Raw genomic sequence first — 114,950 nt, 5'->3', positions numbered from 1 at the left:
AAGGCCACCGAACTCATGGCCAAGTACGGCATCGAACAGGCCATGCTCGACGACGTGGCCGAACCGGGCCGGCCGGTGGACCGGATCGTCGATCTGTACCCTCCCTACGTCAAGGAGGGGCGGCGGCTGCTCAGCCGGATCGGCTACGAGATGCGCTGCCGCTCTGTGTATCCGGGCGGCAAGAACAACCGGCACCGCGTCCACCTCTTCGGCTTCGAGGCCGACCTTCAGGCGACCGAGGTGCTGTTCGCGAGCCTGCGCCTGCAGATGCTCGACGGTGCAGACCGTGCGGACCGTCTGCACCGCCCGGAGGGCGAGGATGCGCGTGCCTACAAGCGTTCCTGGATGCTCGGATTCATCCGCGAGGTGACCGCACGGATCGGTGCCGCCCAGCGGACAGCGAGGGCCGCCGCCGAGGATGGAACCGAAGCGGACGGGGAGGGGGCGAGCGGACGCAGTGTCGCGCTGGTCCTCGCCGACCGGACGACGGTGGTCGAGGCGCGCCTCGCCGCCCAGTATCCGAAGCTGAACAAGACCCGTCCGACGAAGTTCAAGGGCACTGGCTACTGGCAAGGAGTCGCCGACGGGCGGGACGCAGACATCGGCGGTCCCGCCTTCGACGAGGAGGAGCAGGCCGCGCAACTCACGTACTGAACTCACGCGTTGAGCGATCCGGAGGGCCGTGGGCCGGGGGAGACCCCGGCCCACACCGTGTCGCCGCGCAGGCGGATGTCAGAGGTCGTCGGGGAGCAGCCGGAAGGAGGGCTGGCCGGTCAGTGGCCGCATCATGCGGAAGTGGCCGTCCGTCGTGAAGACATCGGCTGTGTGGAAGGCCGCCGCCAGGGCGAACCTACGTGGTGGCGCAGTGACCGTTCGACAGTCACGCGAGTACGTGCCCATGCCGGGCATACCGGTCCTGGGTATGGGTTCTCAGCGCAGCGCCGCCTGGATCCATGTGCTTGCGTCCTCGGGACGCGCATGGGTGTCGACGCCGAGGATGCTGATGGTGCCCAACAAACCCCTGGGGCCGCGCACTTGGAGGGTTCGCTGGGCGTGACTGCCCGCCTGGGGATGGACGATGACGGCCGTCGGGGTGGCGTCGGCGGATGCGTAGCCGCTGCTGTAGGTGAGGAGTTGGTGGACGTCGGCCGCGCTCACGCCGTGGCGGTCGTAGCGCTTGTACTTGGCGTCCACGGGCAGCAGCGTGCGATGTGCTGTGTCGTGTCCTGGAAGTGTTGGGAGGCTGAGCAGGAGATCGGGCCGGAAGGCCGAGGCGTTGCCCAGGTCTCCGCGGACTGTGATGCCGACGCCGCTTCCGCCGGGCACGGCGTGGCCGCCGTGCGGGCCGACGGCCTCGGTGCCGAGACGGCGGACGACGGCTTCCCAGAGCGCGGGCATGGCGAGCAGGAGACCGTCCGCCATGGTGCCCTGGTCGGTGAGCAGGTCGGTCACGCCGCCACCGCGCAGCAGCAGCCGGGCCCAGGTGTGGGCGGGCCGGTAGCGGGCGTTGAGGCGGGTGCAGTGGGTGCGGTCCAGAGCGCGGAGCGCCGCGGCCGGGGTCGGGGCCTGCGGGAAGGCGCCGGCGGCGCCGTGCAGGGCGCGCGCCAGGTCGGGACTGGCGGTCAGGGTGAGCGCCGCCTTCAGTGCGCTCCCCAGAACGCGGTTTTCCCAGATGTCCGCCTCCCGGTCGAAGGTGCGGACGTGCAGCTGGTCCAGTTGCCCGTAGCGGCGGGTGGCTTGGGCGGTGACGTCCAGGCGTCCCCGGAGCACCGGTTCGACGCTCCTGCGGCGTACGTAGTCCCGGCGTAGTCCCTCCTGCAGCAGCCGCTCGCACTCTTCGAGCAGGGCGGCGGCGACCAGGTCGGCGTAACCGTCGGGCCCGGTGGCCCACCGCCTGGCCGTCGCCGGGATGGGCGTGCCGAGGGCGTAGGCGAGCCAGCTCATGAGCTGCTCTCCCGGAATGGCGAACTTGGGTGCGATGACCACGCGGACCCGGTCAAGGACCAGGACCCCGACGGTCGCGTCGGCCTTGAGCCGCCACCCGGTGCGCTCCCTGGTCAGGGTGATGGAGCCCCGTGCCTGGAGGGCGTGTAGGCGGTCGACGTCCCGGGGAGTGAGCTGATCGGGTTCCAGCGGGGCGGACTCGTACTCGCCGAGCTGGACCGGGGTGCGGTCAGGCATCCGGGCCGGGAACGCCGCTGGTGAACTCGGTCGCCAGCGCGTCTGCCAGATCCTGCGGGGGCATGAAGAGCGCACGCCCGGTCTCGGCGTCGACCAGGCCGCCGAGAATACGGTGCAACAGGTCCGCCCGGCCGAGGCAGTAGTCCTCCAGGAGCGGGATCACCTCGTAGTGGAAGGCCGCGGCCAGATCCTCCTCGGTGGCGATCGGCTCACCGTCTCGCAGCAGGTACGCGTGCCCGATCTGGTGGTCAGCGTCGAGATGGCGGGCGATGCGGGTGTTGAGGGACTCGAAGAACGCGGCCAGGTCCAGGGGACCCACGGTCCCGGAAACGGCGTCCGGGTCCGGGCCCACGGGCAGGAAGGCGAAGCGGCGGCGAACCGCGGCGTCCAGGTGGCTGATGCTCCGGTCGGCGGTGTTCATCGTGCCGATGACCCGGACGTTCGGCGGTACGGAGAAGCGCCGCTTGCTGACGGGCAGGGCGACCGGCAGGTTCCGCTTGTCGAGTTCGAGGAGCGTGATCAACTCACCGAAGATCCGCGGCAGGTCACCGCGGTTGATCTCGTCGATGACCAGCAGGAACGTCTGGTCGGGATGGGCGGCGGCCCGGCTGCACAGGTCGTGGAACAGGCCGTCCGTGAGAGCGAGGGTGAGCCCCGGGCCGGTGGCGCTCAGGTCCGGCTTGAAGCCCTCGACGAAGTCCTCGTAGCCGTAGGAGGGATGGAAGGTGACCATGCGGATACGGTCGCCGTGCAGCATCTCGGCCTGAGCCTCGGCACGTTGGCGGACGTCGGCGTCTCCACCGAGCACGCCCGCGCGGCCGTCCAGGGCGAGGGCGGCGCCGAGCGCGAGCCGGGTCTTGCCCGTACCCGGCGGCCCGTGCAGGATCACCTGCCCCTTGCGCTCCAGCGCGTCCAGTACGACCTGCACGTCCTCGGGCAGTGCGACCGGCGCGCCCGCCTGAACCTGGCCCGTACCCGGGACGGAGTCGGAGCCGGAGCCGGCGTTGTGTGCGGTGAACCTGGCGAAGAGGGACGGGTCGACCTTGGCGAAGGTGGACCGCCACCCGTGCTGGGGCTTCGACAGTTTCTGCGCGTGGGAGAGGTCCCAGGCCACCGGGACGACGTGATGGAACTCCGGCCGGTCCGGGTCGTAGCGGTAGCTCCCGTCGACCCTGCCGGTGGCCAGGACCTCGTCCATCCCGCGGTTGGCGACGACCCGGTCTCCCGCCTCCAGATCCCGGAAGGCCAGCAGCCGGCGGGCGAGGGTCAGGCTGCCGCCACTGCTGCGCGGCCAGTGTGCGTCCAGGGCCTGCTTCAGTTCCGTGTCGCTCTGGTACTGGCCGAGATCGCCGAGCTCGTCCCACCCGACGCGGACGAACCCGCCGTCCCGGCATTCCTCCCACAGACGGCCGCGCTCGCCGGGGGCGATCTTCCAGATGGTGCGTTGCCGGGGATTGAAGTGCTTGTACAGGAAGCGCATCACCTCCTGTCCCGTCCAGCCTTCGAACTCGTCACGGGTCCGCACGAGTTCGCGCAGTTGACGGTTCGTGCGCGAGGCGGGGACGCCGGCCTGCGCCTCGCCGCCGAGCAGCCTGACGAACGTCCGCAGATGCTCGGCCGCGTAGATCGGCAGGAAGTGCTGGGGGAAGTAGGTCGCCAAGGACTTCGTCACCAACGTCGGCCCGTACCGCAGCACTTCAAGGTCGTCCAGCGCCTCGAAGTCTCCTGCCCCGACGGTGTCGAAGGCCCGGACGAACTGTCCTCGCAGTTCCGCCCAGGCGTCCTGCGGGTCCATACCCCTCAGCGGAGCGGCCAGCCGCCATTCACCGGAGTTGTGGTGGTACATGATGTGCTTCGCGGCACTGCCGCCCCTGATGCTGCCAAGACTCGGGGTGAGGAACTCCAGCAGCCGGCAGTACGTCGGCGCCGAGCCGGGCGGCGCGGCCTGCCCGAGGGCGTAGCGCTCCAGCGGCAGCTCCGGCCACTCCTCCAGTGGAAACTGGGACAGCACCTGCTTGCGCTCGTCCTCGGCAGCCGACTCGGTGTCCGCCACGGCGGTCCGGTTGAACTCGGCTGCCGCTGTGCGTACATCCACCCCGTCGTTTGTCATGGGGGCCATGATGCCGGAGGGCGGAGTGGCGTTCCCATCGCATGGCGAGGTCGGTTCCTGGGCAACGAGCGACACGGCGGCGGGAGAGGTTGTGCAGGACTGGATCCACATCCTTTGGACGCAGCCGCGGAAGGGAGCTGACGCTAGCCGGCTGCCGACGCGTCTCCCGTGCCGGGGGAGGTCTGCGACCCTGCGAGAACTCCTCCGGGCAGCGCCATGAACTCCTTGAAGCAGGTCTTCACGTACTGCTGGGTGCTGCCCAGCGCGCCGTCGGCCCCGTGCGTCCGGTCTCGGAGGGCTACACGTCGTCAGGCCACAGGCGGAACGCCGGGTGCCCGGTGAGGGGGCGCACCATCCGGAAGTGGCGGCGGTCCAGGGTCAGGATCGAGTCCGTGTGGTACTCGGATGCCATGACAACGTTCATGGTGTCCGTAAGGCCGATCTGTGGATATCGCCGCATCGTCACCAGCGCGGTAGAGAGGTGCGGCTCCATTTCGGGCACCGCATACCGCCGTACGGCGACGCGGTCGCGGATGTGAGCCAGTGCCCCGTGCGCGGCCTCGGGGCCGATCCGCGTGGTCAGCAGACAGTCGAGTTCCGCCAGGACCAGTGGCGTCACCACAAGGTGGGCCGCCGCGGCTACCGCCTTGCGGCACTCCGCATGCTCTCGGTCACTTCCGTCGTAGTACGCGTACAAGCCGGACGTGTCGGCGATCAGGACAGTCACGCGCCGAACCCCTCCAGGTAGTCGCCGCGTCCCGCCGCCCAGTCCACGGCGGAACCGCTCTGGAACACGGGGGCTTCGTCGTCCTCGCCCATGGGGTCGGTGGGATGCACGGGGATGTCCTGGTCGCCCACGGGAGCGAGTATGGCGACCGGCCGCCCGTTTTTGGTCACCGTGACGCGCTCGCCGCGTTCTGCGGCGGCGAGGATCCTGGAGGCGTTCTGATTGAACTCCCGCGCGGTCGTTTCCATGTACTACACGGTACTACGCTGTTGTATGTGCGGCTCGGTATATGCCCTCTCCTGCAGTGTCCGGGTCCTCTGTGCACTCAGCGGGAGTCGAGTCGCGAGATGTGTCCCTACTCGCCCTCGTCCGGCAGGTTATTGATCAGAGGTACGAGGAGCGGGTGGACCGAGAAACCGGACCTGCGGATGACCGAAGCCGCCGCCTGGTGCTCCGCCGACCCCCTTTGCGCCGAACACACCGGCCAGGGCTTCGGCAACCTCAACCGCGCGGCCTGCCACGCCTGCGCCCTGCTGCCCGAGACGAGCTGCGAGACCGGCAACACCCTCCTCGACCGCGCTCTCGTCGTCGGCTGTGAACAGGTACCCGGCTATCTGGAGTCGATCGTCACGGCCGCCCGGAGCGCCGCGGTGGATGCCCTGGAGGAGATGTGACCCTCACCTACCTCGACCTCGTACCGGAGCAGCGCTCCTGCCTCGACGGTCTCCCCTTCGACGGCAATCACCTGATCAGCGGTCCGCCCGGCAGCGGCAAGAGCCTCCTCGCGGTCCAACGGGCCATCATGCTCGCCCTTACCGGAACCCCGGCTGTCCTGTTGACCCGGTCCAATCTGCTCCGCCAGTCGCTGGCCGCGACCGTACACGCGCTCGGCCCGGCGGACCGCGGCGTGCGCGTCGCGACCGCACACGGGTGGCTCACCGAGTGGTACGGCGGACAGCCCCCACGCGGCACGGACGGGTGGTTCGACTGGCCCGCCTTCTACGGCCGTGCCGTGGAGACCGGCCCGGTGCCCGGACTCACCCTGGTCATCGACGAAGGCCAGGATCTGCCCCCGGAGTTCTATCGCCTCTGCCGTCTGCTCGGAGCCCGAACGACGGTGTTCGCGGACGAGTGCCAGCGGCTGACCGACGCCAACTCCACGCTCGCCGAGATCGCCGAGCGGTTGGGCCGCTGTACGCGTCTCGCACTTGACGGCAACCACCGCAACACACGCCAGATCGCGTCCTTCGCCGCCCACTTCCACACGGGAACCGGTCTGCCCGCCTTCCCGGAACGCGAAGGGCCGCCCCCGAGACTCCACCGTCTGCCGGCCGACGGCGCAGCCGACCTGCTGATCCATCTGGCGCAGAGGCACCCGCAGCAGAGCATCGGAGTGATCGTGAATTCCACCGACACTCAGCTCTCACTGCTCGGCAGCCTGGAGCGCAGAGCACCTCGGCTCAAGCCACAGCTGTACACCTCCCGGGCCCGAGCGGAACAAAGCCGTTACCGCACACTGGACCTCGGCCGCCCGGGGATCGTGCTCGTTCACCGGGCGAGTGCCAAAGGGCTGGGCTTCGACACCGTCGTGATTCCCGACACGCATGCCGACACGGCGGTCGATCCCACCTCGGCCACCCTGCGCATGACGTATTACGTCCTGGCGACCCGGGCACGACGTGAACTCCATCTGGCGTACGAGGGAGAAACAGAGCCACCTCTGTGCGCGCAGGTGGGGCCTGGTGACCTGCTGCGCGGATGACAAAGGCCTTGTGCTTCAACCTATTTCGGTTCCTGTCGTGGTGAGGCCGCTGAAGAGGGATGTTCGAGGATCACGGGGTACACGCCGGTCTGTCGGCGCGACAACGGCCTGTCGGCGACGCACGGCCTGGCGCCGAGAGCCGATGGGTCATCAGAAGAGTCGGCAACCGGCCAGTGTGAGCCCTGAAACACCTGAGGACAGCTGACCGAACATATGAATCGTTGTACGCTCCGAAGACCGCCCTTGACCAGCGATAAGCCGGCAGGGAGCAGACAAATCGGGAGCTCTCCATGCTGCGCACCATGTTCAAGTCCAAGATCCATCGCGCCACCGTCACCCAGGCCGACCTGCACTACGTCGGCTCCGTGACCATCGACGCCGACCTCCTCGACGCGGCCGACCTGCTGCCCGGCGAGCTCGTGCACATCGTCGACATCACCAACGGTGCCCGGCTGGAGACGTACGTCATCGAGGGCGAGCGCGGGTCCGGCGTCGTCGGGATCAACGGGGCGGCGGCCCACCTCGTCCATCCCGGGGATCTGGTGATCATCATCAGTTACGCTCAGGTGACCGACGCCGAGGCGCGGGCGCTGCGGCCGAAGGTGGTCCATGTGGACCACGGCAACCGCGTCGTGGCCCTGGGCGCCGACCCGGCCGAGCCGGTGCCGGGCTCGGACCAGGAGCGCAGCCCGCAGGCGGTCACCGGCTGACCGTCCGGCGAGCGGGTGCGTCCGGCGACCCGAGGACCTGATGAGGAGTGTGTCCATGAGCGACATCGAGATCCGCGACGACCGACCGGCAGGCCGCCTGGAGGCGGTGGCGGCGGGGGAAGTCGTGGGCCACATCGCGTACTTTGTGCTGGCTGCGCGCGGGCGCGCGCTGGTCCCCGTCCACACGATCGTCGAGCCGGCGCACGAGGGGAAGGGCATCGCGGGCTCACTGGCCCGCGAGCTGTACCTCATGGCCGCCCGCGAGGGCATCGTCGTGGCGCCGCTGTGCCCGTACGTCGTGAAGTGGGCCGAGCGTCACCCGGCAGAGGCCCCGGCGGCGGACCCCGATCTGCTCCGGGCCGCCAAGGAGTGGCTCGCGGCGCACCCCGACCGCTTCTGACGTCAGACAAGGGACCCTGCTCACCGTGCTCGCCCTTCTGCACACCTCGCCCCTCCACGTCCCGGTGTTCGACGCCCTGCGCGACGCAGACCACCAGGGCCTGGAACTCGCCCACTTCGTCCACGAGGACCTGCTGACCAGGGCCCGGGCCGACGGGCCCGACGCCGTGGCCGGTGACGTCCGGGCCGTCCTGGAGCAGGCCGTCGCCGAAGGCGCCGTTGCCGTGCTCTGCACCTGCTCCTCCATCGGCGGTGTCGCGGAGGCGGCCGCCGAGGCGGTCGGGGTGCCCATGTTGCGGGTCGACCGTCCGATGGCCGCCGCCGCGGTGGCCATCGGCCCGAGGGTGGTCGTCGTCGCGACCTCGGAGAGCACGTTCGGGCCCACGGTGGCCCTCGTCGAGGAGGAAGCACGGCGCGCCGGACTCCCCGCCGACGTACGGAGACTGTTGGTGGACGGCGCCTGGGCCCTCTTCCAGGCCGGCGACACGCAGGGCTACGTACGTTCCGTGGCCGACGCGGTGGACTCGGTCCCCGGCGACAGCGCCGACGCGATCATCCTCGCCCAGGCCTCCATGACCCCGGCGCAGCTGCTGACGACGACCCCGGTGCCGGTGCTGTCCAGCCCCCGTCCAGGCCTGGCGGCGGGCGCGGCGGCGGCACGGGCCGCCGAGTCCGGGTGACCGTGGTTACCCAGGGCCTGTCCGGCGGATCGTGCCAGGGACGTGGGGCAGGGCGCGCCCTCTCCTGGATGAGTCCCCGTCGCTGCGCGTCGCCTGACGAGGCGCGGCTGGCGATGGCGGTGCCGGCGCTTGTCCAGTCCCAGTCCCAGGTCAGGCCTGGCGGCGGCACGGGCCGCCGAGGCCGGGTGACCGGGGCTCACCCAGGGTCCATCGCTCCGTTCGCCCTCCGCGGAGCGGCTGATGGCCAGCCTCGGCCGCCTTGCTCCGCCTTGCCGTCGGACGCGCCTCGCCCCGCTCACGTGCGCTGATGAGGCGCCGCTGCTTTCCACCGACCTGATCCGCCGGACAGGCCTCCCGCGCGCGTAGCGCGACGGAGTGAGTGGCGGCGCGTGCGCCGGGTACGCGGGGAATGAGTCCAGAGCCGACGTACCCACTGGCTGGAGGACACCGTGACGCAACCGGACCCGTATCCCCGCCCCGTACCGCCGGGCCCCACCCCCGGCCCCTTCCCGGACCCGACTCCCGGTCCCCCGCCGGGCCCCGATCCGGAACCCCCGGGACCGACTCCGGTCCCGCCCCCGGATCCCGCCCCCTCGCCCATCCCGCAGCCACCGGGCCCTGAGCCGACGCCCGACCCGGAGCCGGGTCCGCCGCTGTCCTGAAGCGGAGGCGGAGCAGGAACGCCAGGTGGGCGGCCGGGAGACCCCGGCCGCCCACCATCCACGCTGTTCGCCGGTGAAGAGCCGGTCACCCGACCCGGAACCGGGTCCGCCGCTGTCCTGACGCGGGGGAGGAATGCCAGATGGCGGCCAGGGAGACCCCGGCCGCCCACCATCCACGCTGTCCGCCGGTGGAGAGCCGGTCTCCCGACCCCGCACCGGGCCCGCCGCTGTCCTGAGACGGAGGCGAGGCAGGAATGCCAAGTGGGCGGCCGGGGAAACCCGACCGCCCACTGTCATGCCGTACCGCCGTCGGTGGCGATTTTCAGCCGGTGACCTCGGACCGGTCGCCGCCCCACAGCGTGTGGAACGCGCCCTCGCGGTCCGTGCGGCGGTAGGTGTGCGCGCCGAAGAAGTCGCGCTGGCCCTGGGTCAGCGCGGCCGGCAGGCGTTCTGCGCGCAGCGCGTCGTAGTACGCGAGGGCCGCGGCGAAGCCCGGAGTCGGGACACCCTGACGGGTTGCCGCGACCAGCACCTCGCGCCAGTCGTCCTGTGCCGCCGCGATCTCCTGAGCGAACGTGTCGTCGGAGAGCAGGCTCGGCAGGTCCGCCCGCGTGTCGTACGCGGCGCGGATACGGTCCAGGAAGGCCGCCCGGATGATGCAGCCGCCACGCCACAGGGCGGAGACGGCACCCAGGTCGATGTTCCAGTCGTACTCGGCGCCGCCCGCCGCGATCTCGTGGAAGCCCTGCGTGTACGACACGATCTTCGACGCGTACAGCGCCTGCTCGACACGGTCGGCGAAGGCCGCGGCCTCCGACTCGCTCAGCGGGGTCGCCTTCGGGCCGGCCAGCCCGCGCGACGCCTCACGCAGCGCCGCGTGGCCGGACAGCGAGCGGGCGAAGACCGCCTCGGCGATGCCCGACACCGGCACGCCCAGGTCGAGGGCGATCTGCACGGTCCAGCGGCCGGTGCCCTTCTGCTCGGCCTGGTCCACCACCACGTCCACGAACGGCTTGCCCGTCGCCGCGTCCACGTGCGACAGCACCTCGGCGGTGATCTCGATCAGGTAGGAGTCGAGACGGCCGGTGTTCCAGGTGCGGAAGATGTCGGCGATCTGCGCGGGGGAGTACCCGGCGACATCGCGCAGCAGCTGGTACGCCTCGCCGATCAGCTGCATGTCGGCGTACTCGATGCCGTTGTGGACCATCTTCACGAAGTGCCCGGCGCCGTCCGCACCCACGTGCGACACACAGGGGGTGCCGTCCGCCGCCTTCGCGGAGATCTTCTCCAGCATCGGACCGAGCGAGTCGTACGACTCGACCGGGCCGCCGGGCATGATGCTCGGGCCGAGCAGCGCGCCCTCCTCGCCGCCGGAGACGCCCATGCCGACGAAGTGGATGCCCTGCTCACGCAGGTCGCGCTCCCGGCGCCGGGTGTCCGCGAAGTGCGCGTTGCCGCCGTCGATGATCATGTCGCCGGGCTCCAGGAGCGGGGCGAACTCCTGGATCACCGCGTCGGTCGGCTCACCGGCCTTCACCATGACGACCAGGCGGCGCGGCCGTTCCAGCGCGGCCACGAACTCCTTGGCGGTGTCGGCCGCGATGAAGTCGCCCTCGGTTCCGAACTCCTCGACCAGAGCGTGCGTGCGCGCCGCCGTCCGGTTGTGCAGCGCGACCGTGTAGCCGTTGCGCGCGAAGTTGCGGGCGAGGTTGCGGCCCATCACCGCTAGTCCTGTGACGCCGATCTGGGCTGAGTTGCTCATGCGGATGGCTCCTAGTGGGTCCTGGAAAACGGTGGTGCCGGTGGGTCCTGGAAACGGTGGTGCCGTTCGTGCTCGCCAGTATTGCCCTTCGGGCCATCCTGACGTGCCGGTACGCCGACCGCATATCCGGGTCCGCCGTTCCTGCGTACGCAGATACGCACCAGCACCCCCACCTGCCTCAGCATTCGCGCAACCGGCCCGTATTCCCTGCCACTTCGATATCCCCTCAGATGTGCTTCGGCCGCAACGAGGCTGATTTGCCGTCTTGTCATGGCCTGTTAGCAGCATCTACTTTTGCGGCTCCTGGCATAGCTGAGGGGGGCTCTTCCATGGCCGTACGCGGCAAGCACCGCCGGTACCAGCCGAACCGGATCAACCGAGCCTCTCTCACCGTGACCGCGGGCAGCGCAGGCATCGCGCTCCCGTTCGTCGGTGCCGGAGCGGCGGACGCGGCGGACGTGGCGACCTGGAACAAGGTCGCCGCCTGTGAGTCCACGAACGACTGGAATACCAACACCGGCAACGGGTATTACGGCGGGCTCCAGTTCAGCCAGTCCACCTGGGAGGCGTACGGCGGCACGGTCTACGCGGGACGCGCGGATCTGGCCACCCAGGACCAGCAGATAGCCGTGGCCGAGAAGGTGCTCAAGGGGCAGGGCCCCGGCGCCTGGCCCGCCTGCTCGGTCCGCGCCGGTCTCACGCGCGGTGGTGACACCCCGGACATCAGGCCCTCGGGCGGCTCCGAACGGAAGTCCCAGCGGACCGTTCGTGACGTGAAGCCGCAGACCACGCCCCAGTCCCGGGCGGGCACCGCCGAGATGTACACCGTCGTGCACGGCGACACGCTCTCCGGCATCGCGGACGACCGGAACGTCCGGGGCGGCTGGCGGGGTCTGTACGCCGCAAACCGCACGACGGTAGGCGCCGATCCCGACCTGATCGTCCCCGGCCAGCGACTCGACCTCCGTACGAAGGCCGCACCCCACGCGCCCGCCACTGCCGAGCCCGCGCGCAAGTCCAGGACGGAGAAAGCCCCTTCGCGCCCGGCTCAGAAGCCCCCCGCGCCGAAGGCCCCTTCCCGCCCGGCTGAGAAGGCCGCGCCGAAGGCCCCCACGACCACCACCACGCTCGCCGCGCCCGTCGGCGCCGCGACCGGGACGCCGTACCACAAGGCGGGTTCCTCCTGGTCGAAGGGCTACCACACGGGCGTCGACTTCCCGGTGCCCACCGGGACCTCCGTGAAGGCGGTCGCGGCGGGCGAGGTCGTCGACGCGGGCTGGGGCGGGTCGTTCGGCTACCAGGTGGTGATCCGGCACGCCGACGGGCGCTACTCGCAGTACGCGCATCTGTCCGCGATCTCCGTGAAGGCGGGCGGGTCGGTGTCGGTCGGGCAGCGCATCGGGCGCTCCGGCTCCACGGGCAACAGCACGGGCCCGCATCTGCACTTCGAGGTGCGGACGGGGCCCGGCTTCGGTAGCGACATCGATCCGGTGGCCTATCTCAGGGCCGGCGGCGTCAGGATTTGACCCGCGTGCGGTGCCGGCCCCGATCGGGTGCCGGGATCGGCACGTAGGGGATGCCGTAGAACGCCCCGCAGCGGATGGGCACCTGGGCGGGCGCGTCCTGCGCGGACGCCGGGGGCGCGGCCGGTAGCAGGTCGTCCTCGTGGGCGGCGGGACCGGACTGCGGGGGGAGGTCCGCGAGCGTCGGGAGACCGGCCGACAGCGCCTCGGCCACGACCGGCCCGGGGGACTCCTCGCTCACCTCGCTCACCGCCGCCGCCTTCTCGTGTCCGGCCTCGGCCTGTTCCGGTACCGAGGGTGCCGAAGCAGTGGAAGCAGGGGAAGGAAACGCAGAGGGCGGCGCGTCCGTGTGCGTGGCGTGCTGCAGCCGCTCCGTGGTGAGGAGGATCAGGCCGCCCGCCGCGACCACGCCGCAGCTCAGCGCGAGGATGGTGCCCGTGGTGCCGTACCGGAACGTTTCGCCGAACATCGTGATGCCGACCGCCGCCGCCACCACCGGGTTCACGACCGTCAGCGTCGCCAGCGGTGCCGCGAGGCCGCCGCCCCGGTAGGCCGCCTGCGAGAGCAGCAGACCGGAGGCACCGAGCACGGCGATCAGGGCCAGCGTGGGCAGATCCGCGGCCGTGAGGCCGCCGGTCCAGTCCACGGCGACCACCTTCGTGAACACCGACGACATTCCGAAGGCGATACCGGACGCGACCGCGAGCAGCGTGCTGCGCACCGCCGGGTGCCGGTGCGCCGCGCGGCCCGCCACCATCAGTGTCACCACCACGGAGCCGCTGACCACGGCCAGCAACACCCGCTCGGTGGTGCCCAGGGACTGCGCCTCGGACGTGCCGACCAGGGACAGCAGACCCGCGAGTCCCACCGTCGCCATGATCGCGCCCCGCCAGGCGGTCGCCCCGGCCTTGCGGCGCACGAACAGAGCCGCCATCGGCAGCGCGAACACGATGGTCAGGGCGCCCATCGGCTGGACGACGCTCAGCGGCCCGTACGCCAGCGCCACCACGTGCAGCACTCCGCCGAAGCCGTTCAGAGCCACGGCGGCCCACCAGACCGGCCTGCGCATCGGAGCGTAGGACGCGCCGTGTTCGGAGTCCGCGACACGCTCCTGCACGATCGCTCCGCCCGCGTAGGCGACAGCGGAGACGAGCGACAGCAGGATGGACAACGCGAGGGCGCTCATGAGCAACTCCTCTGCGTGCGGCGCGGGCCAGGGGCCCGGCGCGGCGAACGGTCGGCTTCCATAGTCACTACGATCCCCCCTCGCGCACGCCACCGCGTCGTACCAGAGCATTCATTGGGTCCTACTGCCGATGGAGTACGCCGGGTCCCAGGTCCTCCCCAGGGTGGGTGACGCGGGGAGGGCGCTGCTGCTCTCAGCCACTGTCCGACCTGGTACTACTTCCTCTCGTGGACCTCGACCCCGATCTCGCGGCACTGCGACCGCTCGGCGGCTTCTTCGTACTACGCACGGCCGGAGCCCCCGCCGATCCGCCGCCGACACTCGCGCAGGCGTACGCACATCGCACCGAGGATGTTTACGCGGATTCCATAACTTTCCGTGTCCATTTGGTCGCAGATCGTATCCACACCTCTGAGCTGCGGGTTTCCGCGTCGATCGCCCAACAGGCGCTCGCGGCCCGGCTGTGGTCCGTCGCCCTCGGCTGCGCCGTCCTGTACGGCAGCGTCCCCGATCTCGACCCTCGACTGCTCCACTGGGACGCCGCCGCGAGCGCCCCCGACGACCTGTGGCTGTTGGAAGTACACTCCCGCGCGGCCGACGCGGCGACGGTCGCGGACCTCGTCGTACGAGGGCATCTGGAACCCCTCAACGCGGCCCTGCACGCCCGGTACGGGGTCGCGGAGGGCCTGCTGTGGGGCAACGCGGGCTCTGCGCTGGCCGGCGCGGCCCGCGAGGTCGAGCGCTGGGCACGCGGCGCGGGCACGGATGCCGGCACCCGCGCCCTCGCCCTCGCCGCGGAACTGTTCACCCACCCCCGCCTCGCCCCGACCGGCACCCTCACCGGCGGCTCCTTCCGGCGACGCAGCTGCTGCCTCTACTACCGGGTGCCCGGCGGCGGGCTCTGCGGCGACTGCTGCTTCACTAGGAACCCGTGGTCTTCCCCGGGCGCCGTATCTGGGTGACCATGTGGGAACCAGCCGCTGAGAAGGGGGTTCTGGGTGCGTGTGGGCCTGTTGACCCGGGAGTATCCGCCGGATGTGTACGGCGGCGCGGGTGTCCATGTCGAGTTCCTCGCCCGGGAGTTGGGCGCCCTCACCGACCTGGAGGTGCACTGCTGGGGCGAGGGCCGCGGAGTCGGCGTCATCCGGCACCGGTCCTGGCCGGCGCTCGACGGGAGCAACGACGCGCTGCGCACCTTCTCCACGGACCTGTCCATCGCCGCCGCCCTCGAAGGCCGCGAACTCGTCCACTCCCACACCTGGTACGCCAACCTCGCCGGCCACTTCGCCAAGCTCCTGTACGGCGTCCCGCACGTGATGACCGCGCACTCCCTGGAGCCCCTGCGCCCCTGGAAGGCCGAGCAACTCGGCGGCGGGTACGCCCTGTCGAGCTGGGCCGAGCGCACCGCGATCGAGGCCGCCGACGCCGTGATCGCCGTGTCCGGGGCCATGCGCGAGGACATCCTCGCCTGTTACCCGGCCCTCGACCCGGCCACCGTCCATGTCGTGCACAACGGCATCGACACCACCCTCTACCAGCCCGACCACGGCACGGACGCCCTCACCCGGATCGGCGTCGACCCAACTCGCCCCTACGTCCTGTTCGTCGGCCGCATCACCCGCCAGAAGGGCGTGCCCCATCTGCTGCGCGCGGTACGGGACATCGACCCGGCGGCCCAGGTCGTGCTGTGCGCGGGTGCCCCGGACACCCCGGAGATCGACCGGGAGTTCCGTGAACTCTTCCAGGAACTGAGCGCCGTACGCGAGGGCGTCTTCTGGATCCCGCAGATGCTGCCGCGCCCGGACGTCATCCAACTCCTCACCCACGCGGCCGTGTTCGTCTGCCCTTCGGTGTACGAGCCGCTTGGCATCGTCAATCTGGAGGCGATGGCCTGCGGAACTCCCGTCGTGGCCTCGCGGGTCGGCGGCATTCCCGAGGTCGTCGAGGACGGGAAGACCGGCGTACTCGTGTCCCTGGGCGAGGACCTGGGGGCGTTCGAGGCGGACCTCGCACGGGCCCTGGACTCCGTGCTCGGTGATCCGGAGGCGGCGCGGCGCATGGGGGAGGCCGGACGGGAGCGTGCGGTGGGGGAGTTCGGCTGGGACGCGGTGGCCCGGCGGACGGTAAGACTCTATGAAGAGATCCTCAAACAAGGTCAACAGGCTTAGCCCGACCGGCGTACGGGAAAGCATCGTGCACAACCACGGTGAGGGGAGCGACGATGCGTCGTGGTGGGCCTTCTGTGCTCGGGATCGTACTGGCGGGCGGAGAGGGCAAACGCCTGATGCCCCTGACCGCGGACCGGGCGAAACCAGCGGTGACCTTTGGCGGAACGTATCGCCTGGTCGACTTCGTCCTGTCCAACCTCGTCAACGGTGACATCATGCGCATCTGCGTGCTCACGCAGTACAAGTCGCACTCGCTGGACCGGCACATCACCACCACCTGGCGGATGTCCAGTCTGCTCGGCAACTACGTCACGCCGGTCCCCGCCCAGCAGCGCCTCGGCCCGCGCTGGTACCTGGGCAGCGCCGACGCCATCCTCCAGTCCCTCAACCTCGTGCATGACGAACAGCCCGACTACGTCGCGGTGTTCGGCGCCGACCACGTCTACCGCATGGACCCCCGGCAGATGCTCAACCAGCACATCGAGAGCGGCGCGGGGGTCACGGTCGCGGGTATACGGGTGCCGCGCGCCGAGTCGTCGTCCTTCGGCGTGATCAGTCCCGGCTCGGACGGCCAGACCGTGCAGGGCTTTTTGGAGAAGCCCGCGGACCCACCCGGCCTGCCGGACGACCCCGGGTGCGTGTTCGCCTCTATGGGCAACTACATCTTCACCACGAAGGCGCTGATAGAGGCTCTGCAACGGGATGCCGAGGACGGTGACTCCGTGCACGACATGGGCGGTTCGATACTGCCCGCGCTCACCGACCGGGGCGAGGCCCAGCTGTACGACTTCAGCGAGAACCACGTCCCCGGCGAGACCACCCGCGACCAGGGCTACTGGCGGGATGTCGGCACGCTCGACGCGTACTACGACGCCCATATGGACCTGATCGCCGAACGCCCCGCCTTCAACCTCTACAACCGCAGCTGGCCCGTCTACACGCACTCCGGCCAGCTGTCGCCCGCCCGCTTCAACTCCGGTGGCATCGCCAGCGAGTCGATCATCAGCGCCGGGTGCCTGATCCGGGGCCAGGTGACGCGCTCGGTGCTCTCGCCCGGCGTCCGGGTCGATCCGGGTGCGGTCGTGCAGGGGTCGATCCTGCACGACAACGTGCGCATCGGGCGGGGCGCGATCGTGCGCGGGGCCGTCCTGGACAAGAACGTCGAGGTCCCGCCGGGCGCGACGATCGGCGTCAACCCGGAGCGGGACGCCGACCTGTACACCGTCTCCAAGGGCGGTGTGATCGGCCTCGGGAAGGGCCAGCACGTGTCGTAGGCAGATACACCCATGCCGCCGCCGACGGCCTCGGTGAGCCCGTGCTCACCGGGGCCGTCGGCGTGTCCGGGCTCCGGCGAGTGAGCCGAACGGGCTGTTGCCGTACGGCCGCGAGGTGACCGTGCCGGGTGCGGCGCGGATCGGGGCGTCCGGCGAGGAACGGATCCGGAAGACGGACCTGGGTGACTCCCTCGGGCCGCCCCGCCATCCGGCCCGAGCCTACGGAGGACTCCCTGTGAGACGGACGCTGCGCACCGCGGGGGTGGTGACGGCCGCCGCACTGTTCGCGGGTGCGCTCGCTGCCCCGGCCGCCCATGCCCGTGACGAGCGGCTCACCGACCTGGTCAACCCGTTCATCGGCACGGAGAACGAGGGCAACACCTTCCCCGGCGCGACCGTGCCCTTCGGCATGGTGCAGCTCTCGCCCGACACCGGGCACAAGACCGGCTACCGCTACTCCCAGACCCGCATCCGGGGCTTCTCCCTCGTCCACCTCTCCGGCGTCGGCTGCCGCATCGGCGGCGACCTGCCGGTGCTGCCCACGACCGGCGACATCACGAGCACCGACTACGCCTCCTACGCCGCCGAGTTCGGCCACGACGGCGAACTGGCCGGCCCCGGCTACTACAAGGTGGGCCTGAAGTCGGGCATCGAGGCCGAGCTGACGGCGACCACCCGCACCGGCGTCCAGCGCTACACCTTCCCGGCGACCAGCAAGGCCAACGTGCTGCTCAACGCGGGCCAGTCGCTGCACACGAAGGTGGCGAACCGGGTCGAGATCCTCGACGACCGGACCGTGCGCACGACGATCACCGGCTCCGGGTTCTGCCGGGGCACCAAGCCGTACACCGTCCACACCATCACCCGCTTCGACAGGCCATTCACCGCGTACGGCACCTGGGACGGCACGACGGTCACCGGCGGCTCCCGGACCGGGGGCGACGGCGCCTACGTCCGCTTCGACACGACGGACGGGGACCGCACCGTCGAGGCGACCACCGCCCTGTCGTACGTCGATGCGGACGGCGCGGCCGGCAACCTGCGTGCCGAGGGCGGACGTATGTTCGATGAGGTGCGGGAGGAGGCCCGGGGCGCCTGGGAGGCGCGCCTCGACGCCGTCGGCGTGACGGGCGGCTCGGACACACTCCGGCGGACGTTCTACTCGTCCCTCTACCGCAGCTTCCTCGCCCCCAACACCGGCAGCGACGCCGACGGCCGCTACACCGGCTGGGACCTGAAGATCCACGGTGCGCGGGACTTCACGTACTACCAGAACTGGTCCCTGTGGGACACCTACCGCACGCAGGCGCAGCTCCTTTCGCTGCTCGCGCCCCGCGAGGCCCGGGACATGGCGCTCTCCGTGCTGAAGATCGACGAGGAGGGCGGCTGGCTGCCCAAGTGGGGCTACGGCACTGTCGAGACCAACATCATGACCGGCGACCCGGTCACCCCGTTCCTCACCCACGCCTACCAGCAGGGATTGCTGCACGGCCACGAGGAGCGGGCGTACCGCGCCCTGAGGAAGAACGCCGACGGCGTGCCGCCCGCCGCCCTGCCCATGCTGGGGCGCGAGGCCAACCGTGAGTACATCGAGAACGGCTTCGCGCCCTACCTCAAGGGCCGCCCGCGCACCAAGCTCGGCGACTCGGACTACCACTGGGGCGCCTCCGTCACCCTCGAGTACGCCCTGTCCGACGCGATGCTGGCGCAGATGGCACGCGAGCTCGGCCACGAGGCCGACGCCGCCCGTTATGCGGACCGGGCGCAGAGCTACCGCGACGTCTTCGATCCCGGGACCGGTTTCTTCCGGCCCCGGGACGGCTCGGGAGCCTTCGCGGGCGACCCCGATCCGGCCAAGGGTGAGGGGTTCCACGAGGGCACGGCCTGGCAGTACCAGTGGCTGGTCCCACAGGACCTGCCGGGACTGGTGGACCTGCTCGGCGGCAGACAGGCGGCCAACGACCGGCTCGACGCCTTCTTCGCGTACGACCGGATGAAGGCGGACCCGGCCGGGACGGCCCGCGAAGTGTGGGTGAACGGCCCGTACGCCTACTACAACGCCGACAAGTACAACCCGCAGAACGAGGTCGACCTCACCGCCCCCTACACCTACCTCTCCACCGGACAGCCCTGGAAGACGACCGAGGTCGTGCACGCCGCGCTGACCCTCTACACGGACGGTCCCACCGGTATGACCGGCAACGACGACATGGGCACGATGTCCGCCTGGCACGTCCTCTCCGCGATCGGGATCTTCCCGGTACAGCCCGGCTACGACACCTGGGGCCTGTCCACTCCGGTCTTCGACCGGGTCGACCTGACCCTCGACCCCCGCTACTACCCGCTCGGCGCCTTGACGGTGACCGCACCGGGTACGTCGAACAACCGTCGGTATGTCCAGTCGGTGAGTGTCGACGGCGCGTCGTACGGCCCTACGTATGTCACGAGCGGGATGCTGCGAGGCGCGCGCTCGCTGGACTTCACGGTCGGTGTGGAGCCGTCCGGGTGGGGGACGGGCGCGGATGCGGCCCCACCCGCACTGCAGTGAAGCGACGCATGCTCTGAAGCGGACCCCCATTTGGCATACGAGTCCCGCTGCCCACAACCCGGCGGGACTTAATCCATTGTTAACTATGCGTAGCTTGATCGTACTTGACCGTAATTGCCCGCAGGCGATTGACTGCTGGCTCACCCGTCGTCGACGCGAGAGTGATCCCCTTGACTTCTCAGACCTCGGACCTGCTCGCCCCCCTCGACCTCGCGTTCTGGAACATGGATTCCGATCTGCACCCCATGCATCTGGGCGCACTCGGTGTCTTCTCGTCCTCCTCGCCCACCGCCGGAGCCCACGCGGCCGACCTCCTCGCCGCCCGCGCCCCCGCCGTACCCGGACTGCGTATGCGCATCCGGGACGTCTGGCAGCCCCTGCTCCCGCTGGCCTTCGGGGGCGCCACCCGCGAGACCGCGCCGGACTTCGACCCGCTCGACCACGTCCGGCTGCACACCCCGACCTCCGACTTCCACGCCGAGGCCGGACGGCTCATGGAACGCTCCCTGGAGCGCGGCCGGCCGCCCTGGGAAGCCCACGTGCTGCCCGCCGAGGACGGCACCTCCTTCGCCGTGCTCTTCAAGTTCCACCACGCCCTGGCCGACGGCCTGCGCGCACTGACCCTCGCCGCCGGCGTCATGGACCCCCTCGACCTGCCCGAGCCGCGTCCGCGCCCCGAACAGCCGGCCGGGGGACTCCTCCCCGACGTGCGCAAGCTGCCCGAGCTGGTACGCGGCGTCCTCTCCGACGTCGGCCGGGCCCTCGACATCGGAGCCTCCGTAGCCCTCTCCGGCCTGGACAACCTGAACCCGCGCTCGTCGGCCGCGCTCGTCGCCGAGCCCACGGGCACCCGCCGCACGGCCGGCGTCGTCCTCGACCTCGACGACGTCCACCGGGTCCGCAAGACAGCCGGCGGTACCGTCAACGACGTACTCATCGCCGTCGTCGCGGGAGCCCTGCGGCGCTGGCTCGACGAGCGCGGCGACGGGAGCGAAGGAGTCGCGCCGCGTGCGCTGATCCCCGTCTCGAAGAGGCGTCCGCGCACCGCGCATCCGCAGGGCAACCGGCTCTCCGGGTACCTGATGCGGCTGCCCGTCGACGATCCCGACCCGCTGGGGCGCCTCGACGCCGTACGCATGGTCATGGACCGCCGCAAGGACGCGGGGCCCGAGCGGGGCGCGGGTGCGATCGCGCTGCTCGCCGACCATGTGCCGGCGCTCGGGCACCGGCTCGGCGGACGGCTGGTCAAGCAGGCAGCCCGGCTCTGGTTCGATATCCTCGTCACCAGCGTGCCGCTGCCCAGCCTCGGCCTCAGGCTCGGCGGCAACCCGCTCACCGAGGTCTACCCCTTCGCCCCGCTCGCCCAGGGCCAGTCGCTGGCGGTCGCCATCTCGACCTACCGGGGGCAGGTCCACTTCGGGCTCGTCGCGGACGCGGAGGCCGTCCCGGACCTCGACCGGTTCGCCGCTGCGCTGTCCGCGGAGGTGGAGACGCTGGTCGCCGTCTGCACCCCCTGAGCAGCCTCATGATCGTCGCGGGTTTGGTGACTGGGCCCGGGCTTCCGTAAAATCGCCTGTTCGAGAGCGGGCGCCGTCTGAGCGCCGCGAAGGCGACCCAGGGAACGGCAGCGCGATGACGGTGACAGAGGACGGCCCGACGGCCGTGGACGGCTTGGACGACGTGGACGACGTCTCCTATGGTCCCGGCATCGACCCCGAGCGCATGGCCGTCTGCCTCAGCGTGCTCGAAGAGCTCGACAAGCTGGACGTCGACCACCCCGACGCCATCGCCGTGCGCCGCGCCACCGCCGGTGTCTACCGCACGGTCAAGCAGCGCCGCCGACAGGAGCGCCGGGCCTCCAAGACCGCCCACGACAAGGCGGTCACCGAGTCCACGGCGACCGGCTCCGCCCAGCGCATCGACGACGAGACCGAGGGCATCCTGCCGTCGTCGGTGACCTCGGAAGGGCAGATCGCGGGGATACTCCAGCGCCCCCGCTCCTGCTACACCTGCAAGACCCGCTACGTCGAGGTCGACTACTTCTACCACCAGCTCTGCCAGAACTGCGCCGCCGAGAACCGCTCCCGCCGCGACGCCCGCACCGACCTCACCGGCAAGCGCGCGCTGCTCACCGGCGGCCGGGCCAAGATCGGCATGTACATCGCGCTGCGGCTGCTGCGCGACGGCGCGCACACCACGATCACCACGCGCTTCCCGAAGGACGCCATCCGCCGCTTCAAGGCCATGGACGACTCCGGGGACTGGCTCCACCGCCTGGAGGTCGTCGGCACCGACCTGCGTGACCCCGCGCAGGTCGTGGCCCTGGCCGACCGGATCGCCGAGCAGGGCCGGCTCGACATCCTGATCAACAACGCGACGCAGACGGTACGCCGGCTGCCCTCCGCGTACGCCGCGCTGGTCGAGGCCGAGAGCGCCCCGCTGCCCGCCGGTGAACTGCCCGCCCACCACGTCATCGGCGCTTTCAACTCCGGCGCGGTGGACGGACTGACGGCGCTGCCCGTCGGCATCAGCGGACTCGACGCCCAGAAGGTCGCCGACCTCGCCCTGGTCGCGGGCAACGCCAGCGTCGCCCGGCACCTCGACGGCACCGCCATCGACGCGGGCGGTCTCGTCCCCGACGTCGTCGACACCAACACCTGGGTGCAGACCATCGAGCAGATCTCCCCGGTGGAGCTCCTCGAAACCCAGCTGTGCAACTACACGGCGCCGTTCATCCTGATCAGCATGCTGCGGCCGGCGATGGCCGGGGCGGCGCGCGACGCGGTGAGCAAGCGTGCGTACGTCGTCAACGTCTCGGCGATGGAGGGCGTCTTCGGGCGCGGGTACAAGGGTGCGGGCCACCCGAACACGAACGCGGCGAAGGCCGCGATGAACATGGTGACGCGGACCAGCGCGCAGGAGATGTTCGAGGCCGACGGCATCCTGATGACCTCGGTCGACACGGGGTGGATCACCGACGAACGTCCCCACTACGACAAACTGCGCCTGGCCGACGAGGGGTTCCATGCCCCTCTCGACCTTGTCGACGGTGCGGCGCGGGTCTACGACCCGATCGTGCGGGGTGAGGCGGGGGAGGATCTGTACGGGGTCTTCATGAAGGACTACGCGCCCGGTAAGTGGTAGGCGGGTGTTGGTGGTGCGCCTGCGGGCCGGTGGGGGCTGGTCGCGCCCACGCGGGGGAGCCGCATACCGGCACAGCCCCGCGCCCCTAGGTCGGTTCGTGTCGCCGTAAGTGGTCATGAACCGTGTATGGCGTTGCCGTGTGCGCTGGACGTACCCGCGTTCCTCCATCCACCAGCAGGTCGGCCCCCGTCACCCACTCCGCCGCGTCCGATGCCAGCCACAGCACCGCGCGGGCGACGTCCTCGGGTTCGCCGATCCTGTCGAGGGGGAGCCCGGCGGCGATGGCGTCCTCGCCGTGCTCCCACACGAAGCGGGCCATCTCCGTGCGGATGAGGCCGGGGGAGACCGAGTTGACCCGTACCTTCGGGGCCAGCTCGCCCGCGAGTTGTTGCGTCAGGTGCAGCAGTGCCGCCTTGCTGGTGCCGTACGCGCCGACGTTGGGTCCGACATGTGCGGCGCCCTCCGTGCAGATGTTGACCACGGTGCCGCCGTGTTCGCGCATCCACGCCCGCCACGCGCACTGGGTCAGTCGCAGCGGAGCCTCGACGTTCACGGCGAACGCCCTGCGCCACGCGTCCGGGTCGGCGTCCATGAGCGGGCCGTAGGGCTGGTTGGTCGCCGCGTTGTTCACAACGATGTCGAGCCGCCCGAACGCGTCGAGTGTGAACTCGGTCAACGCCAACAGATGTGCCGGATCGGCGACACTGCCCGCCAGCCCGACCCCGCCGAGCTCCTCGGCGGCCCGCCGCACCCCGTCCGGGTCGCGGGCCGTCACGCACACCCGAGCCCCCGCCCGCACCAGCGCCCCGGCGACGGCCAGCCCGATCCCGCGCGTGCCCCCGGTGACCAGGGCGACCCGCCCGTCGAGTCCGTACGGCGACGTCATCCGCGTACCGTCTCATGACGGAACGCCGGCCAACAGCCCCTGGGCGTACGGGGGTTCAGTCGACGGCGCCCAGTCGGGAGTGCTGCGCCGCGCCCAGTCCCGGCAGCGTGCGCCAGTCCTCCAGGACGCCTGCGTCGACTCCGGGGACCCGGCCGGCCTCGTCCGCCTGACGTACGGTCAGGGCGTCGGCGACCGTGTGAGGTCCAGGTCCGTGCCGTACGTGCTGTCGTGTGCGAGGCGGGCGACCCGTTCGCCGAGCAGGTGCCGTACGGCGTCCGCCGCGATCCGGGCGTGCCGGGTGGAGTCGCCGGGTGCGAGGAGCCGGCCGATGACGTGGACCAGGCCCGCCACCTGAAGTTCCTTGTCGGCGGGGTGACTTCGGCGCAGCAGGGCGGCCGTCTGGAGGGCGCGCTGGTGCAGATCGAGCATGGGCGACTTGCGTGCCGGCCAACGGGAACTGAACTGCCGGACCTGTTCCGGCAATGGTGCACGTGGGTGCGTCGATTGGGCCGTACGGGTGACGCCTAAACCGCACTCAAGGTAACAAACAACCGCATATTATGGCTGAATGAACAGTGAGCGACTTGAGTTCTTTACCCCTTGTTTTCAGCCCCATCGAGCGGGCGTCCGCTCATTTGGTTAATACTGGTGCGGACGGGCAGCACGACTGGGTTCCACCCACACCCACGGTCCGTTACCGGCGCCACCGCGTCCTGACTGTTCTTGACCCAGACCCGAGTGGATGTGGAGTGGCCGGCATCAGACTGGTCCCGAATGTCCTGAGGGTGACCCGACACATAAGGAGTGCGCGGTGACACCGGAGAAGACGAATCTCGAACAAGGCCCTGAGGAACGCACGGCGACCCCCGGCGACAAGAGCGACCAGCTCGGCAGCCTCGACGTGTGGGCCAGGTCGGCCCCGATCCGCCTGGCGGGCTACGAGGACGACCTCGCCGAGCCCCACATCCTGCCCAGCGTCGACTGACGCACCGACAGGCCCCATCGAGACTGTCGTCAGCATGGGCGTGCCAGACTCGCGCCCATGCTGATCATCAGGGAAGCCGCGGCCGACGACTGGTCGCGGATCTGGCCGTTCTGGCACCGCATCGTCGCCGCCGCCGAGACCTACACCTGGGACCCGGACACCTCCGAGGCGGCGGCCCGCGCCCTGTGGATGAGCCCGCCCAAGCGTGTGTACGTCGCCGAGGACAGCGCCGGCGCCGTCGTGGGCTCCGCCTTCCTCACCCCCAACTACGCCGGCCCCGCCGCCCGTATCGCCAACGCCGGCTTCATGGTCGCCCCCGACTGCGGCGGCCGTGGTATCGGCCGCGCCCTCGCCGAACACGTCCTGAGCGAGGCCGAGACCCACGGTTACCGGGGCATGGTCTTCAACGCCGTCGTCGAGACCAACCCGGCGGTCAAGCTGTGGACCTCGCTCGGCTTCACGATCCTGGGCACGGTGCCGGACGCGTTCGACCATCCTCGGGACGGCCGGGTGGGCCTGCACATCATGTACAAGGCCCTCGGCGACTGACCGGCTCCCCAGGTTCCAGGCAGCTTCCGGCAGCTTCCAGGTAGTTGGCTACGCGAGTGGAGCCGTCCGCTGCCAGGGGTGCAGCTCCTCCAACTGCTGGGCCACGTCGAGGAGTACGGCCTCCGAGCCCGGGCGGCCCACCAACTGGACGGCGCAGGGCGCGCCCGAGGGCAGGGTGCCGAACGGTACGGCCATCGCCGGCCAGCCCGTCAGGTTCCACGGGGGCGTCATCGGCGAGTAGTTCGTGTTGGCGAGGACGTTGCGCAGCCAGCCCCGCTCGTGCCAGGCCGCGGCGCTGGGCGAGCGCCGGGCGAGTGCCGGGGTGAGCAGTACGTCGTGCTCGGCGAAGAACGGTTCGAGGCGCCGACGCAGCTGTTCCTTGTGCTGTCCCCGCTCGACGTAGCCGACGAACCGGCGCCCGACGGCCGCGTGGACCCGGGTGCGCCGGGTCAGCCCGCTCCGGTCGAAGCCCTCCGCGTCCCGGGCGGTGCCCGCCGTCCAGTGCGTGAACGAGGTCACGCCGATCGACAGCGGGTACGGCGGGTCGGCGGGCCGCACCTCGTGACCGGCACTGTCCAGCAGCGCGGCGGCCTCGCGCGCGGCGGACGTGAACGGCCTGCTGATGGTGACGCCGGCGATGGGGCTGCGGACGGAGAGGGCGACCTTGCGGCCGCCGTGCGCGTTCGACCGTACGAACTCCGTGTCCGCGAGGACCGACAGCATCAGACGGGCGTCCTCGACCGTCGTCGCCAGCGGACCGTTCTCCGACATGCCGAACCAGTCGCCGTTGCCGATGCCCGCCGGGACGACCCCGAGCCCCGGCTTGATGGTGACGACACCGCAGTTGGCGGCGGGAATGCGCAGTGAGCCCATGCCGTCGTTGCCCAGCGCGATCGGCACCATCCCGGCGCCGACGGCCGCCGCGCTGCCGCCCGACGAACCGCCCGCCGTGCGGGTGGTGTCCCACGGGTTGCGGGCCGTGCCGAGAGGCCCCTCCGTGGTGCCCCAGATGCACAGCTCGGGCACATTGGTGACCCCGACGACGATCGCGCCCGCCGCGCGGAGCCGGGCCACGGTGACGTGGTCGTGGTCGGCGGGGGTGTCCGGCGTCGCGGTGGAACCGTGCCGGGTCGACTCGCCGCGCACCCCCAGGTTGTCCTTCACCGCGATGGGTACGCCCGCGAGCGGAAGGTCGGCCAGATCGGCACGGTCGGCCACCTCGTCCGCCTCGGCCAGCGCCTCCTGGGCCCGCAGCCGGCGGAACGCCCCGACGCGGGCGTCCAGCAGTTCGATGCGCGCGAGATGTTCGGCCACGACTTCACGGGGCGTGACGCGCTTTTCGCGTACGGCGGCGGCGATCTCGGTGGCGGTACGGCCTGCCCAGCTGGTCACGGGGGCTCCTCGGGGTGGATGCAACACATCGTGCTACGCGTGAGGCGATGAGGCTACTCGTGAGTACAGGGGGCGTCGAGTGTCGTCGAGCTTGGACATTCGGCCCGTGTCTCTTGGACTTTTCTGGCGCCGGGGCATCGGGTTCCCATAACAGACTCGCTGGTCATCCGATCACTGGCCGAATTCGCCTGATCCCAGACCCCATTGACAGTGCCTGAGGTGCGATCAATCATCACACCTCCGATGAATGGGAGCTTCCAGATGAGTAGGTATCCAAGACGTCGGCTTCTGGGTGCGCTGGTGACCCTCCTGCTGCTGGCCGCCCCGGTTCCGGCCCTCGCGCGTACGGCGGCGGCGAGCGTCCCGGTCACCGTGCCCGCGCTCACCAACTGGGCTCCGGAACAGGGGAGTTATAAGTACGGTGGCTCAGCCCGCCTGATCGTCGACTCCGCGCCCGAGCGCAGGGTCGCGGACACCCTCGCCGACGATCTGCGGGCGGCCGGCCGCGGCACCGTGCCCGTGGTGAGCGGCGGCGCGCGGGCCGGTGACATCGTTATCGACGTCGCCCCGACGCGGACCGCACTCGGCGCCGAAGGGTACGAACTTCGGGCGGGCGCACGGCTGTCGGTGACCGGCGCAACCGAGAGCGGCGCTTTCTACGGCACCCGCACTCTCCTCCAGCTCCTTGCCCAGGGCGACCGGATCCCCGCCGGACGTACGGTCGACGTGCCCAGGTACGCGGAACGGGGCGTCGGTGTGTGCGCCTGCTACATCCACATCTCGACGCAGTGGCTGGAGAACCTCGTACGCGACATGGCGTACAACAAACTCAACCAGCTGCTCCTCGAACTCAAGGTGAAGAGCGACACCCACCCCGAGGCCAACACCTGGGGCTACTACACCAAGGACGAGATACGGCGGCTCGTCGCCCTCGGCGACAAATACCACGTCGAGATCGTTCCGGAGATCAACTCCCCGGGCCACATGGACCCCTGGATCGAGAACCGCCCGGATCTGCAACTCACCGACTCCGACGGCAACAAGCAGCCCAGCAGGCTCGACATCACCCAGCCGGCCGCCTTCGACTACTACACGAGCCTGATCGACGAGTACGCGCAGGTGTTCACCGGCGGCTCCTGGCACATGGGCGCCGACGAGTACATGCTCGGCTCCGACTTCGCCAAGTACCCGCAGATCCTGCGCTACGCCCGGGAGAAGTACGGGGCGAACGCCACACCCCAGGACGCCTTCATCGACTTCGTCAACCGCGTCCGGACCTACCTGGCCGCCAAGGGTAAAAAGCTGCGCATCTGGAACGACGGGCTCACCGGCGCCAACACCGTGCCGGTGACCGAGGGCACCACGGTCGAGCACTGGCTGAACGTGGCCGTGAAACCGAGCCAACTCCTCGCCCAGGGGTACCCGTTGATGAACGCGGCCTATGCGCTGTACCTAGTCCGGGGCGGATTCCACACCGACACCAAGGGCCTGTACGACCAGAGTTGGGATCCGCGCAGCTTCGAGGGCGAGAAGCTCGCCTCCAGCCGGGGCATCACCGGGGCGAAGATCAGCCTCTGGCCGGACAACGGGCGCGGCGAGACCGAGAACGAGGTCGCCGTCGACACCGACCCCGCGCTGCGCCATGTCGCGCAGGCCACCTGGGGCGATCCGCATCCCGACGCCACATATGCCCAGTTCACCGCTCGGGGTACGGCCGTCGGGCACGCACCCGGCCGACAGGACCTGACCCGGGTGCCGGTCGCGGACGGGACGTACACCTTGCGGGCGGGCGCCGCATCTCTCACCGCCGAGGTGCGGCGCACCCCCGACGGATACGTCACCCTGCGGACCGGGAACGGCTGCCTGGAGGTGCGCGGCGGAAAGCTCACGCTCAACACCCCGCTCCAGCCCGGCGTCGAGCTCACCCCGCAGACCTGCGACGCCGCGAACACCTTGCAGCGCTGGGAGTTGGAGCAGTCCGCAGAGGGCTACCGGCTCGTCAACGCGATCACACGGATGGCGGTGCACGTGACCGACGACGGTCGCCTCGTGCAGTACCCGCCGGACCAACGCCCGTCCGCAGTCTGGCACTTGACCACCGTCCACTGACCCGAGGAGTCCGTTCCCCATGACAGTCTCCAGACGTCTCTTCGTCACGGCAGCCGCCGCACTCGTAGCCACCAGGGGCACGTCACTGGCCCTGGCCGCACCGGCCCCGGCTCGGGCCGCGGAGGAACCGGCCTTCCGTATCCCCGTCAGCCCAACCGACTCCGCCGAGGTCCTCGTCAGCAAGGCCGCCCAAGTCCGGCCCACCGCACGGCAGATCGCCTGGCAGCGGCTGGAGAGGACCGCGTTCCTGCACTTCGGCGTCAACACCTTCACCGGCCTCGAATGGGGCACAGGCGACGAAGATCCGGACGTCTTCCAGCCGACCGGCCTCGACACCGACCAGTGGGCCCGAGCCCTGCGTGACGGCGGCTTCAAGCTCGCCATCCTCACCGTCAAGCACCACGACGGCTTCGTCCTCTACCCCTCCCGGTACACCAACCACTCGGTGGCGTCGAGCAGTTGGCGCGGCGGGCACGGCGATGTGCTGCGTTCGTTCGCCGACTCCATGCGGCGGCACGGGCTGAAGGTCGGCGTGTACATCTCCCCGGCCGACGAGAACCAGTACCTACACGGCGTCTACGCCAACGGCAGCGCGCGCACCGAGCACACCATCCCGACCCCGGTCGTCGGCGACGACCGTCCGGACGGTCCGACGTTCACCCTCCCCGCCACCGACTACGGCGCCCATATGCTCGACCAGCTCTACGAGGTACTCACCGAGTACGGGCCTGTCGACGAGGTCTGGTTCGACGGCGCCCAGGGGCGCATCCCGCCGGACAAGGTCGAGAAGTACGACTGGGACAGCTGGTACACGCTCGTCCGCACCCTCGCCCCGGACGCCACGATCGCCGTCTCCGGCCCCGATGTCCGCTGGGTCGGCAACGAGGGCGGGCTCGCGCGCGAGAACGAGTGGAGCGTCGTACCGGTCACCGAGAAGGACTACGGCCGGACCGACTTCGCGCTCTCCTACGACGCGGCGGACATGGGCGGCCGGGACGCGCTCGTCGCGGCTCGTGGGGTCGCCGACTACGTCCAGTGGTGGCCGGCCGAGTGCGATGTGTCGATCCGGGACGGCTGGTTCTACCACGCGGACCAACAGCCCAAGTCGGTCGACCAGTTGACCGAGATCTACTTCGGCTCGGTCGGCCGCAACGCCGTCCTCCTCCTCAACGTCCCGCCGGACACGGACGGCCTCCTCGCCGCCTCCGACGTCACCCGCCTGCGTGAGTTCCGGGAGCGCATCGACCGGGAACTGCCGGCCGACCTGACGGTGGGGGCGCAGGTCACCCGGACTCCGGGTGTCGTCACCGTCGACCTCGGCAGGGAGCGCGAGGTGGACAGGGTGCGGCTCGCGGAGGACATCCGGCACGGGCAGCAGGTCGAGGCCTTCGTCGTCGAGGCGTTCGTGGGCGGCCGCTGGACCCGCGTCGCGGGGGCGGGCACGGTCGGCGCGAGCCGGATTCTGCTGCTGGCGGCACCTGTCCGGGCGCGGCGGTGGCGGGTGCGGGTGACACGGGCGCGGGCGGAGGCGCGGATCGCGGAGTTCGGGCTGTACCGGTCGGCGGTGGGCTGACAGGTCAGGGAGCGGCGTACGCAGCCGTGGGCGGGGGTGCGGCGTTCATCGAGTACGCCGATCGTCTGCACGGCTACTTCCTCGACCCCGTGGTGATCAGGCAAGGTCATTACCAGGCACCGACCGCGCCGGGCTTCTCCGCGACCATGCGGCCGGAGCCCGTCGCGGAGTACACGTTTCGCGGCGGCAGCTTCTGGGCCGCCGACCTGGCGAAGGAAGAAGGGCAGGCCGCATGACCGACTTCGAGGGTCTCAAGGCGCTGGTCACAGGCGGCGCGTCCGGCATCGGCCGGACCACCGCGGAACTGCTGGCGGCGCGCGGCGCACAGGTCGCCGTCCTCGACCTGGACCCGTCGTCGGTCGAGAAGCCGTTGCTCGGATACCGGGCCGACGTCACCGACGACCCGTCCGTAAGGGAAGTGGTGGCCGCCGTCGTGGCCGACCTCGGCGGCCTCGACATCGTCGTCAACAACGCCGGCATCGGTGCCCAGGGCACCGTCGAGGACAACGACGACGAGCAGTGGCACCGCGTCTTCGACGTCAACGTGCTCGGCATGGTCCGCGTCGCCCGCGCCGCGCTGCCGCACCTGCGGAACTCGGCGCACGCCGCCATCGTGAACACCTGCTCGATCGTGGCCACGGCCGGACTGCCGCAACGCGCCCTGTACAGCGCGACCAAGGGCGCCGTGTACTCACTGACCCTCGCCATGGCCGCCGACCACGTCCGCGAGGGCGTCCGCGTGAACTGCGTCAACCCGGGCACCGTCGACACCCCATGGGTCGGCCACCTCCTCGACGCCGCCCCCGACCCGGCCGCCGAACGCGCCGCGCTGGAAGCCCGCCAGCCCACCGGCCGCCTGGTCTCGACCGCCGAAGTCGCAGGCGCCATCGCCTACTTGGCGAGCCCCCTCTCCGGCGCCACCACCGGCACCTCACTCGCCGTCGACGGCGGTATGCAGGGCCTGCGACTGCGTCCGGCGGCCAAGTGAACACGCCGAACCACACCTCAGGGAGCGTTCCCGTACCCGTGCCCATGCCGGTGCACCCGCTCGGCCGCAGTGGCGTCGAGGTCACCGGCCTGGGCTTCGGTGCCGCCGCCATCGGCAACCTCTTCACCGAGGTCACCGAGGAACAGGCGCACGACGCGGTGTCCGCCGCCTGGGACGCGGGCATCCGCTACTTCGACACCGCGCCGCACTACGGCATCGGCCTCTCCGAACGCCGCCTCGGCGCGGCCCTGCGCGAGCATCCGCGCTCGGCGTACACGATCTCCACGAAGGTCGGCCGCCGCCTGGAGCCCGCCGATGCCCCGGCCGGCGACGACCTCGCCAACGGCTTCGCGGTCCCCGCCACCCACCACCGGGTCTGGGACTTCAGCGCCGACGGCGTGCGCCGGACGCTGGAGGCGAGCCTGGAGCGGCTCGGCCTCGACCACGTCGACGTCGTCTACCTCCACGATCCCGACGACCACGCCGAGGACGCGTTCCGCGAGGCCTGTCCGGCGTTGGAGGAACTCCGCTCCGAAGGCGTCGTCCGTGCGATCGGCGCGGGCATGAACCAGGCGGAGATGCTCACCCGCTTCGTCCGGGACACGGACGTCGACGTGGTCCTGTGCGCCGGCCGCTACACGCTCCTCGACCAGAGCGCGCTCAGCGAACTGCTGCCGGCCGCCGTCGAACGCGGTACGTCCGTCGTGATCGGCGGCGCCTTCAACTCCGGGCTGCTGGCGGACCCGAGGCCCGGAGCGACCTACAACTATGCGGCGGCGTCGGGCGAGTTGCTGGACCGCGCCCTGCGTATGAAGTCCGTCGCCGAACGTCACGGCATCACCCTGCGGGCAGCCGCGCTCGCCTTCTGCGCGGCCCACCCGGCCGTCGCCGGCGTTCTCGTCGGCACCCGTTCGGCGGCCGAAGTGCGGGACTGCGCCGAGCAGTTCGCCGTGTCCGTGCCCGAGGCCTTCTGGCAGGAACTCAGGGACACCGGTCTGCTGTCCACCGAGGAGCCGTCATGAGAGTGGCTCTGCACACCAAGGTCTGGGAGTTGACCGCCTCCCTCGGCACGGGCGAACGCGAGGAGGTCTTCACCGGCACCGCGACCCACGTCTACGGCCTCTGAGCCGACCCGAGGGCGAGCCGCGTCGGCGGCATGAACTCCCGTACGTACACCCGCTCCCAGCACGCACCCTTGGCCCGCCGCTCACGCCACGTCGTGTACCGGTAGCGGAAGAGGCGGGCGCGGACGTAGCGCGGGGGCGTGTCCGGCGGGAACGGGGAGCGGTGCAGCAGCCGGAGTGTGTCGTGGTCGTTCTCGAGGAGCCGTTCGACCATCGCGCCGAACCACGGACCGGCGTACGCGGGCGACAGCGCGGCGAACCACATCATCCAGTCGAGCCTCAGATGGTAGGGCGCGAACTGGCGTGGCCAGCGCCCTGGTTCACCAGGTTTGCCCTTGAACTCGTACTCCCGCCAGTCGGAGTCCTCGCGCGGCAGGTCGTCGTCCGTGCCCTCGACGACCACCTCGTACCGGATACGGCTGACGCTGCCGAAGGCGCCGTAGGTGTTGACCAGATGGAGCGGGTCGAAGGAGCGGTTCATCACCTGGCGGCGCGAGATCATGTTGCGGACCGGGCGGTAGCTGAGGGTCATCAGTGCCGTGGCGACGGCCAGCACCACGATCTCGTACCAGAGCGGAGTGTCCGGGGCAGGCGTCGGCGCCGTGTCCGGGAGGCGCACCGCCGACAGTGCCAGCACGATGGTGATCCAGTTCAGCCAGGCGAAGTTGCCCGACAGAACCAGCCACAGCTGGGTGACGATCATCAGGGACGCGGCGGCCGTCGCCACCGGCTGCGGGGTGAACAGCAGGACGGGCACGGCGAGTTGGGTGAAGTGGTTGGCGGCCGTCTCGATCCGGTGCACGGGCCTGGGGAGATGGTGGAAGTACCAGCTCAGCGGGCCGGGCATCGGCTGGGTCTCGTGGTGGAAGTCGAGGCAGGTCAGTTTCCGCCAGCAGGCGTCGCCACGCATCTTGATCAGACCGGCGCCGAACTCGACGCGGAACAGGATCCAGCGCAGCAGGAACAGCACCACGACCGGCGGCGCGACCTCGTCGTTGCCCAGGAAGACGGCGAGGAAGCCGACCTCCAGAAGCAGTGACTCCCAGCCGAAGCTGTACCAGGTCTGGCCGACGTTGACGATCGACAGATACATGGCCCACGGCAGCAGCCACAGCAACATGCCTGCCCAGAGCGGGAGTTGCGAGTCCAGCCCGGCGAGCAGCGCCACCGACACCGCACAGCCTGTCCAGGACCAGACGGCGAAGAAGCGGTCGGAGTAGTGGAGTTGGAACACGCTCGGTGCCTGCCGGAAGCCGACCCGGGCGACCAGACGGGGGACCGGAAGCATGCCCCGCTCGCCGATGAGCGCCCGGAACTGGAGGGCGGCGCCCAGGAACGCTACGAGGTAGACGCAGGCCAGGCCCCGCTGGAGTACCAGACGGCTCAGCCAGTAGTCGGGTGCGATGAACCATTCCACTTCACTCGCTCCTCTCTCCCACCATTGTGACGCTGGGTGACTTTCTCGGCTTGCGTAGGCCGAGTGGGCGACGCAGACAATGGGGGATGGACCGAACCCTTGTCACTGCCTGCGCACTCTCCGCGGCGCTGCTCGTCGGCGGCTGGGACGGCGACCCGCCGGGCGAGGAGGTTCTGACCCCGGACGATCTCGGCTTCGGTACGACGCAGGACCCCTGCGACGAGATCGGCCCCGACAGCGTCCCGGAGATCCCCGACCTCCTTGACGGCGGCGGCCAGATCCCCGACGAGAACACCGCGTACGGCTCCTATGCCCAGTCCGATCCCTGCGAGGGCTTCGGCGAGTGAGCGGTACCCGGCGAAAGACGTCGGACAAGTCGAAGAATCAGCCAAAAACTGGCAGGGTGGGCGCATGGCTGATCGGGGAGCGAGTGCCCTGTCCCTCCCGGACGACTGGCCCGCCCACCCGGACCCGGTTCTGGCGCTCAATCGCATGGGGACGTTCGACTGGGACCTGGACGCAGGTCTGCTCCACATGGACGCCCTGGCGTTCGAGATCTTCGATCTGCGCCCCGACGAATACGACGGCCACCCCGAGACCCTGGCCGTCAGGGTGCCCCCGATGGAAGGCCGCCGGCTCGACTCCGTCGTCGCCGAGGCCATGAAGGACGGCAGCGAGAACTACGGTGCCTACTTCCGCCTCCGCCGCCGCGACGGCGCCCTGCGGTGGACCCACACCCAGGGCTACATCCGCCGCGACGAGACGGGCTGCCCGCGCCGGGTCATCGGCATCGTCCGCGACGCCACGCAGGAGCTCCGGGACAGCCAGGCCCGTACCGAACAGGCCGCCCAGGACGAGGTGCGGCGCCGCCAGACCAACGTCGTGCAGGTCGTCACGGCGGCCCTCGCGCACGCCCGCACCGTGGAGGACGTCATCGACGTCCTCACGAACTCCCACGGCGTCCCCCACCTCGGGGCGGCCAGTCTGGTCATGGGGCTGGTGGAGGCCGGCCGTATCCGGCTGGTCGCCGAGGGCCCGGTGGGCGCCTCCGTGCCCGGCACCCGCATCACCCGCATCGACGAGCCCTACCCGATGGGCGACGTCGTACGGACCCTCAGCCCGCGTTTCATCGAGTCGCCGGAGGAGTTCGCGGCCGGGTACCCGGTCCTGTGGCCGCACCTCACCGACCTGAAGATCACCTCGGCCGCCTATCTGCCGCTCATCGCACAGGCCCGGCCGATCGGCGCGATGGGCCTGCTCTACAACGACCGGTACGGCTTCTCGGCGGCGGACCGCGCCGTACTCGTCGCACTCGGCACCAGCATCGCGCAGAGCCTCCAGCGGGCCATGCTCTACGAGCAGGAGAAGGACCTCGCCCAGGGCCTCCAGCAGGCCATGCTGCCGCGCTCCATCCCCAACGTGCCCGGCGCCGACATCGCCGTCCGCTACCGCGCCGCCTCCTCCGGCGGCCAGCTCGGCCGGGACATCGGCGGCGACTGGTACGACGTGATCCCGCTGCCGGGCGGCCGGGTCGGCGCGGTCATCGGGGACGTACAGGGACACGACACGCACGCGGCGGCCGTCATGGGCCAGCTGCGGATCGTCCTGAGGGCCTACGCGGCCGAGGGGCACCCGCCCGCGACGGTGATGGCCCGCGCCTCCGTCTTCCTGCACGAACTCGACACCGACCGCTTCGCCACCTGCCTGTACGCGGAGGCCGATCTGTCCACCGGGGTGGTCCAGGTGGTCCGGGCCGGCCACCTCGACCCGCTGGTGCGGCGGGCCGACGGCACCTGCCGCCGCATCCCGATCGACGGTGGGCTGCCGCTCGGCCTCTCCGCCCAGTTCGGGCGCCTCGCCTACCCGGTCGGTATCCTCGAACTGGACCCCGGTGAGACCCTGGTGCTGTGCACCGACGGGCTCGTCGAGCAGCCCGGCGCCGACCTCGCCGACGGCCTGCGGACCCTCAGGGCGCTCATCGCCGCCGGCCCGGAGAGCGTCTGGGAACTGGCCGACCGCCTGATCGAGGTGGCCGACGAGCGGGGCGGGGACGACGATGTGGCCCTGCTGCTCCTGCGCCGCCGGGGCCTGGCCGCCGTACAGTCCGGCGGGCGGCTCCAGCAGCACGTCGCGCCGGCCGACCCCGACGCGCTGAGCGCGGCCCGGCACATGATCGGCGCGGCGGTCCGGGCCTGGGGCGCCCACGAACGCGCCGACGAGGTCGAACTGGTGGCCGACGAGCTGATCACCAACGCCCTGATGCACACCGAGGGCGCGGCGGTCGTCACCCTGCGCGTGCTGAGCGGCTCCGAACGCCGGCTGCGGGTCGAGGTCGAGGACTCCTCCAGCGCGCTGCCGCGCCGCCGCGAGGCGGGGGAGTCCGGGGTCTCCGGGCGCGGTCTGCTCCTGGTCGATCTCCTCACCGACGCGTGGGGTGTGGAGGCGCGGGGCGGCGGCAAGGTGGTGTGGTGCGAGTTCGTGGTGCCGCCCACGAGCTGAGCACCGGGGCGCGCGGTGGCACTCTGGACGTATGCCGGAACTTCCCGAGGTCGAGGCGCTCAGGGACTTCCTCACCGAACGGCTCGTGGGCCACGAGGTGGTCCGGGTGCTGCCCGTCGCGATCAGCGTCCTGAAGACGTACGACCCACCGGTCACCGCCCTCGAGGGCCGCGAGGTCATCGCCGTGCACCGGCGCGGCAAGTTCCTCGACCTGGCAGCGGACGGCGGCCTGCACTTCGTGACCCACCTGGCCCGCGCGGGCTGGCTGCACTGGCGCGACCGCCTCCCCGACGGCCCGCCGAAGCCGGGAAAAGGCCCGCTCGCGCTGCGTGTCGCCCTGGAGACGGGCGAGGGCTTCGACCTCACCGAGGCGGGCACACAGAAGCGGCTCGCGGTGTACGTCGTCCATGATCCGCAGGAGGTGCCAGGCGTGGCCCGGCTCGGCCCGGACCCGCTCGCCGACGACTTCGACGAGGCCCGCCTCGCCGGCCTGCTGGCGGGGGAGCGGCGGCAGCTCAAGGGCGCGCTGCGCGACCAGAGCCTGATCGCGGGGGTGGGGAACGCCTACAGCGACGAGATCCTGCACGCCGCGCGGATGTCCCCGTTCAAGCTCGCCGCCTCGCTCACGCCCCAGGAGAACCGGCGGCTGTACGAGGCACTGCGCACGACGCTCACCGAGGCGGTCGAGCGCTCCCGGGGCCTTGCGGCAGGACGTCTGAAGGCGGAGAAGAAGAGCGGTCTGCGGGTGCACGGCCGGACCGGCGAGCCCTGTCCGGTGTGCGGCGACACCGTCCGCGAGGTCTCCTTCAGCGACTCCTCGCTCCAGTACTGCCCCACCTGCCAGACGGGCGGCAAACCGCTCGCGGACCGTCGTATGTCACGCCTGCTGAAGTAGTTCAACAGGCGCCCCTTGAGGGGGAGTCCGGATCAGGGGGCGTCGAGCGTCACCAGGTGCAGGCCGTCGGCCGTGCGCAGCTCGTACTTGTCGATCTGGGCCGAGTGGAGGGTCGAGGCGCCCATCATCGTGCTTTCGCGGGCGTCGTGCTCGGGCACGTTCCAGTTGGTCAGCGTCTCTTCCGTGCCGTCGTCCGCGATGGCGACGAGGTGGCAGGCACGGGGGCCGGCGCCGTCCTTGACCTTCAGCTCGATCTGGCTGCCCCAGACCGTGTCCTCACTGGTGACCTGCGCCCAGACACCCGACCGCTCGTCGGTCGCGGCGACCTGCTGGGTCGGGTCCGAGTCGCCGCCGCTCGCCATGATCGCGATGCCGGGCCCGGCCACCGCGAAGACCACCGCGGCGGCCACGGCGTACAGCCAGCGCCGCCGGTCGGCGCGCCGCCGGTTCGCCACTTCGCCGAGCAGCCGGTCCAGAAGCCGGGGGCCGGGTTGAGCCATGGGGTGCACGGAGCGCGGCGTGGCTCGCCGGTACAGCAGCAACTGCCGTGTGGCGGGACCGAATTCGGTTACATGGGCCGCGCACTGAGGGCACTCCATGAGGTGGTCCTCGAAGCGGAAGGCGTCCGCCTCGTCGAGCACGCCGAGCGCGTATGCGCCGACGTCGCGATGCCGTTCCAGGGACCTCATGCCGAATCCTCGTGCCGATGGTGCGGGTGGGGTGGTGTTGCTACCACCGGTACGCACCGGACAGCGGAATCACTCAAGGCCCATACCGAATCGAGACCAAAGGTGTTCGGAGCGGAGGGGACCGCGGATTGGTCGGATTCTAAAAAAGATGGATCGCCAGATGACCGAGGGGCAGTCCCAGCCGCCAGGCCGGGGTCCACACCTTCGGTCCGTCGTCCTCACCGAGCACGGGCCCGCCACCCGGTACGGCGTCCAGGTCCGGCGCGAGCAGCTCGGTCTCCTCCAGCCAGCGCCAAGCGGCGGCAGCCAGGTCCAAGTCGGGTGCCGGCGCTCTCGATTCGAGAGCGTCGGCCGCCAACCTGGAAATACGTTCACGGACCCAGTCCTGCCAGGGCTGGTCGTACGCCGTCAGCGAAAGCCACTTCTCCAGTTGAGTGATGACCCGGATGCCCGAGAGTTCACCGCTGGTGTCGGACAGGAAGATGGTGAGTGCCAGCGCGTCCCGACCCGCGCGGAACTCGAAGGACGTGGGCGGCATCAGGTCGCCCGTCCGCAACAGCTCGTCGGCGATGTACTCGGCGTACAACCAGGCCATGGGGACGGTGAGTTCGCCCCCGCCGGTGCCGTCCGTGCTCTCTTGATTTCGGTGCAGCATCCCTTCCTGCCTTCCTCCGGTGCGTGCGCGTCGCCCGACCCCGGGCCTCCGGGACTGTCGCCCGGTTCGGACACGGATGAAGACAGCTGATTGCTCAACCATGGTCCTCAGCAAGGCGCTTTACCGAGGTTTGACCCGACCATTGGTTTCACCGCAGGTCGGCTGCATAACCCGGAAGGACTCGGCGCAGGGCGCGCAGCGCGTAATACGCGCGAGACTTCACCGTACCGGGCGGGATCCCCAGTGCCGTGGCGGCCTCCGCCACACTCGCCCCATGGAAATACACCAGCACCAGGACTTCACGGTGCTCGGGAGTGAGTGTCTTCACAGCCTCCCGCACATCGAGCGTCGCCGCGGACCGTTCCGCGTGATCGGCACACACCCGCGCATTCTCCAGAACCGCGTCCCCGACCTCGGCGGGCCGCGCCTGCCGGGCCCGCCGCGCGTCGATGGCGAGCCGCCGTCCCACGGTCAGCAGCCAGGGCCGTACGGACTCGAAGTCGTCGGCGCGCAACGCCTCGGGGTGCTGCCAGGCGCGTACGAGGGTCTCCTGCAGCAGGTCCTCGGCGCGCTGCCGGTCGCCGTCGCACAGGCGCAGCAGCAGGGCGAAGAGCGGTCGGCCGTGCTCGCGCTGCAGCGCGGCCAGCTCGTGCTCGGCGGTCGTCGTCCCGTGGGTGATGGTGGTTCCGGCCGTCATGGCCGTATGGCATCGCAAGGTCCCGATTCGGGACAGAGCGCGGACCGGAGTGTGCGGCGGACGGTCGGACCCGTCGACGAACGGTGCGACGAACGGTCTGAACGGGAGGTTCCTCGTCCGAACGCGCTTCACCTTCGCGCCGTCGGCCCGCGAGGGGGACCGACGTGGTCCTGAGCCGGGCGCGGGCCCGGACGGTCTGACGACGGGCCGGCAGGACCCCCGGGCGTCGTCGTGGCTACGGCACGACCGTGACCGGCCAGCGGCCCGACTTCACCAGCCGGATCGCGACCGACCCGATGATCCGGTGGCCCGCCTGCTCGGAGGCGCCGACGACCACCGCGTCCGCCTTGAGGTCGTCGGCGGCCTTCACCATGCCCGTGTACGGGTCCCCGCGGAAGGTGTGGAACTCCCACCGGACATCGAATATCCCCTTGACCTGCTCGGTCGCCTCCCGGATCTCCGCGATGAGACCCTCCGCGATGCTGTCCGTCGTCTCCGCCACGGGCACCCCGAACGCGGCACCCGCCGCCATCACCGGCTGTACGTACACCAGCGCGAGCAGCGCGTGCTGGCGCCGGGCCAGCCCCGCGGCGTAGGACGCGGCACGGAAAGAGGAGTCGGAGCCGTCGACGCCGACCACGATGACCTTCGGCCCGTCCGTGCCCCGCTCGAACTGATGCTCGCCCCGGGATGAGTGCTGCTGTTCCGTCACGCTTCGAGGCTATCGGGAGCCGGAGGCCCGCCGGGCACCCGGGGAGGGCGTGATCAGCACGGGCCCCGGGAACCGGCCGTCGCCGCCCCCTGGGAGGCGAGCGCGCCCACTGGTCCCAACGGGTGCTTTCCTGCCGCCGCACCGGTGTCGATGCGGGGCGTCAAGACCGTACCGGGCGACTGATGAGTCATGACGAAGGATCAGTTGTTCACACGGCGGCGCGTGTTGATGATCGGCGGAGCCGCCGCCGTGGGAGCGGCCGGTACGGCCGCGCTGCTCACCGCCGGCCCGGACAGGACCCCGGCCGCCCGGCCCGTCGCGGGCCCCTCGGCGCACCGCGCGCTCAAGCCTTCCGCATACCGCCTCGAACCCCTTACCGGTTACGGCCCGCCGCGTGCCGCCGCCCACGGGCGCACCCTGGTCCGCCACGAGCCGCTGCTGCGGGTGTCCGAACGTGGCCGCACCATGGTGCTGACCTTCGACGACGGACCCGACCCCCGCTACACCCCGGACATCCTGCAGACCCTGCGCGAGCACGACGTCCGCGCGATGTTCTTCGTGTGCGGGGAGATGGCTGTCAACAACAAGGACCTGCTCGCCGAGATGACCGAGGACGGGCACGTCGTCGGCAACCACACCTGGTCCCACCCGCTGCTGACACGCCTCACACGCTCCGAGATCCGCTCCCAGATGGAACGCACCTGCGAGGTCATCGAGGACGGCTGCGGCGAGGCGCCCGTCTGGTTCCGCGCCCCCTACGGCGCCTGGAACCGGGCCGCCTTCCAGATCGGCGCCGAACTCGGCATGGAGCCGCTCGCCTGGACGGTCGACACCCTCGACTGGATGGCCCCGGGCACCCGCACCATCATCAACCGGGTCGAGCGCGGCGCCGCCCCGGGTGTCGTGGTGCTCTCGCACGACGCGGGCGGCGACCGCTCGCAGAGCGTCCGCGCGCTGCGCGACTATCTGCCGGAACTGCTGGATTCCGGCTACCGCATCACCGTACCGACACGGCAATACGCGTAATCGCAGATGGCGGAATCACCGAGTGCGGGCTTTCGCCCGCCCGGCCGGGGAACGCTCAGCGAACCTCGACCAGGCGGGCGAACACCACCACGTTTCCGTTGTAGCCGCTCTGCTTGGAGAAACCGCCCCCGCAGGTGATGACCCGCAGTTCCGGGGTGTTCCTGCTGCCGTAGACGCGGTCGCCGGGGAAGTTGTTCTTCTCGAACACCTCGATGCCGTAGATCTCGAAAACGGCCACCTTTCCGTCCTGGCGCTGGACCTCGACGCGATGCCCCTTCTTGAGGGCCCCGAGTCCGTAGAACACGGCGGGGCCCTGTTTGTTGTCGACATGTCCGACGACCACCGCGGTGCCCTTCTCGCCGGGCGACACGGCACCGGTGAACCAGCCCGCCAGATTCGGGTCCTCCGACGGCGGGGCGTCCACCCAGCCGGCCGCGTCCAGCCCCACCGGCAGCACCGGTGCGTCGACCGAGATCGCGGGGATCCGCACGCGGTCGACCACCGAGTACGGCAGCGGGGCCGGGGCGCTGGAGAACGTGCCGCCCGGGAGGCGGCTGTCCGCTGCCGCCGCCGACGCGGGCTGTGGCGGACCCACGTCGAACTCTCCCGAACCATTCCGAATGAGAGCGAGGCCGGTCAGCAGAACAAGCGCTATCACGCCCCACGGAGCGCGCTTCTTCCGCCGCTCCTCCTCTTCCGCCAGGTCGGACGCAGACATTCGCCATCCCCTCTCGACCCGGCCGTCGCCGGGTCAATCGCGCATACGAGAACGCTAAGCGTCCGGCGGGAAACCGGCGACGGGGCAGCGGCGAACGGGTGGCGGACGTGTCGTTCGTGCGCCATCCGGGTCGCCGGGGAAAGTATTTTTCTGACGGTCCGTGACCTGCGGCAATATCTGATTGTGTGGTCTTCCGTCGGCGTGTCCTCTCACCAGGACGGACCATTCCCGAAATGCGGCTGCGCGCACGGCATCTGAGGGTTCGTCTGGGAGGCGTTTTCTCGCCGATCGACCGGGGACGGGTCCCGGGGCGCCTTCCGCGGAGGTTCACATGCGTACTACTCGTGCCCTGGTGGTGTCTGCCGCCATGGCTGCCGCGGTGGGGCTCGCCGCCCCGACGGCCTCGGCCTGGGACCAGCCGTCCGGCGTCACCGCCGCACCGAGCGCCATCGCGCCGGGCGGTCAGCTGGTGCTCACGGTCGACGGCTCAGCCTGCACTCGTTCGAACAGCACCATCAGTTCGAACGCCTTCTCGAGAGCCAACCTCTCCCCCAGGGGGACCAACTCGGCGACGGCGACGGTGACCGTCAACTCGAACGCGAGCGCAGGCTCGTACAGCGTCACCACCACCTGCGAGGGCAGGCCCCAGGTGTTCTCCGGGGTCTTCACGGTCATCGGTGGCGTCCGAGGCGGTCTCGGTGGCAGCAGTTCCACCGGGGCCACCCCGGCCGACATCGCGATCGGAGGCGGGCTGGTGGCCGCCGCGCTCGTCGGCGGTGGTGTGTTCTGGATGCGCCGCCGGTCCGAGAACAGGATCTGAGGCTCACTCCCTCAGGAGCGCGGACCGCACGTCAACAGCGTTTCGCCCCGGAACCCGTCAGGTTCCGGGGCGAAACGCTGTTCGGGTACTGCCGGGTCAGGTGTTGTCGTCGCTCGGGCGACGGCGTGAGAAGTGGTGTGCCACCGTCAGCGACCCCGCGATGAGCGCCGCTCCGAGGCCGATCTCCTTGAGGTCGAAGCCGGCGGCGCTGCCGCCCTCGCCCGCGTGCACACCCCGCTGGACGGGCAGGGGGTAGTGCGTCGGGTCGCTGGGGTGCCCGATGGCGATGGTGAGATCGGTGTGTCCGCTCTCGCCGCCGCAGGTGAACGTCACCCGGTACGCCGCCCCCGGTTTGGCGTCCCAGTCGACCTTCGCCGTCGTCGACGAGTGCCCCTTGGGGATGGTGAGCGGATCGAAGACGCCGGAGGACACCCGGGTGTCGTCGTTGCAGTTGTCCACACGCAGGGTGACCTGTCCGCCCGCCGCGATGGTCGAGGGCACGACACTGAAGCCGAACGACGTGACGCTGTTGTCCGTGACGACCGCGTGAGCGGCGGGAGCGGTGCAGGCGAGGGCGGTGACGCCCAGCAGTGCCGCCGAGGCGACGCGTATCGCGCCCATGTGAGTCCTCCGGGTCCCCGAGGAGCAGTTGCGGACCTTTTCCGCTCGCGCCGTACCGGTCGCGCCAGAAATGCACCTCGATGACCGAAACGCTAGGAACGTGTGTGCGTACGCGCGATCGGTGTCGTGCAAATGGGTCACAGATGTGGGCCACTCAGGGGATCTCGTTGAGCAAGTCGGGGGACACCCGCGCGTGGCGAGTGTCCCCCGTGGACGCAGGCGGTGAGGAACCGTCAGCCGGCCCCCACCCGGTCGCGGGCGGTCAGCGGCCCGCGAACGGAAAGAGCGTCAGGAACGGATCGGCCGTGGCTGTGATGCCGCGGCTGTAGGGCGCGTCGAAGTCCCAGATCAGGAAGAGCAGGAAGGCGATCAGGGTGGAGAACAGCCCGGCGAGGATCAGTTCGCGGGGTGTGCGACGGATCTGGAGAGCGAAGATCATGCCGACGGTGATCATGGCCCCCGCGATCAGGCCGAACCACACGACGCCGGGCATGGTCGGCCCGGTCGAGTCGGCGCGTGCCGTGCGGGCCTGGTCCGCCGTGGTCACCTGGTCGAGGAGCGGCTGGTAGGCCTGCGCCTGGAAGTCCGTCTTCGGCTCGTAGTCGGTGACATCGACGCGGATGCGCTGCAACAACTGGTCGCCGCGCTTGGTGACCTGGCCGTTGTCGGCCATCTCCTGCCACTCGGTTTTGACGACGTGTCCGACATAGGCGTTGACGTCGTCCCGAATGCGGTCACGGACGTCGGGCGGGTAGACCCGGACGCGCTCCGAGATCTCGTGCAGTGCGTGGGCCTCGGTCGAGACATGGTCCTGGGCGACGCCGCGCGCTTCCCAGACGCCGGCGATGGCCAGACCCAGCACGATGGCGTACACCACGCCGATCCACATCGTCATGTACTCGATCACGTCCGGGGTGTCGGACGGATCCTCGTCCTCCGGGGCCCTGCGGTCTCGTACGAAGGTGATGAGGATGACGACCGCGCACGCGGCCGCGATCGCGACGGCGAGAACAAGCCATTCCGACAAGGGGATGCCTCCAAGGGGTCAGCGCGGACGCAGCGCGGCGACGGCGATCACGGCGGGCAGGGTGACGAGCAGGGTGAACGAGACCAGTGACGGGCCGCTGTGGACGGTCCGTTTGTGGGCGGACACGTGGTACGGCGGGTAACTCACCGGAGCCGGAGTTGGCGACGCGGTCGGGCTCGGGGCCGGCTTCGCGGTGCGCGTCGGTGTGTGCGCCGGGCTGGGTACGGGGGCGGGAGGCGGCGGTGGACTCGGGGTCGGCCGCGGGGCCGGGGCGGGCGGCGCGGCCGGTGGCTTCGGCTCCGGTGCCGGCGTCGGTTTCCGCGGGGGAGTGGGCTCCGGGGTCGGGGTGGGGGTGGGCCTCGGTTTCGGCGGTGGCGGAGGTTCCGGTGGGGGAGTCGGCGTCGGTGGGGGAGTCGGTGTGGGTGTGGGCGTTGGCGTGGGGCAGGGCGGCGTCGGTGTCGGGCTCGGGCACCAGGTGCCGGTGCCGGTGACGACCGCCGTACCGTTTCCGGTGACGGCCGCTCCACCGTTGCCCGCGCTGACCGACCAGCCGTCTCCGGTGGCGACCGGGACACCGGTGCCGACCGTGACCGTGGCGCCGTTCCCGGTGACCGTCACCGAGGTGTCGCTGCCCGAGCCGGTGGAGACGGAGACGCAGGTCTTCGCGTCGGCCGTGCCGACCGGCATGCCGACGAGCAGCCAGGTCAGGGCCAGCAGCGCCAATACCCGTATGGCGAGGGCGAGTCGGGTCCGTGTGGGTCCATACACGACGAAGATCATGTGCGCTGGGCGCTCCCGCGCGCGCGGGAGCGCGAGGAGATTGCCCCGAACGAGTGACATATGTCGTGCAGCGGTTTGGATCGCGCGTTCTAGATGGGGCCCGTGATCGTCCTCGCGTGCGAGGTGTGACGGGTGTGGCCACAGGGTTCGGAAAGAAATTTGCGCGGTGGTTGAACACAGTGACCACCCCCGCCCGTACCTAGGACCGTGCGGCGGGCCAGCAGGGCGTCGCAACACCCTAACGATTACGGGGAGTTTCACAATGAAGACCTCCTGGCGGAGCGCCTCACTCGTAGCGTCAGCTGCGGCCGTGCTGGCGCTGACGACGGCGTGCGGTCAGGACAAGGCCACCGACACGAGCAGCCAGAACGTCGGCGCGGCGGCCCCGGCCGCCGGTGGTTACGGATCCGTGGCCGGCACGAGCACGGCAGGTGCGGGCGCCGGCACCGGCACCGGCACGGACACTGGTGCCGGCACCGGTACCGGTACGGAAGCCGATGGAGAGCAGGCCGCCGCGGGCAACTCGGCCTCGGCGGGCCAGTTGAACGTGGTCACCAACGCGAAGATCGGCAGTGTGCTGGCCAGCAGCAGCGGCCGCACGATGTACCGCTTCGACCAGGACACGGCCGAACCGCCGAAGTCCAACTGTGACGGCGACTGCGCCACCGCCTGGCCGCCGGTTCCGGCGGACGATGTCTCGGCAGGTGCCGGTGTCGACGCCGCACTGCTCGGCGAGGTGACCCGTTCCGACGGCACCAAGCAGCTCACCATCGGCGGCTGGGCCGCCTACTACTACGCCAAGGACACCGCGCCCGGCGACATCAAGGGCCAGGGTGTGGGCGGCAAGTGGTACGGCCTCGCGCCCGACGGCAAGAAGGCGACGCTCGCCGCGCAGCCCGGCCTGTCCACCCGCAACGACCCCAAGCTCGGGACGATCGTCGTCGACAAGAACGGCATGACGGTCTACCGCTTCCTGAAGGACGAGGCCTGGCCGAAGCCGGTGTCCGCCTGTGTCGGTGCCTGCCTGGAGAAGTGGCCGGTCGTCGAGCCGGTCGCCTTCAAGGAGACCAAGGGCATCAAGGAGAAGGGCTACATGAACTTCACCCGGCCCGACGGTGCCGAGCAGCAGACGCTCAACTGCTCGCCCATCTACACCTTCATCAACGACAAGAAGCCCGGTGACACCAACGGCCAGGGCGTCGGCGGCACCTGGTACGCCGTGGCACCCGACGGCAAGCTGGTCGGCGCGCCGAACCAGTAACAGTCGAACCCGTAACAGGGGAACCCGACTTCTCCGGGCCTGTTCCCTCCGTCCCGCACGCTCCGTGCGGGACGGAGGGAACAGGCCGCTTCGGCATGTCCGGAACGCGACGGAAGGAAGGGCGATTTGCCGGTGAATCGTCCCCGACTCGCCGTATTTCACCGGGAGTCGGCAACGACACTTCGTAACTTTGAGAACTCTTTGGAACGCTCCGGATACTTTTCGTAGAGAGTTCGCGGTACGTCAATTCGGCACGTGCCGCAGGCAGTGACCGGGAACGGATGGTCAATTTCCGTTTCCGCTCGCTCCTTTGGCAGGCGATCAGTAACCTCAGCTCGAACACTGGAGCGCCAACGCCTGCCAACTCCTGGGAGAGAGATAGATGGAGCGTCCCGCCTGGGCCCCCCGGGGCATCGACATCTCGGTGCCGAGCGTTTCCCGGATCTACGACTTCTACCTGGGCGGTTCGCACAACTTCGAGGTCGACCGGCAAGCGGCTCGCAGGGCGATGGAGTTCATGCCGGGACTTCCGAAGATCATGCAGGCGAACCGCGCTTTCATGCGCCGGGCCGTCCGCTTCGCCGCCGCCGAGGGCATCACCCAGTTCCTCGACATCGGCTCCGGTATTCCCACCTTCGGCAGCGTCCACGAAGTGGTGCAGTCGGTCAGCCCCGAGGCGCGGGTGATGTACATCGACCACGACCCGGTTGCCGTCGCACACAGCCAGGCGGTCCTGGCCGGCAACGAGCACGCGGACGTCCTCGCCGCCGATCTGCGCAAGCCCCGGGAGATCCTGGACAGCCCCCAGGTGCAGGGCCTGATCGACCAGAACCGGCCAGTGGCCCTGCTTCTCGTTGCCATACTGCACTTCGTGGAAGACATGGACGACCCGTACGCGGCGGTCGCCGAGCTGCGCGACGCGCTCGCGCCCGGCAGCCTGCTCGTCCTGACGCATGCCTCGTACGAGGGAATCCCGCTGCCGCCGGAGCGGGCCGGGGGCGCGGTCGACGTATACAAGGACATTCGCAACCCGCTGGTCATGCGCTCGCGCGATGCGATCGCGCGGTTCTTCGAGGGGTACGACATGGTGGAACCGGGACTGGTGGCGATGCCGCACTGGCGGCCGGAGACCGCACCGGAGGACGAGGACGCGTACTCCTTCTCCGGATTCGCCGGCGTGGGACGCAAGGCGTGACCGCCGAGCCGGACGGCCCCCAGGACAGACTGCGCAGGTTCGTCACCATCTGGAGCCGGGCGGTCTACCAGGTGACCTCCACGTCGCTCACCCGGGTCGAGTTCGAGGAGCAACTCCTGCCGCTCGCCGGGCGGTTGAGTGAGGCGCTGCGGGCCAGGACGTTCGACGCCGAGGAGGGCCGGGCGGTCGGCGCCGCGCTGGTCTCCGCGCACTGCACCGACCCCGAGGCGCTCAGCCGCTCGCTCGACTGCGTGGACGCCTACCTGGTGCTGTACTGCGGCGAGGACGGCCCGCAGGAGGACCTGCGCAACCGTTCGTCGAGGCTCCAGCACGCCATGGCCGCCGGATACGCCGGCGCGCTGCGCGACCGGACGCTGGCCGAGCAGGAGGCGATCGCATGGGCCGCGCAGAGCGCGCGCAGCGCGGTCGCCGAGGCGCTGCACGACAGCGAGGCCCGCTTCCGGGCGGTCTTCGAGGGCGCGGCCATAGGCATCGGCATCGCCGACCTCGACGGGAACATCCTGCAGATAAACGGCGCGTTGCAACGCATGTTCGGCGGCTCGGAGCAGACCGTACGAGGCCGCAGGGTCACCGACTGGACCCACCCGGACGACGCCCCTCAGGTCTGGAAGCTGTACGAGGAACTCGTCCGCGGCGAGCGCGAGCACTACCACGTCGAGAAGGCGTTCTACCGCCCCGACGGGACGGTCCTGTGGACCAACCTCACGGTCTCCCTGCTCCGGGACGCCGACGGCCACCCGCAGTACCAGCTGGCCCTGATGGAGGACACCACCGAGCGCCGGCTCCTCAACCTGCGGCTGCGGTACGAGGCCACGCACGACGCGCTCACCGGGCTGCCCAACCGCACGCTGTTCTTCGAACGCCTGGAGAAGGCGGTGTCGGCGGGCGCCGGCCAGCGCTTCGGCCTGTGCTACCTCGACCTCGACGGCTTCAAGACCATCAACGACAGCCTCGGCCACGCGGCCGGCGACCGGCTGCTCGTCGAGGTCGCCGACCGGCTGCAGTCCTGTGCGACCGCGCCGGGCGAGATGGTGGCCAGGCTGGGCGGCGACGAGTTCGTGGCGCTGACCACCGGCCCCGACACCGAGGCCGAGGTCGACGAGCTCGCCGCCCGCATCATGCACGCGCTGATCGCCCCGGTCAGCGTCGACGGCCGTGAGCTGACCGTGCGCGGCAGTATCGGCATCGTCGAGGGGCCGGCGGGGGAGCGCGGCCCGGCGGAAGTGCTGCGCAGCGCCGACATCACCATGTACCGGGCGAAATCGGCGGGCGGCAACCGCTTCGAACTGGCCGACCCCGAGGCCGACTTGAAGGCGATCACCCGCCACGGGCTCACCACGGCACTGCCGGCGGCCCTGGATCGCAGCGAGTTCTTCATCGAGTACCAGCCGCTGGTCCACCTCGGCGACGGCAGTGTCCGCGGCGCCGAGGCCCTGGTGCGCTGGCTGCATCCGCAGCACGGCGTGCTCGGCCCCGACCGCTTCATCCCGCTCGCCGAACACACCGGCCTGATCGTCCCGCTCGGCCGCTGGGTCCTGGAACAGTCGGTGCGCCAGGCCCGTGACTGGCAGGAACAGTACGGCGGACACCCGGCCGGCGGCCCCCTGCGTATCAACGTCAACCTGTCCCCATGCCAGCTCACCCACCCCGGCCTGGTGCAGGACACGGTCGACATCCTGGAACGCGCGGGCCTGGAGCCCCAGGCGCTGTGTCTGGAGGTGACGGAGTCGGCGCTGATCGGCGCCGACGACGACCTCCTCAAGCCTCTGCGCCGCCTCGCCGAGATGGGCGTCGACATCGCCCTGGACGACTTCGGCACCGGCTACTCGAACCTCGCCAACCTGCGCCGCCTCCCGGTGAGCATCCTCAAGCTCGACCGTTCCTTCACCCAGGGGATGCAGCAGTTCCCGGCGGACCCCGTCGACCTCAAGATCGTCGAAGGGATCGTCTCCCTCGCCCACAGCCTGAACCTCACGGTCACGGTCGAGGGCGTGGAAACGGGCGCCCAGGCAGAGCAACTCCGCATACTGGGCTGCGACACGGCCCAGGGCTGGTACTACGCCCGCCCGGGCCCCCCGGAACGCCTCCACGACCTGGCACTGGCGGACGCGACGGGCTGAGGAGGACACGGGGGCTGTTGGATCCTGCCTGGGCCGGAGCGCCCCGACAGGGGCGCGGGGCTGTGACATTTGCGGCTCCGCCGCGGGCGCGACCAGCCACGCACCACCTGAGCTGTGTCCACAGCCCCCGCGCCCCGGCAGCACAGTGCAACGCCCCTCACCGTTCAAGCAACATCCGCTGAAACTCCCGAGCCGCCCGAGGCGGAGCCACATCACTCCGGTGCGCCAGCGCGATCACCCGGAACAACCCCGGCCGAGCCAACGGAGTCACCCGTAGCCCGCGCCCCGACCGGCTCGCCACCATGCGCGGCACGACGGCCACGCCCAACCCCGCCCGCACAAACCCCAGCACCGCGTCCATCTCACCGCCCTCCACCGCGAAGTCCGGTTCGAAGCCCTCGGCGCGGCACGCGGCCACGGTCAGTTCGCGCAGGTCGTAGCCGTGCCGGAACATCACCAGGCGTTCGCCCGCCAGGTCGGCGACGCGGACGGTCCGCCGGCCCCGGCCGGGGGCGGGCGCATCCGGGGACGACACCACCACCAGGTCCTCGCGCAGGACCTCCAGCGTGGTCAGCGCCGGGGACGGTGTCGGCAGCGGGAGGACGACCAGGGCCAGGTCCAGGGCGCCGCGCGCCAGCTCCCGTACGAGGTCGTGCGAGCCGCCCTCCTCGATCAGCAGCCGGATACCGGGATAGCGGTCGTGGAAGGCGCGCAGCACGTCCGGCAGCAGACCCGTGCAAAGGCTCGGGGTCGCGCCCAGCCGGATCCGGCCGGCCCGGAGCTGCACCAGCTCCTGCACCTCGTGCCGGGCCGTGTCCGCGTCGGCCAGAATGCGCCGGGCCAGCGGGAGGAGTGCCTCGCCGGCGTCCGTGAGCGTGATGTTGCCGCGCGCCCGCAGGAACAGTTCGGCCCCCAACTCCCGTTCCAGCGACTTGATCTGCTGGGAGAGCGACGGCTGCGCGACATGGACGAGATCCGCGGCGCGGGTGAAGTGCCGGGTCTCGGCGACCGCCACGAAGTACTGGAGCTGCTGGAACTGCATGTGTCCAGGATAGGCCTGCATAGGCTCTGACTATGGAAACGAGCCGGACCATGTCTTGGACCGATCGGGGTTGCCCGCTCTAGCGTCTGATTCATGGCTCTGGCAACGCGGACGGACCGACGGTCGTCCATGGCACGCACGGTGTGGGACAGCTCCGTCGGCAAGAAGACCGTGATGGCCGTGAGCGGTCTGATCATGCTGCTGTATCTCGTCGTCCACATGATCGGCAACCTGAAGATCTTCTTCGGTCCCGGCGAGTTCAACCACTACGCCCACTGGCTGCGCACGGTCGGCGAGCCCTTCATGCACTACGAGTGGACGCTCTGGCTCATCCGCGTCGTGCTCGTGGCCGCCGTCGTCGCCCACGCCACCTCCGCCTACCAGCTCAGCCGCCGCGACCTCCGGGCCCGGCCGAGCAAGTACGTCCACAGGAAGGCGCGGACGAGCTACGCGACGCGCACCATGCGCTGGGGCGGGACCATTCTCGGCCTCTTCATCGTCTGGCACGTCCTCGACCTGACCACCGGCACCGTCCACTCGGGCGGCTTCCAGCCGGGCCATCCCTACCAGAACGTCGTCGACACCTTCTCCACCTGGTACGGCAACGTCATCTACATCGTCGCGATGCTCGCCCTCGGCCTGCACATCCGGCACGGATTCTGGAGCGCCGCCCAGACCCTCGGCGTCGGCAGCCGCACCCGCGACCGCGCCCTCAAGACCGTCGCCGACGTCCTCGCACTGCTGCTCACGGCCGGTTTCCTCGCCGTCCCCGTGGGCGTCATGACCGGAGTGGTGAACTGAAATGACCGCTGAGTACACCGAGTTCACGACCGGTGGGCCCCTCGTCGACCACAAGGCGCCCGTCGGCCCCGTCAACGAGCGCTGGGACACGCGCCGTTTCGAGGCCAAGCTGGTCAACCCCGCCAACCGCCGCAAGCACACCGTCATCGTCGTCGGCACCGGGCTCGCGGGGGGTTCCGCGGGTGCCACGCTCGCCGAACAGGGCTACCACGTCGTCCAGTTCTGCTACCAGGACTCCCCGCGCCGCGCCCACTCGATCGCCGCCCAGGGCGGAATCAACGCGGCGAAGAACTACCGCAACGACGGCGACTCCGTCCACCGCCTGTTCTACGACACCGTCAAGGGCGGCGACTTCCGCGCCCGTGAGTCGAACGTCCACCGGCTGGCCCAGATCTCCGTCGAGATCATCGACCAGTGTGTTGCGCAAGGGGTGCCCTTCGCGCGCGAGTACGGCGGACTGCTCGACACCCGCTCCTTCGGCGGCGTCCAGGTCTCGCGGACCTTCTACGCCCGCGGACAGACCGGACAGCAACTGCTGCTCGGCGCCTACCAGGCCCTGAGCCGGCAGATCGCCGCCGGGAACATCGAGATGCACGCGCGCACCGAGATGCTCGATCTGATCGTCGTCGACGGACGAGCCCGGGGGATCGTCGCCCGGGACCTGATCACCGGGAGGATCTCCAGCCACTTCGCGGACGCCGTCGTCCTCGCCTCCGGCGGCTACGGCAACGTCTTCTACCTCTCGACGAACGCCATGAACTCCAACGCCACCGCCGTCTGGCGGGCGCACCGGCGTGGCGCCCACTTCGCCAACCCCTGCTTCACACAGATCCATCCGACCTGTATCCCACGCACCGGCGAACACCAGTCCAAGCTCACCCTGATGAGCGAGTCGCTGCGCAACGACGGCCGGATCTGGGTGCCGAAGGCCAAGGGCGACCGCCGCCCCGCGAACGAGATCCCCGAGGACGAGCGCGACTACTACCTGGAGCGCATCTACCCCTCCTTCGGCAATCTGGTACCGCGTGACATCGCCTCCCGCGCCGCCAAGAACGTCTGCGACGAGGGGCGGGGCGTCGGACCCGGCGGACAGGGCGTCTACCTCGACTTCGCCGACGCGGTCCGGCGGATGGGGCGGAAGGCGGTCGAGGAGAAGTACGGCAACCTCTTCGACATGTACGCGCGGATCACCGCCGAGGACCCGTACACCGTCCCCATGCGGATCTATCCCGCCGTGCACTACACGATGGGCGGACTCTGGGTCGACTACGACCTGCAGACCACCGTCCCCGGCCTGTTCGCGATCGGCGAGGCCAACTTCTCCGACCACGGCGCGAACCGGCTCGGCGCCTCCGCACTGATGCAGGGCCTCGCCGACGGCTACTTCGTCCTCCCGGCCACCATCAACGACTACCTGGCCCGCAACCCCGCCCAGCACCCCGTCGACGACCGACACCCCGCCGTACAGGAGGTGCTGGCGGAGACCGAGGACCGGCTGAACCTGCTGCTGTCCGTCGACGGCGACCGCACCCCCGACTCCTTCCACCGTGAACTCGGCGAACTGATGTGGGAGTTCTGCGGAATGGCCCGCAGCGACAGCGGGCTGCGCAAGGCTCTCGAACGCATCCCGCAGATCCGCGAGGAGTTCTGGCGGCGGATCAAGGTCCCCGGCACCGGCGAGGAGTTCAACCAGTCGCTGGAGAAGGCCAACCGGATCGTCGACTACCTGGAACTCGCCGAGCTGATGTGCCTCGACGCCCTGCACCGCGCCGAGTCCTGCGGCGGCCACTTCCGCGAGGAGTCCCAGACCCCCGACGGCGAGGCGGAGCGCAGGGACGAGGAGTTCTCGTACGCCGCCGCCTGGGAGTTCACAAGTGCGGGCTCAGCCCCCGTCCTCCACAAGGAAGACCTCGTCTTCGAGTACGTCCACCCCACCCAGCGGAGCTACGCATGAAGCTCACCCTGCGCGTCTGGCGGCAGCGCGACGCCGACGCCGACGGCGCCATGTCCACGTACGAGGTGGACGGCATCTCGGCCGACATGTCCTTCCTGGAGATGCTCGACACCCTCAACGAGGAACTCATCCTCAAGGGCGACGACCCGGTCGCCTTCGACCACGACTGCCGAGAGGGCATCTGCGGTGCCTGCTCGCTCGTCATCAACGGCGACGCGCACGGACCCGAACGCACCACCACCTGCCAGCTCCACATGCGGTCCTTCACGGACGGCGACACCATCGACGTCGAACCGTGGCGCGCCGCCGCCTTCCCGGTGGTGAAGGACCTGGTCGTGGACCGGTCCGCCTTCGACCGGATCATCCAGGCCGGCGGCTATGTCACCGCCCCGACCGGCGCCGCCCCCGAGGCCCACGCCACCCCCGTACCGAAACCGGACGCCGACTTCGCCTTCGAGCACGCCGAGTGCATCGGCTGCGGCGCCTGTGTGGCCGCCTGCCCGAACGGCGCGGCGATGCTCTTCACCTCCGCCAAGGTCAACCATCTGAACGTGCTGCCGCAGGGGGCGCCCGAGCGGGAGACACGGGTGCTCGACATGGTCGCCCAGATGGACGAGGAGGGCTTCGGCGGCTGCACCCTCGCCGGGGAGTGCGCCACCGCCTGCCCGAAGGGGATCCCACTCGTCTCCATCACCGGGATGAACAAGGAGTGGCTGCGGGCGACGCGCAAAGTGTCCGGACGCTGACCCCAGAACGTTCGCCGACAAGGTGCGGACGGGCGGGACCGGAGTGGTGCTCGACCCCGGTCCCGCCAGGCACCCCTGGCATTCAACAAGCTCACACCCGCTCTCTCCGCGTCAGTCACGCGCCGGACAGCCGCAGTCGGAAGAACTGATGCGGCCGGACGTAACGGGACCGGCCAGCCCGCCGCCTCGCCGTCCCCGGCCCGCGACCAGGAGAGAGCCATGACCGGCGTTTCCACCATCGAACGTCCCCCGCTCCCCGCCACACCCACCCGCTACACCGTCACCCTCGCCCGTGACGAGGACGACGTACGAGCCGCGCAGCGCCTGCGGCACGACGTCTTCGCCGGTGAGCTCGGCGCCCTGCTGTCCTCCCCGCAGCCCGGCCTCGACGTCGACCCCTTCGACGCGTACTGCGACCACCTGCTCGTCCGCGACACGCTCACCGGCCAGGTCGTCGGCACCTACCGGCTGCTGCCGCCGGAACGGGCCGCGATCGCCGGACGCCTGTACTCCGAGAGCGAGTTCGACCTCTCCCCGCTCGACGCGATCCGCCCCGGCCTCGTCGAGGTCGGCCGCTCCTGCGTCCACCCCGACCACCGCGACGGCGCGGTCATCAGCCTCATCTGGGCCGGGATCGCCCGCTACATGGTCGACCGGGGCCACGACTGGCTGGCCGGCTGCTGCTCCATCCCGCTCTCCGACGGCGGCACACTCGCCGCCGGTACCTGGGACCGCGTCCGGACGAAGCACCTGGCCCCGGAGGAGTTCCGGGTGCGTCCGCTGCTGCCCTGGTCCGCCGAGGGAGTGGCCCGGCCCGCCGACCGCACCGAGCTGCCCCCGCTCCTGCGCGGCTACGTCCGCCTCGGCGCCTGGGTCTGCGGGGAGCCCGCCCACGACCCGGACTTCGGGGTCGCCGACCTGTACGTACTGCTGTCGATGCGCCGGATCAACCAGCGCTATCTGCGGCACTTCCTCTCCCTCGTCCCGGCCTGATGAGCGTCTGGCTGCCCAGCGCGCCCTGCACCCCGAGGGCGTGCGTGGAGACGACGGGTTCCACGACGGCCCTGCCCCTGGCCGTGCTGCGCCTGGTGACCGTGCTGGTCGTCCTCCTCGCGGGGATCACGCTGTGCCCGCTCGGCAGGAGGGTCCCCGCCGGGTGGGTGCGGTGCTGGGCCCGCATCATCGTGCGAGCCGCGGGAGTCCGGCTCCGGGTGACCGGCCCCACCGCGCCCACCGGGGGCCTGCTGCTGGTCGCCAACCACATCTCGTGGCTGGACATCCCGCTGCTGGCCGCCGTACGACCGGCCAGGATGCTCGCCAAGGCCGAGATCCGGAAGTGGCCGGTGGCCGGCGCGCTGACCGCGAGCAGCGGCGCGCTGTTCATCGAGCGCGACCGGCTGCGGGCGCTGCCGCAGACGGTCGCGAAGATCGCCGGCGCACTGCGCGAGGGCACGGCGGTCGTCGCCTTCCCCGAGGGCAGCACGTGGTGCGGCAAGGCCCAGGGCCACTTCCGCCGGGCGGTGTTCCAGGCCGCGCTGGACGCCGGGGTCCCCGTCCAGCCGGTGCACCTGCACTACCGGCTCACCGGGGGAGCGGCCAGCACGGCGCCCGCCTTCGTCGGCGAGGACTCCCTGCTCACGTCGGTGTGGCGGGTGGTGTCGGCCCGCGGGCTGGTGGCGGAGGTCAAGGTACGGGACGCGATAGCACCGGGCAGCCACCCGGACCGGCGGGCCCTGGCACGGGCGGCCCAGCCGCCCCTGCGGGGGGCGCATCAGCCGTAGTGGGCACGTGCGGGTCCGTTGTGGCTGGTCGCGCAGTTCCCCGCGCCCCTGAAAGAAGGGCGGCTGCGCCGCCTCTTCTTTCAGGGGCGCAGCAGGCCGGCCAGCCGTCGGTACGAGTCCAGCAGGGCATCCCGGTCGTACGTGCTGGTCGTCACCAGGACCTCCTGAGCGCCCGTCTCCTTCACGACCGTCTCCAGCCCGTGGGCCACCTCGTCCGCCGTACCGGCGAGCTGGCCCACGAGCCCCGACTCGTAGAAACCGCGCTCCTTGGCGGTCATCGTGCGGGACTCGACCCGTTCGGCGGGCGGCAGCGGCGGGAAGGTGCCGTGCGTGCGCGAGTACGCCATCGACCAGGCCTCGGGGACGAGGAGCCGCCGGGCCTCCTCCGGGGTGGCGGCCACCGCGACCGTCCCCGAGATGACGACATACGGTTCGCTCGCCCAGGCCGAGGGCCGGAAACCGGCACGGTAGGTGTCGATGCCGCGCAACATCCGCTCACGGCCGCGCAGGTCGCCGATCACCATCGGCAGGCCCGCCCGGGCGGCGATCGCGGCGCCCTCACCCATGGCGAGCACGAAGGGCGGTACGGCGATCCCCTCGGCGGGGCGGGCGTGCACCCCGGTCGGGGAGGTGCCGTCGAACCAGCCGAGCAGTTCGTCGAGCTGGGCCGAGAAGTCGTCGGCCACGTCCTTGTCGCGGCCCAGCGCCCGGCGTACCCCGTCCGTGAAGCCGACCGAGCGGCCGAGCCCCATGTCGATCCGGCCCGGGAACAGGGCCTCCAGGACACCGAACTGCTCGGCCACCACCAGCGGTTGGTGATTCGGCAGCATCACACCGCCCGTGCCGACCCGGATCGTACGGGTCGCGGCTGCCACGGCGGCGGCCAGCACGGTGGGCGCGGAACCGGCGACCCCGGGCACACCGTGGTGCTCGGACACCCAGAACCGGTGGAAGCCGAGCCGTTCCGCCTCCCGGGCCAACGCGACCGTGTCCCGCAGGGCCTCGGCATCCGGGCGCCCTTCCCGGGTCCGGGACCGGTCGAGCACGGAGAACCGGGTCGCGGACAGCACCGACCCCGGCCCCGGTCGCTGGGATTGCTCCGGTTGATCTGCTGGGTTCGGCATGGCGGCTCCGGACGTCCTCGGCTGTGTCCGTCTCAGCGATCTCCCCGCCGCCCGTATTCCTCGCGGCTCACCGGGCACCTGTGCAAGGGTGCAGTACATGTCGACTACACCGGACGGCCGCCCCATACCCCCCGCGCATGCCGACGAACGTGCCATGCTGAGTGCCTGGCTCGACTTTCACCGCGCCACACTCGCCCTCAAGTGCCAGGGCCTCGACGACCACCAGTTACGCCGCGCGTCGGCGGCACCCTCGGAGATGACCCTGCTCGGGCTCGTCCAGCATCTGGCCGAGGTCGAACGGAACTGGTTCCAGCGGGTGTTCGCGGGCCTCGACGTGCCCGTCGTCCACCCGGAGGGCAAGGGCGACGGTTTCACCCTCGTCCCCGAGCGCGGCCTCGACGTGGCACTGGCCGTCTGGCGGGCGGAGGTCGCGCGGAGCCGGGAACTGGTCGCCGCCGCCGGCTCACTGGAGGAGTCCGGACGCCTGTCGGAGGCGGAGGCGGCCCTGGCCGGCACCCAGGGACTCTCGCTGCGCTGGATCATGGTGCACATGATCGAGGAGTACGCCCGCCACAACGGCCACGCCGACCTCCTGCGTGAACTCGTCGACGGGGCCACGGGAGCCTGAAACCCGACAAAGGTCCAACACAGCCGATCAGTAAGGGGATTCAACGTGTCTGCGCCACGCCTGCGGGCGACTCCGCTGCCGGGTATAGGGGTTCAGTACGACCTCGTCACGCGTGAGCAACGGCATCTGTCGGTCGTGGCCCACCGCGACGGCGGCCGTACCGTGAACCTGTACCGGGACGACGATCCGGACTCGTGCGCCCATTCGCTGCGGCTGACCGCGCCCGAGGCCGCCTCCCTGATCGATGCGCTGAGTCCCTCGCACCACAGCTCCAGTCTGCTGTCCACCACGCCACTGGGGCTGGTGGCGGAGCGGGTGGAGGTGGCCGCCGGCTCGCGCTGGAACGGACGGGTGCTCGGGGAGACACGGATGCGGACGGAGACCGGCGCGTCCGTGGTCGCCGTGCTGCGGCGGGCCGAGGCGATCCCCTCTCCGACGCCTGACTTCCGGCTGGCCGGCGGGGACGTCATCATCGTGATCGGTACCCGCGAGGGCGTCGACGCCGCCGCGGCGATACTCGGACGGGAGTGACAGCGCCATGCACTCCCAGGTTCTGCTGATCGAGTTCGGCTCCATCATCCTCGCGCTCGGGCTGCTCGGCCGGATGGCCGCCCGGCTCAGCTTCTCCCCGATCCCCCTCTATCTGCTCGCCGGTCTCGCCTTCGGCGAAGGCGGGCTGCTTCCGCTCGGCGCGAGCGAGGAGTTCATCGCCACCGGGGCCGAGATCGGCGTCATCCTGCTGCTGCTGATGCTCGGCCTCGAGTACACGGCCAGCGATCTCGTCTCCAACCTCAAGTCCCACTATCCGTCCGGCCTGGTGGACTTCACCCTGAACGCGCTGCCCGGCGCCGCCGCCGCGCTGCTGCTCGGCTGGGGCCCGGTCGCCGCCGTCGTGCTCGCCGGGGTCACCTGGATCTCGTCCTCCGGTGTCATCGCGAAGGTCCTGGGCGACCTGGGCCGGGTCGGCAACCGCGAAACCCCGGTCATCCTCAGCATCCTGGTCCTGGAGGACCTGGCGATGGCCGTCTACCTGCCCATCGTCACCGCACTCGTGGCCGGCGTCTCGCTCGCCGCCGGCAGCGTGACGCTGGCGATCGCGCTCGGAGCGGCCGGACTGGTGCTGTTCGTAGCAGTCCGCTTCGGCCGGGTCATCTCCCGCTTCGTCTCCAGCGACGACCCCGAGAAGCTGCTGCTGGTCGTCCTCGGCCTGACCATCCTCGTCGCGGGCATCGCCCAGGAGCTCCAGGTCTCCGCCGCCGTAGGGGCGTTCCTCGTCGGAATCGCTCTGTCGGGGGAGGTCGCGGAGGGCGCGCATACCCTGCTCAGCCCGCTCAGGGACCTGTTCGCGGCCATCTTCTTCGTCTTCTTCGGGCTGCACACCGACCCGGCCAGTATCCCGCCCGTGCTGCTGCCGGCCCTCGCCCTCGCCGTCGTCACGGCCGGCACGAAGATCGCCACCGGCTACTGGGCGGCCCGCCGCGCCGGAATCTCGGTCAAGGGCCGCTGGCGCGCGGGCGGAGCGCTGGTCGCCCGCGGCGAGTTCTCCATCGTCATCGCGGGCCTCGCGGTCACCGCCGGCATCGAGTCCGACCTGGGCCCGCTGGCCACGGCGTACGTCCTGATCCTGGTCGTCGCCGGCCCGCTCACCGCCCGCTGGACCGAGCCCCTGGCCGCCCGCACCGGCGCGTGGCGAGCCCGGCGCGCCCGCCCCAGGACCCCGGCCATGGCACCGACGGACGAGACGGTGCAGCCCACGACAGTCGGCGACTGACGAGCCTTCCCGCGAAGCCGCCCACCCCGGTGGTGGGTGACTTCGCCGGCAGGACATCGAAGACGACTCGGGTGCGTCCACCGGCGTAGACACATGCGGCGACGCCGGGACGAGCCGGCGATAACGATCGGGGCATCAGGACAGGTTGGCAGGCTCGCCTCCATCGGCGTCCGGACTGCGGCGCCGGAGGCGACTTGGGCGGGTCCGCCGGTGGAGACACAGGCGGTGGCGCCGGGACGGCCGGCGGTACCGATGGCGGCCTCGCCTCCATCGGCAGCCCGCCGGCCGGCGCTCACCGCGACTGGCCGGCTCGCCTCCCGCCGTGGCCAGGGGAAAGCAACCGGTGGACGCCGCCGCGGCGGGACAGAGTGAACCGGAACGTGGACCCTGTCGTCCCGTGCCTCAGGGCGCCTGCGGCGGTAGGGCCCGTACCAGCCCCGACTGGTAGGCGACGACGACCAGTTGGGCCCGGTCGCGGGCCCCCAGCTTCGTCATCGCGCGGTGTACATGGGTGCGGACGGTGAGCGGGCTGACGTACAGCTTCTCCGCGATCTCGTCGTTCGACCCGCCCTCGGCCGCCAGGCACATCACCTCCCGTTCCCGGGTGGTGAGCGTCGCGAGTGCCTCCGGGGTCGCCAACTGGGTGCCCGGCGCAGGGGAGTTGAGGAAGCGGGTGATGAGGGTGCGGGTGGCGTTGGGGGAGAGAAGGGACTCGCCGGAGGCCACCGTGCGGATGCCGGCGAGCAGTGCCTCGGCGGTGACGTCCTTGCCGAGGAAACCGCTGGCGCCGGCCCGCAGCGCCTGGGCCACGTACTCGTCCGTCTCGAACGTCGTCAGGATCAGCACCCGCGTCGCGGACAGCTCCGGGTCGGCGCAGACCGCTGCGGTGGCTGCCAGGCCGTCGGTGCCGGGCATCCGGATGTCCATGAGGACCACGTCGGGGAGGTGGGTGCGGGTCAGTTCGACCGCCTCCCGGCCGTCGGTGGCCTCGCCGATCACCGTCATGTCGGCCTCGGAGTCGATCAGGATCCGGAAAGTCGCCCGGAGCAGGGCCTGGTCGTCGGCGAGCAGGACGCGAATGGTCATGGGGTGCGCTCTTCTTCTTCCGAGGGCTGGGGATAGAGGGGCAGCGCCGTGGAGACCTCGAAACCGCCCTCCGGGCGGTGACCTGCCTCCAGGTTGCCGCCGACGGACTGGGCGCGCTCCCGCATCCCGATGAGACCGAAACCACGCGCCGGTGCGGGCACGGGGGGACCGGCAGGGACCGTGACGGCGCCGTTGTCGGTGACCGTGATGGTCAGCCGGTCCGTCGAGTACGCAAGCCGCACCCACGCCGTCGCTCCGACGGCATGCTTCGTGATGTTGGTGAGCGCCTCCTGCACGATCCGGTACGCCGTCAGGTCCACCCCTGGGGACAGCGGGCGTTCCTTGCCCGCGGTCGTGAGCGTGACCCTGAGCCCGGCGGACCGGACCGTGTCGATCAGCTCGGGGAGCCGGGAGAGCCCGGGGGCCGGTTCCAGGGGGGCGTCGATGTCGTCGGTGTGGCGCAGCAGACCGACGGTCGCCTTGAGCTCGCGCAGCGCAGAGGAGGTGGTGCCGGTGAGATCGTTGAGCATCCTGCGGGTCTGCTCGGGGTTGCTGTGCGCGAGATGCGCGGCGGTGGTCGCCTGGGCGTTGGCCAGGGCCAGATGGTGGGCGACGACGTCGTGCAGCTCCCGGGCGATACGCATCCGCTCCTCGGTCACCCGGTGGCGGGCCTCCTCCTCGCGGGTCCGCTCGGCGTGGTCGGCGCGGGCGTGCACGGCGTCCAGGTAGGCGTGACGCATACGTCGTGCGCTGCCGGTGGCGACCGGGAGCAGAACATAGGCGATGGGGGCGATCGTCTTGAGGACGAGCGGGTGGTCGACAGGGTCGAGGATCGTGGCCGTCGCCACCAGCATGACGATCACGCCGATGCAGTAGAAGCGGGTCGTCCTGCGGTCGGTGAGGACCGCCAGCCAGTAGATCGCCACCATGGCGGGGGCCAGCATCAGCACGGTGAGCAGATAACCCAGCGCACTCGCCGTCATCGCACAGACCGTGGTCACGACGACGGCCGTCCGTGGATGGCTGCGGCTCAGCAGCACGCCCGCGCACGCGTTGACGGCGAGGAGCACGGCGGGCCACAGCGCCTCTCGCTGGGTTGCGCCGGGCAGGCTGATCCGGGCGCCGACCAGGAAGAGGACGAACAGCGTCGCGACGGTCACCGTGTCCACGAGACGGGGATGGCCCGCGATGTAACGCTCGATGCTGATGCTCATCGGCTCTCTCCGGTCGAAGGGCGTGGACCCATGGTCCACGACAGCGCGTCACGACGTCCGACGAGGGCCGCCCGTGTGTCCAGCACGGGCGACCCCCAGGGCGTACGGTCGAATGTCAGACCCGGACCGCCTCCCGGTCTGCCGTACCATCCGCCCCGTCCTCGGGTGTGGCCGCCCTGTGTGCGAGCGCCTCGCCCTCCACGTCGACCCGCGGCAGCACCTTGTCCAGCCAGCCCGGCATCCACCAGGCGGCCTCGCCGAGCAGGGCCAGTACGGCGGGTACGAGCGCCATCCGGACGACGAAGGCGTCGAACAGGACGGCCACGGCCAGCCCGAAGCCGATCATCTTGATCATGGACTCGCCGGCCCCGATGAACCCGGAGAAGACGGCGATCATGATCAGCGCGGCGGCGACCACGACCCGCGCGCTGTACCGGAACCCGGTGACGACGGCCTGCGCGGGCCGGTCCCCGTGGACGTACGCCTCCCGCATCCGGGCGACCAGGAACACCTCGTAGTCCATCGCGAGGCCGAAGACGATGCCCACCAGGAAGATCGGCATCATGCTCATGATCGGACCGGTCGTCTCGACGCCGAGGAGTTCCGCGCCCCAGCCCCACTGGAACACCGCGATGACGGAACCGAGCGCCGCCAGGACGGAGAGGAGGAAGCCGAGGGCCGCCTTGATCGGCACCAGGATCGACCGGAAGACCAGCAGAAGCAGCACGATGGCCAGACCCACGACCACGATCAGGTACGGGACCAGCGCGTCCTGCATCTTCTGGGCGACGTCGATGTTCGCCGCCGTGCTGCCGGTGACGCTGAACTCCGCGTCAGTGCCGGCCACTGTGGCCGCCCGCTCGGACCGGATGGTCTTCACGAGGTCCTGCGTCTTCGTGCTGGTCGGCGCGTCGGCCGGGACGGCGGAGAAGATCGCCGTGTCGCCGGCGGGGTTGAAGCGGGCCTGGGAGACGGACACGACCCCCTTCGTGGCGGCGATCTTCTCGGAGATCGTCACCACCGCGCCCTTGGCGTCGGCAGCCCCCTTGGCGTCCACGACGATCGTCAGGGGGCCGTTGAAGCCGGGGCCGAAGGCGGTGGCCAGGTCGTCGTAGGCGCGGCGCTCGGTGGTGGAGGTCGGCTTGGCCTCGTCGCCGGACGTGCCCAGCTGGAGGTCCATCACGGGTATCGCGAGGGCGCCCAGACCGGCCACCGAGGCGATCAGCACCGGGATCGGACGGCGCAGCACGAACCGGGCCCAGCGGCTGCCGCCGTTGTGCTCGTCGGCTCCCTTGACCTGCCCGGTCTTCCGGGCGGAGCGCGCGAGCAGGGCGTTCGGCCAGAAGCCCACCAGGGCCGGGACCAGCGTCAGCGCGATGAGCACGCCCACGGCGACCGCGCCGGCTGCCGAGAGCCCCATCTTCGTCAGCATCGGCACCCCGACCACCATGAGGCCGGCCAGTGCGATGACGACGGTGAGACCGGCGAAGACGACCGCCGAGCCAGCGGTACCGGTCGCGAGCGCCGCCGCCTCCTGCGGGCCGTGCCCCTTGCCGCGCTCCTCGCGGTACCGGGAGACGATGAACACCGCGTAGTCGATCCCGCAGGCCAGGCCCAGCATGCTGGCGAGCGTCCCGGTCGTCGGGGACAGACCCAGCGCGCTGCTCAGCGCCAGGATCGACGCCATGCTGACGCCCACCCCGATGACCGCGGTCAGCAGCGGCAGCCCGGCGGCGGCCAGCGAACCGAAGGTGACGATCAGGACGAGGGCCGCGATGGCGATACCGATCGCCTCGGCCGCGCCGCCCGCAGAGGGCGTCGTCGCCAGCGCCGTACCGCCGACCTCGACGGTCAGCCCCGAGCCCTGCGCCTCCTTGATGGCGTCCTTGAGACGGTTCTTGGTGGCGTCGGTGAGATCGTCGGGCTTCGCCTTGTAGTTGACGGTGGCGTACGCCGTCGAGGCGTCCTCGCTGACCGCCTTGGCCCGGAAGGGGTCCGCGGCGGACGCGACCTGTGAACCGTCGGCCACCTCGCCCACGAACTTCTCGATCGCCGCCCTGTTCTCGGTGGCGGTGACCTTCTCGCCGCCCGGCGCCACGAACACCACCCGGGCGTTCGCGCCGTGCGCATTGGAGCCGGGGAACCGCTGGTCCATCAGGTCGAAGGCCTTCTGGGACTCGATTCCCGGCATCGCGTTGTCCGCGTCGGGAGCGGCGGGCGCGGTCGCGGCACCGGCGCCGACGGCGGCGAGCACCGCCAGCCACATCAGGGCGACGTACCAGCGCCGCCGGAAGGCCAGTCGGCCCAGCTTGTACAGGAAGGTGGCCACGAGGGGGAGGTCTCCACATCATCGGATCTCGGGTACCTGCCAAGGCTCCCGGGTCCGACCCCCTCCCGTCGTCGTGCGCCTGCCGACAATCGCGACTACTGAGAACGTAGTAGTGGGGCTCTCACCCGTCATTCGCGCGCACGACGGGCGATACCCCTCGGGTAGGGGTACCGCCCGCGGCGATCAGGAGACGTACGACGGTCAGGACACGTACGACGCCCCCTGCGCCGTGCTCACCACCGTGTCGGCCGCCGCCTGCGTGAGCAGCCCCGCCGACACCCAGGTCGCCGTTGTCGATTGCACCCGCGTGACCAGTGCTGCCTTGTTCGCGAAGGGCGCCCCCGCCCAGATCTCGTCGAGCAGTGTGGTGCCGTCGGTCTTCGCCGGGTTGGCGACCCCGGAGTCGACGGTCCCGAACACGACCGTGGGTTCGGCGCGCCGGACATAGGCGTGCGTCGGGTCCTCGGTCCCCTCGGAGAAGGGGGCGAACTCGGCGCCGTTCAGTGTGTAGTGCAGCGGCTTGCCGCTCACCGGGGTGAGGGAGGGCAGCAGATCGCCGGAGAGCGCCGCGTTGCGGTACAGCCCGAACGACAGATAGCCGGTGCTCGCACTCCGGGCCACCAGGTTCACCGGCCCGTAGAACAGGGCCTGGAGCGAGGTGTCGTCGAGGGCCTTCTCGACGCGCAGCCGGAACGGCACGCTGATCCGTACGACATCCCCGCTCTGCCAGGTCCGCGACACCGTGAAGTAGCTCCCGGCGACCGGGGTCCCGCTCACCGCCTGCCCGTTGACGGTCACCTGGAACCCGGCCGTTGCCCAGACGGGCACCCGCAGCCGCAGCGCGAAGGCGGCGCTGCCGCCCCCGATCGTGAGCGTGGTGCCCTGCTCCTTCGGATACTCGGTGGTCTGGGTGACAGTGACGCCCTTCTCGGCCCAGGCCAGGGTGGAGGGGCTGTACAGATTGACGTACAGGGAGGCGCCGTCGGCCGACTTGAAGTACACCGAGTCCTGGTACTTCGTGGCGCTCTCCATGCCCGTGCCCTCGCAGCACGTGGTGCCCTGCTTGGGCGTGTAGTCGCGCACATGGCCGGGCGTGAGCCCGATGAAGTACGTGACGAGCGGCTTCTCGGCGTCGGCCTTGTCCTGCTTGGAGCCGAGCACCTGGTTGTAGAGCGCCCGCTCGTAGTAGTCCATGTACTTCGGGTCCTGCTCGTGGAAGAACAGCGTCCGGCTCAGCTTGAGCAGGTTGTACGCGCAGCAGGTCTCGGCGTTGGTGTCGCTGACCGTCCCCGCGATCACCCCGCGCGCCTTCCAGAACTCGCCCGTGCTGGTGCCGCCGATCCCGTACATGCGCTGCGGGACGACCATGCCCCAGAAGTTCTTCGCGGCGGTCAGATAGCGAGTCTCGCCCGTCGCGTCGTACAGCCGTACGTATCCGGTGAAGATCGGGATGTGCTGGTTGGCGTGCAGGCCGTTGAGTGTGTCGGTGTTGGCCGCGCACGCGTCGATGAGCGTGTCGAGGTCGAACAGCTTGGCCAGGGCGAGGTGATCGGCCTTGCCGGTGATCGTGTACAGGTCGACGATGGTCTCGACGATGCCGCCGAACTCACCGCTGGAGAAGATCCCCCACATCCGCTGCAGGGTGGCGTCGGGCAGCTTGGACAGCCGCGAGTACATCCAGTCGCACATGCCGGACGCGAGGTCCAGCGCCCGGGAGTCGTCCGTCGCGAGGTAGGCGTCCAACAGACCCTTGAGGATCTTGTGCGCGGTGTAGTAGGGCGCCCACACCTTCGTGTAGTCGCCGCTCGTCATCGACTCCAGTGCGATGAACTGCGTCTCCGGATAGGCGGCGAGGAAGCCCTGGTGGCTCGGGCCGCCCCAGGTGCGGCGCAGGGTGGCGGTCAGTCCGCGCCCGGAGGCGTCACCGAACGTCCCGCCGGAGGTGGCGGAGAAGTAGTACGAGGCGAGGTTGCCGAGCCCCGCGGCGGACTTCTTGGCCTCGTTGCTCTGGAGCGAGGTGATCTCGGCCGCGGTCAGGGCGCGCGAGTAGACGTTGAACTCGTCGAAGGCGCCCGCGTAGACGGGGTCGCCGGAGAAGTTCGAGCGGCCGAGCCAGTTGTTCGTCAGGGTGCCCAGGACGGACGGGTTGAGCGTCATCGAGGTGTTCTGGGCGACGGCGGTGCCGTTGACGTAGAGGGTGGCCGTGGTGCCGGAGATGGTCACCGCGAGATGGCTCCACTGGTTCAGCGGCAGCGCGGCGGTGCCGTTGAGGCCCTGTTCGCCACCGGGACCGTTGGTGGTGATGGCGAAGCGCGGCACTCCGCCCGCGTTGCGGGTGACCAGGTACATGTACTTGGTGGTGTCGTTGCCGAAGTCGAAGACGCGTTGCCAGTTGGCGTCGTGGGTGGGCTTCACCCAGGTCGACAGGGTGATCGCCGCGGCCCCGCCCAGTACGGCTGCCGGGAGGTCCACGTACTGGTAGGAGCCCCGGACGTTCTCGTGCGCGCCGCCCCACCTCCCGGTGACGGTGAGCATGCGCGGGTCGGTGCGCAGTGCCGCGCGCACATCGGTCAGAGCGCCGAGCATGGTGCGGATCTTGTCCGCGTACACCTGGTCACCGGTGCTCGCGTACGCCTGCGACAGCATGGTCAGGAAGTGGCCGGTGTAGTGGCCGCGCAGGTTGCCGTTGGCCTCGCCGTCCAGGCCCTCCCAGCCGCCCGGGGCGACCGCGCCGCCGGTGGACAGGCCCGCGTTGGCACGGAACACCTGGAGCAGCCGGTTCACGTCGTAGCCGCGCCCGTGGTCCAGCATCAGCTGGCGCTTGCTCGCGAAGACGCCCTGGCCGAGCGAGACGTCCTTCAGCTCGAAGGGGCGCAGCGTCCAGGCGGACGGCGCGGGCAGGGCAGCGGCGACGGCCCGGCCGGAGGCGGCGTAGGCGAACGCGGGTGCCGCCGCCGCGAGGATCGCGCTCTGGAGCAGAAACCGCCTGGAGAGGTGGGGGGTCACATGCGCCTCGTCTCTGAGGTGACTGACATGTCGGAGTTCTGACGCTCTGAAGTCCTCTGCCGGGCGGGCTACTCGGCGTAGTACGTCGCGTCCTGCTGGTCCAGGGAGGTGCTGATCGGCTGGAGTTGGATCAGACCGTTGTAGTGCCGGATGTAACGGCCCGGGAAGTTGTACGACTCGAAGGACACCCCGGCCGAGTCGGCGAGGCCCGCCCGCCGGGTGAAGGAGGCGTCGGCCAGGAAGGTGGCCGTGCCGCTGTTCTTCTCCACCCACAGTTCGTAGTTCTTGTGCCGGAGGTAGTAGCCGGGGAAGTTCGCCGACTCCAGCGAGACGGTTCCGGAGCCGGTCAGCCCGGTGACGATCCGGAACTGCGAGTCGGCGAGGTTGGTGACGTTCGCCTCCAGCTTCGCTCGGTACTCCCAGTGCCGGATGTACCGGTCCGGGTAGTTGAACGACGAGAAGCGGACCGGGGTGAGCCCGTCGGAGACCGGGATGCCGAAGTTCGGGGTGCCGTCGGCGTTCCAGTACAGCTTCTGGTAACGGGTGCGCCGGTTGGGGTCGTTGAGCGGATCGCCGCTGATGTCCCGGTAGTTGCGGTCGTGGTAGACGAGGACGTCGGACTTGCCGTCCTCGGAGACCGTGAACGTGTTGTGGCCCGGCCCGTACTGCCCGGTCGAGGCGTTGCTCGTGAACACCGGCTGCGAACTCTTCGTCCAGGAGGCCGGGTTCAGCAGATCGGCGGAGGCGGACGCGGTCAGCAGACCGAGGCAGTAGTTGGCGTCCGTGGCGCTCGCCGAGAAGGCCATGAAGACCTTCCCGTTCCGCTGGATGACGGAGGGCCCCTCGTTCACCGTGTGCCCGATGATCTCCCAGGACAGCGTGGGCCGGGAGATCATCGCCGGAGTGCCGCTGATGGTCCAGGGGTTGGACATCTTCGCGAGGTAGATGTTGGTGCCGTCGCCGACGGCCGGGTCGTTCTGCGCCCAGCTCAGATAGCGGGTGCCGTTCACCACGAAGGTCGTCGCGTCGAGCGAGAAGGTGTCCAGGGGCAGCGCGATACGGCCCTTCTCGGTCCAGGTCCCGGTGATCGGGTTGGCGGACGAGGACTCCAGGACCCACGGGCGGATCTTCCAGATGTCGTTCGAGGCGCCGGCCGCGAAGTACACGTACCACTTGCCGTCGATGAAGTGGATCTCCGGAGCCCAGATGTGGGCGCCCATGTCACCGCTGGCGTGCTTGGTCCAGATGGTCGTCTCGGCGGCGGTCGCGAGGCCCTGGAGCGTGGTGGCGCGGCGCAGCACGATCCGGTCGTACGCGGGGACCGTGGCGGTGAAGTAGTAGTAGCCGTCGGTGTGCTTGTAGATGTGCGGGTCGGCGCGCTGCTCGGCGATCGGGTTGGTGAAGGTGACGGCCGGGGAGGCCGGGACGGCGGCGAACGCCGGGGTGCCGACGACGGCGGGCACGGTCACGGCGACGACCAGGGCCGTGCAGGCCTTGAGGAGCGTGCGTCGGCTGGTCGAGCTGCTGCGGGTGCGGTCCACGGCGAGTCTCCTTCAGCGGCCTGTTCTTTCCCGGGCCGATGTTGTTCGGTATATGGAACGATGTTCAGAGGTTCGACCGAAAGATAGGTAGGAGGCGGGAGGGAGTCAATGTTTCCGACAGATTGAATTCCGGTTGACCGCTCCCGCCGCCCGATATGCCTTCGAAGACCGCCTAGAAGCGGGCGCCGATGTTCGTTCCCGCACGCGGCACCAGGAAGCTGGTGGCCGCGGGCAGTGAACCGTCCGCGCGACGCGCACCTGTGATCGCCGCCGGGTCGGTGCTCAGCACCGAAGCGGCATTCCAAGTGCCGCCCAGATTCCAGGAGTTGCCGGTCGAGACGGTGGCGGAGCCGAGGGCGACGGCACGTCCGTCGGCGACCGACAGATTGGCGGTGAGGGTGGCGCGTCCCCCGGAGACGTCCATGTCGAAGCCGGTACCCGCATTCCCGTACGCGGTACTGCGGTTGATGCCGATGGCGCCCGGATTGCCGTTGTCGGTGATGCCGTGCGCCGCGTTCTTGAACGCGGCCGTGTTGCGCAGGACGTGCGCCACGGCGGGCGCCGGGGTGCCGCCGCCGAGCTTGAAGCCGTTGCCGTCGCCCGCGAAGTCGGGGAAGTTCCAGCGGTTGAAGCCGTTGCCGTACGTGATGGTGTTCTCGATCGTGATCGGCGAGGTGAACTTCCAGGCGTCGAAGCCGTCGTCCACGTTGTTCCACAGCCGCGCGCCCCGCACGACGTTGCCGGTCCCGCTGCCTTCCTTGATGGCAAGGCCGTCCGCGCTCTCGCCGTTCTTGCGCGGGTCACGGTTGCCGTAACTGTCCAGGTCCAGGATCTGGTTGTTGGCGGAGGCGCCCTGGAGCTGGAAACCGGACTCGTAGTTGTCGTGGGTGACGAGGAGGGCGAAGACGTTGTTGTTGCAGCCGTCGCAGTAGACGCCGTACGGCCCGTTCACGATCTCCAGCCCCGAGATCCGCCAGTACGAGGCCTCCTGGTGGATCGCACCCCGCTCGCCGCGCGGAATGCTGCCCCCGACGGGTGTGTGACTGGCGGGCAGTCGCTCCCCGTCGACGACGACCCGCTCGCCCGAGTAGGTGCCCAGGGAGATGGGCTGGGACGCGGTGCCGGAGGTGGCGATGGTGATGTTGTCCGTGAGGGCGTAGGTGCCCCCGCGTACGGTGATCGTGTCGCCCGGCCGGGCCAGGTCGACGGCCTTCTGGATGGTCTTCAGGGGGCGCGCGAGCGTGCCCGGCGCCGAGTCGTCGCCGTTGGTCGCCACGACGAGCGTCGTCGCGGCACTCGCCCCCTCGGCGGCGCCCACGAGCATCCCCACTGTCATTAACGCGGTTCCCAGTACCGCCGTGCCCGTCCGGATCGCTGCGTTGCGCATGTACGGCTCCTGCCTCTGCCTCGGCTGTGTCGCCAAGGAGTGGCCGCCGACGCCGTGGAGGTTGCCGGGTCCGGCTGACTAGGGTCAGGGACCGTGACGCAGAACAGCAGTTTGAAGAGCAGCCGGCCGCTCGCCGTGTTCGACCTCGACAACACGCTCGCCGACACCGCGCACCGGCAGCGGTTCCTGGAACGCAAGCCGCGCGACTGGGCGGCGTTCTTCGCCGCCGCGCCGCACGACCCGCCGCTCACCGAGGGCGTCGCGCTGGCCTTGGAGAGCGCGCGCGAGTGCGAGGTCGTCTATCTGACCGGACGGCCCGAACGCTGCCGCCGGGACACGGTCGCCTGGCTCGCCGCGCACAAACTGCCCGAGGGCCGCATCTGGATGCGGCGCGACGACGACCGCAGGCCCGCCCGCAGCACCAAACTGGAGATCCTGCGCCGCCTGGCCCGCGACCGCGAGATCCGCGTCCTGGTGGACGACGACGAACTCGTCTGCCAGGACGCGGAACGCGCGGGCTTCAGCGTCGTACGGGCCCGCTGGACGGCCGAGTCGGGCGCACTGAAGGAGGCGCAGGAGTCCGAGGGCCGGACCTGAGTCAGTGGCCTACACCACGGCTGTCACTCGCCGTCCTCCAGCCGGAAACCGACCTTCAGGCCGACCTGGTAGTGCTCGATCTGCCCGTCCACGATCTGGCCCCTGACCTGCGTGATCTCGAACCAGTCCAGATTGCGCAGGGTCTGCGAGGCCCGGCTGATGCCGTTGCGGACGGCCTGGTCGACGCCTTCGTGCGAGGTGCCGACGATCTCGGTGACCCGGTAGGTGTGGTTGGACATGCGGGTGCTCCTCTTCGCCGTACTGGATGTGCTGGTCGTACTGGATCCTCCTGGCGGCATTCCACGTTCCACCGTGCCCCATGTGGCGACGGTTCGCGAGGTGTCGCTAACGGGCGACGCTCAGCGACAGGGCGAAACGGCCCAGCTCGTCCGTCCACCACCGGGTCGGCTCCAGCCCGGCAGCGGCCAGTTCGGCGCCCACACCCTCCTTCCGGAACTTCGCCGACACCTCCGTACGCATCTCCTCGCCCACCGCGAAGTCCACGGCGAGGTCGAGCGCGGGGATCTTCACGGTCTGCTCGGCGAGCGAGCGCAGCCGCATCTCGATCCACTCGTTGGCCGAGTCCCACAGCGCCACATGCTCGAAGGCGTCGGGGTCGAAGTCGGCGCCGAGTTCGCGGTTGACGACGGTCAGCACGTTCTTGTTGAACGCGGCCGTCACACCCGCCGCGTCGTCGTACGCCGGGACCAGCACCGACTCGGCCTTGACCAGGTCCGTGCCGAGCAGCAGCGCGTCCCCGGGCGACAGCAGGGAACGCACCGACGACAGGAACGCGGCCCGTTCGGCGGGCAGCAGATTGCCGATCGTGCCGCCGAGGAACGCCATCAGTCGGGGCCCGGGCGTCCCCGGCAGCGCCAGACCGCCGGTGAAGTCGGCGATCAGAGCGTGTACGCCGAGCCCCGGCCGCTCGGCGATCAGCGCCTCGCCCGCCTGCCGCAGCGCGCTCTCACTCACGTCGACCGGGACATACGTCTCCAGCTCCGGCAGCGCGTCCAGCAGATGCCGCGTCTTCTCCGACGAGCCGGAACCCAGCTCGACCAGCGTGCGCGCACCGGTCGCGGCGGCGATCTCCCCGGCCCGGGCGAGAAGGATCTCGCGCTCGGCCCGGGTCGGGTAGTACTCGGGCAACTCGGTGATCCGGTCGAAGAGTTCGCTGCCGTGAGCGTCGTAGAACCACTTCGGCGGGAGTGCCTTGGGCGTGCGGGTGAGCCCGTGGAGAACGTCGGCGCGCAGGGCGGCCTCCGTGGCGTCCTCGGGCAGGGTGCGGGTGACCAGGAACGGACTCACGTACGAAGCTCCTCGGGTGGTACGGATGCCAGGTCGCCGCTCACGTCCTGGAGCGGGGTGAGCCGTACCTCGGTACGGCTCGCGATGACGAGGGTGCGGTCGGGTACCTCCTGCCAGCGGGGATCGTCGTCGTACGGTTCTGACGCCACCACCGTGCGGGGGCCGGGCCCCGTCAGGTGGAAGAGGGTGTCCCCCCAGGCGGTCGCCGCGATCGTCGTGCCGTCCGTGAGCAGCAGGTTGAGGCGGGAGCCGGGAGCCGCCGCGTCGACCTCCAGGACGGTGCGGGCCAGCGCCCGTCCGACATCGTCACCGGCGTGCAGCCGGTGCAGCACCAGCGCCCACAGGAAGGCCGAGTCGGAGCGCGCCTCCATCGACAGCAACTCCTCACCGGGCAGGGCCTGTACGAGGGGTGCGACGGATCCCGGCCAGCCGATGACCGCCCCGTTGTGCCCGAACAGCCAGGCACCCGCGGCGAAGGGCGCCGCGGCGGCCTCCCCGTCGGCGCCGGCCAGCGTCGCGTCCCGTACGGCGGCGAGCAGCGCGGTGGTCCGCACGACCCGGGCGAGGTCGGCGAAGGACGGGTCCGCCCAGACGGGCCCGGCACGCCGGTAACGGGCCGGCACCGGATCGCCCTCCGCGTACCAACCGACGCCGAAACCATCGGCGTTGACGGTTCCGTACCGCTGGTGCCGGGGCGCCCACGACTGCCGGTACAGCCCGTGCGGCGGCTCCACCACCACGCTGCCGATCGACTCCGGGGGCCCAAGGAAGGCCAGTTGACGGCACATCAGATGGCCTCCGGGGTACGGGCGGTGCGGAAGCCGGAGAAGATCTGCCGCCGGATCGGATAGTCCCAATTGCGGAACGTCCCCCGGCAGGCCACCGCGTCCACGGCGAACGAACCACCGCGCAGCACCTTGTACTCGGGCCCGAAGAACACCTCCGAGTACTCCTTGTACGGGAACATGCTGAACCCCGGGTACGGCAGGAAGTCGCTCGCCGTCCACTCCCACACATCACCGATCAACTGCCGTACCCCCAGCGGCGATTCCCCGGCCGGATAGCTCCCGGCGGGCGCCGGCCGCAGATGCCGCTGACCGAGGTTGGCGTGCTCGGGGGCGGGGTCCGCGTCGCCCCACGGGTAGCGCGTCGAGCGGTCGGTCGCCGGGTCGTGCCGGGCGGCCTTCTCCCACTCCGCCTCGGTGGGCAGCCGGCGCCCGGCCCAGCGGGCGTACGCGTCCGCCTCGTACCAGCACACGTGCACGACGGGCTCGTCGGGCGGCACCACCTCGGTGACCCCGAACCGCCGCCGCAGCCACTGCCCGCCGTCCCGGAACCAGAACAGCGGCGCGTACAGGGAGTGTCCGCGCACATGCGACCAGCCGTCCGACGTCCACCAGCGCGGGTCGTCGTAGCCTCCGTCGGCGATGAACGCCTGGTAGGCGGCGTTCGTCACCGGCGTCGTATCGATGAAGAAGGACGCCACCTCGCGCCGGTGCGCGGGCCGTTCGTTGTCCAGGGACCACGGCTCGGTGGAGGTGCCCATCGTGAACGGGCCACCGGGGACGAGGACTTCGGCCGGACCGGTGAACGGGGGAGCGGGCTCCGGGTCGGGAGCATGGAGAACCGCCGGCCCCTTCCGCAGCTGATGGGTGATCAGCATCGTCTCGTCGTGCTGCTGTTCGTGCTGGGCGATCATCCCGAAGGCGAATCCGGCCTCGGTCAGCCGAGCACCCGTACCTTCGAACCCGGCGCTCTCCAGCACGTCCAGGACCCGGCCGCGCACCTCCGCCGCGTACTTACGGGCCTCGGCGGGCGGCAGCAGCGGCAGTGAGGGCCGTTCGGCGCGCGAGTGCTCGAAGGCGTCGTACAGGCCGTCGATCTCGGGCCGCATCGCCTCCCGCCCGGCGACCGCGCGCAACAGCCACATCTCCTCCTGGTTGCCGATATGGGCGAGATCCCAGACCAGCGGGGACATCAACGGCGAGTGCTGCGCGGTGAGTTCGGGATCCTCGACGGAGGTGAGGAGCGCGGTCCGCTCCCGCGCGACGGTGAGCGCGGCAAGAGCACGCCCCCGGAGCGTCTCCGGATCCAGGGCGGGGTCGGTCATGTGCGGAGGTCCTTCCCGTACGAGGCCTCGTACGCACGCCGGTCCGTGCCGTACAGGCGGTCGAGCAGGTCGTCGGCGGGGCAACGGCCTTGGATGACATAGCGGTCGATGTACGCGGAGACGGCGTCGACGACCTCCTGGCTCGCGCCGAGCCGGGGCAGGGCCTCCAGAGCGGCCGAGAAGCAGGCGAGGGCAACCTCGCGCAACTCCGGGTCGGCCAGGCCGTAGCGGGCGGCGTCGGCCCACAGCGGATTGTTCGGGGCGGGCAGTGACAGGGCTCGCTCGGCGAGCGGCTTGACAGCCCGGTAGGCCAGTTCGGCGGCCTCGGGGTCGTCGAAGAGCGCGGCCGTGACGGCGAGCGGGACGATCCAGCCGTCGTCGCCGGGCTGGGCGTCGATCATGCGCAGTTCGAGATGGCCGCGCGGCCGGACCGGCGGGAACAGGGTCGTCAGGTGGTAGTCGAGATCCTCCTGCGTGGGCGGCCGGGGCACCCCGGTCCGGATCCACTCCCGGAACGTCAGTCCGTCCTCCGGGACGTCCCACGGCCCGCTGTCCCGGCGTATGCACATCACCGGGGCATCGAGCACATGCCTGGCCCAGGCCTGCCGCGGATCGGCGTCCAGCGGCGGCGCCCCCGCTCTCCCGGCGCCGATCTCCATCCACAGCACCTGGCGGGTGGAACGCCAGCCGGTGGGGCTGCACACGGCGAGCGGGGAGTTGGCGAAGGCGGCCACGAGGACCGGGCCGAGCTGGTTCGCGAGCCACCAGCGCCGTCCGTGCCCGAGGGGGCCCGGCTCCTCGTGACCGGCGTCGAGACACACCTGCACGGAGGCCGAGGTGCACATCATGGCGCGGCCGGCCGAACCGGTGAGGTCGAGGCACCGCTCCAGGGCGTCGTAACGGGGCTCGTGCAGGAAACGGCGGGGCGGGTGCCAGGGATCCTGGCCGATGCCGACGAGACCGAGACCGTCCTCGCGCAGTACCGCGCGGACGGCGTCGAGGTCGGCGGAGACGGATCCGATGCACTCCATCAGGGAGCCGGCGGGAGCGGAGCTGAGCTCCAGCTGACCGCCCGGTTCGACGGTGAGCGCCGACCTGAGAGGCAGGATCCGCAGTGCGGCGTAGGCCGCTTCGAGCCGTTCGGGTGTCACGGGGAGCTGCGGCTGCCGCAGCTCGTGGACGATCCATTCCACCTCGACACCGAGCGTGCGAGGTGGTCCGGTCTTGAAGCAGATCCCCCGGACCAGGGCTTCGACCTCAGCCTCGGACAGGGCGGTGCGTGGTTCCGTACAGTCACTCACCGAATCGGACATGTCGGTTTCCTCCTGAGATTCCAGCATGCCGCCGGCCCGGCGTCGGGTGGGCCGGACAGGCATCACTCGTCCCAGCCAAACCTCTCGCGTCAAATCGCACAAGGGTGCACATGGGCGCTTTCAGGACGATGGATCTCCGTTTCCGTGGCGTTTCCGGGACGTTCGCCTACCCCGGAAACTCTGTTGCACCGCGTGTCCAGCATCACCCACGATGCCTGTATGAGCACGGCGGGGGAGCGAGTGCAGGGCACGGTCATGGCGCACACGGGGGTGGCGCCATGAGCGCCCGCCTGCGCGACCTCGCGCGTGGTACGGAGGAGATCGTCGCGGCCGGTTCCTATCGCGCGTCCGACGGACGCGAGGTACGACTCGCCGCGGCGATCAAGGCCGCCCGGGACGGCACCCGCATGTACGGCCCGGGCCTGCTGGAGGTCCCCCCGGCAGCCTCGCCCCTGGACACTTCCTTCGAGGTCACCGGCGAGAGCAGCCTGGAGGCCGCCCGCCGTCTCCCCGGCCCGGTGGCGGTCCTGAATTTCTCCTCGGCCCGCAACCCGGGCGGCGGCTACCTGAACGGCGCCCAGGCCCAGGAGGAGGCCCTCTGTCGAGCCTCCGCGCTGTACACCTGCCTGACAGAGGTGCGCGAGTTCTACGACCACCACCGCACCCACCGCGACCCGTTCTACACCGACCGCGTCATCCACTCACCCGGGGTACCGGTCTTCCGGGACGACCGGGGCCGCCTCCTGGACGACCCGTACACGGCGGGCTTCCTGACCGCGGCGGCCCCGAACGCGGGGGTCGTGCGACGAACGGCGCCCGAGCGGGCCTCCGAGCTGCCGAGCGCCTTGGCGAGCAGGGCGGAACGGGTCCTGGAAACGGCCGCGACAGAGGGCTACCGCCGCCTGGTACTGGGTGCGTGGGGCTGCGGAGTGTTCCAGAACGACCCGGTGACGGTGGCGGTCACATTCAGAGACCTGCTGGTGGGCGGCCGTTTCGAGGGCACCTTCGAGAGAGTCGTCTTCGCGATCCTGGACCGCACGAAGGACACGGCAACACGGGCGGCTTTCGAGCGTACGTTCGCCTCTTAGGGGTGCGGGCAACTCGACGGAAGTGGCCCCGTCGTTGTGGGATGTCGGCGCACACCCACGGGCCCACGTTGCCGCCCGGGTCGCTCGGATTTACCTGAGCAAACTTATGACCTGTGCGGAAACGTCGACTGCAAGGTGTCCGATCCGGGAACGTTCGCACGCGTCGGCTGCTGCTGGACGTCCGTGCGCCGATCCTCCACACCCGCAGCTTCGCCGACGGCAAGGGGTCGGCGGCCTGGCCGTCGAGGCGGCCCAGACGGTGACGGAAAACCGCTGTCGGCCGTGGAGTTGGCTCGGGGGTCGGCGCCTCGGGCCTTCGAGGCGACGCCCGTGGACGGGGCTGTGCGGGGGCCCGGGTGGGGACCGTGTGTGGGTACCTGGTGGCGCGCGGTGAGAACGCCCGCCCAACGGCTCGGACGGCTGCTGGCAGTCGGCGGAGACAGGAAATTCACAGGATGTAATGTTTGGCACTTTCTTGACGGCAGTCATGGAAGCGCCTAAGTTCGCGGTGTCCTCCCCCTGCTCCAGCAGCACCCCCGTCGCCCTGCTGCTGTGCGGCGGCGCCGCTGGACCGCCCAGCTGGACGCCGGATCCGGAGACGATCCGATCGGGACCCGGCTGCGGCTGGTCAGCGAATGGCTCTGGACCATCCGTACGGACCCCAGGCTTCCCGCCGGGCACCTGCCCCCCGCCTGGCCGGCCCGCCCCGCCCAGGAGACCTTCCGGCGCGTCGCCGCACAAACCGAGACGCCCGCACACCTGATGGCCCGCGAACTTCTGGACACCGCCCAACTGCGGTAGGCGATTCCCGGCGGCGCCATCCGTACAGAGAAGTCCGTGGCGGCCCTGGCTCCCGTACCGGGTGTCAGCCAGGGCCTGTCGGCCCGCACGGTGAACACAACCGGCTCACTCAACGCCAGCCGTATCGCTCCCGCAACCGCAGCACAACGGAGTTGAACCGCATCCGGTCCAACGCACAGGCCTCCCGCCGCATCCCGTCCTCGAACAGCCGTAGCACCCGATCCACATCCACCCACGAATCGCGACCGGTCCGGTCCCACGGCCCGCTCCCGATCGGAACCCACTCCCGGTCCCCGTCATGCCGCTTGCTGGACAGCTGCACGGCAAGAAACGTCCCCCCGGCCTCGCGGGCGACAACCAGCACGGGCCGGTCCTTCCCCCGCCCGTCGTTCTCCTCGAACGGCACCCAGGTCCACACGATCTCCCCGGGATCGGGATCCCCGTCGTGGGCGGGCGAGTACTCCGTACGCACCCGCCCAACATCGCGAGGATCGGCCTCGGTGGTGGCGGAGGGGCCGTAGCGGCCCGGGACTTCGGCATCCGGAAAGACAGTCACGGGGCTCACGTTAGAGCCTGAGCCCCGCCACTCACTGCATCACCCCTCCCGCATCACCCCTCGTCCTTCTCCACCGGCACCTTCTGCACCCCAGGCGCCGCCAGCCCGTTCAGCGCCGAAGTCCCGTTCGGTGTCTGCCCGTTCTGGTTCATGGACGCGAGCAACTGCCGCGCCAGCCCCAGCCCCGTACCGCCCATCGTGAGCGCCTTGGCGAGCATCTCGGCCATCCCGTCCGCACCGTTGAGCACCACCATGTTGTCCACGCTGCCGAACGCGGACGCACCGGCCCGCACGATCTCCGGCCAGTTCTCGGCGAGTTGCTGGGCGACCACCGCTTCCTGGTTCTCGGCGAGCGCGGCGGCCCGCGCCTTGATGGCCTCCGCCTCCGCGAGCCCCTTCGCCTTCGTCGCCTCGGCGGCGGCGAGGCCCTTGGCCTGCGACGCGGCGGCCTCGGCCTCACCCGTGGCCCTGGTCGCCAAGGCGGCAGCCGTACCTCGCGCCTTGATCGACTCGGCCTCGGCGGTCGCGGCCGTCGTGACCCGGTTGGCCTCGGCCAGGGCCGCGAGCTCGGTCTCCTTGGCCTTGGCCTGCGCCGCCGAGATACGCGCGTCACGCTCGGCCTCGGCCCGCGCCCGTGTCTCGTAGGCCTGCGCGTCGGCCGGCTTGCGGACGTCCGCCTGGAGCTGCTGCTCCCGGCGCAGGGCGTCGAGTTCGGCGATGCGCGTCTCCTGGACGACGACGTCCTGCCGGGCGGCGGCGTCGGCGAGCGGTCCGGCCTGCCGGGCTTTCGCCGCCGCCTTGTCGCGCTCCGCCTGGTAGCCGGCCTGCAGGATCTCGCTGTCCCGGGTGGCCTCCGACATCCGCGCCGCGGCCTTCTGCTCGGCCTCGGTGGCGAGACGATTCGCCTCGGCCTGTGCGATCCGCGCGTCCCGCTGGACGGCGGCGGCGTGCGGCATGGCGAGGTTCTTGATGTACCCGGTGGGGTCCTCGATCTCGTGGATCTGGAGCGAGTCGACGATCAGTCCGAGCTTCTCCATCTCCGTGCCGCACGCGGCCCGGGTCTGCCCGGTGAGCTTCTCTCGGTCGCGGATCATCTCCTCGACGGTCAACCCGCCGACGATGGACCGCAGATGACCGGCGAACACGTTGTGCACCCGCTCCGCCATCATTTTCTGCTGGTCGAGGAAACGGCGGCCCGCGTTGGCGATCGACACGAAGTCGTCGCCCACCTTGAAGATGACCACGCCCCGCACCTTGAGCGGAATGCCCTGGGTGGTCACGCAGTCCACGTGCAGTTCGGTCTCGTTCAGATCGAGCGAGATCTTGCGCACCGCCTGCATCCCGGGCAGCACGAGCGTGCCCCGCCCGGTGACGATACGGAACCCCATGCCTTCTTCAAGGCCTTCGGTCCTGTGCTTGGAGCCGGAGATGATGAGTGCCTCGTTGGGTTCAGCGACCCGCCACATCATCTTGAAAACACCTATGAGTGCGAGGACGGCAACTACCGCGACCCCCGCAACGACGCCGACGAACATCGGCATACGCCCCCTTTGCCTGGTGCCCTTTCGGCACCGAACGACGCAAGGGTGCTCCTGTGCGAGGCCTGGGTACAGCGGCTGAGGAATCCTTGTTGCAAGCTTGACGCACACGTGATCATCCGCAGACGTGCGGACCCCACGACGGTGCGTCCGCCGGGCTCAGCTGTCGTAGGCGGCGGTGACGTACACGGTGCGTGGCGGCAGGTACTCGACGACCATGACCACCGTCCCGCGCTCGATACGGTCCTGGGACACGGCGGGATACGCCAGGAAGTGCTCGGCGCCGCCGCGCACCCGGACGATCACCTCGCCGACCAGCCCCGGCCCGATCGTGCCCGTCACCCGCCCCATCAAGCCGACCATCGCCGCGTCGTCCATGGTCACAGCGTACGGGCCCAGGCGCCCTTATGCCGCCGTCGAGTCGGCGACCGGCTGAACCGGTGGCCACCGCTCGTGCCAGCGCAGGTCGGCCTCCAACTGCGCGGCCAGGGAGACGAGCAGCGGCTCACTGTTCGCCGGGCCGAGCAACTGGGCGCCCACCGGCAGCCCTTCGCCCACGAACCCGGCAGGCACGTTCACCCCGGGCCAGCCCAGCACGTTCCACGGCCAGGCGTACGGGCAGGCGGCGATCATCGCGCGGTCGGTGGCCAGTCCGTTCAGTTGCAGCAGGGCGCCGATGCGCGGCGGGGGAGCGGCCGTGGTCGGCGCGAGGACCACGTCGTACGAGGAGAAGAGGGCGCCGATCCGCCGGTGCAGGGCGGACTCCGCACGCCGGGCCAGTCGCAGCGGGGGCCCGCCGAGCAGTCGGCCCAGCCGGGCTGCGCCCAGGGTGCGCCGGTCGAGCAGCGCGGGGTACGGGGCCTCGCGGACCCGCTCGGCGATGCCGGCGGTGGCGCGCGGGACGAAGGTGAGTCCGATCTGCCCGTACGCCGGGTCGGCCTCCTCGACCGTGTGGCCCAACGAGGCCAGCTTCTCGGCGAGTTGGACGATCCGCGCCCGTACGTCGGGCTGGAGTCGCGCCGGCAGTGCGGTGAACGGCGGTTTGAGTGAGAGGGCGATGCGCAGCCGCCCCGGGTCGCGGTCGGCGGCCTCCAACGCGCTGATCGTCGGCGGTTGGTGCGGGTCCCGTACGTGGTTGCCGCTGGCCGCGTCCAGGAGGAGGGCGGCGTCCGCGACCGTGCGGGCCAGGGTGCCGTTGACCGTGATGCCCTGGAAGGACTCCGGGCGCGGCCAGGTCGAGATGCGCCCGCGCTGCGGCTTGATGCCGATCAGATGGGTCCAGGACGCCGGGATGCGCACCGAGCCGGCGCCGTCCGAGCCGAGGGCGGCGGGGACCAGGCCCGCGGCGACGGCGGCGGCCGAACCGCCGGACGAGCCGCCCGGGGTGTGGTCGGGATGCCAGGGATTGCGGGTCGCGCCGAAGTCGGGCCCCTCGGTGAAGGGCCACTGGCCGAACTCGCAGGTGTTGGTCTTGCCGACGACGACCGCGCCGGCCGCGCGCAGTCGCCGTACCGCCTCGCCGTCCTCGGCCACGGGCGGGTGTTCGCCCCGGCAGCCGAACGCGGTCGGCTCGCCCGCCACGTCCGTGTCGTCCTTCACGGCCACCGGTACGCCCAGCAGCGGCCGGCGGCCACCCGCCGCCAGTTCCCGGTCGGCCGCGTCGGCTTCGGCGAGCGCTGCCTCGGCCCGCACGATCCGGAAGGCGTTGAGTGTGCCCTGCGTCGCCCCGATCCGAGCGAGAGACTGCTCGACGAGGGCCCGCGAGGTCACCTCGCCTTCGGCCAGCGCGCGGGCGCACCCCATGAGTCCGGCGGCACGCTCGGCAGTCATACGGACACCTCCGTCGCACCCCGTCGCGCAGCGCCGGCGTGTTTTCCATAGCGATTCCACAGCTTCACTACCGCACGGTAACGGCTGGCGGGTCGGCACTGTGGGAGATGTCGAATGTGTGGCGGCCGGGCGCAAGTTCACAGGTCCGGCGCATGTCCGAACTATTGACGTGCGCACGCCTCGGATTTACGGTCTGACCGATTTACCGAACTGCGTTCGCAATGTCGAACGCGGAGAGCCGTCGGTTGGATCACCAAGGAGCCGCACGTGACCAGTCCCCGCCCCACGCCCTCCCGTCGCAGCCTGCTGCGCGCGCTGGCCGTCCTGCCCGCCTCGGCGCTCGTCCTGGGCGAACTGCCCGGACTGCTCGGCATCGCTGCCGCGGCGGCCCCGCCCAGCGGCTCCGCCACGCGCTACACCATCGTCCCGTTCCTCAACAGCAACGACGGCACGGTGAACGTCTACCAGGCCGACGACGCCACCGACTTCCGGCTCGTGAAGTCCTCGGCCTACACCCCGCCCAGCAACCGCATCCGCGACGCGAGCGTTTTCAAGCACACAAACGGCTACTACTACGTCACCTACACCACGCACACCTGGCAGGACACCAGCACCACCATCGGCTTCGCCCGCAGCTCGGACCGCGTCAACTGGACCTTCCTGTACGACTACACGGTCCCGATCGCCAACCTGTCCCGCGCGTGGGCGCCCGAGTTCTTCGTCGACAGCGACGGCAGCGTGAACATCATCGTGTCCTGCTCGGTCACCAGTGACGAGTGGATCTTCACCCCGTATCTGCTGAAGGCGACCAACTCCGCGCTCACGGCGTGGAGTTCACCGGTGGCGCTGTCGGGCATCGGGTCGAACCACATCGACACATGCATCGTGAAGATCGGTTCGACCTACCACGCCTTCCCGAAGAACGAGACGACTAAGTACATCGAGTACGCCACCGCCACCAGCCTCGCCGGCCCCTACACCATCAAGAAGACCGGCGACTGGGCCGGCTGGGGCAGCTACCGCGAAGGCCCGTCCGTGATCCAGCTCGACAACGGCGGCTGGCGGATCTTCTTCGACGGCTACGGCGACGGGAAGTACTACTACAGCGACAGCTACGACACGTTCGCCACCTGGACCGCTGCGAAGGCACTGCCCTCGGTCTCCGGAACGGCCCGTCACTTCACGGTGGTCAAGGAGACGGTCAGCGGCGGGCCGAGCCTGTCGAAGGGCGTCACGCGCTCCTTCCAGTCGGTCAACTACTCGACGCGGTACTGGCAGGTGCAGTCCTCGCTGCTCAACCTCCCCGTGGTGAGCAGCTCCAGCACCACCGCGCTCAAGCAGGCATCCACGTTCACGGTCGTCGCGGGACTGGCCGACGCGGGCGGCTATTCGTTCCGCGACAGCTCCGGCAACTACCTCCGCCACTGGGACTACCGTGCCCGCTTCGACGCCAACGACGGTACGTCGACCTTCGCGAAGGACGCCACGTTCATCGCCCGGACGGGCACGACGTCGGGGTCGGTGCGCTTCGAGTCGTACAACTACCCGGGCTACTTCCTGCGCCACTACAACTACCAGCTGCGCGTGGACGTGACGGACGGCACGGACACCTTCCGCCAGGACAGTTCCTTCGTCCCGGTGACGGCCTGGGCGTAGTCCCTCCTCCCGCCATGGTCCCGCTACGCACGCCCCAAATGGCGCACGGTCAGGGCAAGTTGCAGCCTTAGCCGGCCCTGCGGGGTGCGGACGGGCCACCCGAGCAGCGCCTCGGCGTGGCCCAACCGGTCCTGGAGCGTGGAGTGGTGGACGTTGATCTCGACGGCGGCCGACCGCAGGCTCGCCGTACAGGCGACGGCGTGCAGCGTCGTCAGCATCCAGGGCGCGTCCGCGACCGCCGCCTCCAGCGCCTGCACATCGGGCGGCGGATCGGCCCCCGGCACGACGAGCTCGGCGAGCAGCCCGATACCGCCGAGCTCATCGGCGTACACGACCCGCGGTCCGGGGGCGTGCGGGGTGCCGTCGGCGGTGAATCGGAGCGCGGTGCGGGCGGCGGCCCAGGAGCCCGGCAGTTCGAGCACGGGCACGGCGGGGCCGACACCGACCCGGCCGGACGGGAGGGCGGTGGTGGCGGATCCGGCATCGGCGGCGGCCGGCTTGGCACGGGCCGGCTCTTCCGGGGCTGACAGTCGACCTCCGACGGGGACCGGCTCGCGCAGGGCGGCGGCGGCCAGGATGCGGGGCGGGCCGTCGAGCGGAGCGATCGCGTGGGCCGGGGCGGCCGGGTCCAGGCCCAGACGCCGGGCCGCGTGCAGTCGTACCTGCTCGGGTGCGGTGGCGTCGAGAAGGGTCTCGACGAGCGCCGGGTCGTCGTCGGGGGCCGTCGGTGCGCGGCCACGGGTGCGGTCGAGGACGCCCCGGATGGCAGCCGCCGCCCGTTCCAGGATCACCGCGTCGACGACGCTGGGCGCCTCCGCTCGCTCCAGCCACAGCGCCGGGGCACCGTCCGGTGACAGCGCGGCGGACGGCCAGGCGGGGTCAGGCGGCTGGTCCGCGTCCCGGCGGCGTCCGTCGGTCTCGACCCGCAGATGCACGCGCCGCCCGGCGTCGGTGAGCCGCGCCGGGCACCCGGCCAGCACGGCGACCCCACGCACCAGCGCCTCAAGACCGGCCCGGTGCTCGGCCAGCCGATCGAAGTAGGCGATGACCCGTACTGCGGCGCCGGCATCCGGATCCAGCGCGGTCAGCCGCCCCGCCAGCTCTTTCATGGCCCCATGGTGCGCCATGGAGCCGGATTTCGCGCACTGCGCTCCGCGGGTTGTGCGGTTCTTCGGCTGCGGGTCCGGTGGGTTCCTCGGCCGCGGGCCGGTGGGTGCTGGTCGAGCCGTTCCTCGCGCCCGTTGGGGCTGCGCCCCGCAGAGCCGCCCGGTCGCCTTGGTCGCATGCCGCCTCCTGAGTGCTCCGCGGGACAGGCGGGGGTCTTTGGCCGCGGGCCGGTGGGGCCTGGTCGCGCCGTTACTCCGCGAGCAGCCTGCGCAGCCAGCTCAGCTGGGCTGTCTGGCAGGCCTGGGAGAGGACCGCCTGGGGGGCGAAGCCGTCGAAGCCGTGGAAGCCGCCCGGCCAAACGTGCAGCTCGGCGACCCCGCCGGCGTGCCACAGGCGGGTGGCGTAGGCGACGACCTCGTCGCGGAACGTCTCGGCGGAGCCGACGTCGAGGAAGGCCGGGGGAAGCCCGGTCAGGTCGTCCGCGCGGGCCGGGGCGGCGTACGGGGAGACGTCCGGGCCGCCGCGCTGCTCACCCAGCAGCGCGGTCCACCCGGTGTCGTTTGCCGTGCGGTCCCACACGCCGAGGCCCTCCATCTGATGCACGGAGGGGGTGTCGTTGCGGTCGTCGAGCATCGGGCACATCAGCAGCTGGCCGACAGGCTGCGGACCCTTGCGGTCCCTGAGGAGCAGTGCCAGCGCGGCCGCCAGACCACCGCCCGCGCTGGCCCCCGCGATGACGATCCGCTCGGCGTCGGCGCCGATCTCCGCGGCGTGGTCGGCGGTCCACAGCAGCCCGGCGTAGACGTCGTCGATCGGCGCGGGGTACGGGTTCTCCGGTGCCAGGCGGTACTCCACGGACACCACGACCGCGCCCAGCTCCTTGGCCCAGCGCAGCGGGGCGTCCACCCCGACGCGGTTGTTGCCGAGCACCATGCCGCCGCCGTGGACGTGGTAGATCACGGGCAGCGGACCGTCCGTCGCGGGAGCGACCGGCCGACAGATCAGCAGCGAGATGTCGGGCGCGTTCTCGGGGCCCGGCACGATCCGGTCCTCGACCTCGAAAGCCCCGCCCAAGGTCAGGTCCATGTCCGCCAGCATCTCGATACCGGGACCATTGCGGGTGGCCTCGATCTCGTCCATGGTCAGCTTGGGCGGCAGGGTTTCCTTGATCATCTCAAGGACAGCGGCGAGCTCCGGGTCGAACGGGGGCGGCGTAAGCGTCATGCTTGTGCTCCTTGCGGCGTGCGGTGGATCGTACGGCGATGATCCGCGCGTCCGCCCGGGTCCGGCACGCCGCCGTACGGCGGGACTTGCCCGCCGTTTGGCGGCGCGTCCGGCCTGTGCGGCCCCGGCCGCAATGGCACCCGTACCGGTGACCTCGGGATTTTGCCAGGTAATGAACCGTTGTTCACCCCTCCGGGGTGGAAGTGATCACCGGCGATGACAACGCTGCCAGTGGCACATTCTTCCTCTGGAGTCCCTGTGAACGTCTCATTCGCCGTCTGGTCCCTGACTGTCGTAGCCCTGTGCGTCCTCGTCGCCGTCGACTTCTTCATCGGCCGCAAGCCGCACGACGTGTCGCTGAAGGAGGCGGGCACCTGGACGGTGGTGTGGGTCGTCCTCGCCTGTCTGTTCGGGCTCGGGCTGCTGATCTACGGCGGGACCAAGCCCACCGGTGAGTTCTTCGCCGGGTACATCACCGAGAAGTCGCTGAGCGTCGACAACCTCTTCGTCTTCGTCCTGATCATGGGCAAGTTCGCGGTGCCCTCGCAGTACCAGCAGCGGGTGCTGATGGTCGGCGTCCTGGTCGCCCTGGTGCTGCGGGCCGGGTTCATCGCGGCGGGCGCGGCGATCATCTCCACGTTCTCGTGGGTGTTCTATCTCTTCGGCGCCTTCCTCATCTGGACCGCCTGGAAGCTCGTCCAGGACGCCAAGGCGGGCTCGCACGAGGACGAGTACGAGGAGAACAAGCTGCTCAAGATGGCCGAACGCAAGTTCGGCGTCGCGGACCGGTACCACGGCACCAAGCTGTTCATCGTGGAGAACGGCAAGCGGATCATGACGCCGATGATGGTCGTCATGCTCGCGATCGGCTCCACGGACGTGCTGTTCGCGCTCGACTCCATCCCCGCCATCTACGGGCTGACCCAGGACCCGTACATCGTCTTCACCGCCAACGCCTTCGCCCTGATGGGCCTGCGCCAGCTGTACTTCCTCATCGGCGGCCTGCTGAAGAAGCTCGTGCACCTCAGCTACGGTCTGTCGATCATCCTCGGCTTCATCGGCGTGAAACTGGTCCTGCACGCGCTGCACGAGTCCGGCGTCCACGTACCGGAGATCTCCATCCCCTTCTCCCTCGGCTTCATCGTCCTCGTACTGGCCGTCACGACCATGACGAGCCTGCGGGCCTCGAAGAAGCAGGAGGAGGCCGAGGGGGCCGGGGCCGAGGAGACCCAGACTCAGGCTTGACTTCGTGCGCGCTCCAAGAACTAGCGTCGCTCCTGGAACACCGCTGGACGAAGGCGATCGGAGACGGACATGCGGCTCGGCGTGCACATCAATCGGTTCAACCACCCCGGAGGGGGCCCCGCGCTCGGCGCCGAGCTGGCGGCGGCCGGTGCCGCGGCCGAGGCGGCGGGCGTCCACCGGCTCACGGTCATGGACCACTACTTCCAGATGGAGTTCAACGGCGGCGCCGAGGATCCCATGCTGGAGGCCTACACCACCCTCGGCTTCCTCGCCGCCCACACCTCCACGGTCCGCCTCGGCGCGCTCGTGACCGGCGTCACCTACCGCCACCCCGGACTGCTCGCCAAGATCGCCACCACGCTGGACGTCCTCTCCGGCGGCCGGGCCACCCTCGGCATCGGGGCGGCCTGGTACGACCGGGAGCACGAGGGTCTCGGGGTGCCGTACCCGGCGACCGCCGAGCGGTTCGAGCGGCTGGAGGAGACCCTGCGGATCTGCCTCCAGATGTGGGACCCGGACAACAACGGGCCCTTCGAGGGCACGCACTACCGGCTCGCCGAGACCCTCTGCGTCCCGGCGCCCGTCAGTTCGCCGCGCCCGGAGATCATGATCGGCGGTGGCGGTGAGCGCAAGACCCTGCGTCTGGTCGCCCAGTACGCGGACGCCTGCAACCTGTTCGCCAGCACCCCGGAGGAGGTCGGGCACAAGCTCGACGTCCTGCGCGGCCACTGCGACAGTGTGGGACGCCCGTACGACGACATCACCAGGACGCTTCTCTACATGGGCGACGCGCCGGCCGAGAACGACGTCGACGGCTTCGTCCGGGACATCGAGGGCTACGCGAAGTTCGGCATCGAGACGGTGATGCTGGGGCCGCGCACGGGCGAGCCGGCGGCCTGGATCGAGGAGTTCATGGCCCCGGCGGTGCGGCGCGCGGCCGAGCTGGGCTGAGGCCGGAGGACCGGAAGAGGGCCGGAGCCTGTGCGGCTTCGGCCCTCCGTCATGCATGCGACGATCATGCGTACGGCGATCATGCGTACATCGATCAGGCGGCGGCGGACGTGGCCTCGCCGTGGACCAGGCCGATGACCTCGGCCAGCTGCGCGGCGACCTCGGCATCGTCGGAGGGGTGCGTCTCGGCGAAACGGACCAGCGAGCCGGGGATGGCGAGCTTTACGTCGAGAACCTTGGCACCGGCGATGCCCGCGGCCTTGCGGGCCTCGTCCTGCGCCCAGACGCCGCCGAACTGGCCGTACGCGGTGCCGACCACGGCGACCGGCTTGTCGGTGAGGGCGCCGGCGCCGTACGGGCGGGACAGCCAGTCGATGGCGTTCTTCAGGACGGCCGGAATCGTGCCGTTGTACTCGGGCGAGAAGAGCAGCAGCGCGTCGGCCGAGTTGGCGGCCTCGCGCAGCGCGACGGCGGCGGCCGGGAGGCTGCCCTCCACGTCGATGTCCTCGTTGTAGAAGGGGACGTCGGCGAGGCCTTCGAACAGCACGACCTCTGCGCCCTCCGGGGCGTGCTTCACCGCCGCCTCCGCGAGCTGGCGGTTGGTGGAACCGGCGCGAAGGCTGCCGACGAGGGCAAGGATACGAACAGACATTGGGGACTCCACAGAGGGTTGAAACATTGTCGTCACGATCCGGACCGAGGTCCGCTTAGAGTTGTACCAGCGAAACGGACCGCGGTCCAGTTTTCTTCCGAGGCGTTACGCTGACTTCATGTCCGACACCCTGCCGCCCCTCCCGAAGCCCCAGCGGCGGACCGACGAGCCCCTGCTCCTGGAGCTGGGCACCAGCACCAGCACCAGCACCAGCATCGGCATCGGCTCCGATGCCGAAGCCGACGAGCCGTGTCTGCGCGCCGACGCGGCCCGCAATCGCGCCCGCCTGCTGGAGGCCGCCGCGCGCCTGGTGGAGCAGTACGGCGTGGCCGGCGTGACCATGGAAGCGGTGGCCACCGCGGCGCAGGTGGGCAAGGGGACCGTGTTCCGGCGCTTCGGGGACCGCACCGGCCTGTTGATGGCGCTGCTCGACCACTCGGAGAAGAACCTCCAGGCCGGCTTCCTGACCGGCCCGCCGCCGCTCGGACCGGGGGCGCCGCCCGTGGAGCGGCTGCGCGCGTTCGGGGTCGCGGTGCTGCGCCGGACCGTCGACGAACTGGAACTGCAGCTGGCCGCCGAGGGTGAACCGGGCCGCCGCTTCGCATCCGCACCCCGCATGGTCCGGTCCGGCCACGTCACCATGCTGCTGCGGCAGGCGATTCCGGACGCCGACTGCGAACTCCTCGCGAAAACGCTGATCGGATATCTGGATCCGGCCCTCATTCATCACCTGACCAAGCAGTGCGGGATGGCGCCGGCGCGGCTGGAGGCGGGCTGGATCGACCTCGTCGACCGGGTCGCGGGCGGTGCGCCTTCGCATTGAGCGCGAGTTTCGGCCAATTGCGTCGGCCGTACTCCGGTGCGCGGGTGGTCGACCGGTGGAACCGGTCCGGGACTTGGCTGCGGCTGTCCGGAAAGCGCATTCAGTGCCCGGCTGTGCGCGGTGGGGCGGCAAACCTGTTGTCCAGCAGGCCGGGGGCAACCGGAAATGATCTTTATGAAGCGCTTCAACAGAGCACTTTCCTGAAGCGCTTTCGTCAACCGCCTTTGCTATCGGGTCGATTGCGAAGTTCCCCCGGACCGAACCATGCCCCGAGCTTCTGCAAAGATGCCGTACGTCATGGTGCAGATACCGAATTCGGCCGCCCCGGCGGTACCCCAGCCGCGCTCCGTGCCCACGAGCGCGGATGTGGCACGCCTGGCCGGCGTCTCGCGCGCAACCGTCTCCTACGTCCTCAACAACACCAGTGCCGTCCGGATCAGTGAACCCACCCGCCGTCGCGTCCACGAGGCCGCGAAGGAACTCGGGTACGTTCCGCACGCGGCGGCCCGCAGCCTGCGGGCCGGACACAGCCGTCTGGTCCTGATGCCCGCCCCGAGCATGCCGATCGGCCCGCTCTACAGCCAGTTCATCAACGAACTCCAGTGGGCGCTCAGCCGCCTCGACTACACCGTCGTCCAGTACGCCTCCGTCGGGCTGCGCGGTGACGAGGCCGCCCGAGCCTGGGCCGAACTGCGGCCCGCCGCCGTTCTCGTACCCGTCGGCGGGATCGGACCGGAGGGTGTGGCCGTCCTCAAGCGCTCCGGCGCCCGGGCAGTCGTCACCCTCGGTTCCGAGCGCATCGAGGGCGCGCACAGCCTGCTCGTCGACCACATGGGCGTCGGCCGCGCCGCGGGCGCGCACCTGTACGCCCGTGGCCGCCGCCGGATCGGGGTCGTCGTGCCCGAGGAGCACGGCCTGAAGGTCTTCTCCAAGCCCCGCCTCGACGGGGTGCGCAGCGCGGTGGAGGGCACGGACGCCTCGGTGACCGTGCTGCCGCTCGCGTACGAGGAGGAGTCCGCGGCCCGCCTCGCCGGCCGCTGGCCCGAACTCGGCCTGGACGGCGTCTTCGCGTTCAACGACGAGTACGCGATGCTCCTGATGCGGGCCCTGCAGGACGCCGGCGTCACCGTCCCGGACGACACGGCGCTGGTCGGCGCGGACGACCTCGTCCTCGGCCGGCTGCTGCGACCCAGACTGAGCACGGTGCACATCGAACTCCCGGCCGGACGGGATCTCGCGGAACTCGTCGACCGCGCGGTGCGCAACCCCGGTGCCGACACCGAGACCCATCACGTCCACGGAGCGACGCTCGTCCACCGCGACTCCAGCTGAACCGCCGTCCGTGCGCGGCGACTTCGGCGGCGCGGTTCCCGTACGGCGTGACTAGGATGTTGCACGCTCAACCAGTGGGGATGCCGTCGACCACCGGACGCCGCGTGCTGCTTCGCCGTGCGCCGGATCACCGCATCCCGCCCCGCGGCTGACGAACGGCCGCGAACCACACGGGACTCGCGTTCGCTGCGCGCGTCCCGCCGGTGACTGATCGGAGAGCCGCAATGCCGTTGCTCGACCCCAAGACCTGGCAGTCCAGCGCCAACCGTCCCCTCTCGGGCCCCGAGTACGTCGTCACCGAGCCCGCCACCGGCGAGGCACTCGGCACGGTCGTGCTCGCCACCGGCGAGGACGTCGGACCGGCCGCGCAGGCCGCCCGTACGGCCCAGATGGCTTGGGCACGTACCCCGCACTTCGTCCGTGCCGGAGTGCTCCGCAAGGCGGGGGACCTCTTTTCCGCGCACGCCGACGAACTGCGTGACTGGATCGTCCGCGAGTCCGGTTCCATACCCGGCAAGGCCGAGTTCGAACTCCACGTCGCCGCCCAGGAGTGCTACGAGGCCGCCGCGCTCGCCTCCCGCCCGGCCGGGCAGGTGCTGCCCTCCGAGGCGCCCCGGCTGTCCTACACGAGGCGGGTACCCGTAGGGGTGGTCGGCGTCATCTCGCCGTTCAACGCCCCGCTGATCCTCTCCATCCGCTCCGTCGCCCCGGCCCTCGCGCTCGGCAACGCGGTCGTCCTGAAGCCCGACCCGCGCACGGCGGTCTGCGGCGGGCTCGCCCTGGCCGCGGTCTTCGCCGAGGCAGGTCTGCCCGAGGACCTGCTGCACATCCTGCCGGGCGGCCCGGACGCCGGCCAGGCACTGGTCGCCGACCCGCTGGTGCCCGTCATCTCCTTCACCGGCTCCACGGCGGCCGGCCGGGCCGTCGGCGAGGCGGCCGGCCGCCACCTCAAGCGCGCCCACCTCGAACTCGGCGGCAACTCCGCCCTGATCGTCCTGGAGGACGCCGACCTCGACGCGGTCATCTCCACCGCCGCCTGGGGCTCCTTCTTCCACCAGGGCCAGATCTGCATGACGACCGGCCGTCACCTCGTCCACCAGTCGCTGTACGGGGAGTACGTCGAGCGGCTCGCCGCCAAGGCCGACTCCCTCGCCGTCGGCGACCCGTACCGCGCGCAGGTCCACCTCGGTCCGATCATCGACGGTTCCCAACTCGCCAAGATCCACGGTCTGGTGGAGGCCAGCACGGCGAACGGCGCCAAGCTCGCGGCGGGCGGCACGCACGAGGACCTCTTCTACCGGCCGACGGTCCTCGCCGACGTCGACGACCGGACTCCTGCCTACGCGGAGGAGGTCTTCGGCCCCGTCGCGCCCGTACGCCCCTTCACCACCCCCGACGAGGCCGCCGCCCTCGCCGCGGCCGGCCCCTACGGGCTCTCCCTCGGCATCGTCACCCGCGACACCTCACGCGGCCTCGACCTCGCCGACCGCATCCCGACCGGGATCGTCCACATCAACGACCAGACGGTCAACGACGAGGCCGTGGCCCCCTTCGGTGGAGTCGCCGCCTCCGGCACCGGTGCCCGGTTCGGCGGTGAGTCCAACCTGGAGGCCTTCACCGACGTGCGCTGGACGACGGTACGTGGAGATGTCGCCCCGTACCCGTTCTAGCGGGACCCGCGACGGGCCCGGCGGGGCTACTCGCTCTGCTGGGCCTGCTCGGCCTGCTGCGCGGCGACCGACTTGCGGACCTCGTCCATGTCCAGCTTCCGGGCCTGCCCGATGACGTCCGTCAGGGCGGCCTCGGGCAGGGCGCCCGGCTGCGCGAACACGGCGACCTGGTCCCGGACGATCATCAGCGTCGGGATCGACTGGATACCGAAGGCCTGAGCCAGCTCCGGCTGCGCCTCCGTGTCGATCTTGCCGAACACCAGATCCGGGTTCTCCTCTGCGGCCTTCTCGTACACCGGGGCGAACTGACGGCACGGCCCGCACCAGGACGCCCAGAAGTCGATCAGCACGAACCCGTTCTCCGTGACCGTCTGGTCGAAGTTCTCCTTGGTGAGCTCCACGGTGCTGCTCATGACCTGATTCCTCTTCCTGCTGTCGGGTCGTTACCGGTGGCGCTGGCACAACACGGCCCGGCCACTGCCTATTCCGCGCACGTACCCGTGTCGCCACGGCCCACACCACCTACCAGACTGACCCCATGACGGAAACGGAAACCAACGTGTACGACGTCGTGGTGCTCGGTGCCGGACCCGTGGGGGAGAACGTGGCCGACCGCACCCGCGCGGCCGGTCTCTCCACCGCGATCGTGGAGAGCGAACTGGTCGGCGGCGAGTGTTCCTACTGGGCCTGCATGCCCAGCAAAGCCCTGCTGCGCCCGGTCATCGCCCGCGCCGACGCCCGCCGAGTACCCGGCCTGCGCCACCTCGTCCAAGGCCCCCTGGACGCCGAAGCGGTCCTCGCCCACCGCGACTACGAGACCTCGAACTGGCAGGACGACGGCCAGCTCGGCTGGCTGGAGAGCATCGGCGCCGACCTCTACCGCGGCGAGGGACGCCTGGCCGGGCCGCGCACGGTGACGGTGACGGGCGAGGACGGCTCGACGCGGACGCTGACCGCCCGGCACGCGGTCGCCGTGTGCACGGGCACCAGCGCCCAACTGCCCGACCTGCCGGGCCTCGCGGAGGTCGGGCCCTGGACGAGCCGGGAGGCGACCAGCGCCAAGTCGGTGCCCGGCAGCCTGATCGTGGTCGGCGGCGGGGTCGTCGCCGTCGAGATGGCCACGGCCTGGCAGGCGCTCGGTTCGAAGGTGACGCTGCTCGTCCGAGGCAAGGGCCTGCTGCCCCGCATGGAGCCGTTCGCGGGCGAACTGGTCGCCGAGGCGCTGGCGGAGGCGGGCACGGACGTTCGCACCGGTACGTCGGTCCAGTCGGTGACCAGGGAGAACGGCACCGTCGTGGCGGTCACGGGCACCGGCGACCGGATCGAGGCCGACGAGATCCTCTTCGCCACCGGACGCGCCCCGCGCACCGACGACATCGGGCTCGACACCGTCGGCCTGGAGCCGGGCTCCTGGCTGCCGGTCGACGACAGCCTGCGGGTCACCGGCAGTGAGTGGCTGTACGCGGTCGGCGACGTCAACCACCGGGCCCTCCTCACCCACCAGGGCAAGTACCAGGCCCGGATCGCGGGCGCCGCCATCGCCGCCCGCGCGGCCGGAGTACCACTCCTGGAGACCGACCCCTGGGGCGCCCACTCGGCCACCGCCGACCACGGCGCCGTCCCGCAGGTCGTCTTCACCGACCCGGAGGCGGCGGCCGTCGGCCTCTCCCTCGCCGAGGCGGAGCAGGCGGGCCGCCGGGTGCGCGCGGTCGACGTGGAGTTCTCCTCCGTGGCGGGCGCCGGCCTGTACGCCGACGGCTACCGGGGGCGCGCCCGCATGGTCGTCGACCTGGACCGCGAGACCCTGCTCGGCGTGACCTTCGTGGGCCCCGGCGTGGGAGAGCTGATTCACTCGGCGACCATCGCCGTCGCCGGAGAGGTGCCGCTGGGACGGCTGTGGCACGCGGTGCCGTCGTATCCGACGATCAGCGAGGTCTGGCTGCGGCTGCTGGAGGCGTTCCGGGACGGGAAGTAGGAACCGGAACTCGGGCGGAGGCGGTCAGCAGAAGGGGCGGGTGGTCGCAGGAGCGGTCAGAGGGGGAAACCCAGCTCCTTGGCCGCCTCCACCGGGGTCGGCTGGGCCCACCGCTCCGCCATGGCCGCGCTGGAGGACAGCGAGCGCAGCTCGGCGCGGTCGAGATAGAGGGCACCGTCCAGATGGTCCGTCTCGTGCTGGACGATCCGGGCCGGCCACCCCGTGAACACCTCGTCCACCGCCCGCCCGTACTCGTCCTGGCCCGTGAGCCGCACCGCCGCGGGCCGGGACACCACCGCCTGCCAGCCCGGCACGCTCAGACAGCCCTCGAAGAACGCGGCCCGCTCGGCGCCGACCGCCTCGTACGACGGATTCACCAGCACCCGGAACGGCAGCGGCACGCGCCCGCGCACCACCCGCACCTCCTCCGGCACCGGCGCCGGGTCCTCGATGACCGCGATCCGCAGCCCCACGCCGACCTGCGGGGCCGCCAGACCGACGCCCGGAGCGGCGCGCATCGTCTCGCGCAGCGCCTCGACGAAGCGGGTCAGCAGCTCCGGGCCGAGCTGCCCGTCGAAGGGCACGGCGGCACGGCGCAGCACCGGATCGCCGGCGGCGACGATCGGCAAAGGGCCGCCGAGGGCGAGGAGTCGCTCGACCCGGTCGGCAAGGGTGCTCGGGTCATGGGGAGTTGCCATGGCGCCAGGATGTCACGCGCCTCTGACAACCGCCGTTCCCTTGTGTGACGTACGCCACTTGAAAGGCCGGGAACTCGACGGCCCCGCGATCCGACTACTGGACCGTCCCCACAGCCGTACCCGCCCGCAGCCGTTCACCCCCCACAGCCGTCTTCCCCGCTCACCGTCCCCAGCCCACCGGAGAAGCCCGCCGATGTCCATCGCTCCCACGACCACGACGGACGAATCCCCGGATTCACCGGACGCGTCGAAACCCTCCGCTCCGGCGAAACCGTCCGCAGCCGCCACGCTCCGCCCGCTCGTCCTGCGGCTGCACTTCTACGCGGGCCTCCTCGTCGCCCCGTTCCTGCTGGTCGCCGCGCTGACCGGCTTTCTGTACGCGGCGTCGTTCCAGGCCGAGAAGGTCATCTACGCCGACGAACTCACTGTCTCCGTAGGAGACACCAAGCTGCCGATCTCCGAGCAGGTGGCCGCTGCCCGCAAGGCCCATCCCCAGGGCACTGTCGCGGCCGTGCGCCCCTCGCCCGAGGACGACGCCACGACGAGGGTCATGCTGTCCGGCGTCCCCGGTGTCGGCGAGGGGCACACGCTCGCCGTGTTCGTCGACCCGTACACCGCGAAGGTCGAGGGCGCGCTCGAACAGTACGGGTCGTCGGGCGCGCTGCCGCTGCGTACCTGGATCAGCGAGTTCCACCGCAATCTGCACCTCGGCGAGAACGGCCGCCTCTACAGCGAACTCGCCGCGAGCTGGCTGTGGGTGATCGCGGGTGGCGGCCTGGTGCTGTGGTTCGCCCGCCGCCGTACGCAGCGCAAGGTACGCGGCACCACTGGACGGCGCCGCACCCTCGGTCTGCACGGCACCGTCGGCGTCTGGGCCTCGGCCGGCTTCATCTTCCTCTCCGCCACCGGTCTGACCTGGTCGACGTACGCGGGCGCCAACATCGACGTCCTGCGCACCTCCCTCGGCCAGTCCACCCCGTCGGTCTCGGCCGCGGCGGGCGGCGAGCACACGGGCCATGACGCGGCGGCCGGTGCCGGGAGCACCACCGAGCACGGCGTCGGCCTCGACAAGGTGCTGGCCGCGGCCCGCGCCGAAGGCCTGGGCGACCCCGTCGAGATCGTCCCGCCCGCCGACGAGTCCTCCGCGTACGTCGTGAAGCAGACCCAGCGCAGCTGGCCGACCAAGCAGGACGCGGTCGCCGTGGATCCCTCGACCGGCGAGGTCCTCGACGTCCTGCGGTTCGCGGACTACCCGGTGCTCGCGAAGCTGACCCGCTGGGGCATCGACGCCCACACCGGGCTCCTGTTCGGGTTCGTCAACCAGCTCGCGCTGATGGCCCTCGCGCTCTGTCTGGTCCTGCTCATCCTGTGGGGGTACCGCATGTGGTGGCTGCGCGGCCGGGCCTCCGCCTTCGGCCGCCCGATTCCGCGCGGCGCCTGGCAGCAGGTGCCCCCGCTGCTCCTCGTGGTGCTGATGGCGGGCGTGGCCGTCGTGGGCTACTTCGTTCCGCTGCTCGGCATTCCGCTGGCCGCCTTCGTCGCCGTCGACGTGATCCTGGGCGAGATCGACCACCGGCGCGGCAACCGGACGTACGGGGAGCGGGTCGGCGCCAAGTAGCAGGCGGTACGAGACGGCCCGGCTCCCGTTGACCGGGGAGCCGGGCCGTGTTGTGCGTCTGTGCTTCTGCGTGTCCGTCCGTCGTACGGAGCTCTACTCGAAGTCGCCCGCGAGGGCCGAGGCGAGCTTCATGTGCGGTGCGGCCTCCTCGTGGCGGCCCTGACGCTGGAGTGTGCGTCCGAGCAGCAGCCGGGCGTACTGCTCGACCGGGTCGCGCTCGACGAGGATGCGCAATTCGGCTTCCGCGCGCTGCAGTTGGGCCGAGTGGTAGTAGGCGCGGGCCAGCAGCAGCCGGGGTGCGGTCTGTTCCGGCACCTCCTCGACCAGCCCGCCCAGAACACGCGCCGCGCCGGCGTAGTCCTTGGCGTCGAAGAACAGTCCGGCCCGCTCCCAGCGCTCCGAAGCCGTTCCGTGGTCGTAGTACGTGTGCGTCGTGGTCTCCACTCGTGCCTCCTTCGGAGGGGCTAACCGGCCGAGGCGGTCAATCATTCCGCGCCGTGCCGGCCCCCCAGGGCGGCCAGCTCCGCGTTCGCCCGCTCGTTGATCAGCGACAGCACCCGGCCTGCGACGGCCAGATCCCCGGCCGGGATACCGGCGTAGATCCGCGCGGAGACCGGGGCGGTCTCGGCGCTCGTGGTGCGGTACAGCTCGCGTCCGGAGTCCGTGATGGTGAGAAGGGCGGACTCGGCCGTCAGCAGCCGAGCCTCGACGAGTTCTTCGATGACCGCGAGCACGTCGGCCTTGCCGATCTTCAGCGCGTCGACGACCTCGCCGACAAGCCACTCGCGGCCGACGGGCCCGTTCGCGACGGCGACGAGCCTGAGCGTCACCGACTGCTGGAAGGTGGCGCCGTGCCGGGCCAGCACGTTCTCGAGGACAGCTCGCCCGGCGTAGTGGGCGAGGGCTATGACGCGGGGGTTGAGCGTGGGTGCGGTGGGTGCGGTGGGTGTGCTCATGACGGCTCCTTCTCGGGGTCGGCGTGGAGAGGGGTGTCGAGCAGTAGTGCCAGGTCACGGGTGAAGTCCCGGGCGCGCTCGCTGTCCAGGCCTCCGAGGGGCTCCAGCAACTGTTGCAACAGTCCCTGTACGACCTTGATCGCGCGCCGGGTGACCTCGCTGCCCTCTTCGGTGAGGGCCAGTTGCACCGCGCGCGGGTCCTGCGGGTCCCGGGCGCGTTCGAGCAGGCCGGCGGTCTCCAGGGCGCGGGCGAGCTTCGACACGTAGAGCGGTTCGAGACCGGTGTGGTCGGCGAGCCGACGCTGACTGGGGCGCAGACCGGCGCGCCGCATGCCGTACAACGACGCGACCAGGGCGTACTGCGCGTGGGTCAACCCCAGGGGGGCGACCGCCCGGTCGACGGCCACGCGCCACTTCGTCGACAGGCGCCAGACCAGATAGCCGGGGGTCGCGTCCTCGGATGTAGAACTCATGGCGAATACAGTACATGGCTACTATGTCCATGGCTACTAAATAGTGCGAGCTGCCGGAAGCGGCAGCCGGGGCGGTGCCCCTGGTCCGCTCTTCCGCTCGTCGTCGGCGGTGGCGGTCAGGTCCTGATGGCGTCCGTTGCCGGCACTTGGTAGGGGAGGGGGGCGGCTGCCAGGTGTTCTCTCAGCCCCTGCTCGGTGCTGCTCACGTGCAGCAGCGCGGCGGCCTGGCTGAGAGAGGCGTCCCGGGTGCTCAGTGCCCGGTAGATCGCCTCGTGTTCGGCGAGGGTGCGCCCCGCGGCCTGGGCGTCGACCAGACCACGCCAGATACGGGCGCGCAGCGTACGGCCGGAGATGGCCTCCAGGAGGGTGAGCAGCGTGTCGTTGCCCGTCGCCGAGACGACGGCGCGGTGGAAGGCCGCGTCGTGGGCGTTGAGCCGTTCGACGTCGTCGCGGGCGTCCCGCATGGCGTCCAGGTGGCCTTTGACCTCGGCGAGCTGCTCGTCGGAGATCCGGGTGGCGGCCAGTGCGGTGGCCATCGGTTCGAGGAGCCTGCGTACCTCCATGAGGTCCTGCAGGGCGGCCGAGTCCCCCTGGAGCAGTTCCACCGCCCCGCCGAGGCCCTCGAAGAGCAACCTCGGCTCCAGGCTGGTCACATATGTGCCGTCGCCTCGGCGGACCTCCAGGATCCGCGCGACGGACAGGGCCTTGACCGCCTCGCGGGCGAGGTTGCGGGACAGGCCGAGCTGGGCGGCCAGTTCCGGCTCCGGCGGGAGCTTCGATCCCGGGGGCAGAGCGCCGGTGCGGATCAGCTCACGGATCTGCTCGATGGCCTTGTCCGTCAGAGACAACGCGAACTCCTTCCATGACCGCTCTCCGCGGGCACGTCAGACCTGATCGGTTCCTGGGTACGAAGATCGTCCCAGAGACCTTCGGGGATGTGCCCGCGGCGGAGTTCCGCGGTACGTGCCACCTGCTCGGGGTGGCTCCGCATGCCGAGGGTGACGTTGATGATACTGAGGTGATTGTACGGAAAGACCATCGTGGCGGCGGCAACGTCGACCCGGGCTCCAGCGCCAGGCAGTGGACGTACGGCAGCGGCACCGACCTGCTGTGGGCCTTCCCGGCCCAGTAGTAGCCCTCGCGCGACGAACACGAGCCCGAAGGCGCGCCGGTCCCGAACGGCCGGGACCGGCGACTCGGACTTCCCTGTTCGACCTCGCCACTGTTTCCGCAGGTCAGTCTGTCCGCCGCTCGGCAGCCTGGTAACCGGCCCAACGCCTTCGTCAGGCTGCGCGCGGTCCGATCAACTGGGCCCTGTACGCCGAGGTGCCGGGTAGGGGCCCACCGCGGTGTGGACGAGCCAGCCCGCTGCCGCGCCGACCGCGTACCAGAACAGGTCGGGTGGATTGAAGGTGGAACCGAGCACGAGGCGGGTGACGGCGCTGCGCCGGGAGAGCTCCGCCGTCATCTCGCTGAGCTGCAGGAACTCGACGCCCCAACTGAGGGCCAGTGCGCTTGCGGCGGCCGTCAGGGGCGTCACTCGTGGCGCGACCAGAACGACAAGGGTGAGAAGCAGGACGGTGTACAGCGCGTCTCCGCCGTACTTGGCCAGGCTTCCCGTGGCCACCGCCCGGAGTCCCAGCCCCGCCCCTACGGTCACCACCGCGGCCCCGACCGCCACCAGACGGATCCGTGCCGGTTCGACGGCGCGGTTATCGGTTCCGGGGACGAGGGGCACAGGGGCATACTGCCGGACGTTTCAGTTGCGGTACCAACTGGATTGCAGTGAGGCCCTGTTGCTGCAGTTCCACGCCCTGTCGCCGGTCGAGTTCAACTCGGAGGCCCGAAATACCCGCGAGCCGAACCGGCGTGGAGTGCAAGGTGAACCGCGCTCATCCTCCGAGCGGCGGCTGGGGCGGAACCGGTCCCTCGCCCGCATAGGTGTCGCCCCGCGGTGCCGACGGTGCGTCGTCCTCGGCGAGCGTCAGACTGGGCCAGGGCCCGGCGAGGGCGGTGTCGTCCAAGGCGATGCCGAGGTGGTCGAGGACCAGGGCCACCACCGGCGCCATCCCGATGTCCTCACCCTCGTGCGCGGCGAGCGCCGCTTCCACCCGGTCCCACCAGGGTTCGGTCCGCTCGGGCCGGGTGTGCTCCATGCCGGGCTCGAAGTTCTCGACGCACTCGCCGTCGCGCCAGTACTGGAAGACGTCCAGTCCTTCGGTGGTCAGCACGCTGTATGTCTCGGTGCCGCGGGACAGCTCCGCCAGCGGTTCGTTCCAGGATCCGACGACACCGTCCTCCTCCACACAGAAGGCCCAGTCGCCGAGCCTCCCGGACCGCAGCAGCGAGACCGCTCCGTCGCCGGAGTCGCCCGAGGGAAGATCCGAGGCCTCGTCCGCATCGAGCGGACGTGCCTGCTCCGGATCGGCCCCGTACCGGGCGAACACCTCCTCGGGGCCCAGCCCTCGGGTGAAAGTGACGCACATCCAGGCCGTCGCCCAGTCGAGCGAACGCACGTCCGTGCCTGCCGCCATGTTCTGCCTCCGTCATTCACGCCCGGCTCACCTGCCGGGGTTGAGCCTTCCGGGCTCCCCGCAGCGAGCGAGGCGCGGCGGGGAGCCCGGTTCATGATGCCTGGTTCACGCAGCGGGACCGGTTACGGGGCGGGACGCCCTGCGGGGTCCTATGCCGTGAACTCGATGCGGAACGGGTCACCGTCCACGAGGCGCTGGTACTTGCGAAGAGAGCCGAGGACTCCGCCCGCCGAGCTGTTGGCGCGCTGGGTGATGTGGAGCCGCAGGCAGGTCTCGTTGCCCGAGGCCGGCCGGGTGGGCCAGGTCGCCGGGGCGGACCACAGGCCGTTCACGACCTGAGGGGTCAGTTCGGCGCACAGGTTGCCGTCCTGACCGCCCTCGGCCGTGCTGGCGGGCGGGAACTCGTCGCAGCTGTCCTTGCCGGTCTCCCCTGGGTACAGGTTGGTGAAGGGGGTACAGGTGGAGGCGCGATTGGCGTTCGCCTTGGTCTGATTGACCGCGTGCAGGATGTCGGTGCCACGGCGCTGCATGATCTCTTCGTAGATGGGCACGACGATTCCGTACTTCTCATGCGCCTTCGAGTAGCTCAACACCGGGATGTCGTCGGTGGGTATGACGCAGCCGCGCAGCCGGGGCTGCTCCTTGTCGCAGCGGATCTCGCCGGTCGCGGGGCTGGACCAGGAGGCGCTGGGGTCGACCGGGACCGCACCGGGCATCGTCACGTACATCTTGTAGCTGGTCCGGAAAGAGGAACGGGTGGTGTTCGCCGCGAAGGCGTCGCCGCTGTACTTGGTCTTTCCGGTCCTTTCCGCACCGGGTGTCATCTCGGGGGCGCCGTACCACGGCTGCTTCGTCACCGTCGTGCAGCCGGCACCGCAGCCCACCTGCATTTTCACCACGAGACTCTTCACATCGCCGGTGACCCGGACCAACTTGGCGGTGATCGTCTCGTTGAGGTCGAGGGACTTGTAGGAGGTGGCGAGTGTGGAGTTGACCTGGATGAGGCCGGTTCCGATGGTCTTGCCGTTCGCGTCGAAGAGCGTGTACGTGACCTCGGCGCCGTTCAGGCACAGGCCGCCGGTGCGGCTCCAGCTCCAGTTTCCCGGACTTGTCAGCACACACGAGGGCGCGGGCGGCTCGGGGTCGTCGGCGTCCGGCTCGAACTCCGTCCCGAGGCCGTCACCCGCCGGGTCGTCGGCAGCGAGGGCAGCGGCTGCCGGGGCGGGAGCACCGGTCTTCGTACGGGTCGCGGTCCCCGTACCGCTGTCCACGCTCACACACGCGGTGACGGCGTCGGGCACCGTCGCGCGGGCAGCGGCGGGGAGCCGGTAGCAGGAGTCCTCGGCGGCGAAGGCGGCGCTTTGCAAGGTCGTGGCGGGAGCGGTGGAACTACTGTCCGCGGTCTTGTCCGCCGCCCCGGTGAGAGACGTACGGGCTGGTGCGGCCTGGCCGTCGGCCGCGTCGGCGGTACCGGTCGCGGTGAGGGCCACGGTGAGCATTAGAGCGGGCAGCACCCATCTGATGCGTGATGAGGTCATGACTTCTCTCTGGTGTGGTGGGGGCAGGAAGAGATGGGGCGGCCGGGCCACCGCCCGGCCGCCGGACGCGAATCCGTCTGTGCCGAGCGGCTCAGAAGATGGAGGACAGGGCCTTGGTGGCCCCCGACACGACGTCCTCGCCAACGTCGGCGATCTTGCCGACGACGGGTTTGATGATCTTGCCGCCGAGCGCCTTGTCCGCGGCACCGACCCACTTGGACTGGCCGAAGGTGACCAGGCTCAGGCCGGTGCCGATGGCGGATTCGATGAACTCGCCGCTGGAGAAGCCGTATTCGATGCCGGTGAAGAGGGTGCCGAGGGCGCCGGCGCCCATCGAGACCGAGGAGAAGAAGCCAGCCGCCAAAGCCGCCGGGGGGAACACGAAGGTGGCGAGGGCGCAGCCCGCGGCCAGGAACCCGGCGCCGACGCTGATCGCGTTGAACGCGTCGGCGTACCAGCCGGCGTCGTTCCACCACTCGTCGGCGTCCGCGCCGGTGCCGTTGGGGTTGATCTGGTCGTTGGTGTCCTTGTCGGCCGGGTTGATCTTGGCCTCCCGCTGACGGCGGGCCTCCTCGAGAGCCGCCTCGGCAGCCGCCTTGACCTCGGCCGCCCGCTTGGCCGCGGCGATCTGCTTGGCCTGGCTGGCCGCAGCCGCCGCCGTCGCCGCGTCCTTGCCCGCCGCGATCTCGGAAGCGCGGGCGGCGGCGGCCGAAGCCTGGGCGCTGTACGACGACTTGAGGGCGGCGCGGGCGGAGTCCATCGCCTTGTTCGCCGAGTAGTTCGCGGAGCGGGCGGCACCGCGGGCGGTCGACGCCGCCGCGCTCGCCTTGTTCGCGGACGCCTTGGCGTCGGCCGCGGACTTGTCGGCCGCGTCCGCGTTCCGGTTGGCCTCGTCGGCATAGTTGTCGGCCTTGGCTGCGGAGTCGAGTGCCTTGGCCGCCCACTCCTTGGCTTCGGCGGCGGCGTTACGGGCGTCGGCGGCGGCCTTCGATGCCAGGGCGGCGTTCTCCTGCGCCTTCTCGGCGATCTTCGCCGCGGCCGCGATGGCGCCGCGGATCGCGGCGACATGGGTGGCGGTGTCGTGGTCGAGCCGAGCCGTCCGGAACTGCACCAGGGTGACGAAGTTGCGGCGCATCCAGGTGGGCCCCTCCATGGCCACCTCGGCGTACGCCTTGGTGAAGGCACCTCCGGTGTTCATCAGCGTGAGGGTGAGGACCGCGTCGTCCTCCCGTATCGCCTCGGGGTAGTCGTGGTCGAAGAACTTCTGCAGCGCTTCGGTGGTGTTGAGGTCGAGTGCCTTGTTCGCCGCGGCGGTGACGGCCTTGCCGGGGTTCGAGGCCAGGATGCGACCGATCGCCGCCCGGTTGTCCTCGTCGGAGGCCTTCTTCATGCCACTGGTGAGGAAGTCGCCGACCGCCTTGGAATCGGGGCTCTCCAGGGCACCCTGGGCCGCTTCGGCGATCTTGGGGGCGGCGATCGTGGCCACGTGGAGCGTGGTCTCCCGGTCGTCCTGTCCCTGGGCCAGGATCCGGTCGAGGTCGATCCAGGCGTACACGTCGTCGTCCGTGCCGGAGAGGGCGAACTGGGCCGCCTGGCGGGTCCAGGCACCCCTGGAGCTGAGCAGGGCGACGGCCGCCTGGCGCCCCTGGACCGCCGCGAGCTCCATGTCGTTCGCCGCCAGCGCCTGCTCGGCCTTGGTGATCAGATCCTTGGTCGCCTGATCGATCTGCTGGGCCTGGGCGACCTTGCTCTGATAGGCAGTCAGCTCCTTCGTCTCGATCTCGGCGAGCAGCCTGACCTCCTCGATGGCCTGCAGCTTGTCCTGCTCGAGGGTTTCCGCCTCGGCGTTGCGCGCGTTCTGCTCCACCAGGATGGCGTCCGAGACAGCCTTGGTGGCCGTGTTGGCGGCCAGCACGGCCGCCGCCGCGGCGGCGGTGGACCTGTTGGCGTAGTCGACGGCCTTGCCCGCGTACTTCACGGCCTCCTCGGCGGCGGCCGCCGCCTTGTCGGCGTGGTCCGCCGCGGAGTTGGCGGCATCCCGGGCGGTGCGGGCGGCCGCGGCCGCGGTGGTGGCGAGGGTCTGGGCGGTGGAGGCGGCATTGGTGGCCCGGTTCGCGGCGCTGGACGCGATCGCGGCCTGGCGCTTGGCCTCCGCGGCCTCCGACTGTGCGGCGCCGGCGGCAGCGCCGGCCTGGGCGGCGGCGTTCGCGGCGGCGGCCGCGTTGCGTGCGGCGGAGGCGGCGGCGGAACCGGCGGCGGCGGCCCTGGTTCCGGCGACGGCGGCCTGGTCGGCCGCCTTGGCCGCGGTACGCGCCTTCGCCGCGGCGTTGCGGGCGGCGACCGCGGCGTTCTTGGCGGCCTCGGCCTTGCCGGCGTCCTTGGAGGCACCGATCGCGGCATTGTAGGCGCGAGCCGCGGCACTGCCGGCGTTGGCGGCGGCCTGGGCGGCGCCGGTGGCGGCCCAGGAGGCGCGGCGGGACGCCGTCACAGCGGCGTTCGAGGCGTTGATGGCGTTACGGGCGGCATCCGCCGCGCCCTTCGCGGCAGATGCCGCTTTGCGGGCCGCCGCCCCGGACTTCTGCACATCATCCTTGGCGGCGGTGGCCTCCGCGGCTGCCTTCTCCGCCGCCTCCTTCGCCTTCTCCGCGGCGGTCTGGGCGCGCGCGGAGGCCTCGACGGCCAGGTTTGTCTGCTGTTCGGCGCGCTTGCCCTCTCGCACGACGACAGCGACCAGCTCCTCGATCGTCGCTGACTCCTGGTCCCGGGCACGGGCGATGTGCTGCCCGGTCTCGATGAACCACTCCACGTCGGACGCGGTGCCGCTGAGGGCACGGTCGGCGTACTTGCGCACCTCAGGGCCGGCCTGCAGCAGCATGGTGGTGACCTGGGACCGGGCGTCCTCCAGACGCGCGTTGTACTGGGTGTCGGTGAGGAACGTGATCAGGGTCGGCTGGGTGTCGGCGTTCAGGGCGGCGGTGCCGTCTCGCTGGACCGCCTTGTCGCCGGTGCCCGACACGATGGTGGTGGCCACCCGGAGGTCCTCGAGGATGGCGGGTTTGAAACCGTCTTTCAGGAAGGCGGCGATGGCGGCGTCACCGTTGTCGAGGGCGGCGACCGCCTCACGGCGCAGGCCCTTGCCCGCGCGGTCCAGGCTGCTGATGATGGCGACGCGGTTGTCCTGCACGGTCTGGTACGGCAGCGTTTCGGCCAGGAAGGTCTGGATCTCGCTGTCGGAGCCGAACAGGGCCGTGGCGGCTGCGGCTTTGACGCCTCTTCCGCCAGATATCCAGGCTTTGACCACCTTCGCCCGCTCGGTGTCCGGCAGCGGGACCGGGTCGGGCGCCGTGCCCTCCGCCGCGGCGGCGACCGGGGGGAGGAGCACCGAGGGCGTGGACGCTACGGCGGTGGCGGCGGCGAGCGCACCAAGCACGCGGCGCCGGCTCCAGAAAATTGTCTGCATAAGAGAGTTGTCCTCGTGTGCGCTGTTGACAGGACATGTTGGATCTCATTGGCAGGGCTGTTTTCGACGTGCCCACGGGATGGAATGCCAATGGATGCGAAGTAGCGCGTAGGCGGCGCTCCTTGTAGTGCCGGACCATATCAACTGCTCATACAAGAGAAGCCAGTTGAGGAGTCGGAATCTTCAAGGCCCGTTGAAACTAGAACTTCTGACTGATCATCAGGGATCGTTTACATGTCCCTCACAATCTTCCGTACAACCTTTATGGAGGGTGACGGAGATCACGAATAATGCACGAGGATTGCTGCGGTATGCGTGGTTTTATGCACTCGACCTGAAGGTGACTTCATGTTGGTATGGCAAAGCGGATGACGATCACCGAGACAGGGGGCCTCTCGTTTCGAGAGGTAAGGGAACTGTTTCCCAAGGGAGTTGGGGCATACCCGACAGGGCGATGTCGATATCGCGTTCCTGTGCACCCGAATTCGAGTCCGGTGATGGACATCCGGCCGTCATGACGAACTGGGGGATGCAATGAAGGAATACGGAAGAATGTCCGTGAAGCCGCGGCGCAAGCGGCTTGCGCGGCTCGCACTGGGTGCGGCCGCGGTCGGCGCCCTGGCTTGGATCACGGCGACCACGGGCATCCCCGGCGGGGCGTCGCAGCAGCCGGGCCCCACCGCACTGGTCGCGGACGACGCCCCCGGTTATGCGGTGGAGGATTTCAGCTACCCGCAGGCGGACAAGATCCTGGCCGAGAAGAACATCCTCCTCAAGCGCGGCGACGGGCACATCACCCTGGCCGACTGTGCGGGTGGCACCGGCCTCCTGGAGATCCTGGCCCGCAACAAGGTGGACAAGATCTGCTTCAAGGTGGTGGGCGACTCCGGCTGGCTGACCCTGGAGATCCCCGCGGTCTACGCGATCAAGGGCAACGACTACACGACCGCCGTCGACATGACCGTAGGTACCGAGGAGAAGTCGTTCGACATCACCAAGAACGCCTGGACCGCGGTGGGTGAGGCCGCGGACGCAGAGGGCCGCGATCACATGCTCGTCGAGATCAGGTCCTCCAAGTAACCGCAGGTCAACACCGACATGCTCACCGCCCCGCGGTCCGGTGCCCACAGGACGCGCGGCCCTCGTGCTAGGAATCCACGTTCATGTACCTCGCCAGACGCCCCCGTCTCTCCGCGTTGGCCGCTGCCCTGCTCGCGGCCCCCGTCATGCTGAGCGCCGCCCCCGCCACCGCACTCACCGGAGCCGACGCCCCGGCACAGCTGAACTACGTCGCGAAAATCAACGTCGGTGAACAGAGCGCCTGCTCCGGCACCCTCATCGCCCCGCAGTGGGTCCTGACCGCGGCCACCTGCTTCGCCGCGGACGGCAAACCCCCCGCAGGCAAGCCCGCCATCACCACCACCGTCACCGTCGGCCGCACCGACCTGACCCAGACCAGCGGCAGCGTCCTGTCGGCCATCCGACTCGTCCCGCATGCGGACCGGGATCTGGTGCTCGTCAAACTCGCCGCCAGGATCACCGATCCGAGCATCACACCCGTCCGGTTGGCGACCACGCCCGCCGCTGCGGGTGAGGAGCTGGTGAAGGCGGGATTCGGACGCACCAAGACCGAATGGGTGCCCGACAAGCTTCACACCGGCACGTTCACCGTCGCCTCCACCACGGACACGACAGTGGACCTCAACGGCTCCGACACCGCGACCGTCTGCAAGGGCGACGCCGGCGGTCCCGCCCTGCGCACCGTCAACGGCACCACGGAACTCGTCGCCATCAACTCCCGCTCCTGGCAAGGCGGATGTCTCGGCAACGATCCCGCCGAAACCCGTACTGGTGCCATCGACACCCGTGTTGACGACATCAGCGGCTGGGTCGACCACGCCACCTCCCGCAATCCGGACGACCTCACCGGTGACGGCAAGGCCGACCTCGCGGCCATCAAGGACGACGGCGTTCTGTGGATCTACCCCGGCACCGGAAACGCGAGCGGCAGCACCCTCGGCACCCGCTTCCAGGCCGGCGTCGGCTGGCAGAGCCAGAACGCGGTCACCACCGGCGACCTCAACAACGACGGCATCGGTGACCTCCTGTCCCGTCAGGCGTCCGACGGCACGTTGTGGGTGTACCCCGGCACCGGGAAGCCGGGCATGGAGACCTTCGGCACCCGCTACCAGGTCGGCAGGAGCTGGCAGACCCAGGACGTCACCCGCACCGGGGACTTCAACAGTGACGGGCTCGCCGATGTTCTGACCCGTCAGGCGTCCGACGGCACATTGTGGGTCTACCCCGGCACCGGGAAGGCCGGCATTGACACCCTCGGCACCCGCTACCAGGTCGGCACCGGCTGGAAGAGCCAGGACGCCATCACCACCGGCGACCTCAACAATGACGGGCGCACCGATGTGTTGTCCCGTCAGGCGTCCGACGGCACGTTGTGGGTGTACCCCGGCACCGGGAAGCCGGGCATGGGCACCTTCGGCACCCGCTACCAGGTCGGCAGGAGCTGGCAGACCCAGGACGTCACCCGCACCGGGGACTTCAACAGTGACGGGCGCACCGATGTACTGACCCGGCAGGCGTCCGACGGCACGTTGTGGGTCTACCCCGGCACCGGGAAGGCCGGCATTGACACCCTCGGCACCCGCTACCAGGCCGGCACCGGATGGGGACCGTACCGCATCATCTGAGCGGCGGGGATGATCTCCGATTCTTCCCCGCTCCCCTCTCGAGGTGCGGGGGAGATCCTGCCCGGATCCACCGTCAACGCCGGCACCGGCGACACGGCTGTTCTGAACATCACCACTGGCTCCAGCGGCACCGCCCCCCGCTCCGCTGCCCGTCAACAGCCGTACCGGTAACGTCTTCTGGGCCCGGCATTTGATCGTTGATTTGATGAGCGGTTGTGGTCTGCGCAACGGCGAGGCGGCGGCAGTGAACCTCAACAACATTGTGGCCGACGACGTGTATCGGGTTGCTGAACAGGCCGTCTTGGCCACCCGACAATACGGGGCTCTCAAGCACCGGAAGCCGGGAGAGTACCGCGATGTTCTTCTGCCGGCTCGGGTCAGGGCAGCGGGTGAGGTGGACATCCCAGACGGGATGGTGCTCTACGGGAACCGCCACTTCTATGCAGGTCAGGGCACCTCGGTCCGGGGAAGTCGGCACAGTTGGTGAGGGCTGTGTGAGAGCGCGCGCGACGACGAAGCTCCACCGGAGCACTTGAGTTCTACTGGTCGTCGTGAGGTCGGCTGGGACTGGGCTGGGAGGGGCACGGCCAGCCGGTGAAAGCAGCCTTCGCCGCCCCTGACGCGCATGCGGGCGAGGGTGGCACGCGCATCAGCCCGGTGCGCAACCAACGCGCCTTCGACGGCTCCCAGATCGGCGGCATCCGTTCCACCCGGGGCAAGTTGCTTCTCTGTCGCTCGGAGGCGGAAGCGACAGTACCCGAGCAGACCAACCGGACAGCTCAACAGGAAGAGGGCGACGGGGTGGGGAGGAAGTCCCGTCCGCTCAGGCGCGGCGCGGAACGGATTCGCTCCTTCTGGACGCGGCGGCGAGCAGAGCGAAGCCCAGCGCGAAACCGAGCATCGTCCATACGCCGCGGGGCCAGAAGATGTGGCTGTCCGTGAAGGACCAGCCGGCCACCAGGAGGACCACCGTGCCGGGAACGACTCGCACCCCGTGTTTCGGGAAGAGCGCGACGGCCGTGGCTACGACAGCGACGATGAGGGCGTAGGCGCCGACCTGCCCGAGCGACTCACCCGTGTCGTAGAGCGGGTACTTGATCGGTCCTATGTTCGCTGTCCCGGCAGCGTGCTCGACCGCGGTTCCCGCCGCGATACCGGCCACCGCGTCGAGACCGGTGTAGAAGGCCGCGTAGGTGAACGCACTCGCCCAGGCCACCACCGTGGCGAAGCCGGCGAGGTCTGTTCGGGGGCGGTGCCACAGAGGGACGAGGAGGCCGAGCGTAAGCAGCGGAAAGATCGGCAGCAGTGCGATGTGCAACTGTGTCCAGTCCGTGGCTGTCGCCCTGGACAGGCCATGCGGGTGCGCGGCGCCCGCCGCAGCCAGCACAAGGGGCGCGACAGTAGCGAGGGTGATGTTTCGGATGGTCAACACGCCGCGATCGTAGGCGCGTTACGTCACCTGAGACGGCTGCGTAAGGACTTCGTAAGATCTTGCGTGGTGCCACTCAACCCTGGAAAGCGCCCGCCGGGGTGATCCCCTCCGACGCGACACCGGCCTCGCCGATCCTGCGGCGAGGCCGGAGCAGAGGACCGGTGGCGGCCCGGCATCCTCCGCTCGCCGTTGGAAGACGCCGGGGTCCCATGTGATCCGGGCCTTGTGCGCTACGACGACTTCACCCACTGCCCCGCCCACCAGCAGGCTCTGGAGCTGCTGGTGTCGCCGCCCGCACGATGGCGGTCTTCGCCGGCAGCAACCATCAGATGCTGGGTACCTGTCGCGCGGCCGCGTCGCTCGGGCCGCGCATTTCGGACGACGTCAGCGTGGTCGGCTTCGACGATCTGCCCTTCGCGGACTGGGTGACTCCGCGTCTGACGACTGTGCCCACGCCGCTCGCCGACATGACGGCGCTCGCCGCCTGCATGGTGCCGCAGCTGCAGTCCGGACTGCACGGGCCGAGGCCGCCACCGAGCTCGTCGTACCGGACAGCGGCGGGCCTCCGCTGACGACGGGGCGAGCCGTGCTACGTCCGAACGGGTTCGGCGCCCTGGAGAGGAGTCTCCAGGGCGCTGGGCCGCGGTGGCAGCTTCTTTACACCGCGGCTATGCCCTCCATGCCGGATTCGGCGAAGGGGGGCAGTCCCGTGGCCGTGGTGACCTTGGTGAGGGAGCCGTTCCTGCCGATGCGGAAGCCGTCGACGGTGCCGGAGGTCCCGTTCTGCACGTACAGGAACTTCTCGTCCTGTGTCACCGCCAGGTCGATGACGCCCTGGGACATGGCTGACGGCGGGGTGGCGATGCCGACCTCGTTGGTGAGCGCGAGCCTGCCGTGCCGGTCGGTGCGGTAGCCGGTGACGGTCGAGTTGCCGGTGTTGCCGCCGTAGAAGAAGTCACCGGCGCGCTCCAGCCAGCACAGCGTGTTCTGGCCGTTGGCCAGGGGCTGCTGGACGACCTTGAGGGTTCCGTCGGCGCGCACCTTGTACGTGCTGACCGTCGACTTCTCGGCCTCGGCCACCAGCATCCGGCCCGCCTTGTCGAAGGTGATCGCGAACGGCACGCCGCCGGCCGAGTCGTTGACCTTCGCCCGGTGTGCGGGACGTCCGTCGCGCCGCATTGGGAACACCTCGATGGTGTTGGCCGACTTCGTGGTGACGACCAGCTCACGGCCCCCCGGCGTGAACGCGACCTGGCCCGGCGAGCTGCTGAACAACGGCACCTTGTCGTTCTTCAGTCCCAGGGAGCGATACGACCCGCTCAGCGGCTTGAGTCCGGTGGCCGTGATCCTGAAGCCCTGGACGCTGCCCGCGCCGCCCGCGTTCATGACGTAGGCGAGGTTGCCGGACACAGCGATGGACGAGGGGAAGTCCCCACCCGAGTGCACCACCCGCCGGTCCGTCAGTTTCTGTCCCTCAACCCGGAACGAGGTCACGGTGCCGCTGCCCGCGTTGACTGCCAGCAGCAGATGCGAGCCGCGGTCGTAGACGAGTGAGCCCTGGGAGGCGAGGGAGTCGGTGGGTGCGTCGACCTGGTCCCCGCCCTTGCCGCCGGTCGCGTAGGTGCCTGAGGCGGTGAGCTTTCCGTCCTCGCCGCGCTTGAAGACGTGGATGGTGTTCCCGGCGAGCTCGTTGCCCTGTACGAAGACGGCGTGGTCGGCTCCCGCCTTGGCGCTCTTCGTCGTCGCGCCTTCGTGTGCGCGGGGGACCTCCCCCGCCGAGGCGATGGCCACCGTGGTCGCGACCGCCGCCGACGCGAGGATGCCGGCCCCGGCGATGGTCATCCGGACCTGTGACTTCGACCTGCGCCTGGTGTGCTTGCTCACGCCTGACTCCTCGTACTTCGCCGCCACCGCCGGTCGGTGACATGCAGAGTCAGAGTTGCCTGTGGGGCGGGTGGGATGAAGATGTTTCGGTCCCGCGTCAGCTTCTCGTAAGAACTTCCGTTCGCCCCGGAGAGCCCGAGGACGGTCCGGCCTGCGGCTCGCCTGCACCCTTGCCGCTCATCCAGCGGTGAGAAGGCCCCTGCGGACGATGTCCAGCGGGGAGCATCGAGGCTGAGGGGCAGGTCGAAGGCGGCGGCTCCTCCCGGATCCCCGTTGCGACCCCTTCGACCATGCCCTGGCTGGAGTTGAGGATGTGGGAGGGCGGGATGGGCGGCGCGGACGCAGTCGGGGATCGGGGCGCGCTCACTGGTGTTGCGCGTCGGCGGAGCCTCCGCGCCGCGTCGCCGTCAGGGCGGCGGTGATGTCAGGCGGGGGACGTCGGCGGGGGAGGTGAAAACGGCCGCCGGGCTGGCGGTTACAGCCTGTGGAGCGCAGGTCAGGCCAGGACTCGTCCCGGCCACAGCGCAACGAAGCAGGAAGCCACGGATTCCCGTCCGAAGACTGTGCCGTGTAGCGGCACAGCAACGGACGGGAAGGCCGGAATCCTTGGGCTTCAGCCCGAGGAGCAAGTCGGCGCGGTGCGGTTACGCGGCGCGGGTGAACTGCCACCAGTTCATGTTGAACAGGTAGCCGCTGCCGCCGGTGAACCGCAGGTAGAGGTCCTGGGTTCCCGTCACGCCGCTCACTGGGCAGGTCACCGTGGTCCAGGCCTGCCAGCCGCCGGTGTTCGGCACACTGCACCGGCCCACGACCGTCCCGCTCGGACTGCCCAGGCGCAGCTCGACGGTGCCGCCGCCGGTGGCGGAGGCCACGCGCGCAGTGTAGGAGGACGGGCCCGGCCCGAAGGCCACTCCCTTGACCTTGGTGTAGTCGCCGTTTTCGATCCAGCCGACGTTCATTCCGCCGTCACTGGTCCATTCGGTCTCGATCCCGGAACCCCAGGCGATCGTCTCGGCCTCCTGGCGTACGTACGGGTCAAGCGCACCGAGCTGGGGTGCACCGGTGTCCGTCATGTTGATCGTCGGGATCGTTCCGTCAGCGTTGTAGGAGAACTTCTCCACTGCGACCGAGCGGGTGAAGCCGCCGCCGCCCGAGAGGGCGCCGTTGTGGTAGAAGAAATACGAGTTGCCCTGAAAGTCCACGATGCCCGCGTGGTTGGTGAAGCTGTTGCCCTGGGCGGGCATCACTGTTCCACGGTAGGTCCACGGCCCGGTCGGGCTGGGTGCCGTGGAATAGGCGATGAACTCCGCGCAGCACCTGGCCGCATACACCATGTAGTACAGGCCGTTCCGCTTGTAGACCCAGGGTGCTTCTTCGTACAGCGTGGGGCGGTCGGGGTTGTCGGTGCGGGTTCCGAAGCCCGCGGTGGTGAGCGGAATTTGGACGGGGCTGCCTGCGTAGGACGTCATGTCCGCGTTCAGCTTGACGTACCACAGGTTCGGGTTGCCCCAGTACAGGTAGGCCTGGCCGTCGTCGTCGATGAAGACGGTCGGGTCGATCTCACTGTTCTCCACCAGCGGGTGGCCGAGGGCGTCCCGGAACGGTCCGGTGGGGCTGTCCGACACCGCCACGCCGATTGCCATCCGGCCGGTCGCCCGGGCCGTCACCGGCACATACCAGTAGAACTTGCCGCCCCGTTCGACGGCCTGGCCCGCCCACGCGTCGGCGGACGCCCAGCTGAAGGTGGCCAGGCTGAGCGGCGAGCCGTGGTCGGTCCAGTTGACCATGTCGGCGGAGGACCACACCCGCCAGTCCTTCATCACGAAGGAGGAGGTGGAGCCGTCCTCGTCGTGCCCGGTGTAGAGGTAGACCCGTCCGTTGTACACCAGCGGGGCCGGGTCGGCGGTGTAGACGTGTTGCACGATCGGGTTGTCGGCCCTGGCCGCCGTGGGCTGCACCACGGCAGGAAGGACGGCGAACACCAGTATGAGGATCAGCCCCCAGGTCGCTCGGGCGAGTCTCGTACCGGTGGCGGGTGATCTCACTGCGGTCGGGTGAGCCGTTCGCCTGTGGACGGCGGTACTGGCCATGGTGTGGTCCTTCCTGGTGCTGCGGGTCGGGGACTGAGCGGCTGTCAGATGCGGAGGAGGAACGTTGCCGCGCTCGGGGTGTGGTCAGCGCGAACCGTGTGATGCGGACGGAGCCGCCGAGTGTCTGCGTGGCGTAGTCGGAAAGGGCGAAGCGGTAGCCCGTGAAGAACTGCCAGGTGTGGCCCCTGGTGAACGCGGGTCTTAGGCGGGTGAAGCTGGTGCCGTCGGTGCTGTGGAGGAGTTTCCCGAACGGGAGGCGCCGGGGCGGATGTCGGCGGCCGCGCGCAGCCGGATGCGACCGCCCGTGACGTTGGCGCTCGCGACTTCGGTGCCGGTGGTGTTCCAGTTGCCGTCCGTCGCGGATCGTCGCGTAGTCCAGCTGGATGGTCTCGCGGTGGAGGTGGGTCCCTGAATCCGGTGGGTGAGGGTATTACGGGCCCAGTACAGGTGGTTGGTGGCCGTCGCGGTGCGCAGGGTCAGGCCGTTGTTGACGGACCACTTGTCGTGGTCCGGATTGTGGTTCCCTTCCCACTTCGGTTTCACGGTCGTTCCGTCGAAGGTGTCGCCGCCGGTCAGTGGGGTGACCTGGCGGGGTGGGGGCGGCAGGACGGGGCTGGGGTACGACGTGCCCCAGGCACCGCCTACGAGTTGGACGACGGGCCAGCCGCGCCAGGCCTAACAGGAGGTTCACGGCCGCGCGGCACAGGCGTGCGGGGGAGAGCCTTACTGGACGGATGATGCGGGTGCTGTCATGCCCGGCATGCGCACCATGCGCAAGCCGCTTCGGCCGGGCGTGTTCGATACCGCGAACGTGAACCGATCCTTCGGACGGCATGGATCCTAGGAGTTGATGGTGGACAGCACAAGATCCTTGATCGACCCATTCATGCCGAAGATTGAGGAGTGGGTCGACCGGTCGCAGCGCACGGTGCGAGCCGACAAGCTCACGAACGCCTCCAGCTACTGGGTTCACCGGGGACGAGCGGACGACGCGGCGGGCGGTCGCGCGGGCGAAGGGAACAGTGGCGGGCCGGCCACCGTCGTACTTACCGGCCGTGGATGGCCGAGCCCGGTCTCTGGTTGCGGTTCGACTGGGGAGATGGGGCCCGAAAGTGCCTGGTCCGGGCGGTGGAAGCGAGCGCGAGACGCTGTTGTTCCCCGCATGGCTGGCGTGGTCCCGCTTCCGGGTGGTGATCCCGGTCTGGGGCCGGACCCCGCCCACGGTGATCTCGTGCATCGACTCCACTTTGCGGGCGATCGGCGGGGCACCGACCTGTCTACTCACCGACAACGAGAAGACGATGACCATCGACCGGGGCACCGGGATCGCGGTCCGTCATCCTCAAGTCGTGGCCGCAGGACGCCACTACGGCCTGCAAGTGCCCGCCTGCGTCCCGTTCGATCCCGAGTCCACATGGGGGCGGCGAGGCCACCGTCCGTATCGCGAAGACGGACCTGATCCACCTTCGCGAACCTGCGGGAGAAGCACAGCAGCTTCGCCGAACTCCACGGGGCCTGCGCGATCTTCTGGCGGCAGGTCAGCACCCGCGTCCACCGCGAGGCAGGCAGGGCACCGGCCTCCGCGCTGGACGGTCGAACGCACCCGCCTGCATCCGCTGCCCGTGGCCCCTCACACCCTCAACTTGGACCGGGCGGCAACCTTTTCGGGAGCGGCGGCAACCAGTACTGCAACGGTGCCTGTCCAAGCCCGCGCCCGCATCGCTACCTGACCCTCAGCCAAAGACCCCTACAGGCACGGGACTTGAGGCCGCCTGGTTTCA

At 70.4% G+C, this 114,950-nt stretch carries 98 protein-coding genes and 6 pseudogenes (1 of these 104 cut by a window edge); 51 read left to right on the top strand and 53 right to left on the bottom strand.

Annotated elements, in window-relative coordinates:
* A protein-coding gene (locus OG734_RS04970) for a DUF2786 domain-containing protein (RefSeq protein WP_330286234.1) crosses the window boundary here: on the top strand, positions 1-654 show its 3' portion. It extends 1,638 nt beyond the left edge of the window; only the last 654 of its 2,292 coding nucleotides appear in the window; the start codon falls outside the window, past its left edge; the stop codon is at positions 652-654.
* Between the two features lie 78 nt (positions 655-732).
* Here the strand turns inward: OG734_RS04970 and OG734_RS04965 are convergent, their stop codons facing one another.
* From OG734_RS04965 to OG734_RS04945, 5 genes are all read right to left on the bottom strand, one after another.
* Positions 733-909, bottom strand: a complete 177-nt coding sequence (locus OG734_RS04965; protein ID WP_330286233.1) for a hypothetical protein — start codon at positions 907-909, stop codon at positions 733-735.
* A gap of 21 nt (positions 910-930) precedes the next feature.
* Complete coding sequence (locus tag OG734_RS04960) at positions 931-2,181, bottom strand: McrC family protein (RefSeq protein ID WP_330286232.1); 1,251 nt, start codon at positions 2,179-2,181, stop codon at positions 931-933.
* The gene (locus OG734_RS04955) at positions 2,174-4,291 is read right to left on the bottom strand and encodes an AAA family ATPase (RefSeq protein ID WP_330286231.1); all 2,118 of its coding nucleotides are present in this window, start codon (positions 4,289-4,291) and stop codon (positions 2,174-2,176) included. The genes OG734_RS04960 and OG734_RS04955 overlap by 8 nt, the downstream gene beginning before the upstream one ends.
* 298 nt (positions 4,292-4,589) lie before the next feature.
* The gene (locus OG734_RS04950; protein ID WP_330286230.1) at positions 4,590-5,018 is read right to left on the bottom strand and encodes a PIN domain-containing protein; all 429 of its coding nucleotides are present in this window, start codon (positions 5,016-5,018) and stop codon (positions 4,590-4,592) included.
* Positions 5,015-5,266: a type II toxin-antitoxin system Phd/YefM family antitoxin gene (locus OG734_RS04945; RefSeq protein ID WP_330286229.1), complete on the bottom strand. Its 252-nt coding sequence runs from the start codon at positions 5,264-5,266 to the stop codon at positions 5,015-5,017. Before OG734_RS04945 ends, OG734_RS04950 begins: the two co-directional genes overlap by 4 nt.
* A gap of 186 nt (positions 5,267-5,452) precedes the next feature.
* Between OG734_RS04945 and OG734_RS04940 the strand changes: the two are divergent.
* The 5 genes and pseudogenes from OG734_RS04940 to OG734_RS04920 all read left to right on the top strand — a co-directional run.
* Positions 5,453-5,692, top strand: a pseudogene (locus OG734_RS04940) (hypothetical protein); the annotation flags it as partial.
* The gene (locus OG734_RS04935) at positions 5,689-6,780 is read left to right on the top strand and encodes a DNA helicase (protein ID WP_330286228.1); all 1,092 of its coding nucleotides are present in this window, start codon (positions 5,689-5,691) and stop codon (positions 6,778-6,780) included. The pseudogene OG734_RS04940 and the gene OG734_RS04935, both read left to right, overlap by 4 nt.
* Before the next feature lie 290 nt (positions 6,781-7,070).
* Positions 7,071-7,490 carry an aspartate 1-decarboxylase gene (panD, locus tag OG734_RS04930; RefSeq protein WP_330286227.1) on the top strand — a complete coding sequence of 140 codons (420 nt, stop codon included), beginning with the start codon at positions 7,071-7,073 and terminating at the stop codon, positions 7,488-7,490.
* 55 nt (positions 7,491-7,545) lie between these two features.
* Positions 7,546-7,890 (top strand): GNAT family N-acetyltransferase, encoded by a 345-nt coding sequence (locus OG734_RS04925; RefSeq protein WP_330286226.1) that lies wholly within the window; start codon positions 7,546-7,548, stop codon positions 7,888-7,890.
* 25 nt (positions 7,891-7,915) lie between these two features.
* On the top strand, positions 7,916-8,569 hold the full coding sequence (locus tag OG734_RS04920; protein ID WP_330286225.1) for an aspartate/glutamate racemase family protein: 654 nt from the start codon (positions 7,916-7,918) through the stop codon (positions 8,567-8,569).
* A gap of 984 nt (positions 8,570-9,553) precedes the next feature.
* On the opposite strand, the gene gndA is transcribed toward OG734_RS04920, so the two are convergent.
* A complete protein-coding gene (gndA, locus tag OG734_RS04915; protein ID WP_330286224.1) occupies positions 9,554-10,993 on the bottom strand; it encodes an NADP-dependent phosphogluconate dehydrogenase in 1,440 nt (479 codons plus the stop codon).
* Between the two features lie 329 nt (positions 10,994-11,322).
* On the opposite strand from gndA, the gene OG734_RS04910 reads away from it, so the two are divergent.
* On the top strand, positions 11,323-12,519 hold the full coding sequence (locus tag OG734_RS04910) for a transglycosylase family protein (RefSeq protein ID WP_330286223.1): 1,197 nt from the start codon (positions 11,323-11,325) through the stop codon (positions 12,517-12,519).
* Here the strand turns inward: OG734_RS04910 and OG734_RS04905 are convergent.
* Positions 12,509-13,702, bottom strand: a complete 1,194-nt coding sequence (locus tag OG734_RS04905) for a DMT family transporter (protein ID WP_330286222.1) — start codon at positions 13,700-13,702, stop codon at positions 12,509-12,511. The genes OG734_RS04910 and OG734_RS04905 overlap by 11 nt on opposite strands.
* Positions 13,703-13,929: 227 nt before the next feature.
* On the opposite strand from OG734_RS04905, the gene OG734_RS04900 reads away from it, so the two are divergent.
* The 6 genes from OG734_RS04900 (at position 13,930) to OG734_RS04875 (ending at position 22,836) form a co-directional block, all read left to right on the top strand.
* Positions 13,930-14,664, top strand: a complete 735-nt coding sequence (locus OG734_RS04900; protein ID WP_330286221.1) for a (2Fe-2S)-binding protein — start codon at positions 13,930-13,932, stop codon at positions 14,662-14,664.
* Between the two features lie 36 nt (positions 14,665-14,700).
* Positions 14,701-15,870: a glycogen synthase gene (glgA, locus tag OG734_RS04895; RefSeq protein ID WP_330286220.1), complete on the top strand. Its 1,170-nt coding sequence runs from the start codon at positions 14,701-14,703 to the stop codon at positions 15,868-15,870.
* Between the two features lie 53 nt (positions 15,871-15,923).
* A complete protein-coding gene (gene glgC / locus OG734_RS04890) occupies positions 15,924-17,144 on the top strand; it encodes a glucose-1-phosphate adenylyltransferase (protein WP_330286219.1) in 1,221 nt (406 codons plus the stop codon).
* 235 nt (positions 17,145-17,379) lie between these two features.
* Complete coding sequence (locus OG734_RS04885; protein WP_330286218.1) at positions 17,380-19,692, top strand: GH92 family glycosyl hydrolase; 2,313 nt, start codon at positions 17,380-17,382, stop codon at positions 19,690-19,692.
* Between the two features lie 170 nt (positions 19,693-19,862).
* Positions 19,863-21,209: a wax ester/triacylglycerol synthase family O-acyltransferase gene (locus OG734_RS04880; RefSeq protein ID WP_330286217.1), complete on the top strand. Its 1,347-nt coding sequence runs from the start codon at positions 19,863-19,865 to the stop codon at positions 21,207-21,209.
* A gap of 115 nt (positions 21,210-21,324) precedes the next feature.
* Positions 21,325-22,836, top strand: coding sequence for an SDR family NAD(P)-dependent oxidoreductase (locus OG734_RS04875; protein WP_330286216.1), 1,512 nt, complete (start codon positions 21,325-21,327; stop codon positions 22,834-22,836).
* 85 nt (positions 22,837-22,921) lie between these two features.
* On the opposite strand, the gene OG734_RS04870 is transcribed toward OG734_RS04875, so the two are convergent.
* Both OG734_RS04870 and OG734_RS04865 read right to left on the bottom strand, forming a co-directional pair.
* The gene (locus OG734_RS04870) at positions 22,922-23,722 is read right to left on the bottom strand and encodes an SDR family oxidoreductase (RefSeq protein ID WP_330286215.1); all 801 of its coding nucleotides are present in this window, start codon (positions 23,720-23,722) and stop codon (positions 22,922-22,924) included.
* Between the two features lie 55 nt (positions 23,723-23,777).
* Positions 23,778-24,205: pseudogene (locus OG734_RS04865) on the bottom strand (hypothetical protein).
* Positions 24,206-24,533: 328 nt separating this feature from the next.
* On the opposite strand from OG734_RS04865, the gene OG734_RS04860 reads away from it, so the two are divergent.
* Both OG734_RS04860 and OG734_RS04855 read left to right on the top strand, forming a co-directional pair.
* Positions 24,534-24,707, top strand: a complete 174-nt coding sequence (locus OG734_RS04860; protein WP_330286214.1) for a hypothetical protein — start codon at positions 24,534-24,536, stop codon at positions 24,705-24,707.
* Between the two features lie 60 nt (positions 24,708-24,767).
* Positions 24,768-25,256 (top strand): GNAT family N-acetyltransferase, encoded by a 489-nt coding sequence (locus OG734_RS04855; protein ID WP_330293565.1) that lies wholly within the window; start codon positions 24,768-24,770, stop codon positions 25,254-25,256.
* Positions 25,257-25,304: 48 nt separating this feature from the next.
* Here the strand turns inward: OG734_RS04855 and OG734_RS04850 are convergent, their stop codons facing one another.
* Positions 25,305-26,648, bottom strand: a complete 1,344-nt coding sequence (locus OG734_RS04850) for an amidase (protein ID WP_330286213.1) — start codon at positions 26,646-26,648, stop codon at positions 25,305-25,307.
* Between the two features lie 261 nt (positions 26,649-26,909).
* Between OG734_RS04850 and OG734_RS04845 the strand changes: the two genes are divergently transcribed.
* The 5 genes and pseudogenes from OG734_RS04845 to OG734_RS04825 all read left to right on the top strand — a co-directional run bounded on the left by OG734_RS04845 (position 26,910) and on the right by OG734_RS04825 (position 32,340).
* Complete coding sequence (locus OG734_RS04845) at positions 26,910-28,757, top strand: family 20 glycosylhydrolase (RefSeq protein WP_330286212.1); 1,848 nt, start codon at positions 26,910-26,912, stop codon at positions 28,755-28,757.
* Positions 28,758-28,776: 19 nt separating this feature from the next.
* Positions 28,777-30,330, top strand: coding sequence for an alpha-L-fucosidase (locus OG734_RS04840; protein ID WP_330286211.1), 1,554 nt, complete (start codon positions 28,777-28,779; stop codon positions 30,328-30,330).
* 17 nt (positions 30,331-30,347) lie between these two features.
* Positions 30,348-30,566: pseudogene (locus OG734_RS04835) on the top strand (fuconate dehydratase); the annotation flags it as partial.
* A complete protein-coding gene (locus tag OG734_RS04830) occupies positions 30,563-31,318 on the top strand; it encodes an SDR family NAD(P)-dependent oxidoreductase (RefSeq protein ID WP_330286210.1) in 756 nt (251 codons plus the stop codon). The pseudogene OG734_RS04835 and the gene OG734_RS04830, both read left to right, overlap by 4 nt.
* Before the next feature lie 50 nt (positions 31,319-31,368).
* Positions 31,369-32,340, top strand: coding sequence for an aldo/keto reductase (locus tag OG734_RS04825; protein ID WP_330293564.1), 972 nt, complete (start codon positions 31,369-31,371; stop codon positions 32,338-32,340).
* Between the two features lie 91 nt (positions 32,341-32,431).
* Here the strand turns inward: OG734_RS04825 and OG734_RS04820 are convergent, their stop codons facing one another.
* The gene (locus OG734_RS04820; RefSeq protein ID WP_330286209.1) at positions 32,432-33,859 is read right to left on the bottom strand and encodes a lipase maturation factor family protein; all 1,428 of its coding nucleotides are present in this window, start codon (positions 33,857-33,859) and stop codon (positions 32,432-32,434) included.
* An 86-nt stretch (positions 33,860-33,945) separates the two neighbouring features.
* On the opposite strand from OG734_RS04820, the gene OG734_RS04815 reads away from it, so the two are divergent.
* The 3 genes from OG734_RS04815 (at position 33,946) to OG734_RS04805 (ending at position 37,253) form a co-directional block, all read left to right on the top strand.
* The gene (locus OG734_RS04815; protein WP_330286208.1) at positions 33,946-34,206 is read left to right on the top strand and encodes a hypothetical protein; all 261 of its coding nucleotides are present in this window, start codon (positions 33,946-33,948) and stop codon (positions 34,204-34,206) included.
* Positions 34,207-34,270: 64 nt separating this feature from the next.
* Positions 34,271-36,358: a SpoIIE family protein phosphatase gene (locus tag OG734_RS04810; protein WP_330286207.1), complete on the top strand. Its 2,088-nt coding sequence runs from the start codon at positions 34,271-34,273 to the stop codon at positions 36,356-36,358.
* A gap of 31 nt (positions 36,359-36,389) precedes the next feature.
* Entirely contained in the window at positions 36,390-37,253 is an 864-nt protein-coding gene (locus OG734_RS04805) for an Fpg/Nei family DNA glycosylase (protein ID WP_330286206.1), read from the top strand.
* Positions 37,254-37,285: 32 nt separating this feature from the next.
* Here OG734_RS04805 and OG734_RS04800 read toward each other — a convergent pair whose 3' ends face one another.
* From OG734_RS04800 to OG734_RS04785, 4 genes are all read right to left on the bottom strand, one after another.
* On the bottom strand, positions 37,286-37,942 hold the full coding sequence (locus OG734_RS04800) for a zf-HC2 domain-containing protein (protein ID WP_330286205.1): 657 nt from the start codon (positions 37,940-37,942) through the stop codon (positions 37,286-37,288).
* Between the two features lie 139 nt (positions 37,943-38,081).
* Positions 38,082-38,597: a hypothetical protein gene (locus tag OG734_RS04795; RefSeq protein WP_330286204.1), complete on the bottom strand. Its 516-nt coding sequence runs from the start codon at positions 38,595-38,597 to the stop codon at positions 38,082-38,084.
* A 148-nt stretch (positions 38,598-38,745) separates the two neighbouring features.
* The gene (locus OG734_RS04790; RefSeq protein ID WP_330286203.1) at positions 38,746-39,294 is read right to left on the bottom strand and encodes a sigma-70 family RNA polymerase sigma factor; all 549 of its coding nucleotides are present in this window, start codon (positions 39,292-39,294) and stop codon (positions 38,746-38,748) included.
* Between the two features lie 235 nt (positions 39,295-39,529).
* On the bottom strand, positions 39,530-40,006 hold the full coding sequence (locus OG734_RS04785) for a universal stress protein (RefSeq protein WP_330286202.1): 477 nt from the start codon (positions 40,004-40,006) through the stop codon (positions 39,530-39,532).
* A 189-nt stretch (positions 40,007-40,195) separates the two neighbouring features.
* Between OG734_RS04785 and OG734_RS04780 the strand changes: the two genes are divergently transcribed.
* Positions 40,196-41,032, top strand: coding sequence for a polysaccharide deacetylase family protein (locus tag OG734_RS04780; RefSeq protein ID WP_330286201.1), 837 nt, complete (start codon positions 40,196-40,198; stop codon positions 41,030-41,032).
* 55 nt (positions 41,033-41,087) lie between these two features.
* Here the strand turns inward: OG734_RS04780 and OG734_RS04775 are convergent, their stop codons facing one another.
* A complete protein-coding gene (locus tag OG734_RS04775; RefSeq protein WP_330286200.1) occupies positions 41,088-41,750 on the bottom strand; it encodes a class F sortase in 663 nt (220 codons plus the stop codon).
* Positions 41,751-42,081: 331 nt separating this feature from the next.
* On the opposite strand from OG734_RS04775, the gene OG734_RS04770 reads away from it, so the two are divergent.
* On the top strand, positions 42,082-42,570 hold the full coding sequence (locus tag OG734_RS04770; RefSeq protein ID WP_330286199.1) for a hypothetical protein: 489 nt from the start codon (positions 42,082-42,084) through the stop codon (positions 42,568-42,570).
* Positions 42,571-42,666: 96 nt separating this feature from the next.
* Here the strand turns inward: OG734_RS04770 and OG734_RS04765 are convergent, their stop codons facing one another.
* The 3 genes from OG734_RS04765 to OG734_RS04755 form a co-directional block, all read right to left on the bottom strand.
* Positions 42,667-43,191 carry a hypothetical protein gene (locus OG734_RS04765; protein ID WP_330286198.1) on the bottom strand — a complete coding sequence of 175 codons (525 nt, stop codon included), beginning with the start codon at positions 43,189-43,191 and terminating at the stop codon, positions 42,667-42,669.
* A gap of 262 nt (positions 43,192-43,453) precedes the next feature.
* Positions 43,454-44,218 carry a bestrophin-like domain gene (locus OG734_RS04760; protein ID WP_330286197.1) on the bottom strand — a complete coding sequence of 255 codons (765 nt, stop codon included), beginning with the start codon at positions 44,216-44,218 and terminating at the stop codon, positions 43,454-43,456.
* An 18-nt stretch (positions 44,219-44,236) separates the two neighbouring features.
* Positions 44,237-44,986, bottom strand: coding sequence for a hypothetical protein (locus tag OG734_RS04755; RefSeq protein ID WP_330286196.1), 750 nt, complete (start codon positions 44,984-44,986; stop codon positions 44,237-44,239).
* Between the two features lie 274 nt (positions 44,987-45,260).
* On the opposite strand from OG734_RS04755, the gene OG734_RS04750 reads away from it, so the two are divergent.
* The 3 genes from OG734_RS04750 (at position 45,261) to OG734_RS04740 (ending at position 49,595) form a co-directional block, all read left to right on the top strand.
* The gene (locus OG734_RS04750) at positions 45,261-46,259 is read left to right on the top strand and encodes an SCO0930 family lipoprotein (protein WP_330286195.1); all 999 of its coding nucleotides are present in this window, start codon (positions 45,261-45,263) and stop codon (positions 46,257-46,259) included.
* Positions 46,260-46,641: 382 nt separating this feature from the next.
* A complete protein-coding gene (locus OG734_RS04745) occupies positions 46,642-47,454 on the top strand; it encodes an SAM-dependent methyltransferase (RefSeq protein WP_330286194.1) in 813 nt (270 codons plus the stop codon).
* Positions 47,451-49,595 carry a putative bifunctional diguanylate cyclase/phosphodiesterase gene (locus OG734_RS04740; RefSeq protein ID WP_330286193.1) on the top strand — a complete coding sequence of 715 codons (2,145 nt, stop codon included), beginning with the start codon at positions 47,451-47,453 and terminating at the stop codon, positions 49,593-49,595. Before OG734_RS04745 ends, OG734_RS04740 begins: the two co-directional genes overlap by 4 nt.
* Positions 49,596-49,752: 157 nt before the next feature.
* Here OG734_RS04740 and OG734_RS04735 read toward each other — a convergent pair whose 3' ends face one another.
* Positions 49,753-50,637: a LysR family transcriptional regulator gene (locus OG734_RS04735; protein ID WP_330286192.1), complete on the bottom strand. Its 885-nt coding sequence runs from the start codon at positions 50,635-50,637 to the stop codon at positions 49,753-49,755.
* Positions 50,638-50,766: 129 nt separating this feature from the next.
* On the opposite strand from OG734_RS04735, the gene OG734_RS04730 reads away from it, so the two are divergent.
* From OG734_RS04730 to OG734_RS04710, 5 genes are all read left to right on the top strand, one after another.
* Complete coding sequence (locus OG734_RS04730; RefSeq protein WP_330293563.1) at positions 50,767-51,438, top strand: succinate dehydrogenase; 672 nt, start codon at positions 50,767-50,769, stop codon at positions 51,436-51,438.
* Position 51,439: 1 nt separating this feature from the next.
* On the top strand, positions 51,440-53,392 hold the full coding sequence (locus OG734_RS04725; protein WP_330286191.1) for a fumarate reductase/succinate dehydrogenase flavoprotein subunit: 1,953 nt from the start codon (positions 51,440-51,442) through the stop codon (positions 53,390-53,392).
* Positions 53,389-54,138, top strand: coding sequence for a succinate dehydrogenase/fumarate reductase iron-sulfur subunit (locus tag OG734_RS04720; protein ID WP_330286190.1), 750 nt, complete (start codon positions 53,389-53,391; stop codon positions 54,136-54,138). Before OG734_RS04725 ends, OG734_RS04720 begins: the two co-directional genes overlap by 4 nt.
* A 219-nt stretch (positions 54,139-54,357) precedes the next feature.
* On the top strand, positions 54,358-55,131 hold the full coding sequence (locus OG734_RS04715; RefSeq protein ID WP_330286189.1) for a GNAT family N-acetyltransferase: 774 nt from the start codon (positions 54,358-54,360) through the stop codon (positions 55,129-55,131).
* Complete coding sequence (locus OG734_RS04710; protein WP_330286188.1) at positions 55,131-55,919, top strand: lysophospholipid acyltransferase family protein; 789 nt, start codon at positions 55,131-55,133, stop codon at positions 55,917-55,919. The genes OG734_RS04715 and OG734_RS04710 overlap by 1 nt, the downstream gene beginning before the upstream one ends.
* 80 nt (positions 55,920-55,999) lie before the next feature.
* On the opposite strand, the gene OG734_RS04705 is transcribed toward OG734_RS04710, so the two are convergent.
* Positions 56,000-57,043, bottom strand: coding sequence for an LLM class flavin-dependent oxidoreductase (locus OG734_RS04705; RefSeq protein WP_330286187.1), 1,044 nt, complete (start codon positions 57,041-57,043; stop codon positions 56,000-56,002).
* Positions 57,044-57,140: 97 nt separating this feature from the next.
* On the opposite strand from OG734_RS04705, the gene OG734_RS04700 reads away from it, so the two are divergent.
* From OG734_RS04700 to OG734_RS04690, 3 genes are read left to right on the top strand one after another with little or no spacing between them, the layout of a single operon-like run.
* The gene (locus OG734_RS04700) at positions 57,141-57,671 is read left to right on the top strand and encodes a DinB family protein (protein ID WP_330286186.1); all 531 of its coding nucleotides are present in this window, start codon (positions 57,141-57,143) and stop codon (positions 57,669-57,671) included.
* A gap of 45 nt (positions 57,672-57,716) precedes the next feature.
* On the top strand, positions 57,717-58,202 hold the full coding sequence (locus OG734_RS04695; RefSeq protein WP_330286185.1) for a cation:proton antiporter regulatory subunit: 486 nt from the start codon (positions 57,717-57,719) through the stop codon (positions 58,200-58,202).
* Between the two features lie 7 nt (positions 58,203-58,209).
* On the top strand, positions 58,210-59,442 hold the full coding sequence (locus OG734_RS04690; RefSeq protein WP_330286184.1) for a cation:proton antiporter: 1,233 nt from the start codon (positions 58,210-58,212) through the stop codon (positions 59,440-59,442).
* A gap of 402 nt (positions 59,443-59,844) precedes the next feature.
* On the opposite strand, the gene OG734_RS04685 is transcribed toward OG734_RS04690, so the two are convergent.
* From OG734_RS04685 to OG734_RS04660, 6 genes are all read right to left on the bottom strand, one after another.
* On the bottom strand, positions 59,845-60,528 hold the full coding sequence (locus OG734_RS04685) for a response regulator transcription factor (protein WP_330286183.1): 684 nt from the start codon (positions 60,526-60,528) through the stop codon (positions 59,845-59,847).
* Positions 60,525-61,742: a sensor histidine kinase gene (locus tag OG734_RS04680; protein WP_330286182.1), complete on the bottom strand. Its 1,218-nt coding sequence runs from the start codon at positions 61,740-61,742 to the stop codon at positions 60,525-60,527. The genes OG734_RS04685 and OG734_RS04680 overlap by 4 nt, the downstream gene beginning before the upstream one ends.
* A gap of 115 nt (positions 61,743-61,857) precedes the next feature.
* Positions 61,858-64,071, bottom strand: a complete 2,214-nt coding sequence (locus tag OG734_RS04675) for an MMPL family transporter (RefSeq protein WP_330286181.1) — start codon at positions 64,069-64,071, stop codon at positions 61,858-61,860.
* A gap of 201 nt (positions 64,072-64,272) precedes the next feature.
* On the bottom strand, positions 64,273-67,077 hold the full coding sequence (locus tag OG734_RS04670) for a beta-L-arabinofuranosidase domain-containing protein (protein ID WP_330286180.1): 2,805 nt from the start codon (positions 67,075-67,077) through the stop codon (positions 64,273-64,275).
* Between the two features lie 68 nt (positions 67,078-67,145).
* A complete protein-coding gene (locus tag OG734_RS04665; RefSeq protein ID WP_330293562.1) occupies positions 67,146-68,558 on the bottom strand; it encodes a family 43 glycosylhydrolase in 1,413 nt (470 codons plus the stop codon).
* A gap of 232 nt (positions 68,559-68,790) precedes the next feature.
* Complete coding sequence (locus tag OG734_RS04660; protein WP_330286179.1) at positions 68,791-70,005, bottom strand: right-handed parallel beta-helix repeat-containing protein; 1,215 nt, start codon at positions 70,003-70,005, stop codon at positions 68,791-68,793.
* Between the two features lie 111 nt (positions 70,006-70,116).
* On the opposite strand from OG734_RS04660, the gene OG734_RS04655 reads away from it, so the two are divergent.
* Positions 70,117-70,602: a phosphatase domain-containing protein gene (locus OG734_RS04655; protein WP_443065063.1), complete on the top strand. Its 486-nt coding sequence runs from the start codon at positions 70,117-70,119 to the stop codon at positions 70,600-70,602.
* A gap of 23 nt (positions 70,603-70,625) precedes the next feature.
* Here OG734_RS04655 and OG734_RS04650 read toward each other — a convergent pair whose 3' ends face one another.
* The 5 genes from OG734_RS04650 to egtA all read right to left on the bottom strand — a co-directional run bounded on the left by OG734_RS04650 (position 70,626) and on the right by egtA (position 75,333).
* Complete coding sequence (locus OG734_RS04650; protein ID WP_053744108.1) at positions 70,626-70,841, bottom strand: dodecin; 216 nt, start codon at positions 70,839-70,841, stop codon at positions 70,626-70,628.
* 106 nt (positions 70,842-70,947) lie between these two features.
* Positions 70,948-71,910 carry an L-histidine N(alpha)-methyltransferase gene (egtD, locus tag OG734_RS04645; RefSeq protein ID WP_330286177.1) on the bottom strand — a complete coding sequence of 321 codons (963 nt, stop codon included), beginning with the start codon at positions 71,908-71,910 and terminating at the stop codon, positions 70,948-70,950.
* Positions 71,907-72,698: an ergothioneine biosynthesis protein EgtC gene (gene egtC / locus OG734_RS04640; protein WP_330286176.1), complete on the bottom strand. Its 792-nt coding sequence runs from the start codon at positions 72,696-72,698 to the stop codon at positions 71,907-71,909. The genes egtD and egtC overlap by 4 nt, the downstream gene beginning before the upstream one ends.
* Positions 72,698-74,020 carry an ergothioneine biosynthesis protein EgtB gene (egtB, locus tag OG734_RS04635; RefSeq protein WP_330286175.1) on the bottom strand — a complete coding sequence of 441 codons (1,323 nt, stop codon included), beginning with the start codon at positions 74,018-74,020 and terminating at the stop codon, positions 72,698-72,700. Before egtB ends, egtC begins: the two co-directional genes overlap by 1 nt.
* The gene (gene egtA, locus OG734_RS04630; protein ID WP_330286174.1) at positions 74,017-75,333 is read right to left on the bottom strand and encodes an ergothioneine biosynthesis glutamate--cysteine ligase EgtA; all 1,317 of its coding nucleotides are present in this window, start codon (positions 75,331-75,333) and stop codon (positions 74,017-74,019) included. The genes egtB and egtA overlap by 4 nt, the downstream gene beginning before the upstream one ends.
* Positions 75,334-75,611: 278 nt before the next feature.
* Between egtA and OG734_RS04625 the strand changes: the two genes are divergently transcribed.
* The gene (locus tag OG734_RS04625) at positions 75,612-76,421 is read left to right on the top strand and encodes a TIGR02452 family protein (protein WP_330286173.1); all 810 of its coding nucleotides are present in this window, start codon (positions 75,612-75,614) and stop codon (positions 76,419-76,421) included.
* Positions 76,422-76,982: 561 nt separating this feature from the next.
* A pseudogene (locus OG734_RS04620) lies at positions 76,983-77,222 on the top strand (PaaX family transcriptional regulator C-terminal domain-containing protein); the annotation flags it as partial.
* 109 nt (positions 77,223-77,331) lie between these two features.
* On the opposite strand, the gene OG734_RS04615 reads toward OG734_RS04620, so the two are convergent.
* The 4 genes from OG734_RS04615 to OG734_RS04600 form a co-directional block, all read right to left on the bottom strand.
* A complete protein-coding gene (locus OG734_RS04615; protein WP_330286172.1) occupies positions 77,332-77,778 on the bottom strand; it encodes a type II toxin-antitoxin system PemK/MazF family toxin in 447 nt (148 codons plus the stop codon).
* A gap of 53 nt (positions 77,779-77,831) precedes the next feature.
* A complete protein-coding gene (locus OG734_RS04610; protein ID WP_330286171.1) occupies positions 77,832-79,319 on the bottom strand; it encodes an SPFH domain-containing protein in 1,488 nt (495 codons plus the stop codon).
* A 156-nt stretch (positions 79,320-79,475) separates the two neighbouring features.
* Positions 79,476-79,694, bottom strand: a complete 219-nt coding sequence (locus OG734_RS04605) for a hypothetical protein (protein ID WP_330286170.1) — start codon at positions 79,692-79,694, stop codon at positions 79,476-79,478.
* Between the two features lie 27 nt (positions 79,695-79,721).
* The gene (locus OG734_RS04600) at positions 79,722-81,146 is read right to left on the bottom strand and encodes an amidase (protein WP_330286169.1); all 1,425 of its coding nucleotides are present in this window, start codon (positions 81,144-81,146) and stop codon (positions 79,722-79,724) included.
* 267 nt (positions 81,147-81,413) lie between these two features.
* Here OG734_RS04600 and OG734_RS04595 point away from each other — a divergent pair, with 267 nt between their 5' ends.
* Positions 81,414-82,802 carry a glycoside hydrolase family 43 protein gene (locus OG734_RS04595; RefSeq protein WP_330286168.1) on the top strand — a complete coding sequence of 463 codons (1,389 nt, stop codon included), beginning with the start codon at positions 81,414-81,416 and terminating at the stop codon, positions 82,800-82,802.
* A gap of 23 nt (positions 82,803-82,825) precedes the next feature.
* Here OG734_RS04595 and OG734_RS04590 read toward each other — a convergent pair whose 3' ends face one another.
* Positions 82,826-83,911 (bottom strand): helix-turn-helix domain-containing protein, encoded by a 1,086-nt coding sequence (locus OG734_RS04590; RefSeq protein ID WP_330286167.1) that lies wholly within the window; start codon positions 83,909-83,911, stop codon positions 82,826-82,828.
* 247 nt (positions 83,912-84,158) lie between these two features.
* On the bottom strand, positions 84,159-85,133 hold the full coding sequence (locus OG734_RS04585; RefSeq protein ID WP_330286166.1) for an alpha/beta hydrolase: 975 nt from the start codon (positions 85,131-85,133) through the stop codon (positions 84,159-84,161).
* A 258-nt stretch (positions 85,134-85,391) separates the two neighbouring features.
* On the opposite strand from OG734_RS04585, the gene OG734_RS04580 reads away from it, so the two are divergent.
* Both OG734_RS04580 and OG734_RS04575 read left to right on the top strand, forming a co-directional pair.
* Positions 85,392-86,378, top strand: a complete 987-nt coding sequence (locus tag OG734_RS04580) for a TerC family protein (protein WP_330286165.1) — start codon at positions 85,392-85,394, stop codon at positions 86,376-86,378.
* A gap of 69 nt (positions 86,379-86,447) precedes the next feature.
* Complete coding sequence (locus tag OG734_RS04575; RefSeq protein WP_330286164.1) at positions 86,448-87,329, top strand: LLM class F420-dependent oxidoreductase; 882 nt, start codon at positions 86,448-86,450, stop codon at positions 87,327-87,329.
* A gap of 94 nt (positions 87,330-87,423) precedes the next feature.
* Here the strand turns inward: OG734_RS04575 and OG734_RS04570 are convergent, their stop codons facing one another.
* Positions 87,424-87,981: an NAD(P)H-dependent oxidoreductase gene (locus OG734_RS04570; protein WP_330286163.1), complete on the bottom strand. Its 558-nt coding sequence runs from the start codon at positions 87,979-87,981 to the stop codon at positions 87,424-87,426.
* A 118-nt stretch (positions 87,982-88,099) separates the two neighbouring features.
* Between OG734_RS04570 and OG734_RS04565 the strand changes: the two genes are divergently transcribed.
* The 3 genes from OG734_RS04565 (at position 88,100) to OG734_RS04555 (ending at position 91,806) form a co-directional block, all read left to right on the top strand.
* Positions 88,100-88,804 (top strand): TetR/AcrR family transcriptional regulator, encoded by a 705-nt coding sequence (locus OG734_RS04565; protein WP_330286162.1) that lies wholly within the window; start codon positions 88,100-88,102, stop codon positions 88,802-88,804.
* 297 nt (positions 88,805-89,101) lie between these two features.
* Entirely contained in the window at positions 89,102-90,136 is a 1,035-nt protein-coding gene (locus tag OG734_RS04560) for a LacI family DNA-binding transcriptional regulator (protein ID WP_443064824.1), read from the top strand.
* A gap of 224 nt (positions 90,137-90,360) precedes the next feature.
* Complete coding sequence (locus tag OG734_RS04555; protein WP_330286161.1) at positions 90,361-91,806, top strand: benzaldehyde dehydrogenase; 1,446 nt, start codon at positions 90,361-90,363, stop codon at positions 91,804-91,806.
* A gap of 26 nt (positions 91,807-91,832) precedes the next feature.
* Here OG734_RS04555 and trxA read toward each other — a convergent pair whose 3' ends face one another.
* The gene (gene trxA, locus OG734_RS04550; protein WP_330286160.1) at positions 91,833-92,219 is read right to left on the bottom strand and encodes a thioredoxin; all 387 of its coding nucleotides are present in this window, start codon (positions 92,217-92,219) and stop codon (positions 91,833-91,835) included.
* A 125-nt stretch (positions 92,220-92,344) separates the two neighbouring features.
* Between trxA and OG734_RS04545 the strand changes: the two genes are divergently transcribed.
* Complete coding sequence (locus OG734_RS04545; RefSeq protein ID WP_330286159.1) at positions 92,345-93,781, top strand: dihydrolipoyl dehydrogenase family protein; 1,437 nt, start codon at positions 92,345-92,347, stop codon at positions 93,779-93,781.
* 56 nt (positions 93,782-93,837) lie between these two features.
* On the opposite strand, the gene OG734_RS04540 is transcribed toward OG734_RS04545, so the two are convergent.
* Positions 93,838-94,479 (bottom strand): peptide deformylase, encoded by a 642-nt coding sequence (locus tag OG734_RS04540; RefSeq protein WP_330286158.1) that lies wholly within the window; start codon positions 94,477-94,479, stop codon positions 93,838-93,840.
* 193 nt (positions 94,480-94,672) lie between these two features.
* On the opposite strand from OG734_RS04540, the gene OG734_RS04535 reads away from it, so the two are divergent.
* Entirely contained in the window at positions 94,673-96,097 is a 1,425-nt protein-coding gene (locus OG734_RS04535) for a PepSY-associated TM helix domain-containing protein (protein WP_330286157.1), read from the top strand.
* Positions 96,098-96,190: 93 nt separating this feature from the next.
* Here the strand turns inward: OG734_RS04535 and OG734_RS04530 are convergent, their stop codons facing one another.
* The 8 genes from OG734_RS04530 to OG734_RS04495 form a co-directional block, all read right to left on the bottom strand.
* Positions 96,191-96,541 (bottom strand): tetratricopeptide repeat protein, encoded by a 351-nt coding sequence (locus OG734_RS04530; RefSeq protein ID WP_330286156.1) that lies wholly within the window; start codon positions 96,539-96,541, stop codon positions 96,191-96,193.
* A 41-nt stretch (positions 96,542-96,582) separates the two neighbouring features.
* Positions 96,583-97,053 carry a MarR family transcriptional regulator gene (locus tag OG734_RS04525; RefSeq protein ID WP_330286155.1) on the bottom strand — a complete coding sequence of 157 codons (471 nt, stop codon included), beginning with the start codon at positions 97,051-97,053 and terminating at the stop codon, positions 96,583-96,585.
* Positions 97,050-97,526 carry a MarR family winged helix-turn-helix transcriptional regulator gene (locus tag OG734_RS04520; protein WP_330286154.1) on the bottom strand — a complete coding sequence of 159 codons (477 nt, stop codon included), beginning with the start codon at positions 97,524-97,526 and terminating at the stop codon, positions 97,050-97,052. The genes OG734_RS04525 and OG734_RS04520 overlap by 4 nt, the downstream gene beginning before the upstream one ends.
* Before the next feature lie 116 nt (positions 97,527-97,642).
* On the bottom strand, positions 97,643-98,374 hold the full coding sequence (locus tag OG734_RS04515) for a FadR/GntR family transcriptional regulator (protein WP_330286153.1): 732 nt from the start codon (positions 98,372-98,374) through the stop codon (positions 97,643-97,645).
* Between the two features lie 455 nt (positions 98,375-98,829).
* Positions 98,830-99,264 carry a ribosomal maturation YjgA family protein gene (locus OG734_RS04510; RefSeq protein WP_443064823.1) on the bottom strand — a complete coding sequence of 145 codons (435 nt, stop codon included), beginning with the start codon at positions 99,262-99,264 and terminating at the stop codon, positions 98,830-98,832.
* Between the two features lie 154 nt (positions 99,265-99,418).
* On the bottom strand, positions 99,419-100,060 hold the full coding sequence (locus OG734_RS04505) for a DUF6461 domain-containing protein (RefSeq protein WP_330286152.1): 642 nt from the start codon (positions 100,058-100,060) through the stop codon (positions 99,419-99,421).
* Between the two features lie 149 nt (positions 100,061-100,209).
* A complete protein-coding gene (locus tag OG734_RS04500; protein WP_330286151.1) occupies positions 100,210-101,598 on the bottom strand; it encodes a NucA/NucB deoxyribonuclease domain-containing protein in 1,389 nt (462 codons plus the stop codon).
* 91 nt (positions 101,599-101,689) lie between these two features.
* Entirely contained in the window at positions 101,690-105,058 is a 3,369-nt protein-coding gene (locus tag OG734_RS04495) for an ALF repeat-containing protein (RefSeq protein ID WP_330286150.1), read from the bottom strand.
* A 552-nt stretch (positions 105,059-105,610) separates the two neighbouring features.
* Here OG734_RS04495 and OG734_RS04490 point away from each other — a divergent pair.
* Positions 105,611-106,138 carry a hypothetical protein gene (locus OG734_RS04490; protein ID WP_330286149.1) on the top strand — a complete coding sequence of 176 codons (528 nt, stop codon included), beginning with the start codon at positions 105,611-105,613 and terminating at the stop codon, positions 106,136-106,138.
* A gap of 83 nt (positions 106,139-106,221) precedes the next feature.
* Positions 106,222-107,763 (top strand): FG-GAP-like repeat-containing protein, encoded by a 1,542-nt coding sequence (locus tag OG734_RS04485; protein ID WP_330286148.1) that lies wholly within the window; start codon positions 106,222-106,224, stop codon positions 107,761-107,763.
* A gap of 823 nt (positions 107,764-108,586) precedes the next feature.
* Here OG734_RS04485 and OG734_RS04480 read toward each other — a convergent pair.
* Positions 108,587-109,195, bottom strand: coding sequence for a hypothetical protein (locus tag OG734_RS04480; protein WP_330286147.1), 609 nt, complete (start codon positions 109,193-109,195; stop codon positions 108,587-108,589).
* A 299-nt stretch (positions 109,196-109,494) separates the two neighbouring features.
* Here OG734_RS04480 and OG734_RS04475 point away from each other — a divergent pair, with 299 nt between their 5' ends.
* Positions 109,495-109,767: a substrate-binding domain-containing protein gene (locus OG734_RS04475; RefSeq protein WP_330286146.1), complete on the top strand. Its 273-nt coding sequence runs from the start codon at positions 109,495-109,497 to the stop codon at positions 109,765-109,767.
* Positions 109,768-109,852: 85 nt separating this feature from the next.
* On the opposite strand, the gene OG734_RS04470 is transcribed toward OG734_RS04475, so the two are convergent.
* From OG734_RS04470 to OG734_RS04460, 3 genes and pseudogenes are all read right to left on the bottom strand, one after another.
* Complete coding sequence (locus tag OG734_RS04470) at positions 109,853-111,079, bottom strand: lactonase family protein (RefSeq protein WP_330286145.1); 1,227 nt, start codon at positions 111,077-111,079, stop codon at positions 109,853-109,855.
* 644 nt (positions 111,080-111,723) lie between these two features.
* A complete protein-coding gene (locus OG734_RS04465; RefSeq protein ID WP_330286144.1) occupies positions 111,724-113,169 on the bottom strand; it encodes a glycoside hydrolase family 43 protein in 1,446 nt (481 codons plus the stop codon).
* Between the two features lie 76 nt (positions 113,170-113,245).
* A pseudogene (locus OG734_RS04460) lies at positions 113,246-113,835 on the bottom strand (xylosidase); the annotation flags it as partial.
* Positions 113,836-114,043: 208 nt separating this feature from the next.
* Between OG734_RS04460 and OG734_RS04455 the strand changes: the two are divergent.
* Positions 114,044-114,806, top strand: a pseudogene (locus OG734_RS04455) (IS21 family transposase); the annotation flags it as partial.
* Positions 114,807-114,950: the final 144 nt, after the last annotated feature.

Source organism: Streptomyces sp. NBC_00576 (assembly GCF_036345175.1).
Classification (GTDB): Bacteria; Actinomycetota; Actinomycetes; order Streptomycetales; family Streptomycetaceae; genus Streptomyces.
Note: the sequence above shows the minus strand (reverse complement) of the source record. Positions and strands in the feature narration are given on the sequence as shown.

Excerpts from the sequence above, each read along its gene's own strand:
- OG734_RS04965 (WP_330286233.1), bottom strand. The coding sequence starts at position 909 with ATGCCCGGCATGGGCACGTACTCGCGTGACTGTCGAACGGTCACTGCG.
- OG734_RS04960 (WP_330286232.1), bottom strand. The coding sequence starts at position 2,181 with ATGCCTGACCGCACCCCGGTCCAGCTCGGCGAGTACGAGTCCGCCCCG.
- OG734_RS04955 (WP_330286231.1), bottom strand. The coding sequence starts at position 4,291 with ATGACAAACGACGGGGTGGATGTACGCACAGCGGCAGCCGAGTTCAAC.
- OG734_RS04945 (WP_330286229.1), bottom strand. The coding sequence starts at position 5,266 with ATGGAAACGACCGCGCGGGAGTTCAATCAGAACGCCTCCAGGATCCTC.
- panD (WP_330286227.1), top strand. The coding sequence starts at position 7,071 with ATGCTGCGCACCATGTTCAAGTCCAAGATCCATCGCGCCACCGTCACC.
- OG734_RS04925 (WP_330286226.1), top strand. The coding sequence starts at position 7,546 with ATGAGCGACATCGAGATCCGCGACGACCGACCGGCAGGCCGCCTGGAG.
- gndA (WP_330286224.1), bottom strand. The coding sequence starts at position 10,993 with ATGAGCAACTCAGCCCAGATCGGCGTCACAGGACTAGCGGTGATGGGC.
- OG734_RS04910 (WP_330286223.1), top strand. The coding sequence starts at position 11,323 with ATGGCCGTACGCGGCAAGCACCGCCGGTACCAGCCGAACCGGATCAAC.
- OG734_RS04905 (WP_330286222.1), bottom strand. The coding sequence starts at position 13,702 with ATGAGCGCCCTCGCGTTGTCCATCCTGCTGTCGCTCGTCTCCGCTGTC.
- glgC (WP_330286219.1), top strand. The coding sequence starts at position 15,924 with ATGCGTCGTGGTGGGCCTTCTGTGCTCGGGATCGTACTGGCGGGCGGA.
- OG734_RS04875 (WP_330286216.1), top strand. The coding sequence starts at position 21,325 with ATGACGGTGACAGAGGACGGCCCGACGGCCGTGGACGGCTTGGACGAC.
- OG734_RS04870 (WP_330286215.1), bottom strand. The coding sequence starts at position 23,722 with ATGACGTCGCCGTACGGACTCGACGGGCGGGTCGCCCTGGTCACCGGG.
- OG734_RS04845 (WP_330286212.1), top strand. The coding sequence starts at position 26,910 with ATGAGTAGGTATCCAAGACGTCGGCTTCTGGGTGCGCTGGTGACCCTC.
- OG734_RS04840 (WP_330286211.1), top strand. The coding sequence starts at position 28,777 with ATGACAGTCTCCAGACGTCTCTTCGTCACGGCAGCCGCCGCACTCGTA.
- OG734_RS04830 (WP_330286210.1), top strand. The coding sequence starts at position 30,563 with ATGACCGACTTCGAGGGTCTCAAGGCGCTGGTCACAGGCGGCGCGTCC.
- OG734_RS04815 (WP_330286208.1), top strand. The coding sequence starts at position 33,946 with ATGGACCGAACCCTTGTCACTGCCTGCGCACTCTCCGCGGCGCTGCTC.
- OG734_RS04810 (WP_330286207.1), top strand. The coding sequence starts at position 34,271 with ATGGCTGATCGGGGAGCGAGTGCCCTGTCCCTCCCGGACGACTGGCCC.
- OG734_RS04805 (WP_330286206.1), top strand. The coding sequence starts at position 36,390 with ATGCCGGAACTTCCCGAGGTCGAGGCGCTCAGGGACTTCCTCACCGAA.
- OG734_RS04800 (WP_330286205.1), bottom strand. The coding sequence starts at position 37,942 with ATGAGGTCCCTGGAACGGCATCGCGACGTCGGCGCATACGCGCTCGGC.
- OG734_RS04795 (WP_330286204.1), bottom strand. The coding sequence starts at position 38,597 with ATGCTGCACCGAAATCAAGAGAGCACGGACGGCACCGGCGGGGGCGAA.
- OG734_RS04790 (WP_330286203.1), bottom strand. The coding sequence starts at position 39,294 with ATGACGGCCGGAACCACCATCACCCACGGGACGACGACCGCCGAGCAC.
- OG734_RS04780 (WP_330286201.1), top strand. The coding sequence starts at position 40,196 with ATGACGAAGGATCAGTTGTTCACACGGCGGCGCGTGTTGATGATCGGC.
- OG734_RS04775 (WP_330286200.1), bottom strand. The coding sequence starts at position 41,750 with ATGTCTGCGTCCGACCTGGCGGAAGAGGAGGAGCGGCGGAAGAAGCGC.
- OG734_RS04770 (WP_330286199.1), top strand. The coding sequence starts at position 42,082 with ATGCGTACTACTCGTGCCCTGGTGGTGTCTGCCGCCATGGCTGCCGCG.
- OG734_RS04765 (WP_330286198.1), bottom strand. The coding sequence starts at position 43,191 with ATGGGCGCGATACGCGTCGCCTCGGCGGCACTGCTGGGCGTCACCGCC.
- OG734_RS04750 (WP_330286195.1), top strand. The coding sequence starts at position 45,261 with ATGAAGACCTCCTGGCGGAGCGCCTCACTCGTAGCGTCAGCTGCGGCC.
- OG734_RS04745 (WP_330286194.1), top strand. The coding sequence starts at position 46,642 with ATGGAGCGTCCCGCCTGGGCCCCCCGGGGCATCGACATCTCGGTGCCG.
- OG734_RS04735 (WP_330286192.1), bottom strand. The coding sequence starts at position 50,637 with ATGCAGTTCCAGCAGCTCCAGTACTTCGTGGCGGTCGCCGAGACCCGG.
- OG734_RS04730 (WP_330293563.1), top strand. The coding sequence starts at position 50,767 with ATGGCACGCACGGTGTGGGACAGCTCCGTCGGCAAGAAGACCGTGATG.
- OG734_RS04725 (WP_330286191.1), top strand. The coding sequence starts at position 51,440 with ATGACCGCTGAGTACACCGAGTTCACGACCGGTGGGCCCCTCGTCGAC.
- OG734_RS04720 (WP_330286190.1), top strand. The coding sequence starts at position 53,389 with ATGAAGCTCACCCTGCGCGTCTGGCGGCAGCGCGACGCCGACGCCGAC.
- OG734_RS04715 (WP_330286189.1), top strand. The coding sequence starts at position 54,358 with ATGACCGGCGTTTCCACCATCGAACGTCCCCCGCTCCCCGCCACACCC.
- OG734_RS04710 (WP_330286188.1), top strand. The coding sequence starts at position 55,131 with ATGAGCGTCTGGCTGCCCAGCGCGCCCTGCACCCCGAGGGCGTGCGTG.
- OG734_RS04705 (WP_330286187.1), bottom strand. The coding sequence starts at position 57,043 with ATGCCGAACCCAGCAGATCAACCGGAGCAATCCCAGCGACCGGGGCCG.
- OG734_RS04700 (WP_330286186.1), top strand. The coding sequence starts at position 57,141 with ATGTCGACTACACCGGACGGCCGCCCCATACCCCCCGCGCATGCCGAC.
- OG734_RS04690 (WP_330286184.1), top strand. The coding sequence starts at position 58,210 with ATGCACTCCCAGGTTCTGCTGATCGAGTTCGGCTCCATCATCCTCGCG.
- OG734_RS04685 (WP_330286183.1), bottom strand. The coding sequence starts at position 60,528 with ATGACCATTCGCGTCCTGCTCGCCGACGACCAGGCCCTGCTCCGGGCG.
- OG734_RS04680 (WP_330286182.1), bottom strand. The coding sequence starts at position 61,742 with ATGAGCATCAGCATCGAGCGTTACATCGCGGGCCATCCCCGTCTCGTG.
- OG734_RS04660 (WP_330286179.1), bottom strand. The coding sequence starts at position 70,005 with ATGCGCAACGCAGCGATCCGGACGGGCACGGCGGTACTGGGAACCGCG.
- OG734_RS04650 (WP_053744108.1), bottom strand. The coding sequence starts at position 70,841 with ATGTCCAACCACACCTACCGGGTCACCGAGATCGTCGGCACCTCGCAC.
- egtC (WP_330286176.1), bottom strand. The coding sequence starts at position 72,698 with ATGTGCCGTCAACTGGCCTTCCTTGGGCCCCCGGAGTCGATCGGCAGC.
- egtB (WP_330286175.1), bottom strand. The coding sequence starts at position 74,020 with ATGACCGACCCCGCCCTGGATCCGGAGACGCTCCGGGGGCGTGCTCTT.
- egtA (WP_330286174.1), bottom strand. The coding sequence starts at position 75,333 with ATGTCCGATTCGGTGAGTGACTGTACGGAACCACGCACCGCCCTGTCC.
- OG734_RS04625 (WP_330286173.1), top strand. The coding sequence starts at position 75,612 with ATGAGCGCCCGCCTGCGCGACCTCGCGCGTGGTACGGAGGAGATCGTC.
- OG734_RS04610 (WP_330286171.1), bottom strand. The coding sequence starts at position 79,319 with ATGCCGATGTTCGTCGGCGTCGTTGCGGGGGTCGCGGTAGTTGCCGTC.
- OG734_RS04605 (WP_330286170.1), bottom strand. The coding sequence starts at position 79,694 with ATGGACGACGCGGCGATGGTCGGCTTGATGGGGCGGGTGACGGGCACG.
- OG734_RS04600 (WP_330286169.1), bottom strand. The coding sequence starts at position 81,146 with ATGACTGCCGAGCGTGCCGCCGGACTCATGGGGTGCGCCCGCGCGCTG.
- OG734_RS04590 (WP_330286167.1), bottom strand. The coding sequence starts at position 83,911 with ATGAAAGAGCTGGCGGGGCGGCTGACCGCGCTGGATCCGGATGCCGGC.
- OG734_RS04585 (WP_330286166.1), bottom strand. The coding sequence starts at position 85,133 with ATGACGCTTACGCCGCCCCCGTTCGACCCGGAGCTCGCCGCTGTCCTT.
- OG734_RS04575 (WP_330286164.1), top strand. The coding sequence starts at position 86,448 with ATGCGGCTCGGCGTGCACATCAATCGGTTCAACCACCCCGGAGGGGGC.
- OG734_RS04570 (WP_330286163.1), bottom strand. The coding sequence starts at position 87,981 with ATGTCTGTTCGTATCCTTGCCCTCGTCGGCAGCCTTCGCGCCGGTTCC.
- OG734_RS04565 (WP_330286162.1), top strand. The coding sequence starts at position 88,100 with ATGTCCGACACCCTGCCGCCCCTCCCGAAGCCCCAGCGGCGGACCGAC.
- OG734_RS04560 (WP_443064824.1), top strand. The coding sequence starts at position 89,102 with ATGGTGCAGATACCGAATTCGGCCGCCCCGGCGGTACCCCAGCCGCGC.
- OG734_RS04555 (WP_330286161.1), top strand. The coding sequence starts at position 90,361 with ATGCCGTTGCTCGACCCCAAGACCTGGCAGTCCAGCGCCAACCGTCCC.
- trxA (WP_330286160.1), bottom strand. The coding sequence starts at position 92,219 with ATGAGCAGCACCGTGGAGCTCACCAAGGAGAACTTCGACCAGACGGTC.
- OG734_RS04545 (WP_330286159.1), top strand. The coding sequence starts at position 92,345 with ATGACGGAAACGGAAACCAACGTGTACGACGTCGTGGTGCTCGGTGCC.
- OG734_RS04540 (WP_330286158.1), bottom strand. The coding sequence starts at position 94,479 with ATGGCAACTCCCCATGACCCGAGCACCCTTGCCGACCGGGTCGAGCGA.
- OG734_RS04535 (WP_330286157.1), top strand. The coding sequence starts at position 94,673 with ATGTCCATCGCTCCCACGACCACGACGGACGAATCCCCGGATTCACCG.
- OG734_RS04525 (WP_330286155.1), bottom strand. The coding sequence starts at position 97,053 with ATGAGCACACCCACCGCACCCACCGCACCCACGCTCAACCCCCGCGTC.
- OG734_RS04520 (WP_330286154.1), bottom strand. The coding sequence starts at position 97,526 with ATGAGTTCTACATCCGAGGACGCGACCCCCGGCTATCTGGTCTGGCGC.
- OG734_RS04505 (WP_330286152.1), bottom strand. The coding sequence starts at position 100,060 with ATGGCGGCAGGCACGGACGTGCGTTCGCTCGACTGGGCGACGGCCTGG.
- OG734_RS04500 (WP_330286151.1), bottom strand. The coding sequence starts at position 101,598 with ATGACCTCATCACGCATCAGATGGGTGCTGCCCGCTCTAATGCTCACC.
- OG734_RS04495 (WP_330286150.1), bottom strand. The coding sequence starts at position 105,058 with ATGCAGACAATTTTCTGGAGCCGGCGCCGCGTGCTTGGTGCGCTCGCC.
- OG734_RS04490 (WP_330286149.1), top strand. The coding sequence starts at position 105,611 with ATGTCCGTGAAGCCGCGGCGCAAGCGGCTTGCGCGGCTCGCACTGGGT.
- OG734_RS04485 (WP_330286148.1), top strand. The coding sequence starts at position 106,222 with ATGTACCTCGCCAGACGCCCCCGTCTCTCCGCGTTGGCCGCTGCCCTG.
- OG734_RS04475 (WP_330286146.1), top strand. The coding sequence starts at position 109,495 with ATGGCGGTCTTCGCCGGCAGCAACCATCAGATGCTGGGTACCTGTCGC.
- OG734_RS04465 (WP_330286144.1), bottom strand. The coding sequence starts at position 113,169 with ATGGCCAGTACCGCCGTCCACAGGCGAACGGCTCACCCGACCGCAGTG.